This window comes from Pigmentiphaga sp. MLSB6-MA01 (assembly GCF_058793475.1).
Map to the genome: position 1 here is coordinate 85,326 of NZ_JBXAFV010000011.1, position 111,769 is coordinate 197,094.

The 111,769-nt window shown below is 66.2% G+C and carries 109 protein-coding genes and 2 tRNA genes (2 of these 111 only partly in view); 46 read left to right on the top strand and 65 right to left on the bottom strand.

The features are described from left to right. The 5 genes from AC1Q6E_RS18335 to AC1Q6E_RS18355 all read right to left on the bottom strand — a co-directional run. Positions 1-169 carry the 5' end (the start) of a succinate dehydrogenase iron-sulfur subunit gene (locus AC1Q6E_RS18335; protein WP_124689358.1) on the bottom strand. 548 nt of this gene lie to the left of the window's left edge, so only the first 169 of its 717 coding nucleotides appear in the window; it begins with the start codon at positions 167-169; its stop codon lies off the left edge, out of view. A 121-nt stretch (positions 170-290) separates the two neighbouring features. Continuing rightward, positions 291-2,069 (bottom strand): succinate dehydrogenase flavoprotein subunit, encoded by a 1,779-nt coding sequence (gene sdhA / locus AC1Q6E_RS18340; RefSeq protein WP_296558824.1) that lies wholly within the window; start codon positions 2,067-2,069, stop codon positions 291-293. 3 nt (positions 2,070-2,072) lie between these two features. Beyond that, complete coding sequence (gene sdhD, locus AC1Q6E_RS18345; protein ID WP_152795330.1) at positions 2,073-2,456, bottom strand: succinate dehydrogenase, hydrophobic membrane anchor protein; 384 nt, start codon at positions 2,454-2,456, stop codon at positions 2,073-2,075. Continuing rightward, positions 2,456-2,869, bottom strand: a complete 414-nt coding sequence (gene sdhC, locus AC1Q6E_RS18350; RefSeq protein WP_152795328.1) for a succinate dehydrogenase, cytochrome b556 subunit — start codon at positions 2,867-2,869, stop codon at positions 2,456-2,458. The genes sdhD and sdhC overlap by 1 nt, the downstream gene beginning before the upstream one ends. Positions 2,870-3,083: 214 nt before the next feature. After that, entirely contained in the window at positions 3,084-3,893 is an 810-nt protein-coding gene (locus AC1Q6E_RS18355) for a GntR family transcriptional regulator (RefSeq protein ID WP_152795326.1), read from the bottom strand. 309 nt (positions 3,894-4,202) lie between these two features. On the opposite strand from AC1Q6E_RS18355, the gene AC1Q6E_RS18360 reads away from it, so the two are divergent. Both AC1Q6E_RS18360 and AC1Q6E_RS18365 read left to right on the top strand, forming a co-directional pair. Beyond that, positions 4,203-5,189: a malate dehydrogenase gene (locus tag AC1Q6E_RS18360; protein WP_152795324.1), complete on the top strand. Its 987-nt coding sequence runs from the start codon at positions 4,203-4,205 to the stop codon at positions 5,187-5,189. A gap of 378 nt (positions 5,190-5,567) precedes the next feature. Beyond that, the gene (locus AC1Q6E_RS18365) at positions 5,568-6,563 is read left to right on the top strand and encodes an HpcH/HpaI aldolase/citrate lyase family protein (protein ID WP_296559702.1); all 996 of its coding nucleotides are present in this window, start codon (positions 5,568-5,570) and stop codon (positions 6,561-6,563) included. 19 nt (positions 6,564-6,582) lie between these two features. Here the strand turns inward: AC1Q6E_RS18365 and AC1Q6E_RS18370 are convergent, their stop codons facing one another. The 3 genes from AC1Q6E_RS18370 to AC1Q6E_RS18380 are packed head-to-tail and all read right to left on the bottom strand — an operon-like array spanning position 6,583 to position 9,693. After that, complete coding sequence (locus AC1Q6E_RS18370; protein ID WP_296559663.1) at positions 6,583-7,533, bottom strand: NAD(P)-dependent oxidoreductase; 951 nt, start codon at positions 7,531-7,533, stop codon at positions 6,583-6,585. Between the two features lie 4 nt (positions 7,534-7,537). Then, positions 7,538-8,497 (bottom strand): tripartite tricarboxylate transporter substrate binding protein, encoded by a 960-nt coding sequence (locus tag AC1Q6E_RS18375; RefSeq protein ID WP_152795318.1) that lies wholly within the window; start codon positions 8,495-8,497, stop codon positions 7,538-7,540. A 35-nt stretch (positions 8,498-8,532) separates the two neighbouring features. Then, on the bottom strand, positions 8,533-9,693 hold the full coding sequence (locus AC1Q6E_RS18380; RefSeq protein WP_152795316.1) for a mandelate racemase/muconate lactonizing enzyme family protein: 1,161 nt from the start codon (positions 9,691-9,693) through the stop codon (positions 8,533-8,535). A 119-nt stretch (positions 9,694-9,812) separates the two neighbouring features. Here AC1Q6E_RS18380 and AC1Q6E_RS18385 point away from each other — a divergent pair, with 119 nt between their 5' ends. Beyond that, positions 9,813-10,703: a LysR family transcriptional regulator gene (locus AC1Q6E_RS18385; protein WP_296559664.1), complete on the top strand. Its 891-nt coding sequence runs from the start codon at positions 9,813-9,815 to the stop codon at positions 10,701-10,703. 27 nt (positions 10,704-10,730) lie between these two features. On the opposite strand, the gene AC1Q6E_RS18390 is transcribed toward AC1Q6E_RS18385, so the two are convergent. After that, complete coding sequence (locus tag AC1Q6E_RS18390) at positions 10,731-10,934, bottom strand: hypothetical protein (RefSeq protein ID WP_152795312.1); 204 nt, start codon at positions 10,932-10,934, stop codon at positions 10,731-10,733. Positions 10,935-11,326: 392 nt separating this feature from the next. On the opposite strand from AC1Q6E_RS18390, the gene AC1Q6E_RS18395 reads away from it, so the two are divergent. Continuing rightward, positions 11,327-12,382: a hypothetical protein gene (locus AC1Q6E_RS18395; protein WP_152795310.1), complete on the top strand. Its 1,056-nt coding sequence runs from the start codon at positions 11,327-11,329 to the stop codon at positions 12,380-12,382. 223 nt (positions 12,383-12,605) lie between these two features. Beyond that, a complete protein-coding gene (locus tag AC1Q6E_RS18400) occupies positions 12,606-14,072 on the top strand; it encodes a TAL effector repeat-containing protein (protein ID WP_296559667.1) in 1,467 nt (488 codons plus the stop codon). A 97-nt stretch (positions 14,073-14,169) separates the two neighbouring features. Here AC1Q6E_RS18400 and AC1Q6E_RS18405 read toward each other — a convergent pair whose 3' ends face one another. The 11 genes from AC1Q6E_RS18405 to uvrB form a co-directional block, all read right to left on the bottom strand. After that, a complete protein-coding gene (locus AC1Q6E_RS18405; protein ID WP_296559669.1) occupies positions 14,170-15,687 on the bottom strand; it encodes a TonB-dependent siderophore receptor in 1,518 nt (505 codons plus the stop codon). Positions 15,688-15,820: 133 nt separating this feature from the next. Further along, on the bottom strand, positions 15,821-16,012 hold the full coding sequence (gene iscX / locus AC1Q6E_RS18410) for a Fe-S cluster assembly protein IscX (RefSeq protein WP_152797394.1): 192 nt from the start codon (positions 16,010-16,012) through the stop codon (positions 15,821-15,823). A 30-nt stretch (positions 16,013-16,042) separates the two neighbouring features. Next, complete coding sequence (fdx, locus tag AC1Q6E_RS18415) at positions 16,043-16,384, bottom strand: ISC system 2Fe-2S type ferredoxin (RefSeq protein WP_152797393.1); 342 nt, start codon at positions 16,382-16,384, stop codon at positions 16,043-16,045. Between the two features lie 45 nt (positions 16,385-16,429). Continuing rightward, positions 16,430-18,292 (bottom strand): Fe-S protein assembly chaperone HscA, encoded by a 1,863-nt coding sequence (gene hscA, locus AC1Q6E_RS18420; protein WP_296559671.1) that lies wholly within the window; start codon positions 18,290-18,292, stop codon positions 16,430-16,432. Between the two features lie 15 nt (positions 18,293-18,307). Next, positions 18,308-18,841, bottom strand: coding sequence for a Fe-S protein assembly co-chaperone HscB (hscB, locus tag AC1Q6E_RS18425; RefSeq protein ID WP_152797391.1), 534 nt, complete (start codon positions 18,839-18,841; stop codon positions 18,308-18,310). Continuing rightward, the gene (gene iscA, locus AC1Q6E_RS18430; protein ID WP_296559673.1) at positions 18,841-19,164 is read right to left on the bottom strand and encodes an iron-sulfur cluster assembly protein IscA; all 324 of its coding nucleotides are present in this window, start codon (positions 19,162-19,164) and stop codon (positions 18,841-18,843) included. Before iscA ends, hscB begins: the two co-directional genes overlap by 1 nt. Positions 19,165-19,173: 9 nt before the next feature. After that, positions 19,174-19,560: a Fe-S cluster assembly scaffold IscU gene (gene iscU, locus AC1Q6E_RS18435; RefSeq protein WP_152797389.1), complete on the bottom strand. Its 387-nt coding sequence runs from the start codon at positions 19,558-19,560 to the stop codon at positions 19,174-19,176. Positions 19,561-19,575: 15 nt separating this feature from the next. Then, positions 19,576-20,787 carry an IscS subfamily cysteine desulfurase gene (locus AC1Q6E_RS18440; protein WP_152797388.1) on the bottom strand — a complete coding sequence of 404 codons (1,212 nt, stop codon included), beginning with the start codon at positions 20,785-20,787 and terminating at the stop codon, positions 19,576-19,578. Between the two features lie 31 nt (positions 20,788-20,818). After that, positions 20,819-21,322: an Rrf2 family transcriptional regulator gene (locus AC1Q6E_RS18445; protein ID WP_152797387.1), complete on the bottom strand. Its 504-nt coding sequence runs from the start codon at positions 21,320-21,322 to the stop codon at positions 20,819-20,821. 235 nt (positions 21,323-21,557) lie between these two features. Next, entirely contained in the window at positions 21,558-22,049 is a 492-nt protein-coding gene (locus tag AC1Q6E_RS18450; RefSeq protein WP_087779776.1) for a low molecular weight protein-tyrosine-phosphatase, read from the bottom strand. Between the two features lie 249 nt (positions 22,050-22,298). Continuing rightward, entirely contained in the window at positions 22,299-24,482 is a 2,184-nt protein-coding gene (uvrB, locus tag AC1Q6E_RS18455) for an excinuclease ABC subunit UvrB (RefSeq protein WP_492573243.1), read from the bottom strand. A gap of 150 nt (positions 24,483-24,632) precedes the next feature. Here uvrB and AC1Q6E_RS18460 point away from each other — a divergent pair, with 150 nt between their 5' ends. The 6 genes from AC1Q6E_RS18460 (at position 24,633) to AC1Q6E_RS18485 (ending at position 29,160) form a co-directional block, all read left to right on the top strand. Further along, on the top strand, positions 24,633-25,835 hold the full coding sequence (locus AC1Q6E_RS18460) for an amino acid aminotransferase (RefSeq protein ID WP_152797385.1): 1,203 nt from the start codon (positions 24,633-24,635) through the stop codon (positions 25,833-25,835). Positions 25,836-25,957: 122 nt separating this feature from the next. Further along, positions 25,958-26,033 (top strand) — tRNA-Asn (locus tag AC1Q6E_RS18465). Positions 26,034-26,285: 252 nt separating this feature from the next. Next, a complete protein-coding gene (locus AC1Q6E_RS18470; protein ID WP_296559679.1) occupies positions 26,286-27,254 on the top strand; it encodes a Bug family tripartite tricarboxylate transporter substrate binding protein in 969 nt (322 codons plus the stop codon). A 41-nt stretch (positions 27,255-27,295) separates the two neighbouring features. Then, entirely contained in the window at positions 27,296-27,655 is a 360-nt protein-coding gene (locus tag AC1Q6E_RS18475) for a DUF2946 family protein (RefSeq protein WP_152797383.1), read from the top strand. Between the two features lie 66 nt (positions 27,656-27,721). Continuing rightward, the gene (locus tag AC1Q6E_RS18480; protein WP_296559680.1) at positions 27,722-28,204 is read left to right on the top strand and encodes a copper chaperone PCu(A)C; all 483 of its coding nucleotides are present in this window, start codon (positions 27,722-27,724) and stop codon (positions 28,202-28,204) included. 137 nt (positions 28,205-28,341) lie between these two features. Next, the gene (locus tag AC1Q6E_RS18485) at positions 28,342-29,160 is read left to right on the top strand and encodes an alpha/beta hydrolase (protein ID WP_152797381.1); all 819 of its coding nucleotides are present in this window, start codon (positions 28,342-28,344) and stop codon (positions 29,158-29,160) included. A 7-nt stretch (positions 29,161-29,167) separates the two neighbouring features. Here the strand turns inward: AC1Q6E_RS18485 and AC1Q6E_RS18490 are convergent, their stop codons facing one another. Beyond that, a complete protein-coding gene (locus AC1Q6E_RS18490; RefSeq protein WP_296559681.1) occupies positions 29,168-29,767 on the bottom strand; it encodes an IMPACT family protein in 600 nt (199 codons plus the stop codon). A 73-nt stretch (positions 29,768-29,840) separates the two neighbouring features. Between AC1Q6E_RS18490 and AC1Q6E_RS18495 the strand changes: the two genes are divergently transcribed. The 4 genes from AC1Q6E_RS18495 (at position 29,841) to AC1Q6E_RS18510 (ending at position 33,763) form a co-directional block, all read left to right on the top strand. Beyond that, a tRNA-Asn gene (locus AC1Q6E_RS18495) sits at positions 29,841-29,916 on the top strand. A gap of 123 nt (positions 29,917-30,039) precedes the next feature. Beyond that, complete coding sequence (locus tag AC1Q6E_RS18500) at positions 30,040-31,347, top strand: MATE family efflux transporter (protein WP_296559703.1); 1,308 nt, start codon at positions 30,040-30,042, stop codon at positions 31,345-31,347. Between the two features lie 188 nt (positions 31,348-31,535). Continuing rightward, the gene (rnhA, locus tag AC1Q6E_RS18505; protein ID WP_296559682.1) at positions 31,536-32,213 is read left to right on the top strand and encodes a ribonuclease HI; all 678 of its coding nucleotides are present in this window, start codon (positions 31,536-31,538) and stop codon (positions 32,211-32,213) included. A gap of 83 nt (positions 32,214-32,296) precedes the next feature. Continuing rightward, positions 32,297-33,763 (top strand): diguanylate cyclase domain-containing protein, encoded by a 1,467-nt coding sequence (locus AC1Q6E_RS18510; protein WP_152797378.1) that lies wholly within the window; start codon positions 32,297-32,299, stop codon positions 33,761-33,763. A 10-nt stretch (positions 33,764-33,773) separates the two neighbouring features. On the opposite strand, the gene AC1Q6E_RS18515 is transcribed toward AC1Q6E_RS18510, so the two are convergent. Beyond that, positions 33,774-35,078 (bottom strand): pyridoxal phosphate-dependent aminotransferase, encoded by a 1,305-nt coding sequence (locus tag AC1Q6E_RS18515; protein ID WP_296559684.1) that lies wholly within the window; start codon positions 35,076-35,078, stop codon positions 33,774-33,776. Positions 35,079-35,250: 172 nt separating this feature from the next. Here AC1Q6E_RS18515 and imuA point away from each other — a divergent pair, with 172 nt between their 5' ends. The 4 genes from imuA (at position 35,251) to AC1Q6E_RS18535 (ending at position 43,398) form a co-directional block, all read left to right on the top strand. Next, the gene (gene imuA / locus AC1Q6E_RS18520; protein WP_296559686.1) at positions 35,251-36,003 is read left to right on the top strand and encodes a translesion DNA synthesis-associated protein ImuA; all 753 of its coding nucleotides are present in this window, start codon (positions 35,251-35,253) and stop codon (positions 36,001-36,003) included. Next, on the top strand, positions 35,933-37,402 hold the full coding sequence (locus AC1Q6E_RS18525; RefSeq protein WP_296559689.1) for a Y-family DNA polymerase: 1,470 nt from the start codon (positions 35,933-35,935) through the stop codon (positions 37,400-37,402). Before imuA ends, AC1Q6E_RS18525 begins: the two co-directional genes overlap by 71 nt. Before the next feature lie 6 nt (positions 37,403-37,408). Further along, positions 37,409-40,657, top strand: a complete 3,249-nt coding sequence (locus AC1Q6E_RS18530) for an error-prone DNA polymerase (RefSeq protein ID WP_492573244.1) — start codon at positions 37,409-37,411, stop codon at positions 40,655-40,657. A gap of 665 nt (positions 40,658-41,322) precedes the next feature. Beyond that, positions 41,323-43,398 carry an AAA family ATPase gene (locus AC1Q6E_RS18535; RefSeq protein WP_492573245.1) on the top strand — a complete coding sequence of 692 codons (2,076 nt, stop codon included), beginning with the start codon at positions 41,323-41,325 and terminating at the stop codon, positions 43,396-43,398. A gap of 353 nt (positions 43,399-43,751) precedes the next feature. Here AC1Q6E_RS18535 and AC1Q6E_RS18540 read toward each other — a convergent pair whose 3' ends face one another. Next, a complete protein-coding gene (locus AC1Q6E_RS18540; protein ID WP_492573246.1) occupies positions 43,752-44,687 on the bottom strand; it encodes a LysR family transcriptional regulator in 936 nt (311 codons plus the stop codon). Positions 44,688-44,810: 123 nt separating this feature from the next. On the opposite strand from AC1Q6E_RS18540, the gene AC1Q6E_RS18545 reads away from it, so the two are divergent. From AC1Q6E_RS18545 to AC1Q6E_RS18585, 9 genes are all read left to right on the top strand, one after another. Further along, the gene (locus tag AC1Q6E_RS18545; protein ID WP_492573247.1) at positions 44,811-46,175 is read left to right on the top strand and encodes an MmgE/PrpD family protein; all 1,365 of its coding nucleotides are present in this window, start codon (positions 44,811-44,813) and stop codon (positions 46,173-46,175) included. A gap of 52 nt (positions 46,176-46,227) precedes the next feature. After that, a complete protein-coding gene (argH, locus tag AC1Q6E_RS18550) occupies positions 46,228-47,748 on the top strand; it encodes an argininosuccinate lyase (RefSeq protein ID WP_492573248.1) in 1,521 nt (506 codons plus the stop codon). 58 nt (positions 47,749-47,806) lie between these two features. Continuing rightward, on the top strand, positions 47,807-48,787 hold the full coding sequence (locus tag AC1Q6E_RS18555) for a tripartite tricarboxylate transporter substrate-binding protein (protein WP_492573249.1): 981 nt from the start codon (positions 47,807-47,809) through the stop codon (positions 48,785-48,787). A 106-nt stretch (positions 48,788-48,893) separates the two neighbouring features. Continuing rightward, a complete protein-coding gene (locus tag AC1Q6E_RS18560) occupies positions 48,894-50,114 on the top strand; it encodes an alpha-hydroxy acid oxidase (protein ID WP_492573250.1) in 1,221 nt (406 codons plus the stop codon). A 41-nt stretch (positions 50,115-50,155) separates the two neighbouring features. Beyond that, positions 50,156-51,139: a Bug family tripartite tricarboxylate transporter substrate binding protein gene (locus AC1Q6E_RS18565; protein ID WP_492573251.1), complete on the top strand. Its 984-nt coding sequence runs from the start codon at positions 50,156-50,158 to the stop codon at positions 51,137-51,139. A gap of 16 nt (positions 51,140-51,155) precedes the next feature. Further along, the gene (locus tag AC1Q6E_RS18570; protein WP_492573252.1) at positions 51,156-52,349 is read left to right on the top strand and encodes a CaiB/BaiF CoA transferase family protein; all 1,194 of its coding nucleotides are present in this window, start codon (positions 51,156-51,158) and stop codon (positions 52,347-52,349) included. Next, positions 52,339-53,124, top strand: coding sequence for an enoyl-CoA hydratase (locus tag AC1Q6E_RS18575; RefSeq protein WP_296555383.1), 786 nt, complete (start codon positions 52,339-52,341; stop codon positions 53,122-53,124). The genes AC1Q6E_RS18570 and AC1Q6E_RS18575 overlap by 11 nt, the downstream gene beginning before the upstream one ends. Continuing rightward, positions 53,114-54,517, top strand: coding sequence for a CoA transferase (locus AC1Q6E_RS18580; RefSeq protein WP_492573253.1), 1,404 nt, complete (start codon positions 53,114-53,116; stop codon positions 54,515-54,517). Before AC1Q6E_RS18575 ends, AC1Q6E_RS18580 begins: the two co-directional genes overlap by 11 nt. Continuing rightward, positions 54,514-55,443 (top strand): LysR family transcriptional regulator, encoded by a 930-nt coding sequence (locus AC1Q6E_RS18585; protein ID WP_492573254.1) that lies wholly within the window; start codon positions 54,514-54,516, stop codon positions 55,441-55,443. Before AC1Q6E_RS18580 ends, AC1Q6E_RS18585 begins: the two co-directional genes overlap by 4 nt. Before the next feature lie 3 nt (positions 55,444-55,446). On the opposite strand, the gene AC1Q6E_RS18590 is transcribed toward AC1Q6E_RS18585, so the two are convergent. Next, the gene (locus AC1Q6E_RS18590) at positions 55,447-55,950 is read right to left on the bottom strand and encodes an MgtC/SapB family protein (RefSeq protein WP_492573255.1); all 504 of its coding nucleotides are present in this window, start codon (positions 55,948-55,950) and stop codon (positions 55,447-55,449) included. Between the two features lie 523 nt (positions 55,951-56,473). Here AC1Q6E_RS18590 and AC1Q6E_RS18595 point away from each other — a divergent pair. Both AC1Q6E_RS18595 and AC1Q6E_RS18600 read left to right on the top strand, forming a co-directional pair. Next, complete coding sequence (locus AC1Q6E_RS18595) at positions 56,474-57,187, top strand: caspase family protein (RefSeq protein ID WP_492573256.1); 714 nt, start codon at positions 56,474-56,476, stop codon at positions 57,185-57,187. After that, the gene (locus AC1Q6E_RS18600) at positions 57,184-58,065 is read left to right on the top strand and encodes a hypothetical protein (RefSeq protein ID WP_492573257.1); all 882 of its coding nucleotides are present in this window, start codon (positions 57,184-57,186) and stop codon (positions 58,063-58,065) included. Before AC1Q6E_RS18595 ends, AC1Q6E_RS18600 begins: the two co-directional genes overlap by 4 nt. A gap of 93 nt (positions 58,066-58,158) precedes the next feature. Here the strand turns inward: AC1Q6E_RS18600 and AC1Q6E_RS18605 are convergent, their stop codons facing one another. The 11 genes from AC1Q6E_RS18605 to AC1Q6E_RS18655 form a co-directional block, all read right to left on the bottom strand. Beyond that, positions 58,159-58,632 (bottom strand): toll/interleukin-1 receptor domain-containing protein, encoded by a 474-nt coding sequence (locus tag AC1Q6E_RS18605; RefSeq protein ID WP_492573258.1) that lies wholly within the window; start codon positions 58,630-58,632, stop codon positions 58,159-58,161. A 70-nt stretch (positions 58,633-58,702) separates the two neighbouring features. Continuing rightward, the gene (locus AC1Q6E_RS18610; protein ID WP_492573259.1) at positions 58,703-59,674 is read right to left on the bottom strand and encodes a caspase family protein; all 972 of its coding nucleotides are present in this window, start codon (positions 59,672-59,674) and stop codon (positions 58,703-58,705) included. After that, complete coding sequence (locus tag AC1Q6E_RS18615; RefSeq protein ID WP_492573260.1) at positions 59,671-60,084, bottom strand: TIR domain-containing protein; 414 nt, start codon at positions 60,082-60,084, stop codon at positions 59,671-59,673. The genes AC1Q6E_RS18610 and AC1Q6E_RS18615 overlap by 4 nt, the downstream gene beginning before the upstream one ends. A 106-nt stretch (positions 60,085-60,190) precedes the next feature. Beyond that, positions 60,191-60,559: a DUF2188 domain-containing protein gene (locus AC1Q6E_RS18620; RefSeq protein WP_492573261.1), complete on the bottom strand. Its 369-nt coding sequence runs from the start codon at positions 60,557-60,559 to the stop codon at positions 60,191-60,193. Positions 60,560-60,908: 349 nt separating this feature from the next. After that, positions 60,909-62,009, bottom strand: a complete 1,101-nt coding sequence (locus tag AC1Q6E_RS18625) for a DUF4238 domain-containing protein (RefSeq protein WP_492573262.1) — start codon at positions 62,007-62,009, stop codon at positions 60,909-60,911. A gap of 148 nt (positions 62,010-62,157) precedes the next feature. Further along, on the bottom strand, positions 62,158-62,799 hold the full coding sequence (locus tag AC1Q6E_RS18630; protein WP_492573263.1) for a class I SAM-dependent methyltransferase: 642 nt from the start codon (positions 62,797-62,799) through the stop codon (positions 62,158-62,160). A 75-nt stretch (positions 62,800-62,874) separates the two neighbouring features. Further along, positions 62,875-63,750, bottom strand: a complete 876-nt coding sequence (locus AC1Q6E_RS18635; RefSeq protein ID WP_492573264.1) for a sugar phosphate isomerase/epimerase family protein — start codon at positions 63,748-63,750, stop codon at positions 62,875-62,877. A gap of 21 nt (positions 63,751-63,771) precedes the next feature. Next, the gene (locus tag AC1Q6E_RS18640; RefSeq protein ID WP_492573265.1) at positions 63,772-64,740 is read right to left on the bottom strand and encodes a Bug family tripartite tricarboxylate transporter substrate binding protein; all 969 of its coding nucleotides are present in this window, start codon (positions 64,738-64,740) and stop codon (positions 63,772-63,774) included. 58 nt (positions 64,741-64,798) lie between these two features. Further along, on the bottom strand, positions 64,799-65,818 hold the full coding sequence (locus tag AC1Q6E_RS18645; protein ID WP_296555369.1) for an amidohydrolase family protein: 1,020 nt from the start codon (positions 65,816-65,818) through the stop codon (positions 64,799-64,801). Between the two features lie 33 nt (positions 65,819-65,851). After that, the gene (locus AC1Q6E_RS18650) at positions 65,852-67,042 is read right to left on the bottom strand and encodes a dihydrodipicolinate synthase family protein (protein WP_492573266.1); all 1,191 of its coding nucleotides are present in this window, start codon (positions 67,040-67,042) and stop codon (positions 65,852-65,854) included. Then, positions 67,039-68,202, bottom strand: a complete 1,164-nt coding sequence (locus AC1Q6E_RS18655; protein ID WP_152797341.1) for a Gfo/Idh/MocA family protein — start codon at positions 68,200-68,202, stop codon at positions 67,039-67,041. Before AC1Q6E_RS18655 ends, AC1Q6E_RS18650 begins: the two co-directional genes overlap by 4 nt. A 174-nt stretch (positions 68,203-68,376) precedes the next feature. On the opposite strand from AC1Q6E_RS18655, the gene AC1Q6E_RS18660 reads away from it, so the two are divergent. Next, a complete protein-coding gene (locus AC1Q6E_RS18660) occupies positions 68,377-69,189 on the top strand; it encodes an aminoglycoside adenylyltransferase family protein (RefSeq protein ID WP_492573267.1) in 813 nt (270 codons plus the stop codon). A 57-nt stretch (positions 69,190-69,246) separates the two neighbouring features. On the opposite strand, the gene AC1Q6E_RS18665 is transcribed toward AC1Q6E_RS18660, so the two are convergent. Further along, positions 69,247-70,059: a TauD/TfdA dioxygenase family protein gene (locus AC1Q6E_RS18665; protein ID WP_152797337.1), complete on the bottom strand. Its 813-nt coding sequence runs from the start codon at positions 70,057-70,059 to the stop codon at positions 69,247-69,249. A 134-nt stretch (positions 70,060-70,193) separates the two neighbouring features. Further along, entirely contained in the window at positions 70,194-71,108 is a 915-nt protein-coding gene (locus tag AC1Q6E_RS18670; protein WP_152797336.1) for a LysR family transcriptional regulator, read from the bottom strand. Between the two features lie 361 nt (positions 71,109-71,469). On the opposite strand from AC1Q6E_RS18670, the gene AC1Q6E_RS18675 reads away from it, so the two are divergent. Next, entirely contained in the window at positions 71,470-72,456 is a 987-nt protein-coding gene (locus tag AC1Q6E_RS18675; protein ID WP_492573268.1) for a Bug family tripartite tricarboxylate transporter substrate binding protein, read from the top strand. A gap of 8 nt (positions 72,457-72,464) precedes the next feature. On the opposite strand, the gene AC1Q6E_RS18680 is transcribed toward AC1Q6E_RS18675, so the two are convergent. Continuing rightward, on the bottom strand, positions 72,465-72,758 hold the full coding sequence (locus AC1Q6E_RS18680) for a hypothetical protein (RefSeq protein WP_492573269.1): 294 nt from the start codon (positions 72,756-72,758) through the stop codon (positions 72,465-72,467). A 323-nt stretch (positions 72,759-73,081) separates the two neighbouring features. Here AC1Q6E_RS18680 and AC1Q6E_RS18685 point away from each other — a divergent pair, with 323 nt between their 5' ends. The 5 genes from AC1Q6E_RS18685 (at position 73,082) to AC1Q6E_RS18705 (ending at position 76,652) form a co-directional block, all read left to right on the top strand. Continuing rightward, positions 73,082-73,531, top strand: coding sequence for a hypothetical protein (locus AC1Q6E_RS18685; protein WP_296555350.1), 450 nt, complete (start codon positions 73,082-73,084; stop codon positions 73,529-73,531). A gap of 92 nt (positions 73,532-73,623) precedes the next feature. Continuing rightward, positions 73,624-74,274 (top strand): carbonic anhydrase, encoded by a 651-nt coding sequence (locus AC1Q6E_RS18690; protein WP_152797328.1) that lies wholly within the window; start codon positions 73,624-73,626, stop codon positions 74,272-74,274. A 94-nt stretch (positions 74,275-74,368) separates the two neighbouring features. Then, positions 74,369-75,073, top strand: coding sequence for a hypothetical protein (locus AC1Q6E_RS18695; protein WP_152797326.1), 705 nt, complete (start codon positions 74,369-74,371; stop codon positions 75,071-75,073). A 115-nt stretch (positions 75,074-75,188) separates the two neighbouring features. Then, complete coding sequence (locus tag AC1Q6E_RS18700; protein WP_152797324.1) at positions 75,189-76,079, top strand: cation diffusion facilitator family transporter; 891 nt, start codon at positions 75,189-75,191, stop codon at positions 76,077-76,079. Positions 76,080-76,091: 12 nt separating this feature from the next. After that, positions 76,092-76,652: a DUF1415 domain-containing protein gene (locus AC1Q6E_RS18705; RefSeq protein WP_152797321.1), complete on the top strand. Its 561-nt coding sequence runs from the start codon at positions 76,092-76,094 to the stop codon at positions 76,650-76,652. Between the two features lie 33 nt (positions 76,653-76,685). Here AC1Q6E_RS18705 and arfB read toward each other — a convergent pair whose 3' ends face one another. Together arfB and bioB are read right to left on the bottom strand one after the other, a co-directional pair. Further along, on the bottom strand, positions 76,686-77,108 hold the full coding sequence (arfB, locus tag AC1Q6E_RS18710) for an alternative ribosome rescue aminoacyl-tRNA hydrolase ArfB (protein WP_152797319.1): 423 nt from the start codon (positions 77,106-77,108) through the stop codon (positions 76,686-76,688). 7 nt (positions 77,109-77,115) lie between these two features. Then, positions 77,116-78,117 carry a biotin synthase BioB gene (bioB, locus tag AC1Q6E_RS18715; RefSeq protein ID WP_296555347.1) on the bottom strand — a complete coding sequence of 334 codons (1,002 nt, stop codon included), beginning with the start codon at positions 78,115-78,117 and terminating at the stop codon, positions 77,116-77,118. A 370-nt stretch (positions 78,118-78,487) separates the two neighbouring features. Here bioB and AC1Q6E_RS18720 point away from each other — a divergent pair, with 370 nt between their 5' ends. The 4 genes from AC1Q6E_RS18720 (at position 78,488) to AC1Q6E_RS18735 (ending at position 81,623) form a co-directional block, all read left to right on the top strand. Further along, positions 78,488-78,769, top strand: coding sequence for an HU family DNA-binding protein (locus AC1Q6E_RS18720; protein ID WP_124689288.1), 282 nt, complete (start codon positions 78,488-78,490; stop codon positions 78,767-78,769). Between the two features lie 95 nt (positions 78,770-78,864). After that, positions 78,865-79,329: a MarR family winged helix-turn-helix transcriptional regulator gene (locus tag AC1Q6E_RS18725; RefSeq protein ID WP_152797315.1), complete on the top strand. Its 465-nt coding sequence runs from the start codon at positions 78,865-78,867 to the stop codon at positions 79,327-79,329. A gap of 113 nt (positions 79,330-79,442) precedes the next feature. Further along, positions 79,443-80,435, top strand: a complete 993-nt coding sequence (locus AC1Q6E_RS18730) for a Bug family tripartite tricarboxylate transporter substrate binding protein (protein WP_296555346.1) — start codon at positions 79,443-79,445, stop codon at positions 80,433-80,435. A gap of 3 nt (positions 80,436-80,438) precedes the next feature. Next, positions 80,439-81,623: an FAD-dependent monooxygenase gene (locus AC1Q6E_RS18735; protein ID WP_152797312.1), complete on the top strand. Its 1,185-nt coding sequence runs from the start codon at positions 80,439-80,441 to the stop codon at positions 81,621-81,623. A 75-nt stretch (positions 81,624-81,698) separates the two neighbouring features. Here the strand turns inward: AC1Q6E_RS18735 and AC1Q6E_RS18740 are convergent, their stop codons facing one another. The 3 genes from AC1Q6E_RS18740 to AC1Q6E_RS18750 all read right to left on the bottom strand — a co-directional run bounded on the left by AC1Q6E_RS18740 (position 81,699) and on the right by AC1Q6E_RS18750 (position 84,678). Then, complete coding sequence (locus AC1Q6E_RS18740; protein ID WP_296555343.1) at positions 81,699-82,607, bottom strand: LysR family transcriptional regulator; 909 nt, start codon at positions 82,605-82,607, stop codon at positions 81,699-81,701. A 202-nt stretch (positions 82,608-82,809) separates the two neighbouring features. After that, complete coding sequence (locus tag AC1Q6E_RS18745; RefSeq protein ID WP_296555342.1) at positions 82,810-83,781, bottom strand: Bug family tripartite tricarboxylate transporter substrate binding protein; 972 nt, start codon at positions 83,779-83,781, stop codon at positions 82,810-82,812. Positions 83,782-83,850: 69 nt separating this feature from the next. After that, on the bottom strand, positions 83,851-84,678 hold the full coding sequence (locus AC1Q6E_RS18750) for an alpha/beta fold hydrolase (protein WP_492573270.1): 828 nt from the start codon (positions 84,676-84,678) through the stop codon (positions 83,851-83,853). A gap of 207 nt (positions 84,679-84,885) precedes the next feature. On the opposite strand from AC1Q6E_RS18750, the gene AC1Q6E_RS18755 reads away from it, so the two are divergent. Next, positions 84,886-85,560, top strand: a complete 675-nt coding sequence (locus AC1Q6E_RS18755) for a TetR/AcrR family transcriptional regulator (protein ID WP_492573271.1) — start codon at positions 84,886-84,888, stop codon at positions 85,558-85,560. A gap of 35 nt (positions 85,561-85,595) precedes the next feature. On the opposite strand, the gene AC1Q6E_RS18760 is transcribed toward AC1Q6E_RS18755, so the two are convergent. The 11 genes from AC1Q6E_RS18760 to AC1Q6E_RS18810 form a co-directional block, all read right to left on the bottom strand. After that, positions 85,596-85,997 carry a hypothetical protein gene (locus tag AC1Q6E_RS18760; protein WP_492573272.1) on the bottom strand — a complete coding sequence of 134 codons (402 nt, stop codon included), beginning with the start codon at positions 85,995-85,997 and terminating at the stop codon, positions 85,596-85,598. Positions 85,998-86,008: 11 nt separating this feature from the next. Next, on the bottom strand, positions 86,009-86,740 hold the full coding sequence (locus tag AC1Q6E_RS18765; RefSeq protein WP_492573273.1) for an SDR family oxidoreductase: 732 nt from the start codon (positions 86,738-86,740) through the stop codon (positions 86,009-86,011). A 21-nt stretch (positions 86,741-86,761) separates the two neighbouring features. Beyond that, entirely contained in the window at positions 86,762-87,724 is a 963-nt protein-coding gene (locus AC1Q6E_RS18770; protein WP_152797298.1) for a tripartite tricarboxylate transporter substrate binding protein, read from the bottom strand. 29 nt (positions 87,725-87,753) lie between these two features. Beyond that, positions 87,754-88,488 (bottom strand): enoyl-CoA hydratase/isomerase family protein, encoded by a 735-nt coding sequence (locus tag AC1Q6E_RS18775; RefSeq protein ID WP_152797296.1) that lies wholly within the window; start codon positions 88,486-88,488, stop codon positions 87,754-87,756. Then, entirely contained in the window at positions 88,485-90,845 is a 2,361-nt protein-coding gene (locus AC1Q6E_RS18780) for a xanthine dehydrogenase family protein molybdopterin-binding subunit (RefSeq protein WP_296555334.1), read from the bottom strand. Before AC1Q6E_RS18780 ends, AC1Q6E_RS18775 begins: the two co-directional genes overlap by 4 nt. Continuing rightward, a complete protein-coding gene (locus AC1Q6E_RS18785) occupies positions 90,838-91,335 on the bottom strand; it encodes a (2Fe-2S)-binding protein (RefSeq protein ID WP_152797295.1) in 498 nt (165 codons plus the stop codon). The genes AC1Q6E_RS18780 and AC1Q6E_RS18785 overlap by 8 nt, the downstream gene beginning before the upstream one ends. Further along, positions 91,332-91,787, bottom strand: a complete 456-nt coding sequence (locus tag AC1Q6E_RS18790; RefSeq protein WP_152797292.1) for an SRPBCC family protein — start codon at positions 91,785-91,787, stop codon at positions 91,332-91,334. Before AC1Q6E_RS18790 ends, AC1Q6E_RS18785 begins: the two co-directional genes overlap by 4 nt. Before the next feature lie 43 nt (positions 91,788-91,830). Continuing rightward, a complete protein-coding gene (locus AC1Q6E_RS18795) occupies positions 91,831-92,622 on the bottom strand; it encodes an FAD binding domain-containing protein (RefSeq protein ID WP_296555330.1) in 792 nt (263 codons plus the stop codon). A 141-nt stretch (positions 92,623-92,763) separates the two neighbouring features. Beyond that, a complete protein-coding gene (locus AC1Q6E_RS18800) occupies positions 92,764-93,927 on the bottom strand; it encodes an acyl-CoA dehydrogenase family protein (RefSeq protein WP_152797291.1) in 1,164 nt (387 codons plus the stop codon). A gap of 30 nt (positions 93,928-93,957) precedes the next feature. Beyond that, positions 93,958-96,078, bottom strand: a complete 2,121-nt coding sequence (locus AC1Q6E_RS18805; RefSeq protein ID WP_152797289.1) for an acetate--CoA ligase family protein — start codon at positions 96,076-96,078, stop codon at positions 93,958-93,960. Between the two features lie 21 nt (positions 96,079-96,099). Then, positions 96,100-96,942: a p-hydroxycinnamoyl CoA hydratase/lyase gene (locus tag AC1Q6E_RS18810; protein WP_152797287.1), complete on the bottom strand. Its 843-nt coding sequence runs from the start codon at positions 96,940-96,942 to the stop codon at positions 96,100-96,102. Between the two features lie 307 nt (positions 96,943-97,249). On the opposite strand from AC1Q6E_RS18810, the gene AC1Q6E_RS18815 reads away from it, so the two are divergent. Next, entirely contained in the window at positions 97,250-98,236 is a 987-nt protein-coding gene (locus AC1Q6E_RS18815; RefSeq protein WP_492573274.1) for a Bug family tripartite tricarboxylate transporter substrate binding protein, read from the top strand. 23 nt (positions 98,237-98,259) lie between these two features. Further along, positions 98,260-99,978, top strand: a complete 1,719-nt coding sequence (locus tag AC1Q6E_RS18820) for a CocE/NonD family hydrolase (RefSeq protein ID WP_492573275.1) — start codon at positions 98,260-98,262, stop codon at positions 99,976-99,978. Positions 99,979-99,981: 3 nt separating this feature from the next. On the opposite strand, the gene AC1Q6E_RS18825 is transcribed toward AC1Q6E_RS18820, so the two are convergent. The 3 genes from AC1Q6E_RS18825 to AC1Q6E_RS18835 form a co-directional block, all read right to left on the bottom strand. Beyond that, a complete protein-coding gene (locus AC1Q6E_RS18825; RefSeq protein WP_152797279.1) occupies positions 99,982-100,356 on the bottom strand; it encodes a VOC family protein in 375 nt (124 codons plus the stop codon). 64 nt (positions 100,357-100,420) lie between these two features. Next, positions 100,421-101,110 (bottom strand): helix-turn-helix transcriptional regulator, encoded by a 690-nt coding sequence (locus AC1Q6E_RS18830; RefSeq protein ID WP_492573276.1) that lies wholly within the window; start codon positions 101,108-101,110, stop codon positions 100,421-100,423. An 18-nt stretch (positions 101,111-101,128) separates the two neighbouring features. After that, positions 101,129-102,226, bottom strand: coding sequence for an enoyl-CoA hydratase/isomerase family protein (locus AC1Q6E_RS18835; protein WP_492573294.1), 1,098 nt, complete (start codon positions 102,224-102,226; stop codon positions 101,129-101,131). 194 nt (positions 102,227-102,420) lie between these two features. On the opposite strand from AC1Q6E_RS18835, the gene AC1Q6E_RS18840 reads away from it, so the two are divergent. Together AC1Q6E_RS18840 and AC1Q6E_RS18845 are read left to right on the top strand one after the other, a co-directional pair. Next, positions 102,421-103,515 (top strand): F-box protein, encoded by a 1,095-nt coding sequence (locus AC1Q6E_RS18840; protein WP_492573277.1) that lies wholly within the window; start codon positions 102,421-102,423, stop codon positions 103,513-103,515. Between the two features lie 33 nt (positions 103,516-103,548). After that, positions 103,549-104,709 carry an F-box protein gene (locus tag AC1Q6E_RS18845; protein ID WP_492573278.1) on the top strand — a complete coding sequence of 387 codons (1,161 nt, stop codon included), beginning with the start codon at positions 103,549-103,551 and terminating at the stop codon, positions 104,707-104,709. Here AC1Q6E_RS18845 and AC1Q6E_RS18850 read toward each other — a convergent pair. The 8 genes from AC1Q6E_RS18850 to AC1Q6E_RS18885 form a co-directional block, all read right to left on the bottom strand. After that, positions 104,706-105,221: a disulfide bond formation protein B gene (locus AC1Q6E_RS18850; RefSeq protein WP_492573279.1), complete on the bottom strand. Its 516-nt coding sequence runs from the start codon at positions 105,219-105,221 to the stop codon at positions 104,706-104,708. The genes AC1Q6E_RS18845 and AC1Q6E_RS18850 overlap by 4 nt on opposite strands. Positions 105,222-105,242: 21 nt before the next feature. Further along, complete coding sequence (locus tag AC1Q6E_RS18855) at positions 105,243-105,950, bottom strand: MarC family protein (protein ID WP_152798154.1); 708 nt, start codon at positions 105,948-105,950, stop codon at positions 105,243-105,245. 24 nt (positions 105,951-105,974) lie between these two features. Continuing rightward, positions 105,975-106,736, bottom strand: coding sequence for a uroporphyrinogen-III C-methyltransferase (gene cobA, locus AC1Q6E_RS18860; RefSeq protein WP_296554601.1), 762 nt, complete (start codon positions 106,734-106,736; stop codon positions 105,975-105,977). A 3-nt stretch (positions 106,737-106,739) separates the two neighbouring features. Then, complete coding sequence (locus tag AC1Q6E_RS18865) at positions 106,740-107,258, bottom strand: DUF934 domain-containing protein (RefSeq protein WP_152798156.1); 519 nt, start codon at positions 107,256-107,258, stop codon at positions 106,740-106,742. Then, entirely contained in the window at positions 107,251-108,984 is a 1,734-nt protein-coding gene (locus AC1Q6E_RS18870; protein WP_152798157.1) for a nitrite/sulfite reductase, read from the bottom strand. Before AC1Q6E_RS18870 ends, AC1Q6E_RS18865 begins: the two co-directional genes overlap by 8 nt. A gap of 277 nt (positions 108,985-109,261) precedes the next feature. Further along, positions 109,262-110,782: an amidophosphoribosyltransferase gene (gene purF, locus AC1Q6E_RS18875; protein WP_492573280.1), complete on the bottom strand. Its 1,521-nt coding sequence runs from the start codon at positions 110,780-110,782 to the stop codon at positions 109,262-109,264. Between the two features lie 29 nt (positions 110,783-110,811). After that, positions 110,812-111,300: a CvpA family protein gene (locus AC1Q6E_RS18880; protein ID WP_296554598.1), complete on the bottom strand. Its 489-nt coding sequence runs from the start codon at positions 111,298-111,300 to the stop codon at positions 110,812-110,814. After that, on the bottom strand, positions 111,297-111,769 hold the 3' portion of the coding sequence (locus AC1Q6E_RS18885; protein WP_152798159.1) for an SPOR domain-containing protein. 313 nt of this gene lie beyond the right edge of the window; 473 of the gene's 786 nt are visible here — the last part of the coding sequence; its start codon lies beyond the right edge, outside the window — the gene reads right to left on this strand; it ends in the stop codon at positions 111,297-111,299. The genes AC1Q6E_RS18880 and AC1Q6E_RS18885 overlap by 4 nt, the downstream gene beginning before the upstream one ends.

A 111,769-nucleotide genomic window follows, 5' to 3' on the forward strand; every position in this document is an offset into this window, starting at 1 on the left:
GGCGGAAGGACAGGCTGTCGTCGACGTCGTTCTTGATGCGCACCAGCGCATCGAGCAGCATCTTGTCGTTCGGGCCCAGCTCGACCTCGAGCTTCTGCATGTAGGGACGCTGGTCCTTGTCCGGGTCGTAGCGGTAGATCTCGAACTTCACAACACGTTTAGCACTCATGCGAGTACTCCAAAAAAGTTGAGGTCCCCCCCCTACGCGCTTCGCGCGCCCCCCAGGGGGCGGCGCTGGCGGACCGGCGGAGCCGGATCCGCGGCGCCCTGGGAAGGGGTTGTCATATCGGTTAGAACGTTCTCGCTTTGGGCGGGAAACTGTCGACGGTCAGCGGCTTCATCGTCACGGGCTTGTAGTCCAGGCGGTTGCCTTCGGAATACCACAGCGAGTGGCGCAGCCAGTTCTGGTCGTCGCGCTCGGGGAAGTCGCTGTGCGCATGGGCGCCGCGGCTCTCGTTGCGGGCGGCGGCCGACACGATGGTCGCCTTGGCCACTTCGATCAGGTTTTCCAGCTCCAGCGCTTCCACGCGGGCCATGTTGAAGACCTTGGAATGGTCCTGGAACGCGACGCTCTTGGCGCGCTCGGCCAGTTCCAGGATCTGCCCCACCCCTTCGTCCAGCAGCGTCTGGGTGCGGAACACGCCGCAGTGGCGCTGCATGGAGTTGCGGATGTCGTTGGCGACGTTCTGTACGCGCTCGCCCTGCTTGCGGCTTTCCATCGCGTCGACACGGCCCAGCGTGAAGTCCGCGGCATCGCCCGGCAGGTCCTTGTGGCTGCGGCGCTTGAGCTCGGTGCCGACGATGTGGTTGCCGGCCGCGCGGCCGAACACCACCAGGTCGAGCAGCGAGTTCGTGCCCAGGCGGTTGGCGCCGTGCACCGACACGCAGGCGCATTCGCCGATCGCGTACAGGCCGTTGACCACGGTGTTGGGGTTGCCGTCCTTGGGCACGACCACCTGGCCGTGGTAGTTGGTCGGGATGCCGCCCATCTGGTAGTGGATGGTCGGCACGACCGGGATCGGCTCCTTGATGGGATCGACGTTCGCGAACTTGATCGCGATCTCGCGGATCGACGGCAGGCGCTTGTTGATGGTCTCGGCGCCCAGGTGGTCGAGCTTGAGCAGCACGTAGTCGCCATGGGGGCCCGCACCGCGGCCTTCCTTGATTTCCTGGTCCATCGAGCGCGACACGAAGTCACGCGGCGCCAGGTCCTTGAGCGTCGGGGCATAGCGCTCCATGAAGCGCTCGCCATCCTTGTTCAGCAGGATGCCGCCTTCGCCGCGCACGCCTTCGGTGATCAGCACGCCGGCACCGGCCACGCCGGTGGGGTGGAATTGCCAGAATTCCATGTCTTCCAGCGGCAGGCCCGCGCGCGCCGCCATGCCCAGGCCGTCGCCGGTGTTGATGAAGGCGTTGGTCGAGGCGGCCCAGATGCGGCCCGCGCCGCCCGTGGCTAGCACGGTGGTCTTGGCTTCGAAGATGTAGATCTCGCCGGTTTCCATTTCCAGCGCGGTCACGCCCACCACGTCGCCTTCGGCGTCACGGATGAGGTCCAGCGTCATCCACTCGACGAAGAACTGGGTGCGGGCGGCGACGTTGCGCTGGTAGAGCGTGTGCAACAGCGCGTGGCCGGTCCGGTCGGCGGCGGCACAGGCGCGCTGCACCGGCTTTTCGCCGAAGTTGGCGGTATGGCCGCCGAACGGACGCTGGTAGATCGTGCCGTTGGGGTTGCGGTCGAACGGCATGCCGAAATGCTCGAGCTCGTAGACCGCGTTGGTGGCCTCGCGGCACATGAATTCGATGGCGTCCTGGTCGCCCAGCCAATCCGACCCCTTGACGGTGTCGTACATGTGCCAGAACCAGTTGTCCTCGCTCATGTTGCCCAGCGAGGCGCCGATGCCGCCCTGCGCCGCGACGGTGTGCGAGCGCGTCGGGAACACCTTGGAGAAGACGGCGACGCTCAGGCCGGCCTGGGCCAGCTGGAGCGAGCAACGCATGCCGGATCCACCGGCGCCGACCACCACCACATCGAACTGGCGGCGCGGAAGAGAAGATTTAACGGCGGCCACGACTTAGATTCTCCACAGAATTTGAGCGGCATAGACGACGGAGCCGACCAGCCACAGAACGGTCAGGACTTGCAGCGCCAGGCGGATGCCCGTCGGCTTGACGTAGTCCATCCAGATGTCACGCACGCCGATCCAGGCGTGATAGGCAAGCGATATGAAGGCCAGCATGGCCAGCAGCTTGCCCAGGGGGAAGCTGAGCACTTCGAAATTGAACAGGCGCACCCAGTTTTCGTAGGTGAATTCCGGAGTGACCAGCGCGCCGATGCCCAGCACCAGCGTGTAGATGACCAGGATGACGGCGGTGACACGCTGGAGGACCCAGTCCTTCACGCCGTAGTGGGCGCCGACGACCAGGCGCTTGGGACCGATGTTTTGCGGGGCCGACATCAGAATACTCCGAACAGTTTCAAACCGAAGACGACGGTCAGCGCCAGGCTGACGACCAGCACGATGCCCGCGGTGCGCTGGGCGGTGTGCTTTTCCAGTCCCTTGTGCAGATCCAGCGCCAGGAACCGGATGCCCGCACAGAAGTGATGCAGGTATGCCCAGATCAGGCCCAGCAGGACGATCTTGACCAAGGGATGTGCAACGAAATCGTGGAACTGCGCGAAGCCGATCTCAGAAATCAGGCTGCGTTCGAACAGCGGCAGCAGCACCAGCGGCAGCGCCAGGAACAGCGCGAAGCCGGAAACGCGGTGCAGGATCGACACCTTGCCAGCCAGCGGCAGGCGGTATCCCGCGAGCTGGGTGATATTGATATTTCTGAACTGTGGGCGGGGTTTTGCGGCAGAGTCGGACATCACGACCTCGGGTAAAGTAAGCGAACCATGAAAAAAACATTGCTGAGCGGCTAGGCATCAGGAGTCGTCTTGGAAAACCGGGCCGGCAGGCCAGGCTCTCGTCGGGGCTCCAGGAGCCGGCGTCATGGAGCCGCCCGAAAGCCGCCGAGTAAGGCAAACCCCGTTATTTTCGCCCATTCAGCGCCACCGTATCAAATCGTGTCCCAAAACGGCATCAATTGAGGCTGTTCCGGTAGTGGTAGCGCGAAGTCAGATACAGCCCGCGGCGCATCTCGACCGGGCGATCGCCGTAGGTGAACGAGATCCGTTCCACCTGCAGCAGAGGCGTTCCCGCCTCGATATCCAGCAACTCGGCCTCCGGCGCTCCGGCCGGGACCGCGCGGACCTTCTCGTCGGCGCGGATCATGCGCACGCCGAACTCGCTTTCGAACAGGCCATACATCGGCCCCTTGTATTCGGCCAGGCGCTCGGCCGTCAGCCCCCGGAACAGGGAGCCCGGCAGCCAGATCTCGTCGATGACCGTGGGAATTTCGCCGAACGACAGCACGCGGCGCACCAGCACCACGCTGTCTCCCGCGCGCAGCTCCAGCGCCTTGGCCACCTCGGCCGGCGCACGCAGGCGGCGGCACTCCAGGAAGCGGCTGCGCGAGCGGGCGTGCTGCCCGTCGTCGGGCGCCAGGCGCAGGAAGCGGAACCGGACGCGGTCTTCATGGTGGGTGGCGACGAAGGTGCCCTTGCCCTGGCGGCGCAGCAGGATGTTGTCGGCGGCCAGTTCGTCGATGGCCTTGCGCACCGTGCCCTGGCTGACCTTGAAACGGGCGGCCAGGTCCAGCTCGCTGGGAATGGCCTCGCCCGGCTTCCATTCGCCGCGGTCCAGGCTTTGCAGGATCAGGCCCTTGATTTGCCTGTATAAAGGACTGAATGCGGCGCCCGGGGCCCCCGGCCCCGGAGCCACGGCCGGGCCGGCCGTCGCAGGCGCGTCGGTCGAAGCGGACAGGCAGGGCGGATGAGGCTTGAACGGCATGGCCGGGATTGTGTCACAGCGTAACCCGCGATGTCCAACCCAACCCGTAAAAAAATCTTATGTCTTATATAAAACATAAGATATGTTTATTGACGCTCGACGGCGATTTTTCTACACTCCCACGATCATGTCGACCCACGCTTGCCGCGCCGCCCGCAGCACCCAGGCGTCCAGCCTCCCTCCCCTGGCCGTGGCCGTCGATTCCCCATCCCCCGCTCCCCATCCTGCACCGCGCCGTCCCCGCCCCTGGCGGAGTTACACTGCGCGTCGCGTCATTCCTACTCACCCCCATCCGCTTCGGAGACTCATATGACCAAGCCCGCAATGCGCGTCGCCGTCACCGGCGCCGCCGGCCAGATCGGCTACGCCCTGTTGTTCCGCATCGCTTCCGGCGAAATGCTCGGCAAGGACCAGCCGGTTATCCTGCAGTTGCTGGAAATCCCCGATGAAAAGGCGCAGAAGGCGCTCAAGGGCGTCATCATGGAGCTGGAGGATTGCGCCTTCCCGCTGCTCAAGGAAGTCACCGCCCACAGCGACCCCATGACCGCCTTCAAGGATGCCGACGTGGCCCTGCTGGTCGGCGCCCGCCCCCGCGGCCCCGGCATGGAGCGCAAGGACCTGCTGACGGTCAACGCCCAGATCTTCACGGCCCAGGGCAAGGCCCTGAACGCCGTCGCCAGCCGCAACGTCAAGGTGCTGGTCGTGGGCAACCCCGCCAACACCAACGCCTACATCGCCATGAAGTCGGCCCCGGACCTGCCCGCCCGCAACTTCACCGCCATGCTGCGCCTGGACCACAACCGCGCCCTGTCGCAACTGGCCGCCAAGGCCGGTGTCGCCGTCGGCGACATCGAAAAGCTGATCGTCTGGGGCAACCACTCGCCCACGATGTACCCCGACTTCCGCTTCGCCACCCTGGCCGGCAAGCCCGCCCTGTCGGTGGTCAATGACGACGACTGGAACCGCAATACCTTCATCCCGACCGTGGGCAAGCGCGGCGCCGCCATCATCGACGCCCGCGGCCTCTCGTCGGCCGCCTCCGCCGCCAACGCCGCCATCGACCACGTCCGCGACTGGATCCTGGGCAGCAACGGCAAGTGGGTCACGATGGGCGTTCCCTCGGACGGCTCGTACGGCATCCCCGAAGGCATCATCTACGGCGTTCCCGTCATCACGAAGAACGGCGAATACGCGGTCGTCAAGGACCTCGAGATCGACGCTTTCTCGCGTGAGCGCATGGACCTGACGCTGAAGGAACTGACCGAAGAGCGCGACGGCGTCAAGCATCTGCTCTAATCCCCCCGCGCGCTGACGCCCCCAGGGGCGCTGCGGCAGCGGAAGCACGCGAGTACGATATCGTCTCGCGTGCTTTTTTTTCGCCCCCCACCCCTGCGGCGTGACAATATTCGCTGCCGCAGGCCGTGTCCGGGGCGGCGGGCTTGCGGGGCGCATTCGGCGCCGCCGGTTTTGTCAGGCTCGGCGGGGAAGCAAGGGTGCAGCTGTCTGAGCGCGGCAGTAGGGACAGTCCGGGGGACTGTCCCCGCGCGAGTTCTGCGCCCGCCCCGCCGAGCCTGACAAAACCGGTAAGTCCCGCGCAGCGGGACCGGCGTCGCTGCGCCCCGCAAGCCCGCCGCCCCGGACACGGCCGTCTCAAGAACCGGATAGACCCAACCCATGAAACACCCCTCCGAAGTCCTGCACCAGTCCGCCAAGCCCCCCGCAGTCCTCCCCGTCTGCGACCACTACGCCGGCTCCGAGAAACTCATGCAGAAGAGCCTGGAACGCCAGGCCCAGGCCGGCCCCCTGTTCGACGTCACCCTGGACTGCGAAGACGGCGCCACCGTCGGCCGCGAAGCCGAGCATGCAGAGATGGCCGCCCGCCTGGCCGCCAGCGACGCCAACCGCCACGGCCGCGTCGGCGTCCGCGTCCACGACGTCAACCACCCCTCCTTCATCAACGACCTCGACATCCTCATCGGCATCGCCGGCCCCAGGCTGGCCTACATCACCGTCCCCAAGGTCAACTCCGCCAACGACGCCCTCAACGCCGCCGAATCCATCGAACGCATAGGCATGGAAATGGGCCTGGACCGCAAGATCCCCGTCCACGTCCTGATCGAGACCCACGGCGCGCTGCGCGAAGTCTTCCGCATCGCCGCCCACCCCGCCATCGAATGCCTGTCCTTCGGACTGATGGACTTCGTCTCCTCGCACCACGGCGCCATCCCCGCGCACGCCCTGACCGCCGAAGGCCAGTTCGACCATCCCCTGATCGCGCGCGCCAAGCTGGAGATAGCGGCCGCCTGCCACGCCTACGGCAAGGTGCCCTCGCACAACGTCGTCACCGAACTGAACGCGCCCGACGTCATCTCGCGCGCCGCCCGACGCGCCGGACGCGAGTTCGGCTACACGCGCATGTGGAGCATCCACCCCTCGCAGATCGACCCCATCGTGGAAGCGCTGTCGCCCAGCGCGGCCGACGCCGCCGACGCCGAGCGCATCCTGCTGGCCGCCGCGCGCGCCGACTGGGGCCCCATCCGCGACGGCGACCCGCAGGCCGGCCGGCTGCACGACCGCGCCAGCTACCGCTACTACTGGGACGTGCTGCGGCGCGCCCACGCCGCTGGCGTGGACCTGTCGGCCGAGGCACGACGGCAGTTCTTTTCCTGAACGAAGCGGCCCGCTCGGCTCAGCCCGCTTCCACGAAGCGGGCAAACAGCCCCAGGAAACGCTCCACGACCTCCTCGCGGTTGCCGTCCGAGGTCCCCGCCATGTGGGGCGTCACGAGGAAATCCTCGCAATCCCACAGCGGATGATCCGGCGGCAACGGCTCGGTATCGAAGACGTCCAGGTGGGCATGGCGCACCAGGCCGCGCCCGTGGGCCGCCAGCAGCGCCTGCGTGTCGATCAGCGGCCCGCGCGCCACGTTGACGATGCCCAGCGGCCGCTCGGGCCGCAGCGCCTCCAGCGTGCGCATATTGAACAGGCCCCGCGTGGCCGGCGACAGCGGGCAGGCGAAGAATACCCAATCCACCTGCCCCACCCATTCCTGGAAGCGTTCGTAGCCGCCGGTGGCGCCCGCGCCGGCCACGGGTTCGCCGCTCTGGCGCAGTACGCGCAACGGTACCCCCAACGTGGACAGGTACTGCCCGATGCGGCTGCCGATCTCGCCCCACCCCACCACCATGGCCTCGGTGCTGCGCAGGGCGCGGACCTCGTCGTGCGCCATCGGCCGCCAGCGCTTCTCCAATTGCTGGCGGCGCGCCGTGTGCAGCTGGCGGGCGAAGTACAGGAATCCCGCCAGCGCCGTCTGGGCCACCGCGCCGGCATTGGCACCGGCGGAGTTGGTGACCTCGACGCCGCGCGCGCGCAGATCGTGATAGATGCGCCGGTCGGCGCCCGAGGCATAGGTGTGTACCCAGCGCAGCCTGGGGGCGGCAAGCATCGCGTCGTAGAACGCCGCGGTAGCCGGCGCCAGCCAATCGTCGGTGGACGGCCAGACGACATCGCGCGTCAGGAATACCACGTCCGCCCGCGCCGCCTGCTCGATGCCGACCAGGTCCACCTGGCCGGGCCACCGCGCCAGGATGCCCCCGTCGGCCAGCTCCCGCGAGCCTCGTTCCGAACAAAGAATATTCATTGCCTTATTTCTGCAGCGATGTCAGGAACTGCCGCCGGTCGGCGACCTCGTTGGCCACGAAACGCTGCAGGTCCGGCTGCGACATCGGCATGCTGTCCTGCATGTTCTCGCGCATGAAGGTCTTCCAGGCCGGCCGCTTCTCGACCTCCTCCATGCCCCGCACCAACCGCGCCGCGACCGCGGGCGGCGTGCCCTTGGTCACCATCACGCCGCGCCACAGCGTCTCCACCACATCGTACCCCTGCTCGCGAAAGGTCGGCACGTCGGGAAAGAACTCGTTGCGCGACTCGCTGCTGATGCCCAGCAGGCGCACGTCGCCGCTGCGGATCTGGGCCATGGCCGTGCTGGGCGTGATCACCGCGGCGTGCAGATGCCCGCCCAACAGCGCCAGCAGCGCCTGGTTGCCGCCCTGGTAGGGAATCCAGGTCGACTTGAAGCCCGCCTTCTGCTCCAGGCGGTACAGCACGTACTGGTGGAAGCCGGCGGTGGCATAGCCGCCGACGTTGACCTTGTCGGGCTGGCGCTTCAAGGCCTCGACCAGGTCCTTCAGGCTGCGGTACGGGCTGTCCTTGCGCACGGCCACGCTGGACGGCTCGGTCTGCAAGGCCCGCAGGAAGATGAAGTCGGACGGCTGGAAACGGCTGTCCTTCTCGGCCATCAGGAACGAGGTGGACCCGGTGGCCGACACGACCGTGTAGCCATCGGCCGGCGCGTTCAAGGCCATGTTCATGCCCACCGCCCCGGTGCCGCCCGGGCGGTTCTCCACCACCACCGTCTGCCCCAGGACATCGCCGAGCTCCTTGCCCAGCGAGCGCATCATGGTGTCGAGCGGCGAGCCGGCGGCGGACGTCGTGATGAAGTGCAACGGTCGCTCGGGCCATTCGGCGGCCCGCGCCGGCGACAGCGCCGCCAGCAGCGCCCCCGCCAGGGCGCATGCCCCCCACCATCGGACTGAGTATTTCATGGTTGTCTCCTTGGTTGTCGTCGTGGGCCCGACCGTCAGAACGTGGCTTCGAGGTCGTCCTCGCTGTGCCGCAGGCTGCGCGTCGGATAAGGCTGCGAAGGCATGGACCGCAGCGCGGCCTCGTCGATGTCCAGCCCCAGGCCGGGCAGTTCCGGCACCTGGATATAGCCATCCACGGGCTTGAGCGCCTGGCGCGAGATACGTTGCGAAAACGACTCGAAAGGCACGAAGTATTCGGTGATCGTGAAATTGGGCATGCAGGCCGACGCATGCACGGTGGCCGACAGCGACAGCAGCGTCGAGTTGTAGTTGTGCGGAGACACCGCGATCATCTCCGTTTCCGCCTGCGCCGCGATGAACAGCAGCTCCAGGATGCCGCCGCAGTTGGACACGTCCGGATTGATGATGTCGGCCGCGCGGCTGCGGAAGACGCTGCGGAAATCCGCGCGTCCGTACAGCGCCTCGCCCGTCACCACCGGTATGGTCGTGGCCTGGCGCACCTCCTGGATGGCGTCCATGTTCTCCTTCTGGCAGGGTTCCTCGATCCAGTACGGATTCAATTCCTCCAATTGCTTCGCCAGTTCGATGGCATGCACCGGCGCGAGCCGGCGGTGCAGGTCGAGCAGCAGCTCGGTATCGGGTCCGACGGCGTCGCGCACCGCGCGCACGACCGCCACGGCGTGCAGTATGTGCTCGCGCGGGATATAGGTGCGCCACGGCCGTGGCAGCGGATCGAACTTCAGCGCGGTATGGCCTTCGGCCACCACCTTCTCCGCCGCGCGCGCGTGGTCGTCCGGGGTCTTGAGCTTGTAGCCCCAGCCGTTGGCATAGACCCGCACGCGTTCGCGGCAGCGGCCGCCCAGCAGCCGGTGGACGGGCTGGCCGAGCAGCTTGCCCACGGCGTCCCACATGGCCATCTCGATGCCCGACAGCGCGCTCCAGAACTCCAGCGATGAACGGCGCTGCGCGTAGTCGTCGAACGCCACCTGGCAGAAATACCGGATGTTGAAGACGTCGCGCCCCACCAGGTAGCGCAGCAGCTCGCGCGCCTGGGACGCCACGGCTTCGTCACGGTCGTACTGGCTGTAGCTTTCGCCCCAGCCGACGGTGCCGTCTTCCAGCTCCAGACGGATGAAGATCAGGTTCTTGCGCCAGCCGGGATGAACGGCCAGGCACTCCGCGTTTCGGACTTTCACGACTTGCCCCTTTGCATGGGTTGGAATGCCATCAGCGTACGCAAGCCTGGATCATTTGAAAATGATATGGATATGAGATATACCGATATCAGATTCGCATCCCTTCACTTCGCCCCATCATGAGCAAATCCCTGGAACTACGCCACTTGCGCGCCGTGCTCGCAACCGCCGAGACCGGATCGCTGCACCAGGCCGCGATCGCCCTGGAAACCTCCCAGCCGGCGCTGTCGCGGCTGCTGCGGGAGGCCGAGGAACGGATGGGCGTGCGCCTGTTCGAGCGATCGTCCCAGGGCAGCCGCGCCACGGCGGCGGGCGCCCTGGCCGAGCAGGTGGCGCGCCGCGTCGCGGCCGACGTGCGGCGGCTGCAGGATATGGCGCATGACGGCCGCTGGCACCTGCGTGTCGGCTGCATCCCGCGCGCCCTCGATCTGGTCGTGCCCAGCCTGCTGCATCGTCCCGCCGGCGCCCTGGCCGACGAGGTCGAGATTGATCTGCGGGAAGACGACAGCCTGACCCTGATCGCCGCCCTGGCACGGGGGGAACTGGACCTGGCGATCCTGTCGCTGTTCGGGGAAATGCCGCCGAATCTGCTCGCGCGCCAGCTCTACCTGGACCGCAACGTGTTCGTGTGCGGCGTGCCCGGTCCGGGCATGCCGGACGGGCCGCTCGCGCCCGAGGTCCTGGCACGGCATCCGTTCGCCGCCCCGGCGCCCGGTACGCCTTCACGCCTGGAGTTCGACCGCTACTGGCAGCGCCACGATGTGCCGCCGCCCGCCTGCCGGGTGGCGACGCGGACCTACGACGCCATCGCCAGCGTCCTGCCGGGCACTCCCATGCTGGCGGTCATGCCGCGGCAGGTCGCGCAGCGCCATGCCGGCAACGGCATCCTGAAGATGCTGGAAGTCGTGCATCCCCTGCCCGAGCGCCCCATCCACGTGGTCTGGCCCAGGCAGGCGCTGCAGCCGATCACGGACCAGTTGATCGCCTTGATCCGGCCGGCCCGGCCCTGATACGCAGGGCCCTGCCCCTCGCAGGGCCTACTGGTCGTTCAGGCTGGCCTTGGCGGCTTCCTCCGGCGTCAGTCCCTCGTAGAACTGGTCGGTGAACCACTCGGCTTCCTGCTCGATGTAGTCCTGGGCTTCTTCGCGGCTGGCGCCCGCCGCCACCAGGAGCTCCTCGACTTCGGTGCACCACTGGATCAGGGCTTGCAGGTCGGGATCATTGTCTTTGTCGGTAGCCATCGGCCGGTTCCATCGAAAATCACGCCACATGGCATTCCGGCAAGGATAGCCGAAATCCTTGCGGATCCCCGGAGCCGCGGACCGGCCCGGCGGACCGCCGCGGCCCGCCAGGACGAAACTTTTCTCCAGCACCGCGCCACGCATGTGCGTCCGGCCATGCGTCCCCGCTGGTTCCGGCCCCCCTTGCCACCCTGAAAGCGCCCATGACAAACACGATCTCGCGTTCGCCAAGTCCCATCCATGACATGCCAGGGTCGGAACCCGCCTCGGCGGAGCGGCGCCCTCGCACGGACTCGCCTTCCCTGCCGCCCTTGTCCAGGGCCCCGTCGCCGGTTTCCCCTGACCAGGCACAGGCGACACGGCGGCGAGCCATCCAGGCCCGCGAAAACGCCTTGCGCGCCATCCAGCTCCAACAGCAGCAAGCCGACGCGGCCTTCGGCGCGGGCCACACGGAAGCCCCTACCGCCGTGACGCCCGCCGCGCTGGCCCGGATGCGTGCGCTGGTCCTGCTGGGACCCATCACGGTCGCGGCGGAAAGGACACCAGCCGAACCCGCCGGCGAACAGACCGGGGTACCTGATTTCGACGAGGAAGCCGCCATCGCCGCCAGGAATGCCCGCGCGATGCAGCCTTATTTGATCGCGGCATGCGATCGCCTGATGGCACTTGCCGCCCCTCCCGCCACACAAGAGGAATGCGACCAACTCAGGGAGCAACTGGATCTCTACCACCAGCAGCCCGAGGCCTACGGCATCCGTACCCCGGATGGCGACCTCGCGGACCTGCCATTGCAGGCGTATCGCGCCTACTCAGAGGCATTGTCCCAGCGGCTACCCATGCACCTTCCTCGCGGGTTACCCGCCGGGCTGGCGCTGGACCTTCGGGAGCACGACCTGCCCCTGGAAAGGGCCGGCGCCATGGCTGAACAGATATCCGCCGTTGCCTCGCACGGATTCGACACCGAGTACCTTGCCGAGGCCGCCTCGCGCCCAAATGGCCGCATCGCCCTGGAAGCCATGGCCGCCTGGACGCCGGCGCTTCGCGCGCACGGGTTTTCGGACGACTACATTACGTTCGCCGCGGTCCACCCGGGCGGCCCCCTCAATCTGAAAGCCATGAACGATTGGGCGCCGGCCCTTCGCGCATTGGGATTTCCGTTCGACCATATCACCGCTGCCGCCTCGTCCCCGGGCAACGCCCGCAATCTGGAGGGCATGGCCCAGTGGACGCCGGAGCTTCGCAGGCTCGGTTTTTCGGACGATCTGATTGGCGTGGCCGCGGCAAAACAGGATGGCCACCTCCACCTGGAAGCCATGGCCCAATGCACGCCGGACATCCGCAGGAGCCTGGGCCTGTCCCTGACGGAAATAGCCCAGTACGCATCGCGCCTCAACGGCCACCAAATCCTGGCAAACATGGCTAACGTGGCCCGCAACCCGCCGAACTAGGCCCGGGCACCTCCCTCCCCCGGCTCTCGCCCTCTGGAAAAAACTCGTGCCCAACTCCATCCCACACTCTCCGAGTCCAGTTCACGACACGCCGGTGCCGGAAGCCGTCTCCGTGCGACACCAGCACCGGACAGACTCGCCTTCCCCTCCGCCGATTTCCCCTGACCAGGCACAGGCAAGACGACAACGCGCCATCCAGGCCCGCGAAAGAGCCGTGCATGCCATGCAAGTCCAACAGCAGCGAGCCGCCGACGCCTTGGGCACGGACCGCGCGGCGCCCCCCTCTGTCGTGCCCCCCGCCGCCCTGGCCCGTCTGCGGGCGCAAGTCCTGCTTGGACCCATCACCATCACAGCGAACGAGATGCCTGCCGAACCCATCGTCGAGCAGACCGGCCTGGAAGAATTTGACCGGGAAGCGGCCATCGCCGCCACGGACGCCGCCGCGATACGTCCCTATTGCGTCGAGGCGCTCGACCGCCTGATGATGCTCGACGATCCTCCCGTCACGCAGGAGGAATGCGACGATTTGTGGGAGCAATTGGAGTCCTACCACCAGGAACCCGAGCCCTACGGTATCCAGGGCCCCGACGACCAGCACATCAACCTGCAACTCCAGGCCTATCGCGCCTACGCGGAGGTCCTGTCGCGGGGACTGCCCATCGATTTTCCTCCCAGGGTGCCGGTTCAGTTGGCCTTGGACCTGGAGGCATGTGGGCTTGACTTGGAGCAAACCGGGATCGTGGCGGAAGAAGCGGGCATCCACACCTTGGAGAAACTGAGGGAGCTGGCCCCTGGCTTGCTCGCGCTGGGTTTTCCCATGAATGACCTGGCCATTGTCGCGATGCAGCCGCACGGCTGCCTCGCACTCGAAAAGATGACCGAGCTGGCCCGCGACCTTCTCAGGCATGGGTTGTCGATTGCCGACATCGCGGATGCCGCAGCGGAGGAGGACGGCCACCTCATCCTGGAGCGCATGCTCGAATGGATGCCGACGCTTGGTCCGCATGATTTTCCGGCCGAAATCATTGCCAGGATCGTGTCCAGGCCAGACAGCCACCTCAACCTGGAAAGCATGCTCCAATGGCTGCCGGACCTGCGCGAACTTGATTTCTCCCCGGCAGACATAGCCCGCATCGCCTCCTGTTCCGAAGGCTATTGGACGCTGGCGAAAACCGCTGTACTGGCCCCCGAACTCCAGGACCTGGGTTTCTCTCCGGTCCAGATCGCTCACATCGCCGCCCATCCAGCCGGCTATCTCCCCCTGCGGAAAACCGTTGAATCGGCTTCGCGACTCGACGCGCTCGGGTTCAAGCCTCCCGACATCGTCCGTATCGCGGCACGCCCCACGGGGCATCTCAACCTCGAGAAAACGGTCGAGCTGGCCAGGGCGCTTTTCGATCTCGGCTACACCGTGCAGGATATCGTTCGCATCGCAGGGCAGAAAAACGGGCACCTGAATCTGGAAAGCGTATGCGCGTTGACCCCCAGGCTTCGCGAACTCGATTTCCTCAGGTTCAACATCGTACGCATCGCGGAGCATGCCACCGGGCACCGGAACCTGGAAAAAACCGCCGAACTGGCCCATGCCTTGATCCGGCTGGGCAACAGTCCCGAGCAGATCACCACGTGGGTGGCCCGAAGTCATGGCCACGCCGTACTGCAACGAAAAGCCTCCGCGGGTTCATCCTGATCGCCGCGCCCTGGTTCGATCCGGCCGGCGGCGGCGGGCTCGGGCTGAAGTACTCCAACCCCATCCATCTGGACGAGAACGAAGCGCAGGCCCCGCTTCAGGGCCAGGGCACCTGGTAGTTCAGGATGGCCGACACCGAACGGCGGCCGCCCGCCGTGCACGAATCGGTGTAGCAGTACGAGGCGTAGCTGGTGTCGAACATGTTGTTCGCGCTGGCGCGCAGCTTCAGGCCCTTCAGGTCGGGGCTCAGGCGGGCGAAGTCGTAGTTGATTCCCGCGTCCACCAGGGTATAGGAAACGGCCAGCCCCGGCTGGGCCACGTTGCTGTAGACCGCGCCCGCGCGTCCCACCCGGCCGTCCAGGCTCAAGCCCGCGAAACTGCCTCGTGTGACGGCGTACCTGGCCCCCAGGGATACACGCTGCTCCGACACGTCCGCATAGCGGTTGCTGAGCATCGCGGCATAGGCATCCTCGCTCGCACCGGTCACGGTAGAGCTGGTGACCGCATAGGTGGCGACGAGGTTCAGGCCCTGCAGCGGCTGCACCCTGCTCTCGACCGTGGCGCCGCGTATGCGCAGCTCGGCCCAGGCGCTGCATCCGGCCACGGCGCAGCCTTCCTGCGCCTCGGAGACCTGGGCATTGTTCTGGATCTGGTTGAATGCGGTGATGGTCATCAACTGGCCGAGCGCGGGCGGCTGGTAGCGCACGCCGGTCTCGTATTGCTGGCTGGTGGCCGACATGGCGGCCCCGGCCCGGGGGGCATGGCTTTGCGAATAGTTCACATACGGCGCCAGACCGATGTCGAACTGGTAGCGCAGCCCCAGCCGGCCGCTGTAGACATCGTCCTCGCGCAGGCCGGTGCCGTCGTCCTGGACGGCATTCAGGTCGATGGTGCGGTGGGTGTTCTGGTCGCGCCGCCCGACCATGGACAGCGTCCAGCGCCGGTACTGCACCTGGTCCTGCACGAAGAATCCCAGCTTGCTTTCTTCGGCGAATGAACGCGCGGCGATGCGCGGCTGTCCGATGGCGGAGCCATAGGTCGCGTCGAAGATATCCAGCGACGGCGACGGCGCGATCCGGCTTTCATAGATGTCGCGCGACTTGACGTAGTCGAAGCCGAACTTGAAGGTATGCTGGAATCCCAGCGTCGTGAACCGTGCCTGCGCCTGCGAGCCGACGTTGAAGGTACCCAGTCCCGGCCCCAGCGCATCCTGGGGCGCTGGCGAGCCGGCTATCCAATCCACCCCGGGCTGGTTCTCCGGCCGGCCGTAGCGGACGTTCTGCCTGACCACCCAGGTATCGTCCAGCTTCTGCTCGAACTCGAAGCTGGACTGCTGGCGGTTGGCCTGGTCGTAGGGCTGGGCGCCGGTGCGGGTGTCCACGGACATGTCCGCGCCCGGATTCCAGGCCGGCGCGGTCGGCACCCTGACCGTGCCTTCGTCCGTGACGGCGTAAATGATGGTGACCGGCGTATAGGGCAGTTCGGGCTCGGGCGGGGCCGGCTCCGGACGCGTCGGCGGCCCCTCGGGCACGGCCGACGCCGCGGCCGGTTCATGCAGGGAAACAGCGGGCGCGCAGCCGCCCAGCGCCAGCAGCACCGCCACCGGCCCCGTCATGGGCGCAATCCGCGTCAGAAAATGCAGAAACCTTGCTCGCATGCTCCTCCGTCTCGCCATGGTCCGGCCCGATCGGCCCCCGGCTCGCGCGGCGAACACCAGGACCCGCGGCCGGGCCTGGTGCCAACAGGCCCTAGATCTCGGCTATCCACGCCATCTGTATGGCTTCGAGAATTTTCTCCCCGGAACGTTTCGGATCATCGTCGAAGCCCGGAAGTTCCAGCACCCAATTGTGCAGGTCGGTAAAACGCACCTGCGCGGGATCCACGCCTGGGTGGGCGTCGGCCAGGGCCGAGGCGAGTTCGTAGATGTCTGTCCACTTCATCGGAATTCTCCTCGCCCGTACCGGCGTCCGTCAGTGATTCTCGGCGGCGTGGTTGATGGTGTACTTGGGGATCTCGATCGTCAGGTCGGTATCCTCGATCACCGCCTGGCAGGACAGGCGCGACGATGAGGTCAGCCCCCAGGCCTTGTCCAGCAGGTCTTCTTCGTTGTCGCTGGCCGACTCGAGCGAGGAAAACCCCTCGCGCACGACGACATGGCAGGTCGTGCAGGCGCACGACAGTTCGCAGGCATGCTCGATCTCGATGTGATTGTCGAGCAGCACCCGGCAGATGGACACGCCCGCAGGCGCGTTCTCGATGACAGCGCCTTCCGGGCAGAGTTCGGCGTGCGGAAGCACCGTGAGTTTGGGCATGATGGCAACCTGATAGTGATGCGAACAGAAGCGCCTTGCGCTTCCTTACACGATTTCGTCGACGCGGCGCCCCGACAGCGCCTGGCGTATGCTGCGATCCATCCGGCGCGCGGCGAAGTCCTCGGTCGCATGCGCCAGCGCCTCGACCTCGGCCCGCACCGCTTCGCCGTCGTCGCTGGCCGCCACGCCGGCGGTACGCGCGAGCTGGGTCCGGATCGCGGCCAGTTCGTCCGGGTCCAGCAGGTCGGCGTCGGCCTGCAGCGCCGCCTCGACCGACTCGACCAGGCGCCGGGCCTCGACCTGCTGCTCGCGCAGCGCGCGCAACTGCATGTCCACGTCGGCGCTGTGCATGCCGTCCGCCAGCATGGCCGCCACTTCCTCGTCCGACAGCCCGTACGAAGGCTTGACCGAGATCGAGGCTTCCACGCCCGAGCTCTGCTCGCGCGCCGTCACGCTCAGCAGGCCGTCGGCGTCGACCTGGAAGGTCACGCGGATGCGGGCGGCGCCGGCCACCATGGGCGGAATGCCCCGCAGTTCGAAGCGGGCGAGCGAACGGCAATCGGACACCAGTTCGCGTTCGCCCTGGACCACGTGGATGGCCATGGCCGTCTGGCCGTCCTTGAAGGTCGTGAAGTCCTGGGCGCGAGCCACCGGGATGGTGCTGTTGCGCGCGATCACCCGCTCGACCAGCCCGCCCATGGTTTCCAGGCCCAGCGACAACGGGATCACGTCCAGCAGCAGCCACTCGTCGTCGGCCGTGCGGTTGCCAGCCAGGAGATTGGCCTGCATGGCCGCGCCCAGCGCCACGACCTGGTCCGGATCTAGGTTGGTCAACGGCTCGGAGCCGAACAGGCCCGCCACCATGTGCCGGACGATGGGCATGCGCGTCGCGCCGCCCACCATGACCACGCCCTTGACTTCGTCCGCCGCCAGGCTGGCGTCGCGCAGCGCCCGGCGGGCGCTCGACAGCGTGCGGGCCACCAGCGGACGCGCCAGGGTCTCGAAATGCTCCCGCGTCAGCGCGAGCGCCAGCGTGCGTCCGCCGGACAGCGTCGCGGCCAGCTCGGCCTGCTCCGCGTCGGTCAGGGCCTCGCGCGCCTGGCGCGCCGCCACCAGCAAGGCGCGCTGGTCTTCCGGGCCCAATCCCGAGAGCTTGCGGTCGTTCGCCGCCCAGGCCACGATGGCGGCGTCGAAATCGTCGCCGCCCAGCGCGGTGTCGCCGCCCGTGGCGATGACTTCGAACACGCCCTTGGCCAGGCGCAGGATGGAAATGTCGAACGTGCCGCCGCCCAGGTCATAGACCGCATAGATGCCCTCGGCCGCATTGTCCAGGCCGTAGGCGATCGCCGCCGCCGTCGGTTCGTTCAGCAGCCGCAGCACGTTCAGCCCGGCCAGCCGGGCAGCGTCCTTGGTCGCCTGCCGCTGGGCGTCGTCGAAATACGCCGGCACCGTGATCACCGCGCCGACCAGGTCGTCGCCCAGGACATCCTCGGCCAATTGGCGCAGCTTGGCCAGGATCTGCGCCGAGACCTCGACCGGACTCTTGTCGCCCTGCACGGTGCGGATGCGCACCATGCCCGGGGCATCGACGAACTCGTAGGGAACATGGAGCCGCTCGGCGTCGGCGAGCCCGCGGCCCATGAAGCGCTTGACCGACACCAGGGTGTTGTGGGGATCCTGCGCCTGCACCGCCAGCGCCCTGCGTCCGATCTGGACGTCGCCGCCCGGCAGGTAGCGCACGGCCGAGGGCAGCAGCGCATGGCCATCTTCGTCGCGCAGGACCTCGGCGGCGCCGCTGCGTACCGCGGCCACCAGCGAGTTGGTCGTGCCCAGATCGATGCCCACCGCCAGACGACGCTGGTGGGGGGCTTCGGACATGCCGGGTTCGGCTATCTGCAAAAGCGCCATGCGTTCCTGTTGTTCTCAGTCTTGTTCCGCCAGAGCGTCGACGGCCAGGTCGATCTCTTCGGAGAATTTTTCAATGAACATCCACTCCCGCACGCGCGCGGCGGCAGTGGCATAGTCGTGCTTCTCGTCCAGCAGCCGGCCCACCTCGGCCGTCATGCTCCGCCGCGCGGCGGCCAGTTCGCCCGCCAGCGCTTCCAGCGCGGCCGGGTCCCTGGCCGAGCGGGCATCGTCCAGCGCTTCCCGCCATTCCATCTGCTGCATCAGGAAAGCCGGGGTCATGGCCGTATTCGTCTCGACCTGCAGGTCGACGCCCGCGCGCTCGCACAGGTAGCGGGCGCGGGACAGCGGCGCGCGCAGCACCCGGTAGGCCTCGTTCGCGCGCGAGGCCCACTGCATGGCCACGCGCCGCTCCTGGGCCGAACCCGCCGCATGGCGGTCCGGGTGGACCCGCGCCTGGACCTCGCGCCAGGCCCGGTCCAGCGCATCGCGGTCGATGGCGAAACCGGGCGCGAGGCCCATCAGCTCGAAATGATCGGGATCGCGCTGCATCAGACGGTGAAAGACTCACCGCAGCCGCAGGATGCCTTTTCGTTCGGATTGTTGAACCTGAAGCCCTCGTTGAGCCCCTCGCGCGCATAGTCGAGCTCGGTGCCCGCCAGGTACGGCAGGCTCTTGGGATCGACGAACACCTTCACGCCCTGGCTCTCGAAGACCTGGTCTTCCGCCAGGGCCTCGTCCACGTACTCGAGCTTGTAGGCCAGGCCCGAGCACCCGGTGGTGCGCACGCCCAGCCGCAGGCCTATGCCCTTCCCCCGTTTCTGGAGGTAGCGGCTGACGTGGCGTGCGGCGCGTTCGGTCAACGTTACCGACATGGCTTCCTCTTAGCTGTTTCCGTGCTTGGCACGATAATCGTTCACGGCCGCCTTGATGGCGTCCTCGGCCAGGATCGAGCAGTGGATCTTGACCGGGGGCAGCGCCAGTTCCTGGGCGATGTGCGTGTTGCGGATATCGAGCGCCTGGTCCAGGGTCTTGCCCTTGACCCATTCGGTCACGAGCGAGCTGGACGCGATGGCCGAGCCGCAGCCGTAGGTCTTGAAGCGCGCGTCCTCGATGACGCCCTCCTCGTTGACCTTGATCTGCAGCTTCATGACGTCGCCACAGGCGGGCGCGCCCACCATGCCGGTTCCCACGGAATCGTCGCCCTTTTCGAAGGAACCGACGTTGCGGGGGTTCTCGTAGTGATCGATGACTTTTTCGCTATAGGCCATGTTTTCTCTCCTGGTTCAGTGTGCAGCCCACTGCACCGTGTTGATGTCGATGCCGTCCTTGACCATTTCCCACAACGGGGACATTTCGCGCAGCTTGTCGACCTTGCCGCGTATCAGCTGGACAGTGAAGTCGATTTCCTCTTCCGTCGTGAAACGGCCGAGGGTGAAACGAATGGAGCTGTGCGCCAGCTCGTCGCTGCGGCCCAGGGCGCGCAGCACGTACGAAGGTTCCAGGCTGGCCGAGGTGCAGGCCGAACCGCTGGACACCGCCAGTTCCTTCACCGCCATGATCAGGGACTCGCCCTCGACATAGTTGAAGCTGACATTCAGGTTGTGCGGAATGCGCTGCTCCATGTCGCCGTTCAGGTAGACCTCTTCGAGGTTGGAGAGGCCCGCCCACAGGCGGTCGCGCAGCATGCGCACGCGTTCGTTCTCGGTCGCCATCTCTTCCTTGGCGAGGCGGAAGGCTTCGCCCATGCCGACGATCTGGTGCGTGGCCAGCGTGCCCGAGCGCATGCCGCGCTCGTGGCCGCCGCCGTGCATCTGCGCCTCGATCCGCACGCGGGGCTTGCGCCGCACGTACAAGGCGCCGATGCCCTTGGGGCCGCACATCTTGTGCGCGCAGAAGGACATCAGGTCGACCTTGAGCGTGGCCAGGTCGATGACGACCTTGCCGGTGGCCTGGGCCGCGTCGACGTGGAAGATCACGCCTTTCTCGCGGCAGATCCCGCCCAGTTTCTCGATGTCCTGGATGACGCCGATCTCGTTGTTGACATACATGACCGAGGCCAGGATGGTATCGGGACGGATCGCCGCCTTGAATACGTCCAGGTCGAGCAGGCCGTTCTCCTGCACGTCGAGGTAGGTGACCTCGAAGCCTTCCCGTTCCAGCTCGCGGCAGGTGTCCAGCACCGCCTTGTGCTCGGTCTTGACCGTGATGATGTGCTTGCCGCGCTCGGCGTAGAAATGCGCCGCGCCCTTGATCGCCAGGTTGTCGGACTCGGTGGCGCCCGAGGTCCAGACGATCTCGCGCGGATCGGCGTTGACCAGATCGGCCACTTGTTCGCGGGCGGTTTCGACGGCCCGCTCGGCATCCCAGCCGTAGGCGTGGCTGCGCGAGGCCGGGTTGCCGAACTGTTCGTACAGCCAGGGAACCATGGCGTCGACCACCCGCGGGTCCACCGGCGTGGTCGCCGAATAATCGAGATAAACCGGCGTTTTGATCATGACATCCAACCTTTGTGTTCTGCGCCGGCGCTCAGGCCGTCGCGGTGGATTCGGGAGCGCCCGAGCGGCGGTCCACCAGTACCGACTTGGCGGCGTTGGCTTCCTGCAACTCGCGCATGCGCTGCTGGTCGACCAGGTCCTGCAGGGACACCGAATCCAGGTACTCGACCATCTTGCGATTGAGCGTGGACCACAGCTCGTGCGTCATGCACTTGCCTGCCTTGCCGTCGTTGCCGCGGGTGCAATCCTGCTTGCCACCGCAATCGGTGGCGTCCAGCGGCTCGTCCACGGCGAAGATGATGTCGGCCACGGTAACGTGCCGGGCCAGCTTGGCCAGCGAATACCCGCCGCCCGGGCCGCGCATGCTGTCGACCAGCTCGTGCCGGCGCAGCTTGCCGAACAGCTGTTCCAGATAGGACAGCGAAATATTCTGGCGCTGGCTGATGGCGGACAGGGTGACCGGCCCGCTGTGCTGGCGCAGCGCCAGATCGATCATGGCAGTGACGGCAAAGCGTCCTTTCGTGGTGAGTCGCATTCGAAACCCCTGAGATGAACCGGCCGGAGCAAATCCTTAACGATTTACTCAAGTATAGCCAATTCCCGAATGTTTTTCTAGGGATTCGTTCGGGAAACTACGGAGGGGGGAATGTTGCGATGCAGAACAAGGAGCCAGGAAGCGCCCACTGGGCGCCCCGCGGCGGGGGCGCCGCCGGCAAAACAAGGCCCGGACGCGATCCGGGCCTGCAATGGGAACAACGTGAAACGACCGGTCAGGCCGCCTGGTATTGGGTAGCGCGCTTGCGCACGACCTCCAGCAGCCCCTGGCAGGCGTCCTCGATGTAGTCGAGCACCTTGGCGAAACCTTCCGGCCCTCCGTAGTACGGATCGGGCACGGTGGCTTCCTCGTATTCGTTGGCGAAGCGCATCAGCAACATCAGCTTGTGCTGGTATTGCTTGGGCGCCTGCTGTTGCAGCAACGACAGGTTGTCCCAGTCCATTGCCAGGATCATGTCGAATTCGCGGAAGTCGTCCACGCGGATCTGACGCGCGCGGATTTCGCTAATATCATAGCCACGCTTGCGGGCGGCAGCCTGCATACGGGCATCGGGCGGCTCGCCAATATGAAAGGCGTGCGTCCCGGCCGATTCTATACGGACAACGTCGGAAAGACCGGCGTCCTTCACCAAGCGGCGAAACACGCCCTCTGCGCTCGGCGAGCGGCAGATGTTGCCCATGCACACAAATAGTACCTTGGTCATCATGTCCAGAAGTGTGCGGGAAAACCCCGGATAGTTCAAGCTTTTTTTATAAGCACATGAAAATGCGGTGCTATAAAAATCTCTTTAGAATCATCGCGTTATCACCCACCCTTTAGAGAATGGGCACCATCGGAATATACGGTGCGCAAGAACGGTGCCATCGGCGGATCGCTGGCGGGCCCCCGGCCCGCACCATTTGAGTGCGCAACTATCTCGCGATGCACAAGTTTTCCGCCCTGGCGGCGGGCCTGCTCACCGCGACGGCGACCCCGCCGCGTTCAGGGCATCCTCGTCGGCCTGCTGCCCGCCGGCACCGAACACTTTCTGCTTGAGCGCCAGCAGTTGGTCGCGGGCCCGCGCCGCCTTCTCGAACTCCAGGTTGCGCGCGTACTCCAGCATGGCCTTCTCCAGCTTCTTGATCTCCTTGGCGATCTGCTTCTCGCCCATGGCCTCGAAACGGGCGGCCTCGAGCGACTCGCCGCCGTCCAGTCCGTCCGAAGGCGCGTAGACACCGTCGATCAGGTCGCGCACTTCCTTCTTGACCCCTTGCGGGACGATGCCGCGTTCCTCGTTGAAGCGCAACTGTTTCTCGCGGCGGCGAGTCGTTTCGTCCAGCGCGCGCCGCATCGAGTCGGTCATCCTGTCCGCATAGAGGATGGCCTTGCCGTTCAGGTTGCGCGCCGCCCGCCCGATGGTCTGGATCAGGCTGCGTTCGGAGCGCAGGAACCCTTCCTTGTCCGCGTCCAGGATGGCCACCAGCGACACTTCGGGGATGTCCAGTCCTTCCCGCAGCAGGTTGATGCCGACCAGCACGTCAAAGGTGCCCAGGCGCAGGTCGCGCAGGATTTCCACGCGCTCGACCGTGTCGATGTCCGAATGCAGGTAGCGCACTTTCACGCCGTGGTCGCTCAGGAAATCCGTCAGGTCCTCGGCCATGCGCTTGGTCAGCGTGGTGATCAGCACGCGGTCGTTGCGCGCCACCCGCTCGTGGATCTCGCCCAGCACGTCGTCCACCTGGTTCAGCGCCGGCCGGATCTCCACCACCGGATCGACCAGGCCGGTCGGCCGCACCACCTGCTCGACCACGGCATCGGCATGCGTCTTCTCGTAGTCCGCCGGGGTGGCCGACACGAAAATGGTCTGACGCATCTTGGACTCGAATTCCTCGAACTTGAGCGGCCGGTTGTCCAGCGCGGACGGCAGGCGGAAACCGTAGCTCACCAGGGTTTCCTTGCGCGAACGGTCGCCCTTGTACATGGCGCCGACCTGCCCCACCGTGACGTGGCTTTCGTCGATGATCATCAGGGCGTCGTGCGGCAGGTAGTCCACCAGCGTCGGCGGCGGATCGCCCGGCTTGGCGCCGGACAGGTGGCGCGAGTAGTTCTCGATCCCCTTGCAGAACCCGAGCTCCTGCAACATCTCGAGGTCGAAGCGGGTGCGCTGCTCCAGACGCTGGGCCTCGACCAGCTGGCCGTTGTCGACGAAATGCCGGGAGCGCTCGCGCAGCTCTTCCTTGATGGTGTCGATCGCGCGCAGCACGGTGGCGCGCGGCGTCACGTAGTGCGATCCCGGGTAGACCGCGAACCGCAGGATTTTCTGCCGCACCTTGCCGGTCAGCGGATCGAACAGCTCCAGCGTCTCGATCTCGTCGTCGAACAACGTGATGCGCAAGGCCAGTTCGGCATGCTCGGCCGGAAAGACATCGATCTGTTCGCCCCGGACCCGGAACGTGCCGCGCATGAACTCCGTGTCGTTGCGCGTGTACTGCATGGCCACCAGGCGGGCGATGACGTCGCGCTGCCCCACGCGGTCGCCGGTGCGCAGCATCATCACCATGTCGTGATAGTCGTCGGGGTTGCCGATACCGTAGATGCACGAGACACTGGCCACGATGATGGTGTCGCGGCGTTCGAGCAGGCTCTTGGTGGCCGACAGGCGCATCTGCTCGATGTGCTCGTTGATGGACGAATCCTTCTCGATGAAGAGATCGCGCGTCGGCACGTAGGCTTCGGGCTGGTAGTAGTCGTAGTACGAGACGAAGTACTCGACGGCGTTGCGCGGGAAGAACTCCCGCATCTCGGCGTAGAGCTGGGCGGCCAGCGTCTTGTTGGGCGCCAGCACGATGGCCGGACGGCCCATGCGGGCGATCACGTTGGCCATGGTGTAGGTCTTGCCCGAGCCGGTCACGCCCAGCAGGGTCTGGTACAGCAGGCCGTCTTCGATGCCTTCGCACAACAGCCCGATGGCCGCCGGCTGGTCCCCGGCGGGCGGATAAGGCTGGTAGAGCTGGAAGGGACTGCCATCGTACGAGACGAAACGGGGCTCGAAGCCCGGCACGCCGGCCGCTGCCGCCACCGGGCCGGCACCGTCTTGAACGCCGGGCTGGTCTCCGGGTTGGACCCCGGGTTGGCCCCCTTCGGAAGGCGTAGTCTGCATGCTAGACTCTTGTTTCATCAGGAAAACTTCGGCAGCAAAAGGGTCCCAGAGTTCCAGGCCCCCGATGGATTTCGCATTGTAAAAACCAACCTGCCATTATCCCCTGCCCCCCTTCTTCCTTCAACCCTGCGCGCTTAACGGACGCTTTTCATGACTTCGCTCTTCGCCGCCGTAGAACTGGCCCCTCGCGACCCCATTCTGGGCCTTACCGAACAATTCAACGCCGATACCCGCAGCAACAAGGTCAATCTCGGCGTGGGCGTGTACTACAACGACGAAGGCCGGATCCCTCTCCTGAAAGCGGTCCGCAAGGCCGAGCAGGCACGTATCGACGCCGCCGCCGCGCGCGGCTACCTGCCCATCGAAGGGCTGCCGGGCTATAACCGCGCGGTGCAGGAACTGCTGCTGGGCGCCGGTTCGCCGCTGATCGCCGCGGGCCGCGTCCTGACGGCCCAGAGCCTGGGCGGCACGGGCGCGCTCAAGATCGGTGCCGACTTCCTGAAACGGCTGGTTCCCCAGGCCAAGGTCGCCATCAGCGACCCGAGCTGGGAAAACCACCGTGCGCTGTTCGAATACGCCGGCTTCGAAGTCGTCAACTACCCCTATTACGATGCGGCCACGCAAGGGGTGAACTTCGCCGGCATGATCGCGGCGCTGGAAAACTATCCCGCCGGCACCGTGGTCGTGCTGCATGCCTGCTGCCACAACCCCACCGGCGTGGACCTGACCGCCGACCAGTGGACCAAGGTGGTCGAGGTGGTCAAGGCGCGCCAGCTCATCCCCTTCCTGGACATCGCCTACCAGGGTTTCGGCGACGGCATCGACGCCGACGCCACGGCCGTGCGCCAGTTCGCCGACGCCGGCCTGACCTTCCTGATCAGTTCGTCTTTCTCCAAGTCCTTCTCGCTCTACGGCGAACGCGTGGGCGCCCTGTCCCTGGTCGCCGCCGACAAGGACGAAAGCGGCCGCGTGCTGAGCCAGCTCAAGCGCGTGATCCGCACCAACTACTCCAACCCGCCCACCCACGGCGGCACGGTGGTCGCCCAGGTGCTGACCTCGCCCGAGCTGCGCGCCGAGTGGGAAACCGAGCTGGGCGAAATGCGCGAACGCATCCGCGCCATGCGCACCGCCCTGGTGGCCAAGCTGAAGGAGCGCGGCGTGGCCCGCGACTTCGGCTTCGTGATGCAGCAGCGCGGCATGTTCTCGTACTCGGGCCTGACCGCGGCCCAGGTGGACCGCCTGCGCGAAGAGCACGGCATCTATGCCGTCTCGACCGGCCGCATCTGCGTGGCCGCGCTCAACAGCCGCAACATCGATGCCGTGGCCGACGGCATCGCCGCTGTGCTGAAATAGCGCCCTAGAAGTAGCCCCCTACGCGCTTCGGGCGCCCCCCAGGGGGCGGCACCGGCGGAGCCGGATCCGCTGTGCCCTGGTTGCGCTCTAGCTTTTGGGCGTGCTATAGTCGTGGGCTCGATTCCCCGATAGCTCAGTCGGTAGAGCGACGGACTGTTAATCCGCAGGTCACTGGTTCGAACCCAGTTCGGGGAGCCAAGATTGAAAATGAAAAACGGACGCCTCTGGCGTCCGTTTTTCATTCCGGGCCCGCCTTCGCCATTGCCTCGGCCGCCGCGATCTGCGCCCGAAACTTCATTCAACATTCAATCTTGATCAACGCCAGGCCGTCCGGTAATTTGCCGCAGCACGGCCGATCCGGCGTCCGTTTTCGCAGCATGCCGGGACCGCGGTCATTCCCACGACGAGGCGGCGAGCACGCATCGCGCCCGCACCACCGGAGAAGACACCATGCAGAGACGCGCCTTGCTGTCGGCCGCGCTGGCCGGCCTGGCCTGCGCGGCCGCGGCGCCCGCCCGGGCCGACACGTTCCCGTCCCGCCCCATCCGCTTCGTCGTCCCCTTCGGCCCCGGCGGCGGCACCGACATCGTCGCCCGGCTCATCGCCCCCTATCTGTCGGCCGAACTCGGCCAGCAGGTAGTGGTCGAGAATCGCCCCGGCGCGGGCGGCGTGATCGGCTCCAACATGGTGGCCAAGGGTCCCGCCGACGGCTACACGATCCTGTTCGCCGACAGCGCGCGCACGATCGCGCCGTCCATGCAGAAGGACCTGCCGTTCGACATCGCGCGGGACCTGGACCCCATCGGCCTGATCGGCGGTACGCCCCTGCTGCTGCTTGCCCATCCCCAGGCGCCGGTCAAGACCCTGGACGAGCTCGTCAAGTACGCCAAGTCCAATCCGGGAAAGCTGACCTATGGCAGCTCGGGCAACGGCACGCCGCAACACTTCGCCGTGGAACTGCTGAAGTCCGCCGCGGGCATCGATCTGGTGCACGTGCCCTACAAAGGGGCGGCCGCGGTGGTGGCCGACGCCGTCGGCGGGCAGATCAACCTGGCCTCGGCCACCTACGCGCCGTCGGCCGAATACATACGCGGCAACCGGCTGCTGCCGCTGACCGTCATGGAGCCCCGGCGCCTGCCCGCGCTGCCCGAGGTCCCGGCCGCGGCCGAGCGCTATCCCGAGGTCATCATGAGCATCTGGTTCGGCATCATGCTGCCGATGGAGGTCGAGCCGGCCGTCCGCGCCCGGCTGGCCGAGGCGGTCGGCAAGGTCGTGGCCAATACCGAGTACGCCGGCAGACTGCGGGCCGCGGGATTCGAACCGATGCGGGAGACCCCGCCCCAGATGAAGGCCCGCATCGAACGCGAGGTGCAGTTGTTCGGCGACGTGGCGCGCAAGGCGGGCATCAAGCCCGAATAACCCGGGCGGGCTCCCGGCGGGACTGGGGTATCATCCGGCCCATGGCCGTTCACGCTTCCCCACGCTTCGTCTGGCTGGCACTGCTGTGCGTGCTCTGGCACGCGGCCCTGCCCATGGCGCACGCGTCGGCCAGCCCGCCACCATGGCTGTCCGTGCTGTGCACCGCGCGGGGCAACGCACCCGCGCCCCTGGATCCGCGCGACGGCGGCTCGCACGCGCTGGCCGCGCTGCAATGCCCGCTTTGCCTGGCCGGCTCGCATGCCGCCCTGCCCCCACCCACGGCCGAAGCGAAGATCGCGCTCGCGCGCGACCTCGGCCCCGCCTACCGGCCCATCCGGGCCATGCTGTCCCCGCCCGCCCCGTCCCATCTGCATTTCTCGTCCCGCGCACCGCCGGCCTGAGTCCACGCTCCATTCGATGCGCCACGCCGGCAGGCATTGCCGGCCACGATTCCAGACGAGACCCTCATGCAGATCCGAACGCTCACCCTGTCACTGTTGTTTTCCCTCCTGGCCGCCGGCCAGGCCGTCGCCCAGGGCCATACGGCCGGCGCCATCCAGATCGACCACCCCTGGAGCCGGGCCACCGTCACGGGCCAGCCCGCCGGGGGCGGGTTCGTCAAGCTGACCAACAACGGCGCCGACGACAAGCTGGTCGCCGTCCGCGCCGATGTCTCGGCCACCGCCGAGCTGCACACCATGCAGATGGACGGCAACATCATGCGCATGCGCCAGGTCGACGGCATCGCCCTGCCCGCGGGCCAGACCGTCGAGCTCAAGCCCGGCGGCTACCACATCATGTTCATGCGCCTGAAGGCGCCCCTGAAGGAAGGCGCCAGTTTCCCCGCCACCCTGGTCTTCGAGAAAGCCGGCGAGGTGAAGGTGGACTTCAGGGTCGAGGCGGCCGGCGCCGGCACCACAGGCCATGGCGCGGGCGGCCATCATCATTGATGCAGCGATCTGTTCCGGGAAGGCCGGCACGGGTCTTGCAATTGGACGAGAAAGGATGAATTCTTCTATTTCGGACACTTTTGGTTGCAACTCGTGCCCATGATCGCCCTGCCCCGCGCCCGGACCGGAACTGCCGCATGACTGCGTTGTACAACGGAATGACTCGGGAAGCGCTGGACGCTTCCTACAACAACTCGGCCGCCGTGCTCAACAGCGCGGTGCTGATGGCGGAATTCGATGAACGCAGCGCCAAGCTGCGGGCCGCCCATCCCCAATACCTGGACCTGCGCTACGGCCCCGCGCCCCGCAACCGCATCGATTACTTTCCCGCCGTGCGGCCAGGCCCGCTCATGGTCTTCATCCATGGCGACTATTGGCAATCCCGCGCGAAAGAGAACTTCAGTTTCCTGGCGGCCGGCCCGCTGGCCCATGGGCTCCATGTCGCGCTGGTGAGCTACACCCCGGCCCCCGAACAATCCCTGGACGGCATCGTCGGCGAAATCCGCGCCGCCCTGGGATGGCTGGGGCGGCAAGCCCCGCAATGGGGCACGGATCCCGAACGGATGATCGTCAGCGGCTGGTCCGCCGGCGCCCATCTGGCCGCCATGGTGCTCGATGAGCCCGGAGTCCGTGGCGGACTGGCCATCAGCGGCATCTATGACCTCGAACCCATCCGCCTCGGCTACCTGAACGACAAGCTGCGCCTGTGTCCGCCCGATGTGCGGCGGCTCAGCCCGCTGCTCCGCCCGCTCAGCCAGCGCGAACTTGTGCTGGCCTACGGCGCCGCCGAACTGCCCGAACTCCAGCGCCAATCGGACACCTTCGCCGCCGCCCGCACGGGCCTGCCCGGCGAATTGCTGCGGCTGCCCGATCGCAACCATTTCACCGTCCTGAACGACCTGGCCTCGCCCGAAGGCATCCTGACCCAGCGCGCGTGCCGCCTGGCCGGACTCTAGGGCCTGCTCAGAGCTCGTCCCGCACGGCCAGGACGGCGCGCCCCCGACTCAGGTCGGACAACACCTTGCGCAGCGCCTCCAGGCTGGGGCGCGGCACGCTCAAGGCCAGCGTCGCCCCCTGTTCATCGAATCGTTCCTGGATCACCTCGGCGCCATGCTCCTTCAACCGCGCCTTGAACAGGGGCAGCTCGGCGAAGGTGCAGGCGACTTCGGCTTCGGCCAGGTCCAGGAGTGGCACCCGCCGCCCCAGCCGCAGGCAATTGGCCGCGCAGCCGCCATAGGCGCGCACCAGGCCGCCCGCGCCCAGCAGCGTGCCGCCGAACCAGCGCACCACCAGCACCGCCACCCGGTCGCAGGACTGCCCGTCTATGGCTTGCAGGATGGGACGGCCGGCCGTCCCGCCCGGTTCGCCGTCGTCGTTGAAGCGATACGTGGCGCCGATGCGATAGGCCCAGCAATTATGGGTGGCCGTCGGATCGGCATGCCGCGCGAAGAACGCCAGCGCCTCGTCGGCGCCGGCCACGGGTGCCGCATGGGCGACGAACCGGCTCTTGCGAACCTCCTCGCGGTAGCTGCAAGGCGCCTCGAGCGTGAAGAGAGAACTCATGCGGCGAGTTTACCGCGCCCCTTGCGCCTTTCTTTGACGGCAGTCATTTTTCTGCTATAGTTATTGGCTCGATTCCCCGATAGCTCAGTCGGTAGAGCGACGGACTGTTAATCCGCAGGTCACTGGTTCGAACCCAGTTCGGGGAGCCAAGATTCAAATGAAAACGGACGCCCCTGGCGTCCGTTTTCATTTGGGCAGCCCGGTTCGGGCCATTCCATGGACGACCCGTGTCAGCCAACTCCTCCCCCCTTACCCACCGGCGCGTTCTTGCGATGGCCCTGCCCATCGTGCTCGCCAACCTGACCCAGCCCCTGATGTCGGCGGTGGATACCGCGGTGGCGGGCCATCTGCCCGGCCCCGAATATCTGGCGGGCGTGGCACTGGGCGGCCTGCTCTTCAGTTTTCTTTTCTGGGGCTTCGGCTTCCTGCGCATGGGCACGACGGGGCTCGTCGCCCAGGCCTGGGGCAAGGGCGACGAGCAGGCGCTGGCCGCCAGCGTGGTCCGGGCCCTGGCCCTCGCGCTGGCCATCGGTCTCGTGCTTCTCGTGCTGCAGCGGCCGCTGATCGCGCTGGTGCTGGACCTGCTGGGCGGCAGCGCCGAGGCCACGCGCCAGGCCATTGCGTACTGCTCGGGCCGGATCTGGGCCGCCCCGCTGGCCCTGGTCAACTACGTCGTGCTGGGCTGGCTGCTGGGATGCCAGCGCGTCCGGCTGGCGCTGGCCCTGCAGATCCTGATCAACGTGGCCAACCTGGGCGCCGTGCTGCTGTTCGTGCACGGCTTCGGCCTGGGCGTGGCCGGCATAGGCGCCGCGACCGCGGTGGCCGACGGCGCCGGCGCGCTGGCAGGCGGCATCCTGCTCTGGCGCTCGCATCGCGCCGCCTGGCCGCGGCTGCGCCTGGCGGTGTTGCGCGACGCCGCCGCGATGCGGCGCCTGGTCGGCATCAATGCCCACATCTTCGTGCGCACGGCCTGCCTGCTGGCCAGCATGGGATGGTTCGCCCACCTGGGCGCCACCCAGGGCGACATGGTCCTGGCCGCCAATGCGCTGCTGCTGAACTTCCTGAGCTTCATGGCCTTCGGCCTCGACGGCTTCGCCCATGCGGCCGAGGCGCTGGTGGGATCCGCCGTGGGCGCCGGCGACCGCCCCGGCCTGCGGCGCGCCGTGCGGCTGTGCATGGGCTGGGCCTTCGGCGGCGCGCTGGCCTATGCCCTGGCCTACCTGGCCGTGGGCCCATGGATCGTGAGCCTGCTGACCGACCAGGCGGCGCTGCGCGAAACCGCGGGCCGCTTCCTGCCCTGGCTGGCGTTGGCGCCCATCGCTTCGGTCGCCGCCTATCTGTACGACGGCATCTTCATCGGCGCCACCCAGACCCGCGTGCTGATGCGGGCCATGCTGATCTGCGGCGCGGCATTCCTGGCGCTGTCGCTCGGCCTGCTGCCGCTCCTGGGCAACCATGGGCTATGGCTGTCCTTCCTCGCGTTCAACGCCCTGCGTGGCCTGACGCTGCACCTGGCCGCGCCGCGCGCGCTCTATCGCGCCCCCTGGGCCGGGGCGGCCGCGCGGCCGGACGAAGTGTAACCAGTTATCCCCGCATCCTGTGGACAACGCTGGGGACAGCCCCGAAACAGGGCGAACCGACCCGCATCACAGCAGGCTTCGAGGTTCCCCGCCCACGAAATGAGCAAGCCCTGTTCCCGGCCCGCCGCCTTGACAACGGCTCGCCGGGCCGATTAAGGTCTCGCCCCTTGCATCGAATTGGTGACTCCATGGTTGTCTGGCTGAAAGTGCCCTTTGCCGAGAAAGACGAAGCCAAGGCGCTCGGGGCCAGATGGTCGCCGGCGCAGAAGAAGTGGTACGTCAAGGAAGGCGCCGACGCGGCCCCCTTCCAGCGCTGGCTGGATGCCGACGCGCCCGCGCAGCCGGCCGCCGCGCAACCGCAGCCCACGGGCGACGAGACCCCGCCCGCCGGCGGCGCCATCGTCTATTGCGACGGCGCCTGCCGCGGCAACCCCGGCGGCCCCGGGGGCTGGGGCGCGTGGATCCGCACCACCGAGGCCACCGTGGAAGTCTTCGGCGGTTCGCCGGACACCACCAACAACCGCATGGAACTGACCGCCGCCATCGAGGCGCTGCGCTGGCTGCCGCAAGCCTGCGAGGTCGTCGTCTACACCGACTCGCAGTACGTCGTGAACGGCATGACGCAATGGCGCCACGGCTGGGTGCGCAAGAACTGGAAAGACGTCAAGAACGTCGAGCTGTGGAAGACGCTGATCGCCGAAGCGGACCGGCACCGCGCGACCTTCCGGTGGGTGCGCGGGCACAGCGGACACCGCGGCAACGAACGCGCCGACGCGCTGGCCAACGAAGGCCTGGATCACGCCAGGCGCACCGGCAGGGGCGAAGTGGTGGTGCGCATCGTGGCCGAGCACGGCGCCGGCGGATAGCCACCGGACCGGTATCGCCGGAAGCAGCCCGGCCGGGCCGACATGCTCTATCCTTGTCGCGTCGACGTCAGCACGTTCACGCCATGCAAGTCGCCCCGCTCGCTCCCGATGAAGAACAACGGTTGTCGCTGCTGCAGGCCCTCGACCTGCTCGACACGCCTCCCGAACCGGCCTTCGACCTGATCACGCGGATCACCGCGAACGCGATCGGCACGCCGATCGCGCTGGTATCCCTGATCGACCGGGAGCGCCAGTGGTTCAAATCCCGGGTGGGGACAGAGATCTCCGAGACTCCGCGCGAATACGCCTTCTGCGCCCATTGCATCCTGGGCAACGGGCTCCTGCTCGTGCCCGATGCGGCCCGGGACGAGCGCTTCTTCGACAACCCCCTGGTCAACGGCGCGACCGGCGTGCGCTTCTATGCCGGCATCCCCCTGCGCAGCATCGACGGCCTGGCCCTGGGCAGCCTGTGCGTGCTGGATACGGTGCCACGGCAATTGAGCGCCAACCAGATCGACCTGCTGAACGATGCGGCGCAATTGGCCAGCCGCGAGATCACCCGGCGCGAGGCCGCCCTGCGCGTGCGCACGACCACCGAATCCTCGCTCGCGGCGGGAATGGCCGCGCTGGAGAAACAGGTCGAACAACGCACCCGCGAACTGAGCCATGCGCACGCACAATTGCAGACCCTGACGGATCACCTGCCGGCCATGATCGGGTACCTCGACCTCGATCTTCGCTACCGCTTCGTCAACGAGGCGTATCGAGTCGCCGTGGGCAAGACGTCCCGCAGCATCGTCGGCCATTCCCTGGCCGAGACCTTCGGTCCCGAGAAGGCCGGCGAGATCGAACGGCATGTGAAGCGGGCCGCTCGCCGCGGCCAGCGGGTCTCGTTCGAGATGCCGCTCACCTTCCCCGACGGCACCGTCCATTACGGCGCGGTCACGCTGATCCCCGACCGCATCGAGGACAGGATCGTGGGATTCCACAGCATCGTGCATGACATCACGGAACGGCGCACGCGCGAACAGGCCATCCGGCTCGAAGCCCGCCGCGACACGCTGACCGGTCTGCCCAACCGCCGCGCGGTGCAGGAACGCCTGCCCCGGGCCATGGCGCTGACCGATCGGCGCGGTGGCGCGCTCGAGGTCCTGTTCCTCGACCTGGACGGCTTCAAGCAGGTCAACGACACGCTGGGGCACGATCAGGGCGACCTGCTGCTGAAGGAAATGGCGCGACGCCTGAAGGCCGGCCTACCCCAGGCCGAACTGGTCGCGCGGCTGTCGGGAGACGAGTTCGTCGTGATCGTCCGGAACGACGCGGACCCGGTACAGGGCGAAACCCTGGCCCGGCGGATCCTGGCCGATATCGCCGCCCCCATGCAGCTTGCCGGACGCTCGGTGCAGGTCCATGCCAGCCTGGGCATCGCGGTCTACCGCGCGGGGGCCGGCACCCGCCCCATCCATCTGCTGCGCGCGGCCGACATGGCCATGTACGAAGCCAAGCGGGCCGGCAGGAACCAGTACCGCTTCAGCCCGGAGATGCACTGAAGCCGGGTCTCTATCCAGCCTTCGCCCCGAACTTGCCCGGTACGACGACGGCACGGTCGTCCGGCCCGGCATCGGCGGACGCCGGCGCTTGCCTGGCATGCTTGAGGCGGTAGTCTTCGAGGAACTTGGCAATGCGGCCGATGGCCTCGCGCAGGTCCGCCTCGTGCGGCAGGAACACGATGCGGAAGTGGTCCGGGTGCGGCCAGTTGAACCCCGTACCCTGCACCAGCATCACACGCGTGGCCTCCAGCAGTTGCAGGAAGAACTCGCGGTCGTCCTCGATGGGATAGACCTCGGGGTCCAGCCGGGGGAACATGTAGAGCGCGGCCTGCGGCTTGACGCAGGTCACGCCCGGGATGGCGGTGATCAGTTCGTAGGCCAGGTCGCGCTGCTGGCGCAGCCGGCCGCCGGCGGCGACCAGGTCGTTGATGCTCTGGTAGCCGCCCAGCGCGGTCTGGATCGCCCACTGGCCCGGCACGTTGGCGCACAGCCGCATGTTGGCGAGCATGTTCAAGCCGTCGATGTAGTCGCGGGCGGCGCGCTTGTCGCCCGAGACCACCAGCCAGCCCGCGCGGTAGCCGCAGGCGCGGTAGCTCTTGGACAGCGAATTGAAGGTCAGCGTCAGCACGTCGGTGGACAGGCTCGCCAGCGCGGTGTGGCGGGCGTCGTCGTACAGCACCTTGTCGTAGACCTCGTCGGCCAGGATGACCAGGCCGTGCTCGCGCGCGATGGCGATGATTTCCCGCAGCACGTGATCGGGGTAGATCACGCCGGTCGGGTTGTTCGGATTGATGACCACGATCCCCTTGGTGCGCGGGGTGATCTTGGCCCGGATGTCGTCCAGGTCGGGAATCCAGCCGTTGGCCTCGTCGCACAGATAGTGCACGGGCGTGCCGCCCGACAGGCTCGCGACCGCCGTCCACAGCGGATAGTCGGGCGTGGGCAGCAGCAGCTCGTCGCCGTCGTCGAGCAGCGCGTTGGTGGCCATCGCGATCAGGTCGGACGCGCCATTGCCCAGGTAGATGTCTTCCAGCGTCACCCCCTGCACGCCCTGCGCCTGGGTGTAGTGCATGACCGCCTTGCGCGCGGCGAAGATCCCCTTGCTGTCCGAGTAGCCCGCCGAGTTGGGCAGGTTGCGGATCATGTCCAGCTGGATTTCCTCGGGCGCATCGAAACCGAACACGGCCAGGTTGCCGATGTTGAGCTTGATGAGCTTCTGGCCTTCGTCCTCCATCTGCTTGGCGCGGTCCATGATGGGGCCGCGGATGTCGTACAGGACGTGAGCCAGTTTGTTCGATTTGCTGATGGGTTTCATGCACGGTCTTCCGTAGAGTGGGGCAGCAGCGCTCCCAAGCCAAGATACTAGAACATAGAACACGAAATGCCCAAAAGGCGGGATGGACGCGCCGGCGTTGCGATGACTTTCCACGGCTTGACTCAACAACTGTATATTTATACAGTACTCTGCCATAAGCCGATCCTGTCCCATGTCTTCTGCCGGAATCTCCACGCCGCGCGCCAGCACCGCGATCCATCCCCTCCTGTGGCGGGGATCGCAGCTCGCCCGCAACAGCCGTCCCGGCCTGGACACCGGCCATGTCGGGCTTTCCCGCCAGTTGCCCGACGGCGGATGGCCGCTGGGCAGCCTGACCGAATTGCTGCTGCCGCGGCCGGGCATAGGCGAAATCCGCCTGCTGCTGCCGGCGCTGCGGCGCTTGCCCGTCCAGCGCAGCATCGTCCTGCTCCACCCGCCCCAGCAGCCGTCCATCCAGGCCTGGCAGGCCCAAGGCATTCCCAGCCGGCAGTTGCTGTGGATCGCCCCGGCGCAGGCGGCCGATGGCCTGTGGGCCGCCGAACAAATCCTCAAGCAGGGGCATTGCGCGGCCCTGCTCTACTGGCCTTCCCGTCCGCCCGCGACCGCCCTGCGCAGGCTGCACCTGGCTGCCCAGGCCGGCGACACCGCCTTCTTCGCCTTCCGCCATGCCGAGGCCGCCCATGCGGCATCGCCCGCGCCGCTGCGCCTGCTGTTGCACCCCGCCGGCGATCAACTCCGCGTGGACATCCTCAAGCGCCGTGGCCCCGTCCACGACACGAGCCTGCTGGTGCCGCTCGCGCCGCCGCGCGCGACGGCGGCCGCGGATTCGATGCCCGCCTTTTCCGAGTCTTCCCATGCGCCTGTGGATCAGCGTCTACCTGACGCACCCCAGCCTCGACGCACTGAGCCTGTCCTGGCCGGATGACGCGGCCGGCCCGCTGGTGGTCCTCGAACGCGAGGCGGTCGTGGCCGTGACGCCCGCGGCCGCGCAGTTGGGCGTGCGGCCGGGCATGCGCAAGAAAGGCGCGGGCGCCCTCGCCCCGCATGCCGTGTTCATCCAGCGGGATGCCGGGCGGGAGCGGCAACTGCTCGATGCCACCGCGCTGGCCATGCTGCAATACACGCCGGAAGTCGCGCCGGGTCCCGACACCAGCGTCCTGCTCGACGTCGGCGCCAGCCTGCGCGCCTTCGGCGGCCCCCTGGCGCTGTGCCGGCGCGTCCGGCGCACGCTGGAACAACTGGGCTGCCGGGCCCGCGTCGGCATGGCGCCGACCGCCCATGGCGCCTGGCTGCTCGCGGCACGGGCCACGCCTGGTCCGCGCCGCGTGCTGCGGCAGGACCGGCTGCTGCGCCGGATGGCCGGGCTGCCCTGCCTGCTGCTGCCGCCGGCGCGGCCGCACCGGGCCTGGCTCGACGGCATCGGGTGCCGGACCCTCGCCGCCCTGATGCGCCTGCCGCGCGCCGGCCTGCAGCGGCGCTGCGGCCACGCCCTGCCCCACATGCTCGACCAGGCCTGTGGCCAGGCGCCCGAATTGTTCGACTGGATCCGCGCGCCGCTCCAGTTCTCCGCCCGCCTCGAACCGATCGCCCGCCTCGAACACACCGCCGCCGTGCTGATCGTGGCCCGGCGCCTCGTCCAGCAGCTCGCGGGATGGCTCGGCGCCACGCATACGGCGGCCAGCGCCATCGTCCTCCTGCTGGAGCACGAACGCGGCCGCCATGCCCGGCCGCCCACCCGGCTCATCGTGGCCCTGGCCCAGCCCGGCTGGCAGGCCGATCATCTGCTGCGCCTGCTCAAGGAACATCTCGAACGCCTGACGCTGGAGGCGCCGGCCATCGCCGTGGCCCTGCATGCCGACCAGCTCGTCTCCCGCGCCGCGCCCTCCGAGGCCTTGTTCACCGACCCCGGCGGCACCCCGGCCGACCACGACCGCCTGCTGGAACTGCTGACGGCGCGGCTGGGCGCGGATCGCGTGCTGGCCGCCCGGCCCCGCGCCGACCACCGGCCCGAAACCGCCAACCACTGGCAGCCGGCCTTGCCCCCGTCCCGCGCCGCGCCGCAGGACAGCGCCCCCGACGCCGAACGCCCCCTGTGGCTGCTCGCGCATCCCATCGCCCTGGTCCTGCGCCGCAACCGGCCGTACTACGGCACGCCGCTGCGCCTGCTGCGCGGCCCCGAACGCCTGGAAAGCGGCTGGTGGGACGGCGCCCCCGTCTCGCGCGACTACTTCGTGGCCGAAAGCGAAGACGGCATCCGCTACTGGCTCTACCTGGACCAGGCGCTGGACGAGCCGCGCTGGTACCTGCACGGGCTCTACGCCTGAATCGCCATGTCACCGTCCCCACCCTCGATCCCCTCCCTGCCCGGCTATGCCGAGCTGCAATGCCTGACGAACTTCACCTTCCTGCGCGGCGCGTCCTGGCCCGGGGAACTGGTCAAACGCGCCGCCGAACTGGGCTACGCGGCCCTGGCCATCACCGACGAATGCTCGCTGGCCGGCGTCGTGCGCGCGCATGAAGAAGCGAAGAAAGCCCCCACGCTTGCCGCTGACGCGGCGGCGCTGCCCCCCGAGGGGGCGCTTTTGCCTTGGGGCGGCCCGGCGGCAAAACAACACAAGCTGCGGCTGATCCTGGGCAGCCAGTTCCGGCTCGACGCCCAGGACGGCATCCCGCCCATGGACCTGATCCTGTTGGCCACCAACAAGGAAGGCTATGGCAACCTGTCGGAACTGATCACCTACGCCCGCCTGCGCGCCACCAAGGGCAGCTATCGCCTGCTACCCGGCGATCTTTCCCATCCCGAGGCCGGGCATGAGCATTTGCGCGGCGTGCCGGATTGCCTGGCCATCCTCGCGCCCGCCCACGGCGTCGCCCGCGATGTCCTTGCCCAGCAGGCCGGTTGGCTGGCGCGGACCTTTCCGGAGCGGAGCTGGATGGGCCTGTCGCTGCTCAATCGCGCCGGCGACGGCGCGCACCGCCAGACCGTCGAAGACGCCGCCCGCATGATGGACCTGCCCATCGTGCCCCTGGGCCAGGTCGAAATGCACGTCCGCTCGCGCAAACCCCTGCACGACACGCTGTGCGGCATCCGCCTGCGCCAGTCCGTGGCCGAATGCGGCTATGCGCTGGCGCCGAATGCCGAACAGCACCTGCGCGCGCGCGTGCATCTGGCCAAGGTCTACGGCGCCGAACTCATGCGGGAAAGCCTGCGCGTGGCCCGGCTGTGCACCTTCGACCTCGACGAATTGCAGTACGAATACCCCGAGGAACTGGTGCCGGCCGGCGCCACGCCCGCCACCTACCTGCGCGACGAGACCTATGCCGGCGCCAGACAGCGTTTCCCCGAAGGCATCCCCGACAAGACACGCGAACAGCTCGAAAAAGAACTCGAACTGATCAGCGAACTCCAGTACGAGGCCTACTTCCTTACCGTCTACGATCTGGTCAGGTTCGCCAAGAGCCGCCGCATCCTCTGCCAGGGACGCGGATCGGCCGCCAACTCCGCGGTCTGCTTCTGCCTGGGCATCACCGTGGTTCCGCCGGACGACAACTCGCTGTTCGGACGCTTCATCAGCAAGGAACGCAACGAACCACCGGACATCGACATCGACTTCGAACACCAGCGGCGCGAAGAGGTCATCCAGTACATCTACGAAAAATACGGCCGGCGCCGCGCCGCGCTGACCGCCGTCGTCATCAGCTACCGTTCGCGCAGCGCGCTGCGCGACGTAGGGCGCGCGCTGGGCATCGACCTCGCCCTGGTCGATCGCGTCGCCAAGGCCCACCAATGGTGGGACGGCAGGAAGAACCTGCTGAACCGGTTCGCGGAATGCGGGCTGGCAGCCGACTCCCCCGAAGCGCAATTGTGGGCCCGGCTGACCGAGCAACTGCTGGACTTCCCCCGCCACCTCTCCCAGCACCCGGGAGGCTTCGTCATGTCGCGCGGGCCGCTGTCGCGCCTGGTGCCCATCGAAAACGCCGCCATGCCCGACCGCAGCGTCGTGCAATGGGACAAGGACGACCTGGATGCCGTCGGCCTGCTCAAGGTCGACGTGCTGGCGCTGGGCATGCTGACGGCGCTGCGGCGCGCCCTGGAATTCGCCAGCCAGCGGCAGCGGAAACTGCTCGATCTCTACAGCATCCCCCCGGACGACGCCCAGACCTACGACATGATCTGCCAAGCGGACACCATAGGCGTCTTCCAGATCGAGTCGCGCGCGCAGATGAGCATGCTGCCCCGCCTGCGGCCGCGCACGCTGTACGACCTGACGATACAGGTCGCCATCGTCCGGCCCGGCCCCATCCAGGGCGGCATGGTCCACCCCTTCCTGAAACAGCGCGAACAGGCACGGCTGCACGGCCCGGCCCGGATTCCGTATCCCAGCCCCAAGGTCCGCAAGGCGCTGGCCCGCACCTACGGCGTGCCCATCTTCCAGGAACAGGTCATGCAGATCGCCATGTACGCCGCCGGCTACAGCGAAGGCCAGGCCGACGAACTGCGTCGCTCCATGGCGGCCTGGCGGCGCAAGGGCGACCTGGCGCGGCACTACGAACGCATCGTCAACGGCATGCTGATCCACGGCTACGACCGCGCCTTCGCCGACTCCATCTGCCGCCAGATCCAGGGCTTCGGCGAATACGGCTTTCCCGAATCGCACGCCGCCAGCTTCGCGCAACTGGCCTATTCCAGCTCCTGGCTCAAGCGGCACGAACCCGAAGCCTTCCTGGCCGCCCTGCTCAACAGCCAGCCCATGGGCTTCTATTCGCCCTACCAGTTGATCCAGGATGCCCAGCGCCATGGCGTGGCCATCCTGCCCGCCGACGTGCTGGCCAGCGGCTGGGAAGCCAGCCTGGAAGACACCGGCTGCGAACGCCCCGCCGTGCGGCTTGGGCTGAACCAGGTGCAGGGCTTGTCGGAAGCAGCCGGCCTGCGCATCCAGGCAGCGCGCGAACACCGGCCGTTTGCCGACGCCACCGACCTGGGCCGGCGCGCCGATCTCGATCGCCATGCCTTGCAGGCGCTGGCCGCGGCCGATGCGCTGCGCCGCCTGTCCGGCCACCGGCGCGCGGCGCTCTGGGAAGCCACCGACAGCGTGCCCCAGCGCGATCTGCTGCGCGACGCCATGGTGTACGAGCAGGCGCCGCTGCTTGACATACCCAACGAAGCCGACGACATCCGCGCCGACTACGAGTCCCTGAAGCTGACCTTGCGGCGCCATCCCTTGGCGCTGCTGCGCGACCGCCTGGCGCGGCGCGGCTTCGCCTCCGCCGAAGTCCTGCACACCTACCCTGACCGCCGCCTGGCGCGCGCCTGCGGCATCGTCACCGTGCGCCAGCGCCCGGGCACCGCCAAGGGCGCGGTCTTCGTCACGCTGGAGGACGAGACCGGGCAGGTCAACGTGATCGTCTGGCCGGGGCTGGTCGAAAGCCAGCGCCGGGAACTGGTGGGGGCGCCGCTGCTGGGGGTGTATGGCACGTGGCAGTCGCATCAGGGCGTGCGGCATCTGCTGGCCAAGCGGTTGGTGGATCTGACGCCGTTATTGGGGAGTCTGGTCGTTTCGAGCCGAAATTTCCATTGACAGCCAGGTTGGGGGAATTGCTCCGGCGGGCCTTGGGCGAATGTATGCGCGTCGAGGTCTGCTTTCGACTCATAGCTGAAGTCGGCGAACTCTAAGCAAGCAAAAAGAAAACGGTAGCGCCGAACAACACTGCCAATACTGCTACGACAGCCCACCAAATGCGACCATCTCGCCTTGCACAACGCTCGCAGACTCGAGCCTTGGTTCCTAATGTATACCCGGCGACTTTGATAAAAACGGATTGCATGGGGCCAAGCTCGACACCACATCTAAAGCAGATCCAAGACGTCTCAACCTTTAGAGCTCGTCGATGGTTGTAGCGGTCTCTGGCAAATACCACCAAAGCAACTGCAATGATGCTTACGAGAAGAATGTTAGAAGTAGTCATTGTTAGGCTAGTCTAGCGTCTACTCATGGCCGGTCAACTCTGTCGCAAACCGACCCGTAACGGTCTTTCGGCAATCTGTGGAGCGGGCACGGAGGGCTCGTTCATGCGGGCTACATGCGTGTGCCGTCCCCCGTCTTAGCGGTGAAGTCGTCCCGATTCTGAATGGCGATGGGCAGAGTTCAGCGCCTGTGGCAAGATGCTCCTACCTGCGGCCCCACCTGCCACTCTACCGCGGACTGGTTAGGTTAGTCCTCACAATACCACTCATGCCCTCCAAATGAGCCACATCCACGACGACGTACGCGATTTTCACCTCAAATCACACCCCGCCGAAGAAAAGCTGTTGTCTCCGTTCTTAAGCGGATTTGACGTCACCTGGGGCCGCAAGCGTGTAGGTCACAATACAGAACTATCCGTCTTCTTCCTGCGACCAGAACGTTTCATGTCAGAGATGTTTGGATTCTCGCAGGAACTCATGCTCGTCTATAGCCCGTACCAGCAACTTGAGCCCCGAACGCTCCAGGCGGCCGAGCAATTCTTGGAGGATGATCCGGCTCGAGGAAGAGTCGAAAAACTAACGCTAATTCTTGTCTCTGAGACGTCACATCCCGAGGAATGGATTCGAAACTACCTCGCGTCGAATCACGAGTCTCGTATCATCGTAGCCATTAATGCGGGCGAGTTACGTGCATCAGCCGGAAATGCATGGTACGTCCGTAACAAGATCGCTGAGCAGCTTTTTGCCCGAGATCTATTCGATTTCCGTCTTCCGCTCGAGCACGATACCTACTTCTTCGGTCGCGATGATTTACTTCTCGACTACCGTGACGCGGCCCGCAGAGGTGAGAACAGAGGACTGTTTGGCTTGCGAAAGACCGGCAAGACCTCCTTTCTATTCAAACTATCGCGTTTCCTTTCTGTAGACGGATCAAAATCACTCTACTACGATTGCAAATCGCCGTCAGTCCGCCAGCTTCATTGGCACGAACTTCTGGAAAAGGTGGGCCACGATCTCGGCAAGGCACTCGGGCAACCTTTCAAAACACCAGCCGACCCTAGAAGATACGCCGAAGTCTTTACCAATCTGCTCGCGACCGCGCGTCCCGACCAACGAACCCTCCTTGTCTTTGATGAGATTGAGTACATCTCACCGTTCGCCACCGAGGACAAGCATTGGCACTCTGAGTACATAAGTTTCTGGCAGACTATTTGGGCAGCACAGAGCGTCCATCGTCGAATTTCTGTATTGCTCGCCGGAGTAAATCCCAGTGTGGTTGAAATTGATCGAATCGGAGATACACAGAATCCGCTCTTCGGCATCGTTCCGTACAACTTCCTAACAGGCCTCTCTGCGGATGAGGTTCGTCGCATGCTCCGCGTCTTGGGGAAGCGAATGGGCTTGGTGTTTGACGAGGATGCAGCGCGATACATGTACCTTCGATATGGAGGCCACCCCCTTCTTAGCCGTCTTGCTGCCAGCTATGTTCATCGCCACACGGTTGCCGCCAAACTTATCAGGCCATTTAATGTCACTGCGACTAACCTTGCAAGCACCGAAGATCAGCGCGATGGAGACCTGAGCTTCTACTGCCGTCACGTCGTCTCCGAACTTAGGGACTTTTATCCAGACGAGTACACGCTCCTTGAATGGCTTTCTGCTGGCCGCGCTGCTGATTACCTTGAGTTCGCGAGCTACCCCGACTACATACGGCATCTACGTGCCTATGGGCTCGTTGCTGCCGAAACTGGCGAGGCACCGCGTGTGACGCTCTCTGTCGTTGCCCGGTACGTTGCCCTTGAGGAAGCTCGACGTGATGGCCGAAAGACGATCCTTCGCCTTGTTCCCTCTAAAGAACGGGGCGATTGGCTTGAACGCCGAAAAGCAGCGATCCTCGAAGATCTTTCTGAGCTTGAGCGAGTTTCCGAGGCGGCCTCTCTGCCGTCGCTGTTCGGACCGAACTCTATCCCTGAGAGCCACCGCTTTGCCGCCCTTACTGTCGTAACTAGTGAAGCCGATTTTGAGGCATTCATCAACTGTTGCCATCGCTGCTTTGTCGAGTCGGTCGAGGCATTTGGAAAGCATCAGCGAAGATCCGATTACTTCTGGTCCGATGTACGAGCCTCGTACCCTTCACTTCATGAAGCTTTTCATCGCGTGCGGGTCTATAGGCATCAACGCATGCATATCAAGCTAAATCCGGGCGTCGAGGAGGCGCTACAGCGCTTCTTAAAGCAAGACCTTGAGGCGCGCGAGCCGGCAGGAGTCGAAGATTTATGGTTCTTGCTACAGCAAGCAACCCTGGACGCATTGTTCAACGCTCTGCAGATCGAACTTTCTCGCCTCGGCCGCTGAACAGTGAGGCTTTGTATCCAGCGGTGCACGCCCCTGCACAAAAAGCAATCGACGGAAGGTTGCACTCCAAGAGGAAAACGCGGCGGTGCCGGTGAGCGACCCCTGCTGGGAACTAAGTCGAAGGACCGCAAGTGACCGATAGCAGCCCCCTAGGACAGCACCGATCGCGTTCGAGAAATTGAACGCGCTATGGCTAACACTGCGGCCAATGTCCGAACCTCACCAGCGACGTTCATCAAACTTTTTCGCAATGCTAGAACCAGAGCGAAACCAGTCCCAACGAGAAACAACACGATGACGGTGACAACTTTGAAACTGGCGAAAACAGAAAACGCGCCGAGGACCTGACGCCGCTATTGGGCAGCCTGGTCGTGTCGAGCCGGAATGTCCATTGACGCCCGGATCGGATGGAATTGCTCCCGCAATCCCTGGACGAATCGCAGGGCAAGCCGTGAACGCGGACGATCCTTCGGAAAAATCAGGCAAAGGCTCAATTCGATGTGCGGTCGGAAAGGACGAAACTCGACGTCGGGCAACGGGTACTGATGCACCGTCGCCAGATCGACCAGCCCGATGCCCACGCCTTTTGCCACCATCAGGCATGCGGCCTGCGACGAATTGACCTCCACGGCCACATCGGGCATGGACAGCCCGTGCGCCCCATACGCGGCCTGGATCGCCTTGCCGATCCGGGTCGTGGGGCCGGTGGCGACGACTATCCCCTTGGCGAGGTCCTCCGCGGTCACCTCCTTTTTCCTTGCCAGGCGCGACCGCCGCGGCACGGCGCACACCACGCTGGACTTTCCCACCTGCTCGACGCCGACGCTGGGGTCCATGACCGGCGTGTAGACCAGGCCGATATCCACTTCGCGCCGTGCGACGCGCTCTTCGATGGCGTTGGCCGTGGCCATGGCATGGATCGTGACGCGCGCCCCGGGACTGTGCCGGTGCAGCCGCGACACCGCCTCGGGCAGATAGGCGTTGACGAAAGTCGGAGACGCGGCAACGGCCAGCCGGCCCGTGCGGCCGCCGCGTATCTCGTCCACCGCTCGATTCAAGGTATCGATGCGGCCGAAGATCGCCTGGACATCGGGAAACAGGTCGCAGGCTTCGGGCGTCGGTTGCAGACGCCCGCCCATGCGCTCGAAGAGCTTGAACTTCAGTTGCTGCTCCGCATGGCGCAGCACGTTGCTGATGGCGGGCTGGGTGACGTTGAGCAGATGGGCGGCCCCGGTCACGGATCCGGCCTGCATGATCGCGTGGAAGACCTCGAGATGGCGCAGATTCATGGAACTGCCTCGCGGCGATAGCATCACTATGAATGATAGGGTACCAAAGAATAATCATTGGAAAGAAATACCACGGCACTTCAAGATCGCGGCTATCGAAGCATCGATCGCAAGGAAGCGGTGGTGGAGACGACAATACGGAACGGCGCCGGCCTGACGCGGGAGTTGATGCGGCGGGCGCTGGCGGTGCGGTACGAAGACCTGCCCGGCGCCATGCGCCAGGTCGCCCGGGATTGCCTGGTGGACTGGCTGGGCTGCGCCCATGCGGGCCAGCGGGAACCGGCCTGCCGCATCGTCCGCGACGCCGTGCGCGAGGAAGGCGGAGCCGCCCAGGCAACCCTGGTCGGCAGCCCGTTCAAGGTCAGCGCCTCGCAGGCGGCCCTGGTCAACGGCACGGCCTCGCATGCCCTGGATTATGACGATGTGAACCTGGTGCTGCCGGGACACGTCAGCGTTGCCGTCCTCCCTGCCCTGCTGGCGCTCGCGGAATATCGCCAGGCATCCTCGTCCGAGTTCGTCGCGGCCTTCGTCGCCGGCTATGAAACCGCCTGCCGGATCGGCGCGCTGGTCGAACCGGCGCACTACGCGAACGGGTTCCATGCCACCGCGACCATCGGCAGCCTGGGCGCGGCGGCCGCGTGCGCGCATTTGCTGAAGCTGACGGAATCGGAGGCATGCCATGCCATCGGCGTGGCGGCGACCCAGGCGGCCGGCCTGAAAGCGATGTTCGGCGGCATGGCCAAGCCGCTCCATGCCGGCATGGCCGCGCAGACCGGCGTACGGTCCGCCCTATGGGCGCGGCAAGGCTTCACCAGCCGCCCGGACGCGCTGGAGTGCGCGCAGGGCTTCGCCCTGGCGCACGGCAAGGATTTTCATGTGCGACATGCCCTGTCGGAGCCGGCCGGCGGCTATCACCTGCTGGGCAACCTCTTCAAGTTCCACGCCGCCTGCTTCAGCACCCACGCGACCATCGAAGCGGTACAGGCACTCCGGCTCGATCATGAGCTGCCGCCGGCCCGGGTGGAATGCATCCGCGTCACGGCAGGCACGCCCTGCTCCATCTGCAACATCCCGTCTCCCGTCACCGGCCTGCAGGCCAAGTTCAGCCTGCGCGCCGCGGCCGCGTTCGCCCTGCTGGGCATGGACACGAGCCGGCTGGATACCTGGGACCGGGTAACCGAGGATGCCGTGCAGGCGACGCTCGAACGGGTGCGGGTGGAACTGGTTCCCGGCATGGGGCTGAGCGAATCGGTCGTGGCCCTGCGCATGGCCGATGGCCGCTCGTTCGAACGCGCGGCCAGCGTGGGGGCCCCCATGGTGGACAAGGCGGAGCAGTCGCGGCGGGTGGACCGGAAGTTCCTCGCCATCGTCTCGCCGCTGATCGGATACGACCGCAGCAGCCGCATTCTCGATCGGCTGACCGCGATGACCGACGACGCCTCCTCATCCGCGTCGCTGACAAGCCTGTTTCTCGACTGCCTCGCCTGACGGCACCCGGGATTTTCTTTTCCCCCGACATCGATCAAGGAGACCGATAGCAATGAACAAGGACAGCATCTATGGCAAAGTCGCCAAAGGCGAACCGTACCGCAAGGCCGGCGCCCGCCTGACGGAGGACGCCGAGGACGTCCAGAAACGCACGAAGCTGGGCGACCCCGAACAGCAGATGCGCGAATACGCGTTCTATCACCGCTTCGACAAGGCGCATCTGGTGATGCTGGCCGAACAAGGCTTTCACAAGCGCGAGGACGCCGCCAGGATGCTGCGGGCACTGCGCCGGATGGAAGACGCCGGCATCGAGAAGACCCGCGCGGAAACCGAGGCCGGCGAACATTCCGGCGAGGCCTGGCTGATCACGGAGCTGGGCGAGGACGTGGGCGGCCGCATCCATGCCGGCCGCAGCTCGGGCGATTTCATGGCGGTCACCAGCCGGATCTTCATCCGCGAATTCATCCTGAAGCTGATGGGCGCATCCATCGCGCTGCGCAAGCAACTGGTGCAGCTTGCCAGCGAAAACGTCGATACCGTGATGCCGGCCTCGACCTGGTCGCAGCACGCACAACCGACGACCTTCGCGCACTACGCGATGTCCTGGGAGCTGTCGCTGGAGAACGATTTCTCGCGCCTCAAACAGCTCTACGAACGCGTCAACATGAGCCCGGCGGGCGCCGCCATCATGACCGGATCGCGCTACCCCATCAAGCGCGAGCGGACCGCGGAGCTGCTGGGCTTCGACGGCGTCATCACCAACACGCGCTATGCCGTGCTGGGCTTCGACGGCTGGCTGGGCGTGCCCGCCGAGGCCTACACCGTGCCGGCCCTGCTCATGATGAACGTATCGGGCATCGCCTCCGAACTCTACCTGTGGTCCAACACCGAGTTCTCTTACGTGGAACTGGCCGACCGGTACTGCGGCACCAGCAGCATCATGCCGCAGAAGAAGAACCCCTATACCCTGATGTGGATACGCGGCGCCGCGGCGCGCACCTATGGCCGCCTGGCCTCGTACCTGTACGAAATGCACGATGCCTGCATGGGCTACACGCGGCAGCTCGCGCCGGCCCTGGACGACGTGCTGGAAGCCACCCAGATCATGACCGGCGTGCTCGCCACGCTGTCGCTGAACAAGGAACGGATGCTGGCCAACGCCACCAACCTGAACTGGATCTGCGCCACCGACATCGCGGACGCCATCGTCCTCGACAAAGGCCTGCCGTTCCGCACCGCGCACCAGATCGTCGCCATCCTGGTACGCCTGGGCATTGCCCGCGGCCTGACCCAGGCCGACGTGACGAGCGCGCTCGTCGATGAAGCGGCCGTCGAGTACATGGGCAAGCCGCTGGGGTTGAGCGAGGAATCGCTCCGCCAGGCCTTGACGCCCATCGAATGCATCAAGGCACGCACGCTGACCGGCGGCCCCGCCCCGGAACGGGTCGAGGAAGACATCGCCCGGGCCAGGAAACAATACACGGCTGACGAAAGCACGCTCGCCGGACTTGGCCAACGCCTGGCGGTGTCCGAAAGCGCACTCGAACAAGCCATCGACCGGATCATCGGCTAGCAAACGGTACGGGGAGCCCCCCGTACCGACGTTCCCGATGACTTAGGAGCATCGCAAAATGAAAACCATACGGATGGAGACAAGGCGCCCCACGCTGCGCGGGGCGTTCATGGGCCTGTGCCTGGCGGCCGCGGCCGCCTCGCCGGCGCAGGCCGAGCGCGTGATCCGGCTCATCGTGCCCTATGGCCCCGGCGCGACGCTGGACACCGTGGCCCGCAACTTCAACGCCGATCTCGGCAAGGCCCTGGGCGCCACGGTCATCGTGGAAAACCGCGCCGGCGCCGGCGGCACCATGGGCACCACCTTCGTGGCCCGCTCGACCGACCACAACACCCTGCTGTTCACCGCGGCCAGCCACAACCTCGCGCCGTCCCTATATCGCAGCCCCGGCTACGATCCGATCAAGGATTTCTCCGGCGTGGCCTACGTCGGCAACGCGGGATTCGTGATCGCGGTTCCCGGAACCCTGAATGTCGATTCACTGCAGGACTACATCAAGGCCATCAAGGCCAAGCCGGGCGAACTGAACTACTCCTCCGCCGGCAACGGCGGCGCCACCCACCTGGCGATGGCATCGTTCCTGGCCAACGTCGGCGGCAAGATGCAGCACATTCCCATGAAGGCGACCGGCGACGCGATCAACGAAGTGCTGGCCGGCCGGACCCAGGGCACCGCCGCGGCCGTGCCGGCCATCATCGGCTTCAAGAACGACGCGCGCATCAAGATGCTCGCCTACACCGGCGCCAAGCGTTCGCCCCTGCTGCCGGACCTGCCCACGGCGGCCGAGGCAGGCGCCCCCGGCTACAAGTACGACACTTGGTTCGGCATCCTGGCCCCCAAGAGCATGCCGCGGGAAGAAATCGACAAGATCCACGCCGCGATGGACAAAGTGCTGGCCGACGCCACGGTACAGGCGCGCCTGACCCGGCTGGGGATCGACGCCGAGCAGATGTCGGTCGAAGCGTTCGACAGTCTGCTGCGGAAAGACTTCGACGCCGCGGGCCCGCTGGTGAAGGCATCCGGGGCCAACATCGAATGATCGATGCGCCGTCTTCGCTTCGTCATCATTCATTTCGATTTCTTAGAAGTACTACCCACGAATAATTTCACTTTTTTCAATAGCGGCGGATGTGTAGTCTTGCCGCATGACGACGACGCACCACCCCACCCCGGCCACTCACGCCGCCTATGAAGCGCGCACGACCGGGCTTCCCGCCCGCATCCGCCACGTCCTGAACCTGGATGATTTCGAACAGGCCGCGGCCCGGTATCTGCCCCGGCCGCTGGGCGAATACGTGCTGGGCGCGGCCGAGGACAACCGGTCGCTAGCCGCCAACCGCGCGGCGTTCCAGCGCCACGAGTTCGTCACGCGGGTGCTGGCGGACGTCTCCCGCCGCTCGACGCAGACCACGCTGCTGGGCCAGTCCTATCGCGTGCCGTTCGGCATCGCGCCGGTGGGCATCAGCGCACTGCTGGCCTACCAGGGCGATCTGGCCATGGCCCTGGCGGCGCGGCAGGAAGGCGCGTGCATGATCATGAGCGGCTCGTCGCTGATGCGGCTGGAAGAGATCCACGAACGGGCCCCCGGCACGTGGTTCCAGGCCTACCTGCCCGGCGATCCGGTGCGCCGCGCCGCCCTGGTCGAACGCGTGGCGCGCGCCGGCTACGAGACGCTGGTGGTCACCGTGGACATTCCCGTGTGGGCCAATCGCGAGAACAACATCCGCGCGGGCTTTTCCCTGCCCCTGCGCCCCACCCCGCGGCTGGCCTGGGAAGGCATAACGCATCCCGGCTGGCTGGTCCGCACGCTGCTGCGGACACTGGCCACGCGCGGCATGCCGCATTTCGAGAACTCGTTCGCCGAACGCGGCGCGCCGGCGTTTTCCGCCAAGGCGGTGCGCGACACCACGGGCCGCGACCATCTGACCTGGGACGACATCGCCGCGATACGCCGGCAGTGGCGCGGCAATCTGGTCGTCAAGGGCATCCTGTCGGTGGCGGACGCGCGCCGCGCGCTGGCGATCGGCGCCGAAGGCATCATCGTGTCCAACCACGGCGGACGCCAGCTCGACGGCGCCGCCTCGCCCCTGCGCGTGCTGCCCGCCATCGCGGACGCGGTCGGACAGCGCCTGGCCGTGATGATGGACGGCGGCATCCGGCGCGGCGGCGACGTGCTGATCGCCCTGTCGCTGGGCGCCCTCTACGTGTTCGCCGGCCGCCCGTTCATCTGCGCCGCCGCCGTGGGCGGCCAGGCCGGCGTGGCCCACGCCATCCAGCTTCTACAAACCGAGGTCGATCGCAACATGGCGATGCTGGGTGCCAGCCGCCTGGACGAGCTCGGTCCGCACTGCCTGTTGCAGGTATGACAAGAATCCTGAAGAGGATCCGATATGACGAGGAGAAAACCGTGAACAAGACCCTGTTGACCACCCTGCTTGCCACCCTGGGCGCCGGCCTGGCCGCCCCCGCCGTGGCCGATTCGTTTCCCGCCGCGCCCATCACCATCGTCGTTCCGATGGCGGCGGGCGGCCCGACGGATACCGCGGCCCGCGCCATCCAGCAGGCCATGGGCACGGCGCTGGGGCAATCGGTGGTCATCGAGAACAAGGCCGGCGCGGCCGGGCTGATCGCCATGAACTTCGTGCGCCGCGCCAAGCCCGACGGCTACACGCTGGGCGTCGCCTCGGCCACCACGCATGCCATCGCGCCCAACATCTATACCGAAGCGCCCTACGACTCGGTCAAGGACTTCAGCTTCGTCGGCGCGCTGATCACGGCGCCCGGCGTGCTGGTGGTGGCGCCGTCGGTCGCGCCCAAGTGCGACATGCAGGCCTTCCTGAAGAACCTGAAGGCCAACCCCGACAAGTATTCGTATGGCTCGGCCGGCGCGGGCTCGCTGTCGCACCTGAACGGCGCGCGCTTCCTGCAGGCGACGGGCACCAACATGCTCCACGTGCCCTACCGCGGCCTGTCCAACGCGATGAACGACCTGTACGCGGGACAGGTGCACGCGGTGTTCGACAACGTCAGCTCGGCCATGACCCACATCAAGAGCGGCAAGGTCTGCGCCCTGGCCGTCCAGGCGCCGTCGCGGCTGGACAGCCTGCCCGACGTGCCGACCTATGTCGAGCTGGGCCTGCCGGAACTGAACAAGCCCACCTGGTACGGCATCGTCGGCCCCGCCGGCATGCCCAAGGAGCGCGTGCAGGCGCTGAACCGCGCCCTGAACAAGGCCCTGGCCTCGTCCGAAGTGGCCAGCCTGTACGAACGCCAGGGCGTCGCGGCGGCGGCCGGCTCGGCCGACGACTTCGCCGGCAAGGTCGCCAGCGAGCGCCAGATGTGGGCGGACACCACCGCCCGGATGAAATTCGAGAAATTCTCGGTGAAGTAAAGAAAGGAGAATCAGGATGTCTGAACAACAGGCCCGCTTGCCCTTGACCGGCATACGCGTGCTCGACCTGACCCGCGTGCGCGCCGGCCCGACCGCCGTGCGCGTCCTGGCGGACTGGGGCGCCGACGTGGTCAAGATCGAGGAGCCGGTCGACCCCGAGCACGAGAACGAGATGGGCGGCATGCGCCTGGGGCCGGACTACCAGAACCTGCACCGCAACAAGCGCAGCATCACGCTCAACCTGAAATCGGACCAAGGCCGCGCGCTGTTCCTGGATCTGGCCTCGCAGGCCGACGTCGTCGTCGAAAACTACCGCCCCGACGTCAAGGATAGACTGGGCATCGACTACGACACGCTCCGCGCCCGCAACCCGCGCCTGATCTACGCCAGCATCTCCGGCTTCGGCCAGGACGGCCCCTATGCGCGGCGCCCCGGCTACGACCAGATCATCCAGGGCATGACCGGCATGATGTCCATCACCGGCCTGCCCGGCCACGGTCCGGTGCGCGCCGGCATCGCCATCGCCGACACGACGGCGGGCGTCTTCGGCGCGGTGGGCATCCTGACCGCGCTGTACGAACGCGAGAAGACCGGACAGGGCCAATGGGTCCGGACCTCGCTGCTGGAATCGCTACTGGCCACCATGGACTTCCAGTGCGCCCGCTACCTGGTGGCCGGCGAGATTCCCGTGCAGGCCGGCAACGACCATCCCACCATCATTCCCACCGGCGTATTCGACACGCAGGACGGGCAGGTCAACATCTGCGTGTCGGGCACCGTGATGTGGAAACGCTTCTGCCACGCCATGGGCCGGGAACGCTGGCTGGACGATCCGCGCTTCGCCACCAACAAGAACCGCTCGGCCAACCGCCGGGAACTCAACGACGAAATCGCCGCCGTGTTCGCCACGCAGACCAACGAGCACTGGATCGAACACCTGAACGCCAGCGGCCTGGCCTGCGGCGCCGTCAACAACGTCAAGCAGGCCTTCGAGGACGCGCAGGTGCGGCACCTGGGCATCGCCTGGCCCGTGGCGCACGAGAAGCTGGGCGACATCCACCTGGTCGGCCAGCCCTTCAGCCTGGGCAACCACCAGGCCGGCGTGCGGCGCGTCGCCCCCATGCCCGGCCAGGACAACGAAACCATTCTTGCCGAGATCGGCATCCAGGGCGACACCCTGCGGCAACTCAGGAGCGAACATGTCATCTGAAGCCCGGCCCGGCCGCATCCACGCCGCCGTCGAGCAGCACCTGGGCCGGGTCGTGATCGACCACCCTGCCAAGCACAACGCGCTGACCTTCGACATGTGGCAGTCCCTGCCCGGACTGCTGGACGAACTGGAAAGCCGCGACGACGTGCGCGCCATCGTGTTCGAGGGCGCGGGCGACCGCGCCTTCGCCTCCGGCTCGGACATCTCGCAGTTCGGCGAACAGCGCGACACCGAGGAAAACGTGCGCCGCTACAACGCCACCGTCGAACGCGCCATCGGCCGCATCGGCGCCGTGCGCAAGCCCACGCTGGCCTTCATCAACGGCTATTGCTTCGGCGGCGGCGTCGCCATCGCCCTGCATTGCGACATGCGCTATGCCAACGAACAGGCGCAGTTCTGCATCCCCGCCGGCAAGGTGGGGGTCGGCTACCACGAGCTCTGGCTGCACCGGCTGGCGCAACTGGTGGGACCGGCCCACGCCAAGGAGATCATGTTCACCGCGCGCCGCTACACAGCCGACGAAGCCCGCCAGATGGGCCTGATCAACCGTATCCAGACGCGCGAGGAAACGCTGGACATCGCCCGCACCATCGCCGGTCTGGCGCCGCTGACGCACCGTGCGTCCAAGCTCGCCATCGAAACCTCCACCGCCCCGGACGGGCGGGACTGGCAGGTCTGCAAGGACGCGATCCTGGATTGCTTCCGCAGCGCCGACTATGTCGAAGGCCGCGAGGCCTTCACGGGCAAGCGGATACCGGTGTTCCGTGGCAAGTGAACACGCGGGCGCCCCGGAGCGGCGCGTCCGCGCCATTGCCGACGACCTGCTTGCCGGCGCGGGCCTGCCCAGCCTGACGGCGTTCACGCTGGCCGGCCCGCGTCCGTTGCTGGATACGCCGCTGCCGCTGACGGACATCGCTTCGGCCTTCCAGTTGGCGGTGGCCCACGCCACCGCGCTGGTCGCCGAAGGCACGCCCCGCGCGCACTACGAAGTGTCGCCCGCGCAGGCGCTGGCCGGGCTGGAGCCCACGCACTTCCAGCGCATCCACGACCACCGCTTTCCCCAGTCCTCGCACGGCAAGGAACTGAAGTCCGGCTTCTATCCCACCGCAGACGGCCGGTGGTTCCTGCCTTCCGGCTCCTATCCCCATCTGCGTGACGGCACCCTGGCCTTGCTGGACTGCGCCAATACGGCGCCCGCCTTGGCCGCGGCCATCCGGCGCTGGCCGGCGCAGGAACTGGAAGACACGGTAGCCGGACAAGGCCTGCCCGGCGCCTGGGCCCGCACGCCCGAAGCCTGGCTGGCCAGCGACGCGGGCGCCGCCATCGCCTCGGCGCCGCTGCTGACGGTACGGCCGCTGCGCGCCGGCGCGCCGACTGTAGGCGGACTGGCCGGATTGCGGGTCCTGGACCTGTCCCACGTCATTGCCGGGCCCGTAGTCGCCCGCCATTTCGCCTTCCTTGGCGGCGACGTGCTGCGGATCTCGTCACCCGCTCAACCCGACCCGCTGCCGCAGATCCTGGACACCGGCATAGGCAAGCGCAACGCCTTCGCCGACTTCAACGACCCGGACGACCTCGCCCGCGTGCGGACGCTGGCCACCGACGCCGACATCGTCGTCGACTCGTGGCGGCCCGGCGCGCTGGCCCGCTTCGGCCTGGACGCCGCCGGCCTGCTGCCACGCGCCGGCCGCGACTTCGTCCACGTCAGCGTAAGCGCCTACGGCCACGACGGCCCCTGGGGAACACGCAAGGCCTTCGACCAGGTGGTGCAGGCCGCCACCGGCATCGCCGCCCTGCATGCGCGCGAAGGCAAGCCCCGGCTCTCGCCCACCCGCCTATTGACCGACTACCTGACCGGACAACTGGCCATCCTGGGCACCCTGGCCGCGCTGCGCCAGCGCCAGCGCCAGCAGTCCGGCGGCAGCTGGGAGGTCCGGGTATCATTGGCGCGAGTGGCGACGTACCTGCTGGCCTGGGCCGACCCGGCGCACCAGGGCAACGACAGCTTCGACGCCCTGGCGCCATGGCTGGTCACCCGCCACGGCCCGTTCGGCACCACCCACCACGTAGCGCCCGCCGTCGCCGGCCTGGACGACGGGACGACCCCCGGTCCCCGTCCGCTGGGCAGTTCCCCCGCGGCCTGGGCCCACTCCCCCCTTCGGCCATGACACTGAAACAGCTCGAAGCGTTCTACCTGGCGGCCACCAGCCCCAACTTCATGATCGCCGCCGAACGCCTGCACATCTCCGTCTCGACCCTGTCCAAGCGCATCACCGACCTCGAACACAGCCTGCGCAGCATCCTGTTCGACCGCAGCTCCCTGCGCGCCCGCCTGACCAGCGAAGGCGACCAACTGCTGCCGCACGTCGAACAACTGCTCAAACAGGCCAACCTCGTCGCCGGCATGGGCCGACAGGCCGAGATCCTGCGCGGCCGCTGCCACTTCGGCGTGGGGGAATTGAGCGCCCTGACCTGGCTGCCCACCTTCATCGCCCGCCTCCACGCCGCCCACCCCGACCTGCAACTGGACCCCGTGGTCGAAGCCGGCAGCTCACTCGGCAACCTCGCCCGGCGCGTGGCCGAAGGCGACCTGGACTTCGCCGTCATCGCCAACCGCCCGTCCGACAACCGCATCAAGGCCGAATACCTCGGCAGCGCCGGCTTCGCCTGGGTCTGCTCCCCCGACCTGCACCGCCAGGGCGAAGGCCGGCTGCCCGCCCTATTGCCCGACTGCGCGCTGATCTCCCTGCCGCCCTCCAGCGGCACCGCCCTCATCATCGAACAATCCCTCCAGTCCATCGACGCCACCGTGGCGCGGCGCCTGCACTGCAACAGCTGGGCCGTCATCGCCCAACTGCTGATACAGGGACTGGGACTGGGCGTGCTGCCGGAATCGTGGGCCGATCAACTCGTCCAGGCCGGCCTGCTCGTGCGCCTGCGCGGCACCCCGCCGCTGGCCGCGCTGGACTACTTCCTGATCTCGCGCGAACGCGACCTGCGGCCCCTGGTCGGCGCCTGCCTGGACATCGCCTGCGAAGTCGTCAACTTCAAGCCGACCGACATCGGCTTTTTGCATACCGGCACGCGCGCCTGAATCCTATTGATGGTCTTCGTGCTTCGGCCGGCTGCGGTTATGTGTGAACTTGCGCAGCAGCGCCAGGATGACCAGCGCAAACAGCGTGCTGACGATGGCGGTCATCTCCCGCCCCATGCCCGCCGCGATGCCGATGGCGGCTGTCAGCCAGATGCTGGCCGCCGTGGTCAGGCCGTGGATCTCGCGGCCATTTGATTTGAGGATGGCGCCGGCGCCGAGGAAGCCTATGCCGGCGATCACGCCTTGCAGGACTCGGCTCATGTCTGCTACTTCCATGCCGCCTTGCAGGGGGACGAGAACGAATAGCGCGGCGCCCAGGGCGACCAGCATGTGGGTGCGCAGGCCGGCGGAGGTGCCGCGTAGTTCACGTTCCAGGCCTAGTAGGCCGCCTAGGGTCATGGCGACTAGAAGGCGGACGAAGACTCGGGTGAGTTCGGCTATGTCGGGGATGTCGGAGAATTCGCTGGAGGCGGCGGTCCAGATTTGGGTCCAGACGGGGAGGTCCATGTCTGCCCCTTTTCTATTCGGATAGTTGTCAGACTACGGTAGGCGGGTGGGCTACGTGGTCACAGAGCATGCACGCTCGTAACAAGGTGTAGAGTCAGCAAGTCGAACAGGCCAACGCTACGCTTGTTCTCAGATGCCTAGGTTCACAGTCATGGGTATCCCCTCCTCCAGGCCAAGTCATTTAGTCAACGTCAGCTTTCGGCCACCAGCAGTCGGTCGACTCGCAGCCGCGAACGACAGGTGCAGACTGATTTGAGTCATTCGTGCCCGGCGGCCCAAGCGGCGGCTGCGATCATCACCGGACTTCCGACGGGCAGCAGCTCGTATGACCGCTGTGCCCCGAGACCGGGTACTCAAGGTGGCGCGGTCGTGTTCTGGTCGCGAGTGACAGGCCGGGGCCGGGGAATCAGGGCGCTATCTCGTCCCGCGGTCAGAACCTGCCATTGGCAGCTGCTTTGTTACAGGATACATTTCTCAGAATGTGTACTAGGAAGTACGCCTGCTAACGCAAAGAGGAGTTGCAATGAAAAGAAAAGCCCTACTTATTGGTAACACTCGTGGTCTCCCGGGCGTTCAAACCGATATGCAAAAGACTCGTGCTTTTTTAGGAAGCCGCGTCGGGGGGGACTGGCTCCCTACAGAAATTGTTGAACTGAGGAACCCTAGTCACCAGGAGCTTCTTGGGCGTATCAAGCTTCTGAAGAGCGAGTCCATCGACTACGCGTTCGTCCTGTTTAGTGGCCATGGTGGCCATGCTCACCAAACGGTGCTGGAACTCAACGCCAACGGCGAGACTATCAACGAGTCGGAGCTTTGGAACATTGCTCCGCGTCAAATCACCATCTACGACTGCTGCCGAGCCCTCATTGGAGAGGAGGTAGTGAAGAGCTTCGCAAGGGACTTTGTGACTGAGTCGTATGTTCGCCGCGATGACCTTCGTGCTCGATATGACGCGCGAATCATGCAAGCCATCCCACAGCAGGTGAGGCTCTATGCTTGCTCAGTGTCGCAATCTGCTTACGACCTTGGAAAAGGTGCCATTTACCTTGGGCATCTTTTGAGCTCGGCAGCAGCCATCGCGCCTGACCAGTTGTTCAAGACAGTGGAAAGTGCACATGAGCAAGCTTGTCCGGTAACAGCTGCCACCGCTGCCCGCGAAGGCTACCGGCAAAACCCCGATGCAGTTCTGCCGAAGTGCCTAATCCAGCAGCAACTGATTCTCGCAATCCGGCCATGAGCGAGGCGGCGGCTGAGACAGAGGGGGATGCACTCGCGGGTCCAAAGGAAAGCGGGAAAGTCCGCCCCGCACACTACAACTTGAAGCAGGGATCTCATGACCCCGAACTCAACAAGACCGTTGAACACGTCATTCTCGCGACCGATGACTTTGTGGTGTATCTCGACTCCGAGATTGACGTTCAATGGCATTCGGTGGACGGATATGAGCCACCTGAACACTGTGGCGATGTTCTCAGCCGGGCAACAATCCTTGAAGCGCAATCCTCGTTCATCAAAGACAAGGTACGTCTGTGCGGCGTACGGCGGCTGGTTGCAGAAGCTATCGCTCAATGCATGCACAACCAGCCTAGGGCAGCCTCAAGCCTCCTGTTGCGCGAAGCGGAGCAAAAGCTCGAGGCGCGCAACAAGGAGGTATCTTGGCAGTGGTACTTCACAGCGGCCTACATCACCACAGGAGTCTCCATCCTGTTGGTTTTGGGTATGTGGCTATTCCGCCCGTGGTTTGTCAAATATCTTGGGAATACAGGGGTTGAAGTGATCTTGGGCGCACTTTGTGGGCCCCTGGGAGCACTCCTGTCGGCCACAAGCAGAGCCAATCGGCTCGTCATGGACGCAAACGCTGGGCGCAACATTCACCAATTTGAAGGACTATGCCGCATCGGAGTCGGGATAGTCGGCGCCTTGTTTGTTGCACTTGCCATCAAAGGGGGACTCATCATGGGCGGCATGACGTTCCAAGGCAGTCCCCTCGCCCTGATGCTGGCACTGTGCGTTGCGGCTGGAGCAAGTGAGCGGCTTGTTCCGTCCTTGATAGTCGCCTTCGAGAAGCTGGCGGTAACACAGGGAGCGCAGAAGTCCCAAGATTCACCTATGTAATCAGCATGGTACATGCTGCAGAACATGGTATTGTTGATTTGGGGGTGCGGATAAAAACTCAACGTGTCACTCGGCGTGCTAGGAACCACTCGACTACTGTCCCAAGCGGCTCCGCAAAGTTGAGTAGAAGCTCTTTGAAGCCTCCACCCGCGCCGTACTCGCGGTGGTTGCTTTTCTCCGAAACTCAAATACCGCATCTGCCGCCTTGGATACTTCAGCATACGTATCGAGCTGAGCAAAGTTGGTCATGTAGGGCCACTTTGCTAGAAACTCCGGAGGTCGTGTCCCATCGCAGTAAGTGGCAAGCGGAAAATCCTTCTCTGTCGCAACTCCGATCTCCCATGGCACCCACTGCGAGGCCTGCGTAGCAGCAGAAATGACTGCGAGCAACTGCGTACATGTGCCCATCCTCTCCCGGAGGTAACTCGCCAAATCCTCCCCTTTTTTCTCCAACGCTGGATCCACGACATCCAGATAGCAGGGAATGTTATGGACGATTGTAAGGCGATGACACACCCTCGCCGCCAGAGCTGCATCACTGTTCTTGTGGGAAACAAAGATCTTCATGAGGTACGCCGCTTGTTACGGCACGTGGATTCGTCCAACAGACGGGGAATAGGATGATTCCGCATAACTGTCAAATGCGCCCTTTTGTTATCAAATTCCAATAGTGCTCCCCGAGAACGGTTAGCCGGCACGACTTCGAGTTCATCGCCGCGAAATACATGTGATCTTCACCGACCGGCTTGACCAGATTCAGCCTATTCAACTTCTGAAGGATGGCGAATTGACGATTGTGCTCGGGGTCTGGAGCGATCCCGTGATTCGGCGCAGGCGGTTGAGGCTCGAAGCTGGGATCGAGGGCAAAGTCCGCGCTTGCGGTAGGAAACAGAGCGGTGATTTGCTTCAGGTCGCTCAATTGAATCGGAGGTGCCACCCTACGAAGCGATGTAAATGCCTTGACGTTCGTCTTGAAGATAGGACGCTGCTCCCACGCGCCTAGGGACTGATCAATGTGAGCATAGATGCTGCCAGGGGTAATGTCACCCAAAAGATTTGCCGCCCCGCCGTTCAGCGCGTCTACCAGCAACGACGTAAATACCCCTGAGCCTTTTACCTCCTGCGCATACTGATCCTTGCTCGATGCGGTCAGGATCGTCATGCCTTCGCTCAGGAACGCCTTGTCACCCAATGACTTCGGCGTCCCGGCTGCTCCAGAATGACAGCTATCTAGAATCAAAATCTTGTTCTTCGCTTTTGATTCATTGGCAAAATTCAGTACTTCTTCGAGTGGTAAGCCGTCATCCCCATCTTCGCATTCGGAGGTCACCAGATAGCCGCCAGCTTCCTCTACGTGACCGTGTCCTGCGAAATAAAGAACGGCAACATCACTATTGTCCGCGAAGAGACTTACCACATCTTCTTTGAGCTGCTTTCGAGTCACCGCCGTACCGGCATCGACAGCTGTCACTTGCTTCACGTCAAAGTTTAGCTGGCCGTCCATGTGGCGCGCGAGCACTTGGCTGACTGCATACGCATCGTTGACGCAGCCATGCAGGTGCCCAACTTTGGGGTAGTAGTTGATCCCGACAACCAAAGCTTTCTTCATCGCGCGTTTTTCCCTTCGCGCATCATTTGAGCTACGGCATCGGCAACACCATCCCACGTCCAACTGATAACGCGGTTTCGTGCCAAGCCGGTAGGCAGGGTGCTGATCGTGTTAGCTCCGTCGACATAGACGCCGAAAGTCGGAACGTTCTGAGCCTTGGCCATCGCGATCTCTTTGACCACGCCAGTCGCTGTCGCCATATGTCGACCTACCAACACGATCACAAAATGCGTCTTGTTGATCTTGGCCTTGACCAAGGCCTCCCACTGCGACTGGGCCATCGGTTCTTTTACGGACCAATCTTCATGGGAGAAGGGAGTTCTGGAATGCCATGCTTGACCGGCGAAAAGCACCTTGTGGTCCGAGTTATGGTCAACGTCAAAACTGATAAACGCACGGGGCTCAGCCATAATTTCTAGGAATCGTTTGTCTGGATGGATTCGACCTAGTATCACCTGACTGACTAGCCAACTCTTCGACGATGGTGATGCTAATGTCTGCGGATGTTCACATGAGCTAGTGCTCTTTGTCCTTCGGTGGATTCGGATCGTTTCCCGGAGCGATGGTGTCCTTGCTTCGGATGCGGCCGTCCACACCGTGCGTATTCAGTTCACCCCCTCCAGAGTTTTGGAGCATCCGGCGAGCCGCGTCCTCCGCGGCCTTCTGCGTCTGGTGAACTGAGCCCGCGCGGGAGGCGTCATCCCGCTTGTTCACCCAGCTGCCGTCCTCTCGTTTGTAAACTGACCTGCTGTTTGCCATTTCGTCTCCTTCGGAGCGGGAAGCCTTCGACGTCCGTCCGGACCGGCCGTCACATCTCAGAAATGTATCAGGACACCATAGGTAGTGCAAATCGGATGTCGAAACGCTACATATAGTGGTTGCCATACCGGTACGAAAAAGCCGAATTGATGATTAACTGTATGAATAAACAGTAAAAGCAGTACCAGAAGCCGCGTGACACGAGCGAGCGGGCTTGAACTGCTGCGCCGGGGGAGTGCGAAGATCTACGCCCACTTGGTGATCGGTCTCACGCGCGAGGGGGTTCCGTTCTGGCCAGCCCCTGTCGCCGGGATCAACGACCGTTTGGTGCCAGTCAGCGTGAGTACGCCCGCCGGCGGCGAAGGTCTGCAACCGACCCGATGCGGTCAGTGCTAGGGATGAAATCGGACAGAGAACGCTGTTAGTCAACATTTGAACTCACCGCCCGCAGGAGACAGTCTGATGGAAAGACGGGCTAGGTCCTGAGCACGGCCTCGCGCCAAAAGTCTCTATGGCTTGAGATGGTCTCTGCAAATATGGCTCGAATGTACTTTAGGCCCGTACCGTTCGTATACACAGCGCCTGGCTTCCTCCATCCAATGAAAGCCGGCCAATGAGTAGGTCGATAGTGAACAGTCTCAGAGTGAAAGATTGTCTCCACATTCGCGGCCTTCGCTTCCTCAGTGCTGACGACGCGATATCTGGTGTGGTCGCCAACCGTTACGTCGCGCACCGCAACGTGAAACCGGCGACGCTCGGACGAACGATTTGGCCGGGCAACTCGGTACTGGTCAGTTATAAGCTGCTTGTGTTGCACGTCGTGCAGGTAGACGTTAGCGAAGCAGTTGAGAAGCTGGTGCTGATTCAACGCGCGAATATCGGCTTCTCGCTTTACTTCAACCCACCCGTTTTGGTGGGGAATGCTGTAGACGTCGCCGTCGTAGGCGATGAACGCTAGTCTTGGGGTCAGTGGAAGAATTGCCAGAGCGCCGGCTGATTGCAGGCCAAACGTGCGGCCGCGAATGCGCTTGTCTTCCAAGTACCAACGATTGGCCAACACAGCAGGGTCATCTGAGGTGACGAATGGGATGTCGGTCCGGTTGCGGATGATGCAAGACTTAAGGTCGTTTGTGACTGACATCATGTCGGCGTAGGTGTGCATCGCGATCTGTACGGCTTCTTTGATGCCAAATCCAAAAGGATCCATTGCTTCAGAGAAGTCATGAAGGTCGGCAGCCATCTCGACGGATCTTCGAGATGCCGCTTCAGTTCTCATATACTGAAGTAGCCAGAATCGAAGCAGGACGATCTTATGACTTAGCTCCAGTGGCCGACTGGGCTTCCTCAGGTCACTGAGAACGGAGCCATATGCTCCCTCAACGGATTGAATCGCGGATTCGAGCTTTTCGTCCTGGCCGTAGAAGTAGTCCCCGGAGCATTGATTCTTGACCGGGGCATTCGGGATGAGCTTCTCACGATCAAGGTTGAAGACATTGATCGCTGCGTTTCCTCCGTCGATTGTGAAGGGACGAAGGTGAACCCGAGGAACGAAGTGCTGGTTCTTGTTGGTTGACAAGATTGCTCCATCTTCATAAACGCAAGCACGGGCTGTTCTCTTGCGCCATTGGCGTTGAGGGCTCTAGTAGCGGGTTCAGCGCCGCCAGATTAGCGAGCCAGCAAGCGTTCATCGATGAACGACCGTTCCTGGCCGAGAGCGGTCCTTTTCAGGTACCCGATTTCGCCCCAAGCAATCTTCCCCCATCCCGCTTCGCCAACCACACCGTCGCTCCCCCGCATGTCACATCCTCCTCGACATGCCACACCATCGTAAATCCATTGGCACACAGCAATTCTCGATACTCACTCGTATCCAAACTGCCGTGATAAAGAGGCTTACCCTCGAACTGGCCAATAGCCTCGCCCAGACGGGTACCACTGGTAAACATCAGAACCGCACCTGGCGCCGCCAGCCGGCGAAAAGTGGCGAACATAGGCCGTTGGTCTTCAGGGGAGAGATGAAAAAAACTATGCCAAGCCAGCAAACCGTGGAACGGCCCTGTGACCGGCATCTGCCGCATATCCGCCGCAATCCAGCGTTGCTCTGGAAACGACTCACGCGCACGCGCGAGCAAGGGCGGCGACGTATCCACCCCGGTTACCCTGCATCCGTTCTGAATAAGGTAGCGCGCCATCGGCGTACCGCTGCCACAGCCGATATCCAGTACATCCGGTCGGGAGCCGGGAAGCAACTCCAAGAACCGGTTCAACCACGTGCGTTCGATGAATTCATGGTTTCTACTTTTCTCGAACGCAGCGGCATGTTCCCGATACAGGGAAATGACGTTGTCGGCGGGGGATTTGGACAACACGGCACTCCGGAAACTTGAGCACGTGACGTGTTCAAGCATATCAGAGCCACCGACTCTGCCCTCCCCTCGCCCCTACACCACCGACCGATGCCGCTCGATGCAGGTCCGCAAAATCGTATCGGTATCAAGCTCCCACCACCGATACGAAAATATCTCCACTTCACTAAACCCCGAGAACCCCTGCCCCTCGACCCACCCCCGCGCCTTGGGAATCTCGATCACGCCATCCCCCATCATGCCCCGATCGTTCAACAGATCGGTAGTCGGCGTAAGCCAATCGCAAACATGAAAAGCCAATAGCCTTTTCCGCCCTGCCCGCTCAATCTGCGCCTGCAACTTCGGATCCCACCAGACGTGGTACAGATCCACAGCCACGCCGATATCCCCGCTATGCGGCGGATCCAGCAGATCGCACACATCCAGCGCCTGCTCCAGCGTATTGATACACGCCCGATCCGCCGCATACATCGGATGCAGCGGCTCGATGGCAATAGGCATCTTGCGTTCGCGCGCATACTCCAACAATTGCGCGATCCCTTCGGTGACCTGCGCCCGTGCACGTCCGATGTCGTGGTACTCGGCCTTACCCTGCAAACCCCCAGGCAACCCGCCCACCACCAGCACCAGGCACGCCGCGTTCAGTTCGCAAGCCTCGTCCACGGCCCGGCGGTTGTCATCCCGCGCCCGCATCAACCCAGCATCGTCCGACGCGGTGAACATGCCCCCACGGCAATAGCCAGACAATGCCAGCCCATGGCTGCGCACGACGCGCGACACCTGTTCCAGCCCCGCCGCCGCGACCTGGTCGCGCCACGGGGAAATGGCCCGCACGCCCAGTCGCGCGCAGGCGTCCAGGATGTCCAGCAGCGGCACTTCCTGTCCGCGCGATTTGCGCACGGTGGCGGTGTTGATGGACATCCATTGATGGTCTTGGGAGAAATCGCGCATGGGTCGGCTACCGTGGAAGAATCATTTGATCTGGATGTTCGCGGCCTTGATGACCCGCGTGTACATGGCCCGCTCTTTGTCGATGAAGGCGGCGAACGAGGCGGGGCTGCCGCCGTCGGCGATGAAGCCCTGGTTGCCCAGGCGCTCGGTCACCAGGGGGGACTTCATGGCTACGGCCAGTTCTTTGGACAGGACTTTGAGCACGGCATCCGGCAGTTTGGCCGGCCCCCACAGTCCGTACCACGTGACCATGTCGAACCCGGGTATCCCCGACTCCGCGACGGTGGGCACGTTGGGCATGGAAGGCAGACGCGCGCTGGTGGTGACGGCCAGTGCCTTGAGTTTGCCGCTGGCCACGTGCGGGTAGGTGGAGGGAATGGCGTCGATGATGGCGCTGACTTGTCCGCCCAGCAGGTCGTTCAGCGCCGGCGCGGTGCCTTTGTACGGCACGACCAGGATGTCGAGCTTGGCGTCGTGCTTGATGGCTTCTTCCGCCACGTGCATGGGCGATCCGACGGCGGAGGTGCCGAAGGTGAATTTGGCGGGGTTGGCGCGCGCCTGGTCGATGAATTCCTTGAGGTTGGCGGCCGGCACGCTGGGGTGGGCCGCCAGCAGCATGGGCACGGAGCCCAGCAACGAGATGGGCGTGAAGTCCTTGGCCGTGTCGTAGGGCACGGTGTCGGACATCAGCGCGTTGGCGATCAGGGTGGGCGACTGCACCAGCAAGGTGTAGCCGTCGACCGGCGCGCGCGCCACGGCTTCGCTGCCGATGGCGCCGCTGGCCCCGGCGCGGTTCTCGACGACGAAGGACTGGCCCGTCTGTTCCGACAATCTGCCGGCCACCACGCGGGCGACCAGGTCCACGGTGCCGCCGGGGGCGTAGGGAACGATGATGCGTACGGGCCGCGATGGATACCCTTGTGCCTGGACCGCCGCGGTAGCGGCCAGCACGCCTGCGCCCAGCACGATCTTGCCTATCCAGGATTTCATGCATGTCTCCTCGGTGCGTGCCGGCCATGTTTCCGGCATCGCCGTTGCGGGCGGCGGCTCAGCAGTCGCAGCCCATTTTCAACAGCTTCAAGGCGTTGCCGAAGTAAATGCCTTCGCGGTCGGCCTCGCTCAGGTCCAGTGCGTCGATGGCGTCGGGAATGCTGCGGATGAAGGCCGGTCCACCTTCCGGATCGAACGGGCAATCGGTGGCGAACAGGACTTTTTCGGCGCCGAAGAATTCGAGGCCGCAGGCCACGCCGGCCTTGGATCCGGCCAGCGCGGTGTCGGCATAGAACATGCGGAAGTAGTCGATGGGCCGCTTGGGCATGCGCGCAAGCAGGCCTTCGTAGTCTTCGTCCGAGGTGCGGCTGCCGAACTGGTCCAGGCCCGGCCCCACCCTGCCGTCGAAGAACGGGATCATGGCGCCCATGTGGTGGGTGATCAGTTTCATCTCCGGCAGCTTGTCGAAGAAGCCGGAGAACACCATGCGAGTCATCGCCGCGCTGGTTTCGTAGGGCCAGCCGAAGGTCCACCAGATCTCGAACTTGGATTTCTTCTCGGTCAGGTAGTCGGGGAAGTTCGCGCCGCGCGCCGGGTGCATCCAGATCGGCACCTGGTATTCGTTCACCGCTTTCTCGAAGATGGGCCAGAACTCGGGATCGTCCAGCGGCCGGCCGTTGACGTTGGTGAAGATCTGGATGCCCCGCGCGCCCAGTTCGCCGATGGCTCGGTCCATTTCCCGCAGCGCGGCCTCGACGTTGTTCATGGGCAGCGACGCGACGAAGGCCGGGAATTTGTCGGGATGCTGCGCGACGATCTCGGCCATGCCGTCGTTGGCCAGCCGGGCCAGTTCCGGCGAGTCTTCCGGCCCCGCCACGAACTCGATGGGCGGCGACGACAGCGTCAGGATCTGCTGGTATCCCGGGAACTCCTCCATCATCTTCAGGCGGGCGTCCAGGTCGTACAGGACGGGCACCGTCAACCAGCGCTTGATCGCGCCCTGGTCCTTGGCAAGCGCCTTCATGCGCTCGAAGTACGCGGGCGGGAACAGGTGGGAATAGCTATCGATTTTTCTCACGCGCTTTCCTTTGTCGAAACCTATCCAGCAGTCCTATCGTCCATCCACGCCATGCAGGGCCAGCAAGGTGTTCATCCGCCCCACCGCCAGCCCGGGCTGCTCCAGCAGCCCCGCCCCATCCGCCAGCCGGAACAGCTCAGCGAAGTGCTGTAGCGACCGCGCGCTCTGCTGCCCGCCCACCATCGCGAAGTGGTCCTGGTGGCCGTTGAGCCAGGCCATGAACACGACGCCGGTCTTGTAGAAGCGCGTGGGCGCGCTGAAGATGTGGCGCGACAGCGGCACGGTGGGCGCCAGGATCCGGTTGAAGGCGTCCACGTTGCCGGCCGCCAGTTCCGCCAACGCCGCGCTGGCGGCGGGCGCGATGGCGTCGAAGATGCCCAGCAGCGCGTCGCTCTGGCGGTGGTTGGGCAGTTCGCCCTGGCCGTCGCCGGCGATCAGTTCGGCGTAGTTGAAGTCGTCGCCGGTGTACATGCGCACACCCGCGGGCAGGCGGCGGCGCATGGCGATTTCCTTGTCCTTGTCGAGCAGCGAGATCTTGATGCCGTCGACCCTGTCGGGGTGTGCGGCGATCACGTCCAGCGCGGTCCGCATGGCGGCATCCACGTCGTCGCTGCCCCAGTAGCCTTTCAACGCCGGGTCGAACATGTCGCCCAGCCAGTGCAGGATGACGGGCTCTTGGGCCTGGCCCAGGATGCGGTCGTAGACGCGTTCGTAGTCGGCGGGGCCGCGGGCCACATGGGCCAGCGCGCGGCTGGCCATGACGATGAGCCGGCCGCCCAGGGCTTCGATGGCGGCCATCTGTTCTTCGTAGGCGCGGATCACGTCGTCGACGCCCCGGGCGTCCTCGGGCGCCAGGTGGTCGGTGCCGCAGCCCGAGGCCACGCGCGCCCCCGGCACGTCGCGGGCCGCGTCCAGCGATCGGCGGATCAACTCAAGAGAAGTCGGCCAGTCCAGCCCCATGCCGCGCTGCGCGGTGTCCATGGCCTCGGCCACGCCCAGGCCCAGCGCCCACAGGCGCTGGCGGTAGGCGATGGTGGCGTCCCAGTCCACGGCGCATTGCAGCCACGGGTCGATGGCCGCCAGCGGATCGGCCACCACGTGCGCCGCCGAATAGGCGATGCGGTCGAAGCGCGCGCCGGCGGGCGGCGCCTGGAACGGCGCGCGGTCGCGCAGCGTGTACCGCCGCAGGCCGCCGGCCGCAGGCAGGTTGATCGACAGACTCATCGCCGGGCTCCGACGTCCAGCCGGGGCACGTCCACCCAGCGCCTCTCCTTCCAACTTTGCAGCGCGGCCTCGACCAGTTGCACGCCCTTGGCGCCCTCGGGCAGCGTCCAGCGGTACGGCGCGTCCTCCACCACGTGGCGGATGAAGTGTTCCCACTGGATCTTGAAGCCGTTGTCGTAGGCCTGGGTGTCGGGCACTTCCTGCCATTGTTCGAAGAACGGCATGGTCTGTTTCACGTCCGGGTTCCAGATCGGCTTGGGCGTGTTGACGCGCGACTGCGTGCGGCAGTCGGTCAGCCCCGCCACGGCCGAGCCGTGCGTGCCGTCCACGTGGAAGGTGACCAGGTCGTCGCGGCGCACGCGGGTGGTCCACGAGCTGTTGACCTGCGCCACGACGCCGTCGGCCAGTTCGAAGGTCGCGTAGCAAGCGTCGTCGGCAGTGGCCGGGTAGGGCTTGCCGGCTTCGTCCCAGCGCGTGGGGATGTGGGTCTTGCCCAGGCAGGAGACGGCCTGCACTTCGCCGAACAGGTTGTCCAGCACGTAGCGCCAGTGGCAGACCATGTCCAGGATGATGCCGCCGCCGTCTTCGGTGCGGTAGTTCCAGGACGGCCGCTGGATGGGCTGCAGGTCGCCCTCGAACACCCAGTAGCCGAACTCGATGCGCACCGAGAGGATCTTGCCGAAGAAGCCCGCCTTGTTCAGCATGTCCAGCTTGCGCAGGCCCGGCAGGAACAGCTTGTCCTGCACGGCGCCGTGCTTGAGGCCCGAGCCTTCGGCCAGCCGGCAGATCTCAACGGCCTCGTTCAGGTTGGTGGCGATGGGCTTCTCGCAATACACGTGCTTGCCGGCGCGGATGGCCTTGGCCAGCAGCGTGGGGCGCATCTGCGTCGTACCGGCGTCGAAGAACACCGAGTCGTCCGGGTTGGCCAGGGCCTGGTCCAGGTCGGTGCCCCAGCGCGGAATGTCGTGGGCCTTGGCCAGGGCTTCCATCTTCTCGGCGTTGCGGCCGACCAGGATGGGGTCGGGCATGACCTTTTCGCCATTGGACAGCGTGACGCCGCCCTGCTTGCGGATGGCCACGATGGACCGGATCAGGTGCTGGTTCATGCCCATGCGGCCGGTCACCCCGTGCATGATCAGGCCGAGTCGTTGTGTTGCCATGCGTGTCTCCGTCGTCGAGCGTGCGGTCTGCACTTAATTCACCATTTAGTGAATAGTGACGATACGGACGGCGGCTGTCAACGGCGGAAACGACATGCCGGCAGCGGGAAAAACCCTAATCCGTGTCAGACTGGCGAGGTTCCGGCACCATCAACCCCCTCGGCCAAAAGACGCATGGAAAGCCCGCTATTCCCCATGGACATCGCCGGCCAGCTGGACCGCGCCCGGGCCGTGATCGAACGGCACCTGGCCGATACGCTGGTGGCGATCCACCTGTACGGTTCGGCGCTGGATGGCGGCTTGAAGCGGTATAGCGACATCGACCTGCTGGTCACCGTGCGCGCCCGGCTGCCCGAGCCGCTGCGGCGCGACCTGATGCGGGACCTGCTGGCGGTCTCGGTGCCGGTGGACAGCGGCGGGCCATGGCGAGCGCTGGAAGTGACCGTCGTCGCGCTGGAGGACGTGGTGCCCTGGCGCCATCCGGCCACGCGCGAACTGCAGTTCGGCGAATGGCTGCGCCAGGACCTGCTGGCCGGCGTCGTGGAACCTCCGATCCCGGACCACGATCTCGCGATCCTGTTGACCAAGGCCCGGCAGCACGGCGTCGCCCTGTCCGGCCCGCCGGCGGCGTCCCTGCTCGACGCGGTGCCGCCGCGCGACTTCCGCGCCGCACTGGCCGATACCCTGGCGCAGTGGAACACCGAAGAGGACTGGGAGGGCGACGAGCGCAACATCCTCCTCGCCCTGGCGCGCATCTGGTACAGCGCCGCCACCGGCCAGATCGCGCCCAAGGACGTCGCGGCTACGTGGACGCTGGAACGCTTGCCCGAGCCGCACCGCCCCACCCTGGCGGCCGCGCGGGCCGCCTACCTGGAAGGGGAACAGGAGGGCCCTGTCGACAGCGAACGGGTCGCCGCCTTCATCGGCTACGCCCGGGCGGAAATAGCAAGCATCCTGGCGGAATCGGCCTTGCGCAACTCAGAATAAAAAAGCGGCCCGCGATGCAGGCCGCCCAACAAACGACAACGACAACAAAAAGAAGAATCAGCCCGCCACCGGCGCTTCCCTGCCCTCGACCTGGACGCGGAAACCCGAGCGCACGTTGGGCCAGTAGTCCCAGATGGCCTTGTGATGCGAGCAGCGGTTGTCCCAGAACGCGATCGAATGCGGCTCCCAGCGGAAGCGGCAGGTCCATTCGGGCTTGTTGCAGTGATCGACCAGGAATTTCAGCACGCGCTCGCCTTCCAGCCTGGGCAGCTCGTTGATGTGCGACGTGAAATCGGTATTGACGTAGATCAGTTTCTTGCCGCTCTCCGGGTGGCGCACGATGACCGGGTGCGACGAGATCGGCGTGCCGGGACCGAAGACGCGCGTGCCGTCGTGGGTGGCGGTCAGGCCTTCCAGATAGACCTTCATCCGGGGCGACAGCGCGTCGTAGGCCGCGTACATGCTGGCGAACATGGTGTCGCCGCCGCCGTGCGGGGGCACCGTGTGGTTGTACAGCATGCTGCCCAGCGGCGGAATCGCGGCACAGGACTGGTCGCTGTGGAAGTTCTCGCCCGAGATCTGCTTGGAGGTCTCGTCGTAGTGGAACTTGCGCACCAGCGGGTTATCGGTGGTCTTGCTGATGGTGTTGACGCCGACGTGCTTGCCCAGCGATCCGAAGTATTCCGCCGCGCGGATCTGGTCTTCGAAACTTATTTTCTGGTCGCGGAAGAAAATAACCTGGTATTCGATGAACGCGGCGCGCAGTTCCTTGACCTCCTGGTCGGTCAACGGACGGGTCAGATCGATATTCCCGATTTCCGCGCCTATATGCGGGGATATGGGTTTTACCGTTATGGATTCATATTTCATGGCGTTTTCCTGATTCCGCAAAAACAAACTACCGCGACCCCGGCGACCGGGTGGGCATGGACGGAATCATCCCCCGCGGAGCGGGATCCAGCTAGCCCTGGCGTCGACTAGTTGTTATGCATTTTTTGCATTACTCAGGGGGCGGACTCACTGCCAACCAGGGTTTCCGCCGCCGTTTGCCGCAACAGGTCCACGGTCTTGGCGGTCAACAGCGTGGGCGGCCGGCGGCTGTGCGTGACCAGCCCGATCACGCCGCCCACCACGGGCTCGATCAAGGGACAGATGCACAGGTCGGTGCCCGGCATGCCCGCCCGCACCAGGTTGTACGGCACCACCGCCGCGCCGAACCCTTTATCGACCAGCGCCACGATGGCCTCGACGCCGTCGATCTCGAAGGCGATGTCCAGCACGATGCCCTGCCGCGCGGCCTCGGCCTCGACCAGCATGCGCAGCGGATGCGGCTCGGACGGGAAGATCAGCCGGTGCTCGGCCAGGTGCGAGAACGCCAGCGGGCGGCTCTCCTGGCCCGCCTCGGTCTTGCGCAGGATCAGGCATAGCGGCTCGCGCACCAGGGGCTCGATCTCGGTCAGGGTCGAGACGGCCGGGTCGTACATCAGCGCGGCGTCCAGCTTGTCGGAAATCAGGCGTTCGTACAGCGTCATGCTCAGCGCCTCGACGATGGTGAGCCGGGCCAGCGGGAAGCGCTCGCTGAAGGCGCGCACCAGCGGCACGGTCAGCACCCTGCCCAGCGACGGCGGCATGCCGATCACCACCCTGCCGGTGATTTCGGTTTCCGATCGCGACAGCACCTGGGTGGCGGCGTCGAGCTGCTGCAGCACGCTGCGGGCGAACAACAGGAACTGCTCGCCCGCATCGGTCAGGACGATGCCGCGCCCATGGCGATGGAACAGGGCCTTGCGCAAATCCACCTCGAGCTGGCGGATCTGTCGGCTCAGGAAAGGCTGGCCGAGGCCGAGCGCCGCCGCTGCCCGGCTGAAGCTGCCATGCTCGGCCACGCGGACGAAGTATTCGAGTTGTTTGAAATCCATGGTTTTCGATCTAACAGAAATGCAATATTCGCATAGCTTGTTGCTATCTTCCAGCCAAGGCGGCGATTTGGCAAGAAGGTCTTGACAGTGTTCGACACGTGCTTATAGTGTGTCATCCATTAACCATTGAACCATACACGAAACACGATATCCGGTTTAAGCACCTTATATCGAGATCGGTTTCCGTATTCGGATCATGGTTTGCGCGAATCGGAATCGGTCCGCGCGAATGAATAATCAAATTATCAACGGAAGAGACATCAATAATATTCCCGCCCTCCGGGGCCGGAATGATCGGCATTTATCCGCCCATGATCCGGCGGGTGGTTTCTTCCCTTTCTTCGTCCAGAGAGTATTCACCATGGTATTGAGAAAATACGCGCTGCGAGCCTGTGTTGCCGCGACCCTCGCATCCCTCGGACTGGCGGGCGCGGCCCACGCCCAGGGCTATCCGGCCCGCCCCGTCACCATGGTCGTGCCTTTCGCCGCCGGCGGTTCCTCCGACATCCTCGCGCGGGCCTTCGGCGCCTCGCTGGCGGCCAGCCTGGGGCAGCCGGTCATCATTGAAAACAAGCCCGGCGCCGGCGGCATCATCGCCTCCGATTACGTGGCGCGCGCCCAGCCGGACGGCTATACGCTGCTGTTCGGCACCATCGGCACCCATGCCATCAACCCGGTGCTCAAGAAAACCCTGCCCTTCGACGTCGCCAAGAGCTTCACCGCCATTGGCCGCCTGCAGGACGGCCCCCTGGTCCTGGTCGTCAACCCTTCGCTGCCAGTCAAGAACCTGCGCGGCCTGATCGACTACGCCCGCGCCCATCCGGACAAGCTCTCGTATGCCTCGGCGGGCATCGGCGCCATCTCCCACCTGGGCGGCGAGCTGTTCAAGTCGGAAGCCAAGGTGGAGATCACCCACGTTCCCTACAAGGGCGGCGGCGCCGCCATGCCTGACCTGTTGGGCGGACAGGTCCAGCTCATGCTGGAAACCATCCCCAACACCTTGTCGTCGGTCCGCGCGGGCAAGCTGCGCGCGCTGGCCATCAGCAGCGACAAGCGCTCGGCCTCGCTGCCCGACGTGCCTACCTTCAAGGAAAGCGGGCTGAAGGGCCTGGACGTCACGACCTGGACCGGGCTGTTCGGCCCCGCGGGCATGCCGGCCGACATCGCATCCCGCCTGAATGCCGAGATCGCCAAGGCCGCCGCCGATCCCGACTACGTCGCGCGCATCGAGCAGACCGGCAGCGAAGTCGCCAAGCCCATGTCCCGGGAACAGTTCGCCGCCTTCGTCAACAGCGAGGTCGCGCGCTGGCGCACCGTGGCCCAGGCCGCGGGCGTCCAGCCCGAATAGGCCGGCCGCTACCCCGGCGCGTCGCCCCCCGGTCCGCGGGCCGGCGGCGACGCGCCGGCGGCGGCGGACTGCACGGGCACCGCCTCGGGCGCCAGGGACTTCATGCATGCCGCGTAGTCGGCGGCGACCTCGGCCAGCGAAGTCCGGCTGCCGTAGATTCCCGAGACCAGCCCGACGAACCAGGCCCGGGTCTCCACGTCGTCGATGTGCGAATTGGAAAGCACGGAATCGATCGTGCGCTGCGCACTCCACCCCATATCCCGCAGCCGGACGACGACTTCCTTCACGTCACGACTGGTCACGCATTCCTCCTGCCCCGAAGTCGTTGCGCCCGCCCGGTCGGAACCGTTCATGGCGCACCCCATCGTCACAGCGGTCGCGAGTCCCGCGAGCACCGATCTCATGGATTCCGCAATCCTTGTAAATTTTTCGTTGTCTGGCTTCCGGCAAGCATATCGAAGGGCAGCCGCGAACTCCACAACGCCGCGCGCCGCTTTGCGTTGCGCGCGACACCGCCGCGCCGGGGCGGCCAGGCTGTTAAACCCGGAAAGAACCGCAACGGAGCTGTAACCCCTGGCGGCCGGGCATCCGGCTAAGCTGGCGCCAAATCGGAACGGACTCCGCCATGCGCATTCCCCCCACGACGCGCGAGACCCGGCATACGGCGCAAGCCCACCTCAGGGCGGCCGTGCATCCGCTGCGCCCGGACATCCCGGCCCGGGCCATCACCATCGAAACCGACGAACGAGGGCTCTGGAGCGCCCAGATCTTCGGCGTCGAGCAGGCCCTGCAAAGCCCCGGGGAATCCCTGTACCTGGAAGTGATGGACCGGCTGTCGCACTGGCACCCCATCTACGAACACGAAGAAATCTCGGCGCTGCTGACCACGCTCAAGATCATCGCGCCCAAGGCGGGACTGGCCATCCCGCCCGGCGCCCTGAAGCTGATCGAGCTGCCCGCGGGCGTTCTCGTGCTCACGCTGAACGATCTTCCCGTCGTGGCCTCCGAAGACCCCCTGCACCTGCTGTCCCAGGCCGTGGTCAGCCTGCGCGCGGCCCAGGCCGCGGCGCGCTGACCGCCTCGGGCATCCCCCAGCATGCCGGGAAAGCGCCGGCTGGTATCATGATGTCCCCCGCCCGTCCAGGGCGGGCCAGCAACAGGTGAAGCATGTTCCCAGCACGACTCACAGACGGCTACCGCTCTTTCCTGGGCGGCCGTTTCAACGACGAGCGCACCCGCTACGAGACGCTTGCCGAAAAGGGCCAGAAGCCCGAAATCATGGTCATAGGCTGTTGCGATTCCCGCGTGGCCCCGGAAGTCATCTTCGACGCCGGCGCCGGCGAGCTCTTCGTGGTCCGCAACGTCGCCAACCTCGTCCCCCCCTACGAAGGCATCACCCAGCACTACCACGGCACCAGCGCGGCGCTGGAGTTCGCGGTGCAGTCGCTGCGCGTCAAGCACATCGTCGTGCTGGGGCACGCTCTGTGCGGCGGCGTCTCGGCCTTCGCCAACAGCGCCGACCCGCTGTCGCCCGGGGACTTCATCGGCAAGTGGATGCAACAGATCGCTCCGGTGGTCGAACGTACCGTCCCGCCCGGCGAAAACCCCGGCATGTACATCCGCCAGCTCGAACTGGCCACGGTCGAACACAGCCTGAACAACCTGATGACCTTCCCTTGCGTACGCATCCTGGTGGAACGGGGCCAGTTGCAGTTGCACGGGGCGTACTTCGGCGTCGCCACGGGCGTGCTGATGGTGCGCGATCCGGCCACCGGCGAGTTCCGTCCCGTCACGGAAAACCCGCTCCCGCTGGACTGAGCACGCCGGGCAACAATTCTTACGCAACGTCATCGGGCGCCGGCGGTCCAAGCGGTTTGCACCGCGCACGGCCGCTGCGCACGGAGCCTGGACCATGATGTTACGTATTGCCGCCACGGCGCTGTTGTCCCTGTCCCTCCCCCTGCTCGCCCACGCCGCCGGCACCGCTCGGCTGGCCGGACTGGACGACCGGGGGCAACCCTTCTCCGCCTCGGTCGAATACGCCGGCAGCAACCTGCGGGCCGCTTCGCCCCAGAGTCCGAACAACTACCTGCTCGCCCGCGGCGACAAGATCTATGCCGTCAGCCGCGTCAACGGCCAGCAGGTGGTCATGGAGGCCGCGGACCTGATGCGCATGGCGGGCGGCCTGATGCCCAGCCCGACGGCCGCGCTCGAACAGGTCAGCGCCATCGTGTCCCTGCAACCGACCACCCGCAGCGAAACCGTGGCCGGACTGGGCGGCACCGTCTACATGCTGACCTACGAGGATGGCCGCCGGCAGCGGCGCTCCGAGGAACTGGTCCTGACGTCGGCCCCCGCGGCCAGCGAGCTGACCGCCGCGGCGCTGAAGCTGGGCCGCGGCCTGGCCTCGCTGTCGGGCACCCTGCTGCCCCCCGGCGCGGACGACCTGGCACGGCGCCTCCAGGCGGACCGGCTCGGCCTGCTGCGTTTCGGCGACCGCTTCAAGGTGGAGGCCCTGGACGACCGCCCGCCTCCGCCCGCGCGCTTCGAAATACCCGGCGGCTCGTTCCAGATCCCCGATCTGCGGGGCCTCCTGCCCGGCCTGGGAGGCCGCTGAGCCCCAGGCACGCAAACCGCGCGGACCCGGCTAGAATGCCAGGATCCGCACGCCTGCCCGAGCCCATGCCCCTTCTCGTCCTGTCCGCCCCGCGCCGCGGGAAAACGGCCTCCCCATGACGCGCGCCTCGAGACTCGGCCTGGTCACCATCGTCGTCGGGATCGTCGTCCTCGGCCTGAAGTACCTCGCCTACCGGCTTACCGGCAGCATCGCGCTTTACTCCGATGCGCTGGAAAGCATCATCAACGTGGCCACCGCCGTCATCACCGTGGTGGCGCTGTCGGTCAGCGCCATGCCGGCCGACGCCAACCATCCCTACGGCCACAACAAGGCCGAGTACCTGTCCGCGGTCCTGGAAAGCACGCTGATCGTGTTCGCCGCGCTGACCATCCTGCGCGAAGCCTACCAGGGCTTCATGAACCCGCGCCCGCTCGATACACCGGTCCTTGGCATGGTGATCAGCCTGGCCGCCACCCTGATCAACGGCGTCTGGGGCACCCTGCTGATGCGCTACGGCCGCCGCTGGCATTCGCCGGCCCTGGTCGCCGACGGCCACCACCTGTGGACCGACGTGATCTCGTCGATCGGTGTCGTGATCGGCGTGGCGCTGGTCGCGCTGACCGGATGGACCCGCCTGGACTCCATCATCGCCGGCCTGGTCGCGCTGCATATCCTGTGGTCCGGATGGCAATTGATGCGCGACTCGGTGGGCGGCCTGATGGACGAGGCCCTGCCCCGGGAAATCGTCGACGGCGTGCGGCGCATCATCCGCGACCACGCCGCCGGGGCGCTGCAGGCCAATACCCTGCGCTCGCGCCGCTCGGGACCCCGGGTCTTCATCGAATTCAATCTCGTCGTGCCCGGCACGATGCCCGTGGGCGCCGCCCACGCGATCTGCGACCGGCTGGAAGCCGCCATCCATGGCTACATCGAAGGCAGCTCCATCGTCATCCACATCGAACCCGAACAACAAGCGGTCGCCTCGCCCGAGGTCCGCATCAGCTGAGCCCATCGCACCATGTTCACTTCCCCGCCCGACTCCCTCCCCCATCCGGCCATCGTCGATGCCACCCGCGCTTGGCTGGAGAAGGCCGTCATCGGCCTGAACCTCTGTCCTTTCGCCAAGGCCGTCCACACCAAGGGACAGATCCAGTACGTGGTCAGCGACGCGCGCGACCCTGACGCGCTGCTCGAGGAACTGGGAGAATGCCTGCGCACGCTGGCGCAGGCCGACCCGGAGCAGGTCGACACCGTGCTGCTGATCCACCCTTGGGCGCTGGCCGATTTCTACGACTACAACGAGTTCCTGGACGAGGCCGACGCCGCCGTGGAAGTCCTGGGCCTGGAAGGAGAGATCCAGGTGGCCAGCTTCCATCCCGATTACCAGTTCGCGGACACCGGCGCCGACGATATCGAGAACTACAGCAATCGCTCCCCTTATCCCACCCTGCATCTGTTGCGCGAAGCCAGCGTGGACAAGGCGGTGGAGGCCTTTCCCGAAGCCGACAGCATCTACGAGCGCAATATCGAGACCTTGCGCGAGCTGGGCCACGAAGGCTGGAAGAAACTGGGACTGTAGGGCGGGCGGAACGGACGCTGCGGCGTCCGGACTTCAGTCCTCGCTCACGCGGCCGCGCAGCCGCTTGGCTTCGCCGTGCCGCACCTTGCGCTGCAAGCGGCGCTGCTGCGATCCCTTCGTCGGCCGCGTGGGTTTGCGCGGCTTCGGCGGCTCGGCCACCGACACCAGCAGCGCGCCCAGGCGTTCGAGCGCGTCGGCGCGGTTCTTTTCCTGGCTGCGATAGGCCTGCGCCTTGATCACCACCACGCCGGCGCTGGTGATGCGCCGATCGGCCTTCTGCATCAGCGCCTCTTTCCAGGCCTGGGGCAGCGAGGAGGCGCCCAGGTCGAAGCGCAGGTGGACCGCGCTCGACACCTTGTTGACGTTCTGGCCGCCCGCCCCTTGCGCGCGGATCATCGTGAAGACGATCTCGTCTTCATCTATCGCGACGCCGGGAGCCAGATGCAGGACGGGCATGCGGGCCTCAGTGCGCGGCCGCGTCCACGCGCATGCCCAGCCGCCGCAACAGGTTGCGGTCGGCCTCGGCCTGCGGGTTCTCGGTAACCAGGAGCTTGTCGCCGTAGAACATGGAATTGGCGCCGGCCAGGAAGCACAAGGCCTGCAGCGCCTCGTCCATCTGCTCGCGCCCCGCCGACAGCCGGACCACGGCCCCGGGCATCGTGATCCGCGCCACCGCGATGGTGCGCACGAACTCGAACGGGTCCACCGACGCGTTGTCCGCCAGCGGCGTGCCCTGCACCCGGACCAGGTTGTTGATGGGCACGGATTCGGGGTATGGGTCGAGGTTGGCCAGTTGCACGATGAGCCCGGCCCGCTCGCGGCGCGATTCGCCCAGGCCCACGATGCCGCCGCAACAGACCTTGATGCCGGCTTCGCGCACCCGGCCCAGCGTATCCAGCCGGTCCTGGTAGGTGCGCGTGGTGATGACGCGGCCGTAGAACTCGGGCGAGGTATCCAGGTTGTGGTTGTAGTAATCGAGCCCGGCCTCGCCCAGTTGTTCGGCCTGGCCCTCGCGCAGCATGCCGAGCGTCACGCAGGTCTCCAGCCCCAGGCCCTTGACCGCCTTGACCATGTCGGCCACCGCGTCGACCTGGTGCGGCTTCGGGCTGCGCCAGGCCGCCCCCATGCAGAATCGCGTGGCGCCGTTGTCCTTGGCCGCCTGCGCCGCCTGCAGCACCTCGTCCAGGGGCATCAGCTTCTCGGCTTCGACACCGGTGTCGTAGCGCGAGGATTGCGGGCAGTACGAGCAGTCCTCGGGGCATCCGCCGGTCTTGATCGACAGCAAGGTCGACAGTTGCACGGCATTGGGATCGAAGAAGCGCCGGTGTACCTGCTGCGCCTGATAGAGCAGATCCGCGAACGGCAATTCGAACAGCGCCATCACCGCGTCCACGTTCCAGGATGTGCAATTGCGGCGAGATGTAACGGAGACGGCCGCGTTCGCGACGGCGGAATCAGCTTGCATGGGAACTCCTTCACGAGGGACGGCGCGGCCTGCGGACCGCGGCCAGCGCACATGGTAAGCAAGCCGCGCGGCCGCATCAAATATTCAAAATCCGTTTTTTGCATCAAAAATCGGCGAAATTGCCGCGTACGCCATGATTTTGAGTCAAACCGCGGCCAACATGACGCCTACACCTGTTGCAACTTCGCAGAATTTTTCGGTTAAGGTTGAGAGGAACCCTCGCGCAGTAGCCGCTCTCGCGCGGTGCTGCGCCAACGGTCATCGTCAGCCGCCGGACTTGCATTTCTTCTCCAAGATTGTTTGAATGCCGGCTCTGTGCACAGGCAGAGGGCCATCCGGCCGGTCTGCCGCTATTTTTCAAGGAGTACGCATGCGCACCAAGAAGGAACTGATCGACGCTCTCGCCGAGCGCACCCAACAACCGAAGAATGTCTCCGAAGCCTTCATCGACGCGCTGGGCGATGCCCTGCGCGACACGCTGGCCAAGGGCGACGAGGTCGTGCTGCCTGGCGTCGGGAAGTTCTCGGTGAAAGAAAAAGCCGCCAAGACGGGCCGCAACCCCCGTACCGGCGAAGCGATCCAGATCGCTGCCCGCAAGGCACCCGCTTTCAGCGCCGCCAAGGTCCTGAAAGACGCCGTCGACGTCAAGTAAGCGTCGCCGCCACGCGCGCCCTCCGCATATAGCGGCGGTGCGCGCCGAATCAGTCTGCCTTACACTGCAAGAATCCTTCGCTCCCGGAGTCATTCTTGTCTACCGACCACCCCGCCGAGCCCTTCAGCGGTCCCAGCACCACCTACCTGGTCTCGCAGGTACACCATCCCCTCCGCAACTTCAGCGACGCCCTGCTCAAGCCCTATGGCGTGACAGGCATCCAGTTCACCGTGCTGTCGGTGGTCGCGCACCGCGAAAAGCTCTCCTCCGCGGATCTGTCCAGGCGCTTCTACGTCACGCCCCAATCGATGGGCCAATTGCTCTCGACCCTGGAAGAACGGGGCCTGCTCGAGCGCAAGGAGGACGCCAACAATCGCCGCATCCTGCGCATCACGCTGACCCCGGCCGGACGCGAAGTGGTCGAGGCCGGCACGCGCGAGCTGAACCGCTTCGAGCAGGAGGCTTTCTCCAGCCTCAGCCCCAAGGAACTCAAGACCTTTCGCGGACTGCTGCGTACCGTCATCGACGATTTGCGCAGCCGGCATATCGGCGCCACCTAGCGGGCACCGTGATGATCGAAATTCCTTGTGATTCCATAATTATTATGTGATTCAACTCGCTCATCGCTTCATCTTATAGTCCCCCCAACATGATGGACAATGAGGGGATATCGATGAAGAAACTGGTCTTGCGCGCAACGCCGATGCGGCGTGCGTGCCTCGCCACCTTGGCAACGCTGGCCCTGGCCGGCACCGCATCGGCCGCGGCCGCCGAATTTCCCGCCGGGCCTGTCACCATCGTCGTGCCTTTCCCGCCCGGAGGCCCCACCGACACCACCGCACGGCTGGTAGGCAGGACGCTGTCGAAACAACTCGGCCAACCCGTGGTGATCGAGAACCGCGCGGGCGCGGGCGGCACGGTCGGCTCTGCCTCGGTCGCGCGCGCCAAGCCCGACGGCCACACCCTGCTGTGGGCCAGCACCAGCAGCCTGGGCGTGGCGCCGGGGCTGTACCGCAACCTGGCCTACTCGCCGATGGAATCCTTCGCGCACGTGGGCCTGGTGGCGCGCAGCCCCATCCTGCTCGTGGTGCGCAATGCGTTTCCCGCCAATACCTTGCAGGAACTGGTCGCCTATGCCGCCAAGAACAAGGTGTCCTACGGTTCCGCGGGCAACGGTTCGATCAACCACCTGACCGGCGAATGGTTCAAGGAAGTATCCGGCGCGAACATCCTGCACGTGCCTTATAAGGGCGGGGCGCCGGCGCTGGCGGACATGATCGGCGGCCAGATCGACATGACGCTGGAGACCATCACCGTCGTGCGGCCCTACCTGGAGAGCGGCCGGGCCAAGGTCCTCGCCACCGGCGGCGCCACGCGCTCGGCCGACATGCCGCAGGTGCCCACCGTGCGCGAAGCCTTCGGCGGCGATTTCGAATCGTATTCCTGGACGGGCCTGGTGGCACCCGCCGGCACGCCGGCAGCCGTCGTGCAAAAGCTCAACGCCGCGCTGCGCGCGGCCCAGGACGACCCCGAGCTGATGGGCCAGATGAAGGCCGGCGGCCAGGACGTGATCAAGACCACGCCGGACGAATTCCGCAGCTTCCTGGCGAGCGACACCAAGCGCTGGGCCGAACTGATCAAACGCACCAACACCACACTGGACTGATCCATGCGCATCATCATCGCCGGCGGCGGCCTGGGCGGATTGACCGCCGGCCTCGCCCTGCTCCAACAAGGTTTCCAGGTCCGCATCCTGGAACAGGCCCCGCAATTGAAAGAAGTCGGCGCGGGCATACAACTCGGGCCCAACGCCGTGCACGTGTTGTATGCGCTGGGCCTGGAAGGCGACATGGCCGCGCAGGCCTGCGAGCCCGAAGGCAAGATCGTACGGCTGTGGAACACCGGCCAGACCTGGAACCTGTTCAACCTGGGCGATGTCTCGCGCGAACTCTACGGCTACCCGTACCTGACCGTGCATCGCGCCGACCTGCACCAGGCCATCGCCGCCGGCGTACGGCGCGCCGATCCCGACGCCCTGGTGCTGGGCGCCAAGTTCGAACGCTTCGAGCAGAACGGTGATGGCGTGATCGCCTACACGGCCGATGGCCGGAGCTTCCAGGGCGACGTGCTGGTCGGCGCGGACGGCGTGCACTCGCTGGTGCGCGGCCAGTTGTTCGGTGCCGACCGGCCGGACTTCTCCGGGCTGGTCGCCTGGCGCGGCGTGATCGACGCCGACAAGCTGCCCGAGCGCCTGAGCCGGCCGGTGGGCGTGAACTGGGTGGGTCCCGGCGCCCACGTCATCCACTATCCGCTGCACGGCTACAAGCTGGTGAACTTCGTCGCGGCCGTGGAACGCAGCGATTGGCAGGTCGAGTCCTGGACCGAGCGCGGCACCACCGAAGAGTGCCTGCACGACTTGCGCGGCTGGAACGAAGACGTGCATACGCTGGTGCGCGCCATCGACGTGCCCTACAAATGGGCGCTGATGGTTCGCGATCCCATGGCGCGCTGGAGCGAAGGCCGGGTCACCCTGCTGGGCGACGCCTGCCATCCCATGCTGCCTTTCCTCGCGCAAGGCGCGGGCATGGCCCTGGAAGACGGCTACATCCTCGCGCGCGCATTGCGCCAGTACGCCGATCCGGCCCAGGCACTGCAACGCTACGAGCAGGCGCGCAAGGACCGCACCGCCAATGTCATCCTCGGCGCCAATGCCAACGCCAAGCGATTCCACAATCGCGAACTGGCCCACGCCGAGGGCGCGGCCGCCTACGTGAACCGCGAATGGCAGGAGGACCGGGTGAAGGAACGCTACGAGTGGCTCTTCACCTACGACGTCGAAACCGTACCCATCTGATCCCCCCCGGACATCGGAGCCGCCCCGCACGCGCGGGGCGGCCGTGGACATCATGGCCGAACGGGAACCCTTCCCCTACGCGTCGGCGGCCATCACGGCCTTGAATACCCTGGCGAATTCGGTCAACGTATCGGGCAAGGGCGCCCCCGCCCGCATCACGTAGCAGAAATCGAACGCCACCGCCGGACTGATCACCCGGTGCTCCACCGCGTAGCGGGCGCACGCGATCTGCGAAAACTCCGGAATGACCGCGATGCCGAAGCCCTGCTCGGCCAGCCCCAGGGCCGTATCCAGGTGCTGCACGGCGATGCGGCGGCCGATGTTGACCTGGTGCTTGAACAAGGCATCTTCCGCCAATTGATGAATCGGGCTGTCTTCGGTCAGCGCCACATAAGGCTGATCGCGCAGGATCTCCCAGGTCGTGTCCTTGCGTCCCTTCGCCGACGGCGTCGGCGCATAGCGCCCCGGCGCATAGACCGCCAGCAGCCCCGATGGCGCCAGCGCCTTGCGCACCAGCCCCGACACCTTCGAAAAGAACGCGCCGAAAGCCGCGTCGGCCTCGCCCGTCTCGACCAGTTGCTGGATCTCGAGGGGACTGCCGGCCATGATCTCGACCTCGACCTGCGGATGGGCCGCCAGGAACCGCCGCATGGTCTCCGGCACGACATTGGCGGCCATCAAGGGCGTGAACGCCAGGCGCAGGGCGGCGCCCTCCTGGCGCCCCATGTCGCGCAGGCGGGCCGCCGCCGCGCTGAGTTCGCGCTCGACCAACTCCGCCGCGGGCAGAAAGACACGGCCGGCCTCGGTCAGCACCACCGCGCGGGTGGTGCGCTCGAACAACCGGGTATTGAGCTGGGATTCGAGTTCGCGAATGGTCGCGCTCAGCCCCGCCTGGCTAAGGTGCAGACGCTGGGCGGTACGGGTGAAATTGCCCGATGCCGCCACGCCCAGAAAAGCCCGTAATTGGCGCAAAGAAATATTCATGCGCCAATTATTTCAGTTTTCCCCCAACCGTGCGCCCCCCAGACCCAGGATGCGGTGGATCCGGCTTTGCCGGTCCACCCGCATCGCCCCTCGGGACCCGGCGCCGGGCCGCCCCAAGGCGGGTCCCGGCCCCCTTGGGGGGCTGCCGCGTAGCGGCTGGGGGCCCACCATCCTGGGCGCCCGTCAGGGCGTAGGGGGGGAACTAGTCCAGCTTCAACCCCGTCCGGCGCACGATGTCGCCCCACTTGGAGATATCGGTAGCGATGATCTTGCGGAACTCCTCGGGCGAGGTCGGCGCGGGGTCGGCGCCGGCCGCGCGCACGCGCTCGATCACGCCGGGGTCGGTCAGCGCCGCCCGAATCGCCGCGTTCAGGCGCTTGACGACGGGTTCGGGCGTGCCGGCGGGCACGGCGATCCCGAACCAGCCCATGGCCTCGTAGCCCTTCATGCCCGACTCGTCCAGCGTAGGCACGTCAGGCAGCGAACTCGACCGTTCGCGCGTCGTCACGGCGAAGGCCTTCATGCGCCCCTCCTTGATATACCCCACGGCGCTGGGCACATCGCTCATGGCCACCGGAATCTGCCCGGCCAGCGCATCGGTGGTGGCCGGGCCCGTGCCCTTGTAGGGCACCAGGACGGTCTTCACCTCTCCAATCTGATTGAAAAGCTCGCTGGCCAGATGCATGACCGTGCCCAGGCCGCCATGGCCGATCGACAGCTTGCCCGGCTCCGCCTTGGCCGCGGCAAGCAGGGCCTTGACGTCCTTGTACGGGGAATTCGCCGGCCCCACCACGACGAAGGGCGAGCTCGCGACCATGCTGACCGGAATGAGATCCTTGACCGGATCGAAAGGCATCGTCCGATACAGCACACTGTTGATGCCCAGCGCGCCGGCCCCGCTGAATACCATCGTGTAGCCATCGGGCGCCGATCGAACCACCGACTCGACGCCGATGTTGCCCCCTGCTCCACCCTTGTTCTCGACCACCACCTGCTGGCCCAGTTGCTTGGACATGACGGGTGCCATGACGCGAGCGATGAGGTCCGTGCTGCCGCCCGGCGGGAACGATACCACCAGCCTCAGCGGACGATTGGGAAAATCCCCTTGCGCCTGTGCCACCGGCAACGCCAGTACGGTCGCGGTCGCCAGGGCCGTCACGATCATCTTCTTCATTTCAGTCTCCTTTTTCATAGCCATATGGGTCCTGCCGCTCGGTGGCGGCCTTCTTATTTTTGAACGTGATCAAATTTGATCATGATTCGTTTCCAGCGACCGCACCATCAGGGCATTCACCGTATCCGCGGCCTCGTAGGCCGCCCAGTGACCCGCGCCGGGAATCATGTCGAAGGCCGCCTGCGGCAGCGCCTCGCGCAAGGTGCGGCCTTGCGCGGATGCATCGCCGCCGCCGTAGACATCGCGTTCGCCGGCGATGCCATGCACCGGACAACGCAGGCCCAGGAAAGCCTCCAGCTCGCGGCTGGCCAGCAGCGGCCGGGTGTCGAGCCGGCAACGCTCCAGGTTGTCGGCATGCAGCCGGACGGCCTCGTCATCGATCAGGGCGGCGTTGCCGAACATGGAGACCTCGAGGTTGTGCCGGTGGATACGGGCCGCCTCGACCGGATCGGCGATACCGCGCCAACGCAGCAATTCGGGCGGCCGCGGCACCATGCGCGAGAAGGCGCCGCGCAGCAACAGGACCTGGCGGACGCGCTGCGGCTGTTGCCGCGCCATGCTCTCCACCAGGACCGAGCCCAGGGAAAATCCAGCGAGCGCCACGTTTGCGTCAGGACCCTCGATCTGGTCGATGCCCAGCCACAACAGGCGGGCAAAAGCGGCGCACGACACATCGCCGGCCGGCAGATCGGAATCGCCGTGGCCGGGCAGATCGGGCACGAGCACCGTGAAGCGTTCGGCCAGCGCGGCGATGTTGCGCACCCAATGCGTCCACGAACCGCTGTTGCCGTGCAGCAGGACGACCCGTGGACCCGCGCCCCATTGCCGCCAGACTACGGCCCGGCCATCGTCAACCGTCGTGTGGATCCGGGCAGCCTGCCCGAGCGTGTCGACCATTTCGTACACCCTTGTCTCTCTCGCGTCCGGTCTCGTCCGGCGCTTATGATAATCACACCTTATATAAAGTTTCTTTACTTATCAAGAGAATCTTGCATCATCGGCGGGGAGGCTTGCCGAGTTCTTCTAGAATAGGCAGCCACGACACCACCGCCACTCTCATTCCTCCGCGCCCTGCTCTTTCATGTCATGAAGAATCCATCCACTTTGTCTTCCCCGAACCAGGAACTGGGCCTGCGCGAGCGCGCCAAACTCGACAAGCTGCGGCGTATCAAACAGGCAGCGCGCGACGTCTTTCTGGAAAAGGGCTACGACGCGGCGACCACGCGCGAAATCGCGCAGCGCGCCGAAGTGGCCATCGGAACCATCTTCGTCTACGCCGACGACAAGCTCGATCTGTTGATGATGATCGTCAACAACGACCTGGATGCCGTGAACGACAAGAGCGCCAGGGTGCTGCGGCGGGACGGTCCGTTGATCGAATTGCTCATGGCTTTCTTCGAGCTGCGATACCGCTACTGGGCCAGGCATCCGCAGATCTCGCGGCCGGCGGTGCAGGCCACCTCGGACTTCCTGGCCCACAGCAGCGACCGCGGCGAGGAAACGCGTCGTTTCTACGCCCGCCGCGCCAACATCTACGCCATGCTGGCCGACGTCGTACGGCGCAAACAGGAACAAGGGCAGATCGGCAGCAACGCGACCCCCGATCTGATCGCCTCGTTGTTCGTCACCATCTACCTGGCCGAAGTGCGGCGCTGGCTCAGCCAGTCCACGCCGCGCCCCGGCGTCGGCCTGGCCTCGCTGCGCGCGCTGCTGCGCCTGGCCATCGAGGGGCTGGCGCCCATGGAGGCCGAACGGCAGGCGCTGGCGTCCACCGACTGAGCGGCGACGCCGCGCGGCACGGCCTGCCGTGCAGGCTACGCGCCTCCCAACAGGTCGCGCGAATCGAGCAGGGCGTAGACGATCTCGGGAGTGCGTTCGAAGCAGCGGCGGATCGCGGCGGGAACGGCTTCGCGCGTCTTGCGGCACAGGCCCCGCTGCTCCGCCAGTTCGATGGTGATCCCTCGCACCGTGCGGACTTCGTTGGCGCTGGGTTCGATATGCAAGACGATGCCCAGTTGCGCGCGCATGCGCGCCTGCATCGCCATCAGGTCTTCCAGCGTAGCCAGGGTTTCGAGACGGGCCACCAGCCGCTTCTCTTCTTCCTTGGTCAACAGGAGGATGCGGCTATCGCCCTGCGGGTCGGCCAGCAAATGGTCGCGTTCGCAGATACAGGCGCCGGGCGGGCATTCCTTGCGGAGGGGAAACGAGGCGTTCATGCCCCGGGATTTTAGCCCCTACCCAGCAAGGGCATGGACAAGGGGAACATCGTGCTGTCGTAAAGGTTGACCTCGGGCGGCAGGCTGGCCATCAGCAGCACGACCCGGGCCACGTCCTCGGCCTTCATCAACTCGCCGGGTTCGAACTTGCGGCCGGACTTGGCGGCCAGCGCCGACTCGGTCACACCGGGGTGCAGCACGCTGACCGCGATGCCGTGCGCCCGTCCGTCCAGCGCCAGCGCATGGGTCATGCCGGACAAGCCGTGCTTGGTCGTCGTGTACGGCACCGAGTCCGGCCGCGGCACCTTGGCCGCCACGCTGCCGATGTTGATGATGCGTCCCTGGCGCCGCGGCTTCATGACCCGAAAGGCCTCGCGGCTGCAAAGGAAAGCGCCGGTCAGGTTCACATCGACGACGCTGCGCCAGGTGTCCAGGCTCATGTCCTCGATAGGCTGGCTGGTGGTGACGCCGGCGTTGTTGACCAGCACGTCCACGCGGCCATGGGCGGCAAGCGCGGCGGCGAACAATTGCGCCACGTCTTCTTCACGGCTGACGTCGGCGACGCAGGCAAGCGCCTCGCCGCCCGCGTCGCGCACCATCCGTGCCGTCTCGTCCAGGGCGTCCCGGCCGCGCGCGGCCAGCACCACGCGCGCGCCGGCCTGGCCGAACGCCACCGCCACGGCCCGGCCTATGCCGGAACTGGCGCCCGTCACGATCGCGACGCGATCCTCAAGGCTTCGCATGCTTGGCCCGTCCCTTGCCTGTCATTCGGCGGTCATGCCCGCGGCGCGGATAATGCGCCCCCACTTCTCGGTGTCGATCGCCACCACCCGCGCGAGATCGTCCGGACCGCCGCTCAGGGGTTCGGCGCCGATGCTGCGCAGAAAGCGGGCCGTCTCGGGGCTGCCGGTGACCTTGAGCAGTGCGGCGCTCAAGGTCTTGCGCACGGCTTCGGGCGGATTGGCGGGCAGGAAGATGCCGAACCATCCCCCCAGGTCGTAGCCTTTCACGCCGGCTTCGTCCATGGTGGGCACATCGGGCAAGGACGTGGGCCGCTTGCTGCCCGTGACCGCCAGCGCCTTCACGCGGCCCCCCTTGAGCTGGGGAATGGCCAGTGTCGCGTCGGCGAACAGGAAGCTCACCCGCCCCCCGATCAGATCGGTCATGGCCGGCGGCACGCCCTTGTAGGGCACGTTGACGGCATCGACGCCGGCCAGCGTCTTGTAGAGTTCTCCGGCCACCTGTCCCGTGGCATTGCCGCTGGCCCACGAATACTTGCCGGGCTGGTCCTTGAGCATCTTGGTCAACTGCGCGACGTTGTCGACCTTGGTGTGTTCGGGCGCCACCAGCAGCACGAACCCCAGGCTGGCCACCGTGCCCACCGGCGCGAAATCCTTGATGGGATCGAAGGGCAGCTTCTTGAACAGATGGACGTTGGCCGCATGGGTGGAGTTCGGCGTGAACAGGATGGTGTAGCCGTCGGCGGGCGCCTTGGCCACGAAGTCGGCGGCCAGGTTGCCGAGCGCGCCGGCCTTGTTTTCCACCACCACCGGCTGGCCGAGTTCCTTTTCCAATCCCGCGGCCACCTGGCGCGCGACATTGTCGATGCCGCTGCCCGCGGGATATCCCAGCAACATGCGCACGGGCCGCACGGGGTAGTCGGCGGCCAGGGCCGGCGCGCCGGCCAGCAGGGTGATCGCGGCAAACGCGGCAAGGCACTTCTTCATTGACTTCGTCTCCTCTGTAAAGCGTGTCGTCACGCCGGCCGCTCGAACTTGGCCGATAGCGCGGTGCCGGACAAGTGCCCGGCGAGGCTGCTGGAGGTGCCGACCGGCAGTCCCGGCGCCAGCTCCATGAATTGTTTGACCGCGCGCACCGTGACCGGGCTGCACTCCAGGATCGTGGCCGCGATGCGGTCAGCCCGCGACCGCAGCTCGGCGCGCGGCACGACCTCGCTGGCCAGACCGGCCTGCCAGGCCTCGCGGGCGCCCACCAGGTCCCGCGTCAGTACCATGCGCGCGATCGTCTTCATCGGCACCCGGCCGATCAGCGCCGACATCACCAGGGCGGGAGGAATGTCGCGCTCCATCTCGGGAATCTGGAAGCTTGCGTCATCGGCGGCCAGCGTGATGTCGCACACGCCCGCCAGGGCGCAGCCGACGCCATAGGCCTTGCCATGCACGACGGACAGCACGGGCACCGGCGCCATCTTGAGCGCGTCATACAGCGCGAGCGCCGGCATCGCCACATTGCGCCGCAGGGCCTCGCCGGTCGGCGTCGAGCCCGGCTTGGGCATGGGCGAGACCCGCCCGGCGCAAAAATCCTCGCCCTCGCCCGACACCCGGATCAAGCGGACCTGCTCGTCCAGGTTGGAGACGGCATCGATGATCAACTGCCCCATCTCGGCGCTCATGAGATTGCCGTTCCCGGGGGTGTTCAACACGATGTCCAGCAGGCCCGAATGGCTGCGGACCAATACCGGTTCGCTCATGGCTGTACTCCCTGTGCGCGTTGTATGGCCGACCAGATCGCGGAGGGGGTGGCCGGCATGGGCAGTTCCTCTTGCGTGATGCCGCGCAGCGCGTCGGCCAGCGCGTTGAAAATGGCGGCCGTGGCCGGCGTGATGCCGCTCTCGCCGCCGCCCTTGACCCCCAGCGCGTTGCCGTGGGTGCGGTCCTCGGTCAGTTCCACGTCGAAGCGCCGCGGGATCGCTCCCGCGCGCGCCACGCCGTAGTCCATGTACGAACCGCTGAAGATCTGTCCGCTTTCCGGATCGACGTGGTAGTCCTCGAGAAAGGCCTGCCCTATGCCCTGCGCCAGGCCGCCATGCACCTGGCCTTCGACGATGAGCGGATTGATCGGGCGTCCGACGTCGTCGATGGACGTATAGCGCACGATCTCCACGTCGCCGGTCTCGGGATCGATCTCCAGTTCGCAGACCGCCGTGCCCGTGGGATGGGCGGCGATGCGCCCATTGAACTCGGCGTCGACGTAAAAGCGGCGCTCTTCCGGATGACCGGGAATGCCCTCGCGCCCGATATGGGCCGCGATCTCGCCCAGGCCGGCCACGCGCTGCCCGGCCGGGTCGCGCACGCGGCCGTCCTCGTAACGCAGGTCCTGAACCGGAACGCCCCACATCGATGCCGCGGCCGACAGCGCCATGGACCGCAGGCGCTCGCCGGCCTGCAACAGCAGATGCCCCACCAGGCGCATGGAACGGTCCGAATGCGAACCGCCCCCCACCTTGACGAAGCACGAATCGCCGGTGCGCATGGTGATGGCCTCGAACGGCACGCCCAGTTCGTCGGCCAGCACCTGCACGAAGCTGGTCTCGTGCCCTTGCCCCGTGCTTTGCGTGCCGACCACGAAATCGACATGGCCATCGGTGCCCAGCGTGATCTCGATGCGCTCGCGCGGCGCACCCACCGGCGACTCCACATAATTGGCCAGCCCGGTGCCCAGCAATTTGCCGCGCGCGCGCGCATCGCGCTTGCGCTGCCCGGCCTCGCTCCACTGCGATACCACCAGGGCCCGCTCCATGTTGGCCGCGAAGCCGCCGCTGTCGTAGGTCAGCCCCATGGGACTGTGATACGGCATCTGCGCCGGCTGGATGAGATTGCGCCGGCGCAGTTCGATGCGGTCCATGCCCATCTCGTCGGCGGCCACGTCCAGCATCCGTTCCATCACGTGCGTGGCTTCCGGACGGCCCGCGCCCCGATAAGGGCCGGTGGGCGGCGTGTTCGTCAGCACCGCGGACAGCAGCGCCGTGGCCGCGGGCACGTGGTAGACCGTGGTCATGATGCGCGAGCCGTTGGCCAGCGGTACATACGACACGGTATGGGCGCCGATGTTGCCGACGATCTCGTTGTCTATGCCCAGGATGCGCCCTTCCGCATCGAATGCGATGGCCGCCCGTATGACCTGGTCGCGCCCCTGGTAGTCCGACAGGAAAGCCTCGTTGCGGTCGCTGGTCCACTTCACCGGCTGCCCGACCCGGCGCGCGGCCCAGAGCACCGCGAGCTGATCGGGATTCACGCAGCTGCGCGGACCGAAGCCGCCGCCCACGTCTGGTGACACCACCCGCAATTTCGCCGGGGATATCCCCAATGCATCGGCGATGCACATCTGCTGGCGCGTCACGCCCTGGCTACCCGAGATCAGCAGGTATTCGCCTGAGCCTTCGTCGAAGCTGCCCAGCGCCGAGCGCGGTTCCATCTGGCAATTGACGATGCGGCTGTTGCGAAACTCCCGACGCACGACGCGATGGGCGCGGGCAAACGCCTCGCGCACCGCGGCCTCGTCGCCCACCCGGGCCTGGAAGCACAGGTTGCGCGGCGCGCCGTCCCACAATTGCGGCGCCCCTTCGTCCATGGCCTGCACCGCGTCCACCACGGCCGGCAGGGGATCGTAGTCGATCAGCACCATTTCGCAGGCGTCGCGCGCCTCGCGCATGCTGCGGGCCACCACCAGCACCACCGGCTCGCCGACGTGGCGCACGCGGTCCACCACCAAGGGCAGATGCCGCTGGTTGAAAATGCTGCCGGTCAGCGAATGCTGAAAGGCACGCTCCTTGAAGGCCACGGCGTCGGCGGGATTGGGAATGTGGTCCATGCCGCGCAAGCCGTCGTCCAGGTAATCCTGGCCGCGCAGCACGGCGATCACCCCGGGCGCCTGCGATGCCGCCTCGATGTCGATGCCACGGATGACGGCATGGGCATGGGTGGACCGCACGAACGCGCCGTAGGCCTGGCCGGGCAGATTCACGTCGTCGGTATAGCGGCCCTGGCCCCGCACCAGCCGCTGGTCTTCGGCGCGCGGACGCGGCTGGCCGACCAATCGGCTATCCATGCTGCCTCCCGACGGGCTTGCCCGCTTCGATACGGGCATGGGCCGCGTGCTTGACCGCCTCGATGATGTTGACGTAGCCGGTGCAGCGGCAGATGTTTCCTTCCAGGGCGCGATGGATCCGCTCATCGTCCAGCGAACCATCGGTGTCCAGGTAGTAGTCGATCGCCATCATCATGCCCGGCGTACAGAAACCGCATTGCAGGCCATGGCAGGCGACGAAAGCCGCCGGCACCTCGCCCAGTTGCTGCGGCGTCGACAACCCTTCCACGGTCAGCACCTCGCCGCCGCTGGCCTGCGCGGCCAGCACCGTGCACGACTTGACCGCGGCGCCGTCGAGCTTGACCGTGCATGCGCCGCACTGGCTGGTATCGCAGCCGACGTGGGTGCCGGTCAGGCCCAGTTCGCCGCGCAGCAGCTCCACCAGCAGGGTGCGGTCATCCACCTCGCGGCTCGTCGCCACGCCATTGACGCGCAGTTCCACACGACTCATGGCGCGACCTTCTCTTCCACCTTGACGCTGAAGCGTTCGAAGAACTGGGCCGCCATCTTGTTGGCGACCGAGCCCACCAGCCGCGCGCCGATCTGCGCGAGCTTGCCGCCGACCTGGGCCTGGGCCACGTAGGTCAGTACCGTGCCCTCCCCGTCTTCGGCCAATTCGACGTCGGCCACCATCTTCCCGAAGCCGGCAATGCCGCCGTCGCCCTGGCCGATGATGCGATAGCCCTGCGGCGCGCGCTTGTCCGCGATACTCAGGGTTCCCTTGAAGCGTGCCTTCACCGGGCCGATCGCGGCCACCACCACGGCGGCGTATTCATCCTGCGCCTCGCCGGCGTTGAATGACTCGCAGCCAGGCACGCATGCCTGCAGGATTTCCGGGGTGTTCAGGTATTCCCACACCCGTTCACGGGGCGCCCGCAGCGTATGCGATCCTTTCAGTTCCATGACTTCTCCACCTTGCTCGGCCTCGCTCCGGGCCGTCCACGATTCAAGATAATTGCGCCCAGGCGCGCCGCGCCATCACCCGCACCAGGTTGGCGCGATAGGCGGCGCTGCCCGCGCGGTCCTCGTTCAGTTCATCGGCATCCAGGGGAACCGTGGCCAGCGCCCCGGCGTCGCCGCTGGCCAGCGCCGCCTCCGCCTCGTGCCAGCGGAATACACAGGGCCCGGCCCCGGTCACCGCCACCCGCACGCCCTGCGCGGTATCGGCGACGAACACGCCCGTTACCGCATAGCCCGTGGCCTTGTGGCGATACTTGGCATAAGCGCTGCGGCGGGGAATGGGAAATTCGAAGCCCACGATGATCTCGCCCGGGGCCAGCGCGGTTTCGAACATGCCGGTAAAGAAATCATCGGCGGCGATGCGCCGCTGGCTGCTTATCACGGTCGCCCCCAGCCCCAGCACGGCGGCCGGATAGTCGGCGGAGGGATCGTTGTTGGCCACGGATCCGCCCATGGTGCCGCGGTTGCGCACCTGCGGATCGGCGATCAGGCCTGCCAGGGCAGCCAGGCCCGGAATGGCCTCGTCCACCAGGGCCGATTCGGCCACCTGCGCGTGACGCGTGGCGGCACCGATTTTCAGCATGTCGCCGTCGCGCGAGATGCCTTGCAACTCCGGCAGGCGCGTCAGGTCCACCAGGTGCGAAGGCGCCGCCAGCCGCTGCTTGAGCGTGGGCACCAGGGTCATGCCGCCCGACAGGGGGCGGGCTTCGGGCTCGCGGGCCAGGCAGTCCAGCGCTTCCTGCAAGGTGGCCGGACGCACATAGCTCAGGGGGTACACATTGTCTCCGTCATTCTCGTGGGCGGCCGCGACATACCGCGCCGCCTGATCCCCGCTAACTGTAGAAGAAACCTCGCAAAGGCTGAAACACGGGTTTGCGATGGTCTCACAAACATTTTCGATAAGTCGCGAAAATGGCGCTCAATCCTGGTAGCGCTTGAGCATGGTACGCGCGATCACCAGTTGCAGGACCTGGCTGGTACCTTCGTAGATGCGCAGCGCCCGGGCATCGCGGTACAGGCGTTCGACGTTGTATTCGGCCACATAGCCGGAGCCGCCGTGGATCTGCAGGGCGCGGTCGGCGATGCGCGACAGCGCCTCCGAGCAGAAATACTTGGCGGCCGCGGCCTGGTTGCGCACATCTTCTCCGCGCGCCAGGGCCTGGCCCGCCTGCATCACCAGCGCGTGTCCGGCCAGGTATTCGGTTTCGGAATCGGCCAGCATGGCCTGCACCAGTTGGAATTCGGCGATGGGCTGGCCGAACTGCTTGCGCTGCAGGGCGTAGCGCGCCGCTTCGTCGATCAGCCGGCGCGCCATGCCCAGCCCCGAAGCCGCCACGCTGATGCGGCCGTGATCCAGCACCTGCATGGCGGTCCTGAAGCCCTGCCCCAGCGCGGACTCGCCGCCTATCACGTTGGATACCGGCACCCGCACGTTCTCGAAGATCACGTCGCTGATGGGCGAGCCGCGCTGGCCCAGCTTCTTCTCGGACTTGCCTACGTGCAGCCCCGGGGTATCGCGATCGACCAGAATGGCGCTGATGCCGGCCGCGCCCGGCCGGGACGGGTCGGTGCGCGCCATGACGGTAAAGACATGGGCACGCGTGGCGTTGGTGATGAAACGCTTGGTGCCGTTGATGACCAGCATGTCGCCGTCCCGCTCGGCACGCGTCCTCAGGCTGGCCGCGTCCGAACCGGCGTCGGGTTCGGTCAGGCAGAATGCCGCGCGCAGCTCGCCGCTGGCCAGGCCCGGCAGATACTTCTGCTTCTGCTCCTCGGTGCCGGCCAGCACCAGGCCCTTGCTGCCTATGCCCACGTTGGGCCAGAACACCAGCCGGAAGGCCGGCGAGGTATAGCTGAAGGCCATCTGCACCTGCAATTCCTGCATCAGGTCCAGCTCGCAGCCCCCGTAGGCTTCGGGAATCCCCAGGCCGAACAGGCCCATTTCCTTCATCTCTTCGATGACTTCGGGCGGCACTTCCTCCTTTTCCTCCACCTGCCGCTCCAGCGGCATCAGGCGTTGGCGGATGAAGCGCTCGACCGTGTCCATCAACTGAGGAAAAGTCTCGCTATCGAATGACGACATAAGATTGCTCTCCGTGGAAGCACGGCGCCCTCAGGGCGCCGGCGCCGCGTCCATGATGAACAGCGCGTCCAGGGCCACGACGCCCTGGCCGGCCGGCAAGGCGATCAACGGATTGATGTCGATCTCCGCGATCCCGGGGTTGGCCAGCATCAAGGCGGACAGGCGCCGCACCACGGCCGCGACCGCCGCCACGTCCACCGGCGGCGCGCCGCGCAGGCCGGACAATAGCCTGGCGCCCTTCAGCCGCTCCAGTTCACGCACGATCTGCGCCTCGGTCAGGTCGGGCGGCAAGAGGCGCACGTCGTGCAAGGCCTCGATCCATATCCCGCCCAGCCCCACCAGCGTCACCACGCCCCAATTGGGATCGCGGCGCCCGCCCACCACCAGCTCCAGGCCGGGGCTGGACATGGCCTCGACCAGCATGCCGTCCAGCGCGATATCCGGGCAATGCCGGGCCACCGAGGACTGGATGCGCTGCCACGCATCGCCCAGCGCCTGGGCATCGCGCAGGTTGACCGCCACCCCGCCCACGTCGCTCTTGTGCATGAGCGTATCGGCCTGCGCCTTGAGCACCACCGGATAGCCGATCTCGCGCGCCAGCGCCTCGGCCTCGGCCGGTGTGCGGGCCAGCCCGCCCCTGGGCGTGGAGATGCCCAGTTCGCGCAGCCATTGCTTGCCTTTGAACTCGGCCAGCGGCCCCGGCCGGAGATCGTCGCGGCGCAGGCCGGCTTGCGCCCCGCTGCGCTCGGCCGCCTCGGCATGCAGGCGTCCGTAGCGGTGTACATGGGCCATGGCGCGCATGGCGCGGTCGGGCGACCGCAGGAACGGCATGCCGCTCGCATGGACCCGCTCCAGGAATTCGCCGCCCAGCGGGCCGCTGTCGCCCATGATGACGAAGCACACCGGCTTGCGCGATGCCTGCATCACCGGCAGCAGCGAATCCGCCTTGGCCAGTTGCTGCGCGGGCGAGCCGCCCATCAGCGGCATGATCAGGCTGCCCACGCCGGGATCGTCCAGGATGGCCTGCGCCGACAGCCCGAAGATCTCCGGCTTCTGCATGCCGATCGCCGTCAGGTCCAGCGGATTGTCGGGCGCCATGAAGTCCGGCAGGATCTGCGACAAGGCCTGCATCGTGGCGGGCTGGAAATCGGCCAGTTGCAGGCCGATGTCTTCGCAGAAATCCAGCGCCAGTCCGCGCAGCGCGCCCGAGTTCGACGCCACCGCCGCCCTGCCTTCGGTCACGGGCCGCGGGTAGCGCGCCAGGATGGCCGTCACATCGAACATTTCGTCCATGCTGTCGACCACCACCACGCCTTCGCGCTCGACCAGCGTGCGCATGACCTGGTGATCGCCCGCCAACGCGCCCGTGTGCGACTTGGCCGCCTCGCGGGCGCGCTGGCTGCGGCCCGGGTGCATCAACACGATGGGCTTGCCCAGCTCGCGCGCGCGGCGCGCCACGCGCAGGAATTCGGCCGGCTTGCGCAGCATTTCGACGAACACCGCGAAGGCATCGACGTCGGGCGCGTCGACCAGCGCGGACAGGAAGTCCTCCGCGCCCAGCACCGCTTCGTTGCCGGTCGAGATCGAGAACGAGACGCCCAGCCCGCGTCCCAGGAACGCCTGGCGCAAGTTGCCGTTCATCGCCCCGCTCTGGGCCACGATGCCTATGCGCGGACCGGTGCGGACCGGCGCCGGCTGCACCGGTTCGAACGTAAGCGGAACGGCATCGGCGAAGTTGATGAAACCCAGGCAGTTGGGCCCCAGGACGGCCACGCCATGGCGCTGCGCGATGGCGGCCATGGTTTCTTGCGCGGCCCGGCCTTCGTCGCCCATTTCGGCAAAGCCCGAGGCGAACACCACCGCCGCGCCCACGCCCCGGCGCCCGCAGGCCGCGACCGAATCGGCCACCGCCACCTGCGGCACCACCAGCACGGCCACGTCCACGCCTTCCGGCAGTTCATCGATGGACTTGAAACAACGGATGCCGTTGACCTCGTCCCGGCTGCGGCTGACCAGATGCAGTTGCCCGGCATAACCGAAGCGCTGCAGGTTGGCCAGCAGCAGGCCGCTGACCGAACCCGGTTCGGGCGAAGCGCCGACCACGGCGATCGACTTGGGCCGCAGCAGGCGGTCCAGAGCGAATGAAGACATGCGATACCCCTTCGTGCCGTCTTAGCGCTGATACGCGCCGAGGCCGGGCTTGAACGACTTGTCGTCGAGGAATTGCTTCATGGCGTTGTCGCGGCCACGCTCCGGATCGTGGAAGGTGGACTGGTCGACCTTGGCCATCAGGTAGTCCGTCGCCTGTTCCCAGCTCATCTCGGCCGCCATGCGATGGGCGATCTTGGCCGTGCGCAGCACGGTGGGATTCTTCTCCATCAGGACCTTGGCCAGTTGGCGGGTGCGCTCACGCAGGCGCTCGCGCGGCACGGCTTCGTTGACCAGGCCGATATCGGCGGCGCGGCGGCCATCGAAAGTCTCGCCCGTCATCACGTAGTACATGGCTTCGCGCTCGCGCACCAGCGAGGCCACCGCGCGGCTGACGACGCCGGCGGGGATGATGCCCCAGTTGATCTCGGAAAGCCCGAACTGGGCTTCCTCGGCGGCGATCGCCAGGTCGCAGGACACCAGCGGCGTGAAAGCGCCGCCGAAGCACCAGCCGTTGACCATGGCGATGGTGGGCTTGGCGTAGAAGCGCAGCTGGCGCCATTGCCACTGGGCGTTGGCGCGGTACAGCTTGATGCGCTCCTTGGGATCGTTGTCGGTGCCCCGGAAGTACTCACGCAGGTCCATCCCGGCCGAGAACGCGTCGCCCGCGCCGGTCAGCACCAGGACCTTGCAACGTTCGTCCGACTCCAATTCCTCCAACACCCGGACCATGTTGTAGACGATGCCCGGGTTGATGGCGTTGCGTTTCGTGGGCCGGTTCAAGGTGACCCATGCGATGCCGTCTTCGAAATCGACGAGTACGGGCGATTGGTCGTTGGACTGGGCGGCTGTCTGGTTGGCGCTCATGGCTTGTCTCCTCGTGGATGCCGGATGAATTGCGTACGACCCATTATATAAGACTACTTTATATAAGGAAACATTCTTTTATCCAGGGAATTGCCACCTCGGGTTTCCTCTAGTGACAAGCGCATTTTGCCGTGCGCCACGGCTCGGGGTTTTCCTTGATCGTCGATATTATTTTTATCCATATAATTTTATCGACAAAAATTTCCATTGATATCTTTATCGATTTTTTCGTCACCCCACTGAACGGCACGATAAGACGCGCGCCCCGACCCCGTCGGGAATACCCGCCATGGAGGAGGAACACATCATGAAGAACCCGGTTTTTCTGGTTGGACTTTCCACAGCCTGCCTCGCAGCCCTGACCTCTGCCACCCCCGCCGCCTACGGCGATACGTTTCCCGACCGCCCCATCAAACTGATCCTGCCCTTTTCGCCGGGCGGCAACCCCGACACCGTGTCGCGCATCCTTGCCCAGGAAATGGGCAAGCGGCTCAAGCAGCCCGTCATCGTGGAGAACCGCGCGGGCGCCAACTCCATCATCGCGTCGGACCTCGTGGCCAAGGCACCGGCCGATGGCCATACCCTGCTCTACACGACCGGCTCGCACGTCATCAACCCGCTGCTGTACAAATCGCTGCCCTACAACACCGCCAAGGATTTCGTCCCCGTCGTGCTCGTGGGATCGACCCGCGGCCAGGTACTCGTGGTGACGCCGTCCCTGCCGGTCAAGAGCGTGCAGGACCTGATCAGGCTCGCCGCGCCGGCGACCTCCAACATTCCCTACGGCTCGGCCGGCATCGGCAACACCATGCATCTGGTCGCCGAATACTTCAACTACAAGGCGGGCACGCATCTCGTCCACGTTCCCTACAAAGGCGCCGCCCCCGCCATGAACGCGGTCATGTCGGGCGAGGTGAAACTGGCCTTCCTCAACCCGGTCTCGGCGATCGAACAGGTCAAGAGCGGAACGCTGCGCGCGATCGCGGTGACCGGCTCGACCCGCTTCCCGCAATTGCCCGACGTGCCGACAGTGGAAGAAGCCGGCGTCGCCGGCTATGAAGTCCAGGGCGGCTGGCAAGGCGCGCTGGCCCCGGCGGGCACGCCGCCCGAGATCGTGGCCCGGCTGAACCGCGCCTTCAACGATGCGCTGGCCTCGCCCGCCCTCAAGGAACGCCTCGCCTCCATGGGGCTGGACGTGGCGGGCGGCTCGCCCCAGGACATGGCGAACTACCTCGCCAAGGAAACCGCGACCTACACAGACATCATGCAGGCCGCCAAGATCGAAAAACAATAGCCAGACAACGTGGAGACCAGACCGTGACCGCATCGCCCGCCCCAGCCCCGAACCCTGCCGCCCCCCATACGCTCGTCTTCGAGAAAGACGTCGACATCCCGATGGACGACGGCACCATCCTGAAAGCGAACGTCTTTCGCCCCGCCGAACCAGGGCGCTACCCGGTCGTCATGGCGCAAGGGGTCTACGGCAAAGACGTTCATTTTGCCGACGGCTTCAAGCCGCAATGGGAAAAACTGCAACGCCTGCATCCCGGCCTGTGCCAGGACGGCTCGACCGGCCGCTACCTGCGTTGGGAAACCGTCGACCCCGAGCGATGGGTGCCCGACGGTTACGTGGTCATCCACGTCGACGCCCGCGGCAGCGGCAAGTCGCCGGGCTACCTCGACCCCATGTCGCCGCGCGAAATCCAGGACTACCGCGACGCCATCGAATGGGCCGGCACCCAATCGTGGAGCAACGGCAAGGTCGGCCTGATCGGCATCTCTTACTACGCCGCCACCCAATGGCGTGTCGCCGCGCTGCGTCCCAGGCACCTGGCCGCCATCGTGCCCTGGGAGGGCCGATCCGATCACTACCGCGACTATGGCTACCACGGCGGCATCCGCAGCAACAGCTTCCTCAACTCATGGTGGCCCAAGCAGGTGCTGTCCAACCAGCACGGCAACGGCGATACCCCCTACCGCGACCGCGACGACGGCCAGCCCACCACCGGCCCCGCGCTGAACGCAGCCTTGCTGGCCGCCAACCGCAGCGACTACCCCGCGGAAATGGCGCGGCACGGCTTGTGCGACGCCTGGCACAAGGAACGCACGCCCGACCTTTCCCGCATCGCCGTCCCCGTCCTGTCCGCCGGCAACTGGGGCGGCCCCGGCAACCATTTGCGCGGCAACATCGAAGGCTATCTGCGCGCCGGCTCTACCCAGAAATGGTTGTCCATGCATATCGGCACCCACTACGAGAGCTTCTACCTGCCTCGCTACATCGCGCTGCAAAAACAGTTCTTCGACCACTTCCTGAAAGGCCTGCCCAATGGCTGGGACCAGACCCCGCCCGTCCTGCTGTCCATCCGCACCATAGACGGCGAAACCCGCCGCGCCGAACACGAGTTCCCGCTCGCGCGCACCCAGTGGACCAGGTTCTACCTGCATCCCGGCAATGCGACCCTCGACACCGCCGCCCCCGCCCAAGACACCCACGCCGGCTTCCAGGCCCAGCAGGACCGCCTGGACTTCACGACCCCCGCCTTCGAAGCCGCGACCGAGATCACCGGCTTCATCCCGTTGCGCATCTGGGTCTCCTCCTCTACCCGGGATGCCGACCTCTTCGCCGTCCTCCGGCTCTTCGATCCCGACGGCAAGGAAATCGTCTTCGACGGCGCCCACGAACCCACGCCGCTGACCCGGGGATGGCTGCGCGCATCGCACCGCAAGGTCGACGAACAGATGTCCATGCCTTACCGGATCTTCCATGCCCACGACGACATCCAGAAGATCGAACCCGGTACCGCCCATCCCCTGGACCTCGAAATCTGGCCCACCTCCATTGTCATCCCGCGCGGCTACCGCCTGCGCCTGACGATACAGGGCAAGGATTTCGAATTCGAAGGCATCAAGGGACGGCTCACCCACACCGACCCCACGGATCGCGGCGGCCAGGATTTCCAGGGCCGCACCACCCTGTACAGCGGGCCGGGAAAGGCATCCTATCTGACCCTGCCCATCATCCCGGCCAGTAACTGAAGGCTATCGTGCCGCTTCGGGGGCGAACACACGCAGGCGATGCCCATCCGGATCCCGCGCGACGAAGGAGCGGCCGAACTCCAGGGTCGCGGGCGGCATGAGCAGCGGAATGCCGCGCGCCGTCCAGTCCGCGCAGCGCGCATCGACGGCGTCGTAGCTTTCCATGCGGAAGACGATCTCGCTGCCGCCGGCCGGTGCGCCGGCCGGCGGCTCCACCGTGTGCCGGGACCACAGGCCGAGCATCAGGCCGGTGTCCAGCATGAACAGCACGAAGGTGGGCGAGGACTCGATCGGGCGGGCGCCCAGCAGGTCCGCGTAGAAGCGGCCGCTGGCCTCTGGTTGATCGACGTAGAGAATGACGAAGTTCGGATGATTCATGATGCCGCTCCTGGTTGAAAGGCGTGTCCAGGATAGCGATCCATACTGCCAATTTCTGTCAGCATTAAACTTCTTGCGGGGGAATGCCCTCTTTCTCGCGCCACGCCTTGAGCAAGGCCTGGCGCCGGCGCGGGTAGCGCAGGCCGGTGGCGCTCATGGCCTGGATGCGGTCGGTGCGGAAATGGCGGAAATCCTGCCGCAGCTCGCACCAGCCCAGCACCACGCGCGACTGCTCGAAGAACCCCAGGCCGAATGGCCAGATGAGGCGCTGCGAGGCGGCGCCGCCGCCATCGCGATAGACGATGTCGAGCTTGTGCTCGGTGCGGATCGCGCGCCGGATCTCGGACAGGTCCACCTGTTCCTGCGGGGCCGCGGGGCCCACCAGCAGCGCGGAGGTGTCCAGGCCGTGGCGCAGGTCGTCGGGGAGCACGGCCGCGATCTTGGCCAGCGCGTTGCGGGCAGCCCAGGCCAGCGGTTCGTCGGTGCGGCGGGCCACCCAGCGCGATCCCAGCACCAGGGCCTCGATCTCTTCTTCCGAGAACATCATGGGCGGCAGCAGGAAACCCGGCTTGAGCACGTAGCCCAGGCCGGGCTCGCCCTCGATCTGCGCGCCCAGGGCCTGCAGGCTGGCGATGTCGCGATAGAGCGTACGCAGGCTCACGCCCAGCTCCCCGGCCAGCAGCTTGCCGCTGACCGGCCGCTTGCGGCGCCGCAGGGCCTGGAGCAAGGCAAACAGCCGTTCGGACCGGGACATGGCGGCTGGGCGCGGACGCTATCCGGCCAGCGTCCGCAGCGAGGCAGGCACGGGAAAATCCGCGGCCATGTCGCGGAAGGCCTTGTCCGCCCAGGCTGTCCCGACCTCGGTTCCATGGGTAGCCTTCCAGGCGGGCTGGCGGTCCTTGTCGATCAGCAGGGCCCGGATGCCTTCCTGGAAATCGCCGCGGGTGCAGCACCACAGGGCAACCTGGTACTCCAGCTGGAAGACCTGGGCCAGCGACATGTGGCGCGTGCGCCGCTGCAACTCCCAGGCCAGCCGCGCGGTGCTGGGAGAGCCCTTGGCGAGCGCGTCGCGCGCCCCTTCCAGCCAGGGATCCGCGCCCTCGTATTGAAGAATGGCGCCGATGACATCGTCCAGCGTCGGCGCCCTGCACAGCGCCGCCACGGTATCCAGATTGCGCCGCAGCGGCCCCTGCGCGGGTTCCGGCGCGACATGGCAGGCATCGAGCACGTCGTGCAGCAGCAGGTCGTCCGTCCGCCGCTCGCCGGCCCAATCCTGCCGGGCCAGCGCATCCAGCACCTGCTGCTTGCGGCTCTGCGGAATGTGATAGTCGGCCCAGCCGGCGAACAACGCGTCGGCCGCTTGCAGCGTGGCGCCGGTCAGCCCCAGGAACAGCCCCGACTTGCCGGGCATGCGGTTCAGGGCCCACGACATGCCCACGTCGGGAAACAGGCCGATGACGATCTCGGGCATGGCCAGGCGCGAAGTTTCGGTGACGACTCGGTGGCTGGCCCCCATCATCAGACCCATGCCCCCGCCCATGACGATGCCGCCGCCCCAGCACAGCAAGGGCTTGGGGTAGACGTGGATGGCGTGGTTCAGGCCATATTCCCGCTCGAAGAAGCGCGCGACGCGGCGCGGCGGGCCGTCGCCCCGGTGGTCGTGCATCTCGCGGTACACGCTTCGCAGGTCGCCGCCGGCGCATAGCGCCCGCCCCTCGCCCTCCAGCACCACCAGCGCGATGGCCGGATCGGCGGCCCAGGCATCCAGGCGAGCCGCGAGCAGGTCCGCCATTTCCAGCGACAAGGCGTTCAGCGTCGCCTGGGCATCGAGCGTGGCCACGCCCAGGCGATGCCCGCCCTGGGTGGCCATTTCGCGAAACCCGACCGGCGGCCTGGTTTCCCCCTGCTGTTTCCCGGACTCACTCACACGATTTCTCCGTGGCGCCAATGTAGCGACGATAACCCATGTCCCGGGGGAACCCACCCGGCCCGCGGGGACGCCGGCCGGGAACCATGCCCCGGCCATCGTTACTTATCGGTATCGATTCCTCTTCTGGAAAAATCATGATACCGGGCAGTACCGGCGGCCCTCTGCCCCCCCTCCCCCCCGCAACGGCGCAGAACTCCACGCATGAGCGGGATCGGCCGGCGGGCACGCCCTCCCCTCGGCGATATCGCGACGCCGGCGAACTGCCGGCCGCGCACGCCCAGGGGCGCCGTCCACCCGCGGCCCTGGCCCTCCGCCCTTCCCTCGCCGCCGCCAATCCGCCGTTTCCGCTCGGCCAACTGCCCACGGAACTCCAGCAGCAGGTATTGCCGCATCTCGATGCCGAGTCCCTGGCCATGCTGGCGCGAACGTCGAAGGCCATGCACGCGATGGTGCACGGCCACCCACCGACGCCGGGTACATTCCGCGCCGCGCGTTTCATGTCCACGCTGTCGGCGGCAGGAGCCGGACCGCTCGCCCCCGACCTCGTGGAACTGCACGCCTGTGTGGAGCATTTTTCGAAGGATCAGTTTCAGTTTCTCGTGGCTATGGCCTTGCGGGAATCCGAGGCCGGGTTCGAACACACCGATCTGCTCGGCCCCTTGCTCAACAAGAGCTCCCGGCATGACGCGGAGCAAATCGCCCAGGCGCTGGACAAGATGGATGCCCCCCTGTACGCGGGCGACGCCCCTGAACAGGTCAATCGCGACGCACGCGGCCAGGTGCTGGTCCAGGCGCTCATCGACATGGGCCGGCCGAAACACGGCGATGTCTACGAGCCGCTGATGGAACGCCTGGCAAGGTCAGACGACTATGCGATCAAGCCTTTCATGCTGCAACAACTGCACCGGCATATCGAGCGCATGCCGGACGCCGCCAGGGATCGCATCTGCGCGGCGCTGCTGGACAGAGACGGCGGCGCCAGGGAGCGGCAGTTGCTCGCCCATGAAATGTTCCGGCTGTTGCCTCACCTGTCTTCCGACGCCCAGGACCTGGTCTACGACAAGACCCGGGACCTCTTCCAGGAACTGGGGCCGCTGCCCGACGACCGCGCCAAGAGGCGGTTGAGGGAAATCCTGTACAGCGAGCGCCTGATAGGCGATGCACTCCCGGATCGGCCGGACCAGCGCCTGAAATGGAACGCCTTGATCGACAGCACGATCGCGGCCTAGGCACCAGCGGACATTGCTCGAAACAGGAAAATCATGCCTTCAGTCAACAGCCCGCTTTCCTCTCCCTCCGCCCTGGCCGGAACCGCCGCTCAGGGCCTGGCCCCGGCGGGCGGCCCACCGCCCGCCGGCACATCGCCCCCGCCCGCGCCGCACCGCGACCCTTTCCAGCCGCCGGCCATCCACCTGGCCGGGCGGCGCAGGCCCTCGGGGCTGATCCCGCCTTCGTCCGGGCCGTCGCCGACGTTTGCCGGGCTGCCGCTGGAGATGCAGCACGCGGTGCTGTCCCAGCTCCCCGCCAAGGATACGGCCAGGGTTGCCCAGACCTCGAAGCAGATGCGGGACGTGGTCGAGAGCCATCCCCATGCGGCACGTCTCCAGCGCTTCATGTCCACCCCGCCGCCCCCCTTGCCCGACCCGGCCTATCTCGAGGAACTGCGGGCGTGCTCGGCCCATCTGGCAACCGACGATGTCCAGGCCCTTGCACAATGGGGCCTGAAACCCCGTGACCGGGTCCCCCGCCCCTGGCTGCTCGGCCCGCTGCTCAGCGGCAGGGGCAAGCACGATGCCGAGCGGGTCGCGCAGGCGATGGATCCTGCCCCGCAGACTCCCGCCACACGGCATGCCAGGCCCAACGACCCCATACACGCCATGATGGAACGCGGCCGCCTGAGCGCCTTGCAGATAGCGGACGCAACGGATCCGCGTCCGCCCAGCACCGCCACCCGACAGCGGCGCGGCGACACCCTGGTCGCGATACTCGGCGACCTCGGCCAATCGCAGGACCCCGGCATCTACGAACCGTTCCTGGAGCGTTGCGCGCGGCCGTCGCAGTATTTGATCGACCATATCGATCTCGGCCCTGTTTTCGGCCGGATCCCTTCATTCGCCAGCGACCGGATATGCGCGGCCCTGCTGCACGAAACCAGCAATGAGGATACCTTTCTCGACAAGCGCCGCCTGGCCGTCTCCAAGCTGTTCCTGGCATCCGGGCCCCTGTCTCGCGACAGCCAGAATGCCATCCATGATCGCGCGCGGGAACTGTTCGGCTCCCCTGGACATCTGCTTGACGGCTCTTCGCTGCTGGGTACCTACCGAATAATTTTCTCGGCGCAGAATATCGCCACGCGATTTCCCGATTCTCCCGAACAGCGCGACAAGTGGAATGCTTTCCGGGAGGAGATGCTGCCGACCTAGTGCGCCGCCCCAGCAAACAAGGATCGCGGGCGCCGGCGCAGCAGCAATGCCGCCACGCCCGCCACCGCCAGCACCGCGAACAGCAGCACGCTCCATATTTCGTAGCGTACGCCCAGCAGGTCCACCACCGCGTCGGCGCAGGTCGCGTAGATGCCGAACACCGACGGCAGCGTTCCGTCCAGGCCGGAACCGGTCATGAAACGATCGGCGAAGGTCTGGTCGCAGCTCATCAACTGGGACGCGACATTGTGCTGGTAGATGGCGGTGGCCACGCCGGCCAGGGCCAGCAGCGCAACGATGCCCGAGCAAGCCTTCTGCGCCGGCGCGAACCGCCGCAGCATCAATCCCAGCACTGCGAATACCGCAATGACGAGATAGATCAGGCGTTGCAGCACGCACCAGGCGCAGGGCTGCATATCGAAGACATGCTGCGATACCAGCGCGACCGCCACGGCCCCCAGGCTGGCGATGGCGGTGAATGCAAGCAGGCGGTCAACGAGTACGGTTTTCATGGATAAAGGCCGCGAGGGCTCTCAGGTAGGTGGGGGCAACGGGACCTGGCGCAGCACGCTCAGGAGCAGCTCGGAGGCCCCATCCCATACGATCTGGACCCCCAGGCAAAGCAGAATGAATGCTGACAACCGCAGGAACACGACAGTTCCCGTGTCGCCCAGCAGGCGCAGCAGTTGCTGCGCATAACGGAAGCACAGCAGCACCGACGCCCCCACCAGGGCCAGGCCCAGGACCGCGCCGGCGATGCGCGTACCGCTGACGAACAGCGAGGCATGGTCGTGCAGGCTGGCGCCCACGGTGATGGCGGCGGCGATGGAACCCGGACCGCAGGCAATGGGAAACGTCAAGGGATAGAAGGCCCTGCGATTGGCCATTTCGGCCGTGAAACCCTCGGCCAGGCGGGCCGAACGCTCGGCCCCGCCGTCGCTGGAGTTGAGCAGGCGCCAGGCGCTGGCCACCACCAGCAGCCCCCCGCCCACGCGGACGATGGCCAGCGAGATGCCGAAGAAATCGAGCACGACCGAGCCAGTCAGCATCGCCGCGAACAGCAGCAGGAACACATTGCGGGCGATCCTGGCCGCGAGCACTTCCCGCACGGCGGCGGAAGCGCCCTCGGTCAGGGACAGGAAAATCGGTGCCGTCGCCGTCGGATTCAGGATGGGAAGCAGCGTCGCCAGGGCAAACAGGAAACTCTTGCCCAGCGCGAGTCCGTAGTCTTCGATCAACATGATCGAAGTGTAAGAGAAATGAAGTCAGGCCGCAGCGGTCCGCAGCGATTCCTCGTCCAGGCCGCCGGCGGCCTGCCCGAGCAGGCCGGCGTAGATATCACCCACCATGATGAGCGCCGGCCCCCCGCCCAGCTCCCGCGCGGTGTCCGGCAGTTGCCCCAGGGTGGTCGGCAGGACCCGCTGGCCGGGCAGGCTGGCGTTCTCGACCAGCACCGCCGGACGCCCCGGTGGCATGCCCGTGGCCATCAGGCCCTGGGCGATCACCTCCGCCTGCCGGCTGGCCATGTACAGCACCACGGTATCGGCGCCCCGGGCGGCGTCCGCCCAGGCATGGGGGCGCTCCCCGCTGCCCACGGCCGGCGTCAGGAACACGACGCTGCGGCTCAGCCCGCGGCGCGTCAGGGACAGGCCCAGCGCCGAACTCGCCCCAAAAGCCGCGCTGATGCCCGGCACGGCCTCGACCTCGATGCCGGCGTCGGCCAGGGCCGCGATTTCTTCCTGCGCACGCCCGAACAACATGGGGTCGCCCCCCTTGAGCCGCACGACACAAGAATAGCGGCGGGCGGCATCGATCAGTTGACGGTTGATGAACTGCTGCACCGTGGACAACTGCCCGCAGCGCTTGCCCACGGCCACGTGACGCGCCTGGGGCGCCAGCGCCAGCACCTCGTCGTCCACCAGCGCATCGTGGAAGAGCACGTCGGCCTGGCCCAGCAACCGGGCCGCGCGCACGGTCAGCAGATCCGCCGCGCCCGGGCCCGCTCCCACCAGATAGACTTTGCCCATCGATCAGCCTTGCCGCGCCGCGAGAACCGGATAGCTCTGCTGGTAGGCGGCCGTGAAGGTGCCGAAGGCCCGGAGCGCCTGCTCGGGGTCGTGTCCATGCTTGACGGCGAAGCTGTCGAAGCCCGACCTCGCCTGGTAGTGGATGGTGTCGATCATCACGTCGCCCACCGCCCGCAGCTCGCCCTGCCAGCCCAGCCGCGTGCGCAGCAGGTAGGCGATGGAATAGCCCCGGCCATCGGTGTAGATGGGGAAATCGACGGCGATCAGCGCCACGCCGGCCGGATCCACCCTGCCATCCTCGGCCAGCTCGGCAGGATCGTCGGCGGGTCCGAGCAGGACGCCCACGGGCCGGCGGCGGCCGCGCAGTTCGGCGCGCGCCGACTGCCAAACGGCCAATGGCACCAGCCAGTCCTCGTCATCGGCCGGCAGCGGCCGGGTCTCGGTGGGCTCGAAACGCTTCCAGGTGTCAACTTCCAGGTCGCGGTGGCGGATCAGCGTGGCGGCTTGCCGCGGCTCAGACATGGGCAGCCTCCGCCAGGGCGGCCTTGGCCTGCTTGCGCTCGGCGTAGACCCGGGTCTTGAAGGGATCGATACCCACGCGCTCGACCACGTCGATGAAACGTTCGGCGTCGCTGTCGCGCAGGTCGATATAGGTCTCCACCAGGTTGGCGACCACGTCGGCCACTTCCCCGCGCGCGAACGACGGACCGATGATGCGGCCGATCGCCGCCCCGCCCCCGCGGGTGGACTCGATGTCGGGCAAGGGCCTGGCGGCCCCGCTCTGGCGTCCGCCCAGCGTGATCTGGTACCACTCCTCGCCCGCCTTGTCCACGCCCAGGATCCCGATGTGGCCCACATGGTGGTGGCCACAGGAGTTGATGCAGCCCGAGATGTTCAGGTCCAGCTCGCCGATCTCGTACAGGTAGTCGAGGTCGTCGAAGCGGCGCTGGATGGCCTCGGCCACCGGAATCGACACCGCGTTGGCCAGCGCGCAGAAGTCGCCGCCGGGGCAGGCGATGATGTTGGTCAGCAGACCGATGTTGGGCGTCGCCAACCCCAGCTTGTCGAGTTCCTTCCACAGCGCATGGAGCTGGCCGCGCGCCACGTCGGCGAACACCAGGTTCTGCTCGTGCGAGACACGCATCTCGCCGAAGCTGTAGCGGTCGGCCAGGTCGGCCACCGCATCCATCTGGTCGGCGGTGATGTCGCCAGGCGGCACGCCCGTGGGCTTGAGCGACAGCGTCACGGCGGCATAGCCATGGACCTTGTGGGGGTGGGTATTGCGGCGCAGCCACTGCGCGAAGCGCGGATCGTTGCCCGCATGCTGGGCCGAGGTGTCGGGTCCCGGGTCCGCCGCGTAGGGCGTCGCCGTGAAACGGCTGGCGATGGCCTGGATCCGTTCCTCGGTCACCGTCTCGGGACCATCCTTCAGATGCTGCCACTCGCGCTCGACCTCTTCGGCGAACACGTGCGGCGTCAATTCCTTGACCAGGATCTTGATGCGCGCCTTGAACTTGTTGTCCCGGCGGCCGTGCAGGTTGTAGACCCGCAGGATGGCCTGCAGGTAGGTCAACAGGTGCTGCCAGGGCACGTAGGGGTTGATCAACTGGCCCACCAGCGGCGTGCGGCCCAGGCCGCCGCCGGCCCAGACGCGGAAGCCGATCCCGCCGTCCTGCTCCACCGCCTGCAGGCCGATGTCGTGCACGCCCACCGCGGCCCGGTCCGTGACCGCGCCGCTGACCGCGATCTTGAACTTGCGGGGCAGGAACGCGAACTCGGGGTGGAAAGTGGACCACTGCCGTATCAGTTCGCACCAGACCAGGGGATTGACGATCTCGTCGGGCGCGACGCCCGCGAACTGGTCGGTGGTGGTGTTGCGGATGTCGTTGCCGCTGGTCTGGATGGAATGCATCTGCACCTTGGCCAGTTCGGCCAGGATGTCGGGCACGTCCTCCAGCTTCGGCCAGTTGAACTGCATGTTCTGCCGGGTGCTGAAGTGTCCGTAGCCGCGGTCCCACTTGCGCGCGATGTAGGCCAGCGTGCGGAGCTGGCGCGAGGCGAGCATGCCGTAGGGCACGGCGATGCGCAGCATGGGCGCGTGGCGCTGGATGTACAGGCCGTTCTGCAGGCGCAGCGTGCGGAAATCGTCCTCGCTCAGTTGCCCGTTGAGGAAACGCCCGGTCTGGTCGCGGAACTGCGCGACGCGTTGATCGACCAGCAACTGGTCGACAGGTTGATACTGGTACATGCGGCAAGCCTCTAGATGTGGCCGGATGGCGGTGGGTGGAGCGCGCCGGCGCCCCGGGCCGGAGCGGGCATGCGTATCCCGCGCGGGCGCGAACCCAGGCTTGCAGCTTACAAAGACCGGCTTATGAATAAAACGACCGGTTCGTAATGTGCATATACTCAAAAACATCTAAAAAAAAGCGGAGGCAAAAACCTCCGCTTATATACATCTACCCAGGGCGCCGCGGATCCGGCTTTGCCGGTCCGCCAGCGCCGCCCCCTTGAGGGGGCGGGGTGGGTCACACCTCGTTCGCGGCGGAGCCCATGTTGACACGCAGGCCGCCGGCGCCGCTGTCCTCGCTACGGCTCTTGCGCATGCGCTCGATGTGGTCCAGGTACTCCGGCGTCACGTCGCCCGTCACGTAGTGGCCGTCGAAGCACGAGGCCTCCAGCTGAGTCAGCGCGGGGTTCATGTCGGTGACCGCCTGGCGCATCGCGGCCAGGTCCTGGTAGATCAGCGCATCGGCGCCGATCACCCGGGCGATTTCTTCGTCGGTGCGGCCATGGGCGATCAGCTCGCTGCGGGTGGGCATGTCGATGCCGTACACGTTCGGGAAGCGCACCGGGGGCGCCGCCGACGCGAAGAACACCTTGTTGGCGCCCGCGGCGCGGGCCATCTCGACGATCTCGCCGCTGGTCGTGCCGCGCACGATGGAGTCATCCACGATCAGCACGTTCTTGCCCTTGAACTCCTCGCTCATGGCGTTGAGCTTCTGGCGCACGGACTTCTTGCGCACCGCCTGCCCGGGCATGATGAAGGTGCGGCCGACGTAGCGGTTCTTGATGAAACCCTCGCGGTAGTCGAGGTTCAGCCGCGCGGCCAGTTGCATCGCCGCCGGCCGGGCCGAGTCGGGGATGGGCATGACCACGTCGACCTCGCCCAGGCGCAGGTTGCGGGCGACCTTGTCCGCTAGGTATTCGCCCATGCGCAGGCGCGCGCCGTACACCGACACGCCGTCCATCAGCGAATCGGGCCGCGCGAAATAGACGTACTCGAAGATGCAGGGGCTGAGCTGCGGATTGTCGGCGCACTGGCGCGCGGCGTAGCGGCCGTCGAGATCGATGAACACGGCTTCGCCCGGCGCGACGTCGCGCTCGAACCTGAAGCCCATGCCTTCGAGCGTGACCGACTCCGATGCCACCATCCACTCGACGCCGCTCTCGGTCTCGACCTTGCCCAGGCACAAGGGCCGGATGCCGTAGGGGTCGCGGAAGGCCAGCATGCCATAGCCGGCGATCTCGGCCACCACCGCGTAGGCGCCGCGCACGCGCCTGTGCACCGCCGACACCGCCTTGAAGATGGCATCCTCGTCCAGCGACACGCCGTTGGACGCACGCTGCAGTTCGTGCGCCAGCACATTCAGCAACACTTCCGAATCGGAATTGGTGTTCATGTGGCGGCGGTCGACGCGGAACAGTTCCTCGCGCAGCGACTCCCAGTTGGTCAGGTTGCCGTTGTGGGCGAAGGTGATGCCGAACGGCGCATTGACGTAGAACGGCTGGGCTTCTTCCGCGCTGGAGCTGGAACCGGCGGTGGGGTAGCGGACCTGGCCGATGCCCGAGTTGCCGGGCAGCGAACGCATGTTGCGCGTCCGGAAGACGTCGCGGACCAGGCCATGCGCCTTGAACATATTGAACGTATTGCCCTGCGACGTGGCGATGCCTGCCGCATCCTGACCGCGGTGCTGCAGCAGCAGCAGACTGTCGTAGAGCAACTGATTAACCGGCGCGTGCGAGACGACACCGACGATTCCACACATGAGAGCCTCTTATCAGCAGCACAAACTTCTTAATAGCGGATCCAGTCCGCGAATTGTTCCGGCACATACGGCTTGACCGCCCGCACGCCCTCTTCCGCGTAGGGAGACAGGACGGCTCCGGTCCACCACGGTTCCTTGGGCAAGGGCGTGAATCCCGCCGCCACCACCAGGACCATCACGATGACCACACCCCGCACCAGGCCGAACATGGCGCCCAGGCCACGATCCGCCAGCGACAGGCCGGTGGCCTTGAGCACCAGCCCCAGCGCCACGTTGACCAGCCCCACCGCCAGCAGCACGGCGATGAACACGCCCGCATAGGCCACGATTGCACGCAGGCCTGGCGTCTCGATGTAGGCCGCCAGCCATTCGTAGGCCAACGGCCCGTAGCGGACCGCCACCGCGAAAGCGGCGACATAGGCGATCAGCGACAGGACCTCCTTCACCAGGCCGCGAAACAGACCGATCACCACCGAGGCGCCCAGGATCAGCAGGACGCCATAGTCGAAATTGGTCACAGCGGCACGATGGAACTACTGAAACCGGCCGAACTGACACGCGCCCGGGCGGCATCGGCCGCCTCGCGCGAGGCGAAGGGACCGACCCTGACGCGGAACACATCGCCCTTGCCGGTCTTCACACGCTCGGTGAAACTCTTGATGCCCGCGGCGCTGAGCCGGTCGCGCATGTCATTGGCGCGATCTTCGGTGGAAAACGCCGCGATCTGCACCGCGAAGCTGCCCTTGCTGTCGGGCTTGGACGCCGCCGGGGCCGAAGCGCCGCCTTCAAGCAGGGCACGCGCCCGGGCCGCTTCGGCGCGCGCGGCATCCTCGCGGGATGTATCGCTGGGCGCCGGCCTGGCCGGAGGCGGCGCGGGCCTGGCGGGCTCGGGCGGAGCCGGCGGCGGCTTCACTGGTTCGGGCTTGGGCGGCTCGGCCCGGGTAACCGGAGGTGTCGCGGGCTCGGGCCTGGCCGGCGGCGTGGCCG

Excerpts from the sequence above, each read along its gene's own strand:
- AC1Q6E_RS18555 (WP_492573249.1), top strand. The coding sequence starts at position 47,807 with ATGAAAACCATACGGATGGAGACAAGGCGCCCCACGCTGCGCGGGGCG.
- AC1Q6E_RS18655 (WP_152797341.1), bottom strand. The coding sequence starts at position 68,202 with ATGGCAACACAACGACTCGGCCTGATCATGCACGGGGTGACCGGCCGC.
- AC1Q6E_RS18470 (WP_296559679.1), top strand. The coding sequence starts at position 26,286 with ATGCAGAGACGCGCCTTGCTGTCGGCCGCGCTGGCCGGCCTGGCCTGC.
- AC1Q6E_RS18835 (WP_492573294.1), bottom strand. The coding sequence starts at position 102,226 with ATGGCCACCCAGGGCGGGCATCGCCTGGGCGTGGCCACGCTCGATGCC.
- AC1Q6E_RS18665 (WP_152797337.1), bottom strand. The coding sequence starts at position 70,059 with ATGAAATATGAATCCATAACGGTAAAACCCATATCCCCGCATATAGGC.
- AC1Q6E_RS18650 (WP_492573266.1), bottom strand. The coding sequence starts at position 67,042 with ATGAGTCTGTCGATCAACCTGCCTGCGGCCGGCGGCCTGCGGCGGTAC.
- AC1Q6E_RS18760 (WP_492573272.1), bottom strand. The coding sequence starts at position 85,997 with ATGAACGCCTCGTTTCCCCTCCGCAAGGAATGCCCGCCCGGCGCCTGT.
- AC1Q6E_RS18640 (WP_492573265.1), bottom strand. The coding sequence starts at position 64,740 with ATGAAATCCTGGATAGGCAAGATCGTGCTGGGCGCAGGCGTGCTGGCC.
- AC1Q6E_RS18790 (WP_152797292.1), bottom strand. The coding sequence starts at position 91,787 with ATGGAACTGAAAGGATCGCATACGCTGCGGGCGCCCCGTGAACGGGTG.
- AC1Q6E_RS18675 (WP_492573268.1), top strand. The coding sequence starts at position 71,470 with ATGGTATTGAGAAAATACGCGCTGCGAGCCTGTGTTGCCGCGACCCTC.
- AC1Q6E_RS18490 (WP_296559681.1), bottom strand. The coding sequence starts at position 29,767 with ATGAGTTCTCTCTTCACGCTCGAGGCGCCTTGCAGCTACCGCGAGGAG.
- AC1Q6E_RS18450 (WP_087779776.1), bottom strand. The coding sequence starts at position 22,049 with ATGATGACCAAGGTACTATTTGTGTGCATGGGCAACATCTGCCGCTCG.
- AC1Q6E_RS18560 (WP_492573250.1), top strand. The coding sequence starts at position 48,894 with ATGACGACGACGCACCACCCCACCCCGGCCACTCACGCCGCCTATGAA.
- AC1Q6E_RS18840 (WP_492573277.1), top strand. The coding sequence starts at position 102,421 with ATGATACCGGGCAGTACCGGCGGCCCTCTGCCCCCCCTCCCCCCCGCA.
- AC1Q6E_RS18485 (WP_152797381.1), top strand. The coding sequence starts at position 28,342 with ATGACTGCGTTGTACAACGGAATGACTCGGGAAGCGCTGGACGCTTCC.
- AC1Q6E_RS18405 (WP_296559669.1), bottom strand. The coding sequence starts at position 15,687 with ATGACGGGGCCGGTGGCGGTGCTGCTGGCGCTGGGCGGCTGCGCGCCC.
- cobA (WP_296554601.1), bottom strand. The coding sequence starts at position 106,736 with ATGGGCAAAGTCTATCTGGTGGGAGCGGGCCCGGGCGCGGCGGATCTG.
- AC1Q6E_RS18440 (WP_152797388.1), bottom strand. The coding sequence starts at position 20,787 with ATGATCAAAACGCCGGTTTATCTCGATTATTCGGCGACCACGCCGGTG.
- iscA (WP_296559673.1), bottom strand. The coding sequence starts at position 19,164 with ATGTCGGTAACGTTGACCGAACGCGCCGCACGCCACGTCAGCCGCTAC.
- AC1Q6E_RS18595 (WP_492573256.1), top strand. The coding sequence starts at position 56,474 with ATGAAAAGAAAAGCCCTACTTATTGGTAACACTCGTGGTCTCCCGGGC.
- AC1Q6E_RS18615 (WP_492573260.1), bottom strand. The coding sequence starts at position 60,084 with ATGGCTGAGCCCCGTGCGTTTATCAGTTTTGACGTTGACCATAACTCG.
- AC1Q6E_RS18475 (WP_152797383.1), top strand. The coding sequence starts at position 27,296 with ATGGCCGTTCACGCTTCCCCACGCTTCGTCTGGCTGGCACTGCTGTGC.
- rnhA (WP_296559682.1), top strand. The coding sequence starts at position 31,536 with ATGGTTGTCTGGCTGAAAGTGCCCTTTGCCGAGAAAGACGAAGCCAAG.
- AC1Q6E_RS18600 (WP_492573257.1), top strand. The coding sequence starts at position 57,184 with ATGAGCGAGGCGGCGGCTGAGACAGAGGGGGATGCACTCGCGGGTCCA.
- AC1Q6E_RS18845 (WP_492573278.1), top strand. The coding sequence starts at position 103,549 with ATGCCTTCAGTCAACAGCCCGCTTTCCTCTCCCTCCGCCCTGGCCGGA.
- AC1Q6E_RS18540 (WP_492573246.1), bottom strand. The coding sequence starts at position 44,687 with ATGAATCTGCGCCATCTCGAGGTCTTCCACGCGATCATGCAGGCCGGA.
- bioB (WP_296555347.1), bottom strand. The coding sequence starts at position 78,117 with ATGCAAGCTGATTCCGCCGTCGCGAACGCGGCCGTCTCCGTTACATCT.
- AC1Q6E_RS18360 (WP_152795324.1), top strand. The coding sequence starts at position 4,203 with ATGACCAAGCCCGCAATGCGCGTCGCCGTCACCGGCGCCGCCGGCCAG.
- AC1Q6E_RS18365 (WP_296559702.1), top strand. The coding sequence starts at position 5,568 with ATGAAACACCCCTCCGAAGTCCTGCACCAGTCCGCCAAGCCCCCCGCA.
- hscB (WP_152797391.1), bottom strand. The coding sequence starts at position 18,841 with ATGCAGCGCGATCCCGATCATTTCGAGCTGATGGGCCTCGCGCCCGGT.
- AC1Q6E_RS18500 (WP_296559703.1), top strand. The coding sequence starts at position 30,040 with ATGGCCCTGCCCATCGTGCTCGCCAACCTGACCCAGCCCCTGATGTCG.
- AC1Q6E_RS18685 (WP_296555350.1), top strand. The coding sequence starts at position 73,082 with ATGCGCATTCCCCCCACGACGCGCGAGACCCGGCATACGGCGCAAGCC.
- AC1Q6E_RS18700 (WP_152797324.1), top strand. The coding sequence starts at position 75,189 with ATGACGCGCGCCTCGAGACTCGGCCTGGTCACCATCGTCGTCGGGATC.
- AC1Q6E_RS18745 (WP_296555342.1), bottom strand. The coding sequence starts at position 83,781 with ATGAAGAAGATGATCGTGACGGCCCTGGCGACCGCGACCGTACTGGCG.
- AC1Q6E_RS18530 (WP_492573244.1), top strand. The coding sequence starts at position 37,409 with ATGTCACCGTCCCCACCCTCGATCCCCTCCCTGCCCGGCTATGCCGAG.
- AC1Q6E_RS18605 (WP_492573258.1), bottom strand. The coding sequence starts at position 58,632 with ATGAAGATCTTTGTTTCCCACAAGAACAGTGATGCAGCTCTGGCGGCG.
- AC1Q6E_RS18585 (WP_492573254.1), top strand. The coding sequence starts at position 54,514 with ATGACACTGAAACAGCTCGAAGCGTTCTACCTGGCGGCCACCAGCCCC.
- AC1Q6E_RS18400 (WP_296559667.1), top strand. The coding sequence starts at position 12,606 with ATGCAAGTCCAACAGCAGCGAGCCGCCGACGCCTTGGGCACGGACCGC.
- sdhC (WP_152795328.1), bottom strand. The coding sequence starts at position 2,869 with ATGTCCGACTCTGCCGCAAAACCCCGCCCACAGTTCAGAAATATCAAT.
- sdhD (WP_152795330.1), bottom strand. The coding sequence starts at position 2,456 with ATGTCGGCCCCGCAAAACATCGGTCCCAAGCGCCTGGTCGTCGGCGCC.
- arfB (WP_152797319.1), bottom strand. The coding sequence starts at position 77,108 with ATGCCCGTCCTGCATCTGGCTCCCGGCGTCGCGATAGATGAAGACGAG.
- imuA (WP_296559686.1), top strand. The coding sequence starts at position 35,251 with ATGTCTTCTGCCGGAATCTCCACGCCGCGCGCCAGCACCGCGATCCAT.
- AC1Q6E_RS18825 (WP_152797279.1), bottom strand. The coding sequence starts at position 100,356 with ATGAATCATCCGAACTTCGTCATTCTCTACGTCGATCAACCAGAGGCC.
- AC1Q6E_RS18830 (WP_492573276.1), bottom strand. The coding sequence starts at position 101,110 with ATGTCCCGGTCCGAACGGCTGTTTGCCTTGCTCCAGGCCCTGCGGCGC.
- AC1Q6E_RS18445 (WP_152797387.1), bottom strand. The coding sequence starts at position 21,322 with ATGCGACTCACCACGAAAGGACGCTTTGCCGTCACTGCCATGATCGAT.
- AC1Q6E_RS18610 (WP_492573259.1), bottom strand. The coding sequence starts at position 59,674 with ATGAAGAAAGCTTTGGTTGTCGGGATCAACTACTACCCCAAAGTTGGG.
- AC1Q6E_RS18480 (WP_296559680.1), top strand. The coding sequence starts at position 27,722 with ATGCAGATCCGAACGCTCACCCTGTCACTGTTGTTTTCCCTCCTGGCC.
- hscA (WP_296559671.1), bottom strand. The coding sequence starts at position 18,292 with ATGGCGCTTTTGCAGATAGCCGAACCCGGCATGTCCGAAGCCCCCCAC.
- AC1Q6E_RS18525 (WP_296559689.1), top strand. The coding sequence starts at position 35,933 with ATGCGCCTGTGGATCAGCGTCTACCTGACGCACCCCAGCCTCGACGCA.
- AC1Q6E_RS18855 (WP_152798154.1), bottom strand. The coding sequence starts at position 105,950 with ATGTTGATCGAAGACTACGGACTCGCGCTGGGCAAGAGTTTCCTGTTT.
- AC1Q6E_RS18865 (WP_152798156.1), bottom strand. The coding sequence starts at position 107,258 with ATGTCTGAGCCGCGGCAAGCCGCCACGCTGATCCGCCACCGCGACCTG.
- AC1Q6E_RS18535 (WP_492573245.1), top strand. The coding sequence starts at position 41,323 with ATGAGCCACATCCACGACGACGTACGCGATTTTCACCTCAAATCACAC.
- AC1Q6E_RS18850 (WP_492573279.1), bottom strand. The coding sequence starts at position 105,221 with ATGAAAACCGTACTCGTTGACCGCCTGCTTGCATTCACCGCCATCGCC.
- AC1Q6E_RS18355 (WP_152795326.1), bottom strand. The coding sequence starts at position 3,893 with ATGCCGTTCAAGCCTCATCCGCCCTGCCTGTCCGCTTCGACCGACGCG.
- AC1Q6E_RS18775 (WP_152797296.1), bottom strand. The coding sequence starts at position 88,488 with ATGAGCGAACCGGTATTGGTCCGCAGCCATTCGGGCCTGCTGGACATC.
- iscX (WP_152797394.1), bottom strand. The coding sequence starts at position 16,012 with ATGAAGTGGACAGACATCTACGAACTCGCCTCGGCCCTGGCCGACGCC.
- AC1Q6E_RS18590 (WP_492573255.1), bottom strand. The coding sequence starts at position 55,950 with ATGGACCTCCCCGTCTGGACCCAAATCTGGACCGCCGCCTCCAGCGAA.
- AC1Q6E_RS18690 (WP_152797328.1), top strand. The coding sequence starts at position 73,624 with ATGTTCCCAGCACGACTCACAGACGGCTACCGCTCTTTCCTGGGCGGC.
- AC1Q6E_RS18515 (WP_296559684.1), bottom strand. The coding sequence starts at position 35,078 with ATGAAACCCATCAGCAAATCGAACAAACTGGCTCACGTCCTGTACGAC.
- AC1Q6E_RS18570 (WP_492573252.1), top strand. The coding sequence starts at position 51,156 with ATGTCTGAACAACAGGCCCGCTTGCCCTTGACCGGCATACGCGTGCTC.
- uvrB (WP_492573243.1), bottom strand. The coding sequence starts at position 24,482 with ATGCAGACTACGCCTTCCGAAGGGGGCCAACCCGGGGTCCAACCCGGA.
- AC1Q6E_RS18740 (WP_296555343.1), bottom strand. The coding sequence starts at position 82,607 with ATGAATATTTCTTTGCGCCAATTACGGGCTTTTCTGGGCGTGGCGGCA.
- AC1Q6E_RS18780 (WP_296555334.1), bottom strand. The coding sequence starts at position 90,845 with ATGGATAGCCGATTGGTCGGCCAGCCGCGTCCGCGCGCCGAAGACCAG.
- AC1Q6E_RS18765 (WP_492573273.1), bottom strand. The coding sequence starts at position 86,740 with ATGCGAAGCCTTGAGGATCGCGTCGCGATCGTGACGGGCGCCAGTTCC.
- AC1Q6E_RS18370 (WP_296559663.1), bottom strand. The coding sequence starts at position 7,533 with ATGAATATTCTTTGTTCGGAACGAGGCTCGCGGGAGCTGGCCGACGGG.
- AC1Q6E_RS18785 (WP_152797295.1), bottom strand. The coding sequence starts at position 91,335 with ATGAGTCGTGTGGAACTGCGCGTCAATGGCGTGGCGACGAGCCGCGAG.
- AC1Q6E_RS18385 (WP_296559664.1), top strand. The coding sequence starts at position 9,813 with ATGAGCAAATCCCTGGAACTACGCCACTTGCGCGCCGTGCTCGCAACC.
- AC1Q6E_RS18460 (WP_152797385.1), top strand. The coding sequence starts at position 24,633 with ATGACTTCGCTCTTCGCCGCCGTAGAACTGGCCCCTCGCGACCCCATT.
- AC1Q6E_RS18620 (WP_492573261.1), bottom strand. The coding sequence starts at position 60,559 with ATGGCAACCACTATATGTAGCGTTTCGACATCCGATTTGCACTACCTA.
- AC1Q6E_RS18805 (WP_152797289.1), bottom strand. The coding sequence starts at position 96,078 with ATGTCTTCATTCGCTCTGGACCGCCTGCTGCGGCCCAAGTCGATCGCC.
- fdx (WP_152797393.1), bottom strand. The coding sequence starts at position 16,384 with ATGCCCAAACTCACGGTGCTTCCGCACGCCGAACTCTGCCCGGAAGGC.
- argH (WP_492573248.1), top strand. The coding sequence starts at position 46,228 with ATGAACAAGGACAGCATCTATGGCAAAGTCGCCAAAGGCGAACCGTAC.
- AC1Q6E_RS18750 (WP_492573270.1), bottom strand. The coding sequence starts at position 84,678 with ATGGTCGACACGCTCGGGCAGGCTGCCCGGATCCACACGACGGTTGAC.
- AC1Q6E_RS18510 (WP_152797378.1), top strand. The coding sequence starts at position 32,297 with ATGCAAGTCGCCCCGCTCGCTCCCGATGAAGAACAACGGTTGTCGCTG.
- AC1Q6E_RS18660 (WP_492573267.1), top strand. The coding sequence starts at position 68,377 with ATGGAAAGCCCGCTATTCCCCATGGACATCGCCGGCCAGCTGGACCGC.
- AC1Q6E_RS18635 (WP_492573264.1), bottom strand. The coding sequence starts at position 63,750 with ATGCGCGATTTCTCCCAAGACCATCAATGGATGTCCATCAACACCGCC.
- purF (WP_492573280.1), bottom strand. The coding sequence starts at position 110,782 with ATGTGTGGAATCGTCGGTGTCGTCTCGCACGCGCCGGTTAATCAGTTG.
- AC1Q6E_RS18810 (WP_152797287.1), bottom strand. The coding sequence starts at position 96,942 with ATGAGCGCCAACCAGACAGCCGCCCAGTCCAACGACCAATCGCCCGTA.
- AC1Q6E_RS18575 (WP_296555383.1), top strand. The coding sequence starts at position 52,339 with ATGTCATCTGAAGCCCGGCCCGGCCGCATCCACGCCGCCGTCGAGCAG.
- AC1Q6E_RS18770 (WP_152797298.1), bottom strand. The coding sequence starts at position 87,724 with ATGAAGAAGTGCCTTGCCGCGTTTGCCGCGATCACCCTGCTGGCCGGC.
- AC1Q6E_RS18670 (WP_152797336.1), bottom strand. The coding sequence starts at position 71,108 with ATGGATTTCAAACAACTCGAATACTTCGTCCGCGTGGCCGAGCATGGC.
- AC1Q6E_RS18815 (WP_492573274.1), top strand. The coding sequence starts at position 97,250 with ATGAAGAACCCGGTTTTTCTGGTTGGACTTTCCACAGCCTGCCTCGCA.
- AC1Q6E_RS18390 (WP_152795312.1), bottom strand. The coding sequence starts at position 10,934 with ATGGCTACCGACAAAGACAATGATCCCGACCTGCAAGCCCTGATCCAG.
- AC1Q6E_RS18720 (WP_124689288.1), top strand. The coding sequence starts at position 78,488 with ATGCGCACCAAGAAGGAACTGATCGACGCTCTCGCCGAGCGCACCCAA.
- AC1Q6E_RS18870 (WP_152798157.1), bottom strand. The coding sequence starts at position 108,984 with ATGTACCAGTATCAACCTGTCGACCAGTTGCTGGTCGATCAACGCGTC.
- AC1Q6E_RS18705 (WP_152797321.1), top strand. The coding sequence starts at position 76,092 with ATGTTCACTTCCCCGCCCGACTCCCTCCCCCATCCGGCCATCGTCGAT.
- AC1Q6E_RS18730 (WP_296555346.1), top strand. The coding sequence starts at position 79,443 with ATGAAGAAACTGGTCTTGCGCGCAACGCCGATGCGGCGTGCGTGCCTC.
- AC1Q6E_RS18735 (WP_152797312.1), top strand. The coding sequence starts at position 80,439 with ATGCGCATCATCATCGCCGGCGGCGGCCTGGGCGGATTGACCGCCGGC.
- AC1Q6E_RS18695 (WP_152797326.1), top strand. The coding sequence starts at position 74,369 with ATGATGTTACGTATTGCCGCCACGGCGCTGTTGTCCCTGTCCCTCCCC.
- AC1Q6E_RS18800 (WP_152797291.1), bottom strand. The coding sequence starts at position 93,927 with ATGTCGTCATTCGATAGCGAGACTTTTCCTCAGTTGATGGACACGGTC.
- iscU (WP_152797389.1), bottom strand. The coding sequence starts at position 19,560 with ATGGCCTATAGCGAAAAAGTCATCGATCACTACGAGAACCCCCGCAAC.
- AC1Q6E_RS18375 (WP_152795318.1), bottom strand. The coding sequence starts at position 8,497 with ATGAAATACTCAGTCCGATGGTGGGGGGCATGCGCCCTGGCGGGGGCG.